Annotated in this window: 103 protein-coding genes and 1 pseudogene (1 of these 104 running past the window's edge); 47 read left to right on the top strand and 57 right to left on the bottom strand. The window is 62.0% G+C overall.

Annotation, left to right across the window (positions count from 1 at the left end):
- Nucleotides 1-181: 181 nt before the first annotated feature.
- Nucleotides 182-886 carry a hypothetical protein gene (locus RA302_RS29445; RefSeq protein ID WP_030537626.1) on the top strand — a complete coding sequence of 235 codons (705 nt, stop codon included), beginning with the start codon at nt 182-184 and terminating at the stop codon, nt 884-886.
- A 126-nt stretch (nt 887-1,012) separates the two neighbouring features.
- On the opposite strand, the gene RA302_RS29440 is transcribed toward RA302_RS29445, so the two are convergent.
- Together RA302_RS29440 and RA302_RS29435 are read right to left on the bottom strand one after the other, a co-directional pair.
- Nucleotides 1,013-2,089: a DNA-binding protein gene (locus RA302_RS29440; protein ID WP_225320209.1), complete on the bottom strand. Its 1,077-nt coding sequence runs from the start codon at nt 2,087-2,089 to the stop codon at nt 1,013-1,015.
- A 186-nt stretch (nt 2,090-2,275) separates the two neighbouring features.
- On the bottom strand, nt 2,276-4,507 hold the full coding sequence (locus tag RA302_RS29435) for a hypothetical protein (RefSeq protein WP_030537624.1): 2,232 nt from the start codon (nt 4,505-4,507) through the stop codon (nt 2,276-2,278).
- Nucleotides 4,508-4,721: 214 nt separating this feature from the next.
- Here RA302_RS29435 and RA302_RS29430 point away from each other — a divergent pair, with 214 nt between their 5' ends.
- The 3 genes from RA302_RS29430 (at nt 4,722) to RA302_RS29420 (ending at nt 7,088) form a co-directional block, all read left to right on the top strand.
- The gene (locus RA302_RS29430) at nt 4,722-5,885 is read left to right on the top strand and encodes an IS30 family transposase (protein ID WP_166502863.1); all 1,164 of its coding nucleotides are present in this window, start codon (nt 4,722-4,724) and stop codon (nt 5,883-5,885) included.
- A gap of 38 nt (nt 5,886-5,923) precedes the next feature.
- Nucleotides 5,924-6,271 (top strand): DUF3024 domain-containing protein, encoded by a 348-nt coding sequence (locus RA302_RS29425; protein ID WP_125053472.1) that lies wholly within the window; start codon nt 5,924-5,926, stop codon nt 6,269-6,271.
- A gap of 307 nt (nt 6,272-6,578) precedes the next feature.
- Entirely contained in the window at nt 6,579-7,088 is a 510-nt protein-coding gene (locus RA302_RS29420; RefSeq protein ID WP_051720942.1) for a hypothetical protein, read from the top strand.
- Nucleotides 7,089-7,324: 236 nt separating this feature from the next.
- Here RA302_RS29420 and RA302_RS29415 read toward each other — a convergent pair whose 3' ends face one another.
- Genes RA302_RS29415 through RA302_RS29405 form a run of 3 tightly spaced genes read right to left on the bottom strand, consistent with a single transcriptional unit; the run spans nt 7,325 to nt 8,458 of the window.
- Nucleotides 7,325-7,987, bottom strand: coding sequence for a hypothetical protein (locus tag RA302_RS29415; RefSeq protein WP_030537398.1), 663 nt, complete (start codon nt 7,985-7,987; stop codon nt 7,325-7,327).
- Nucleotides 7,984-8,271: a recombinase family protein gene (locus RA302_RS29410; protein ID WP_243617297.1), complete on the bottom strand. Its 288-nt coding sequence runs from the start codon at nt 8,269-8,271 to the stop codon at nt 7,984-7,986. Before RA302_RS29410 ends, RA302_RS29415 begins: the two co-directional genes overlap by 4 nt.
- Nucleotides 8,189-8,458, bottom strand: coding sequence for a recombinase family protein (locus RA302_RS29405; RefSeq protein ID WP_051720940.1), 270 nt, complete (start codon nt 8,456-8,458; stop codon nt 8,189-8,191). The genes RA302_RS29410 and RA302_RS29405 overlap by 83 nt, the downstream gene beginning before the upstream one ends.
- 605 nt (nt 8,459-9,063) lie before the next feature.
- On the opposite strand from RA302_RS29405, the gene RA302_RS29400 reads away from it, so the two are divergent.
- A complete protein-coding gene (locus tag RA302_RS29400) occupies nt 9,064-11,466 on the top strand; it encodes a class I SAM-dependent DNA methyltransferase (protein WP_030537397.1) in 2,403 nt (800 codons plus the stop codon).
- Nucleotides 11,459-12,541 carry a restriction endonuclease subunit S gene (locus RA302_RS29395; RefSeq protein WP_080712794.1) on the top strand — a complete coding sequence of 361 codons (1,083 nt, stop codon included), beginning with the start codon at nt 11,459-11,461 and terminating at the stop codon, nt 12,539-12,541. The genes RA302_RS29400 and RA302_RS29395 overlap by 8 nt, the downstream gene beginning before the upstream one ends.
- Before the next feature lie 3 nt (nt 12,542-12,544).
- Here RA302_RS29395 and RA302_RS29390 read toward each other — a convergent pair whose 3' ends face one another.
- Together RA302_RS29390 and RA302_RS29385 are read right to left on the bottom strand one after the other, a co-directional pair.
- Nucleotides 12,545-13,363, bottom strand: a complete 819-nt coding sequence (locus RA302_RS29390) for a DDE-type integrase/transposase/recombinase (RefSeq protein ID WP_080712793.1) — start codon at nt 13,361-13,363, stop codon at nt 12,545-12,547.
- Nucleotides 13,364-13,542: 179 nt separating this feature from the next.
- On the bottom strand, nt 13,543-13,959 hold the full coding sequence (locus RA302_RS29385) for a transposase (RefSeq protein WP_030537394.1): 417 nt from the start codon (nt 13,957-13,959) through the stop codon (nt 13,543-13,545).
- A 277-nt stretch (nt 13,960-14,236) separates the two neighbouring features.
- On the opposite strand from RA302_RS29385, the gene RA302_RS29380 reads away from it, so the two are divergent.
- From RA302_RS29380 to RA302_RS29370, 3 genes are all read left to right on the top strand, one after another.
- Nucleotides 14,237-17,521 (top strand): HsdR family type I site-specific deoxyribonuclease, encoded by a 3,285-nt coding sequence (locus tag RA302_RS29380; protein WP_030537393.1) that lies wholly within the window; start codon nt 14,237-14,239, stop codon nt 17,519-17,521.
- A gap of 14 nt (nt 17,522-17,535) precedes the next feature.
- Complete coding sequence (locus RA302_RS29375) at nt 17,536-18,246, top strand: SprT family zinc-dependent metalloprotease (RefSeq protein ID WP_225320208.1); 711 nt, start codon at nt 17,536-17,538, stop codon at nt 18,244-18,246.
- 184 nt (nt 18,247-18,430) lie between these two features.
- Nucleotides 18,431-18,946, top strand: coding sequence for a DUF3293 domain-containing protein (locus RA302_RS29370; protein WP_155277944.1), 516 nt, complete (start codon nt 18,431-18,433; stop codon nt 18,944-18,946).
- Nucleotides 18,947-19,427: 481 nt separating this feature from the next.
- On the opposite strand, the gene RA302_RS29365 is transcribed toward RA302_RS29370, so the two are convergent.
- The gene (locus tag RA302_RS29365) at nt 19,428-19,943 is read right to left on the bottom strand and encodes a hypothetical protein (protein WP_030537390.1); all 516 of its coding nucleotides are present in this window, start codon (nt 19,941-19,943) and stop codon (nt 19,428-19,430) included.
- 564 nt (nt 19,944-20,507) lie between these two features.
- Here RA302_RS29365 and RA302_RS29360 point away from each other — a divergent pair.
- Complete coding sequence (locus RA302_RS29360) at nt 20,508-20,963, top strand: hypothetical protein (protein WP_155277943.1); 456 nt, start codon at nt 20,508-20,510, stop codon at nt 20,961-20,963.
- Nucleotides 20,964-21,004: 41 nt separating this feature from the next.
- On the opposite strand, the gene RA302_RS29355 is transcribed toward RA302_RS29360, so the two are convergent.
- From RA302_RS29355 to RA302_RS29320, 8 genes are all read right to left on the bottom strand, one after another.
- Nucleotides 21,005-22,165, bottom strand: a complete 1,161-nt coding sequence (locus tag RA302_RS29355) for a hypothetical protein (RefSeq protein ID WP_030537388.1) — start codon at nt 22,163-22,165, stop codon at nt 21,005-21,007.
- Nucleotides 22,165-23,442 carry a methyltransferase domain-containing protein gene (locus tag RA302_RS29350; RefSeq protein WP_030537387.1) on the bottom strand — a complete coding sequence of 426 codons (1,278 nt, stop codon included), beginning with the start codon at nt 23,440-23,442 and terminating at the stop codon, nt 22,165-22,167. The genes RA302_RS29355 and RA302_RS29350 overlap by 1 nt, the downstream gene beginning before the upstream one ends.
- Before the next feature lie 425 nt (nt 23,443-23,867).
- Nucleotides 23,868-24,515 (bottom strand): LysE family translocator, encoded by a 648-nt coding sequence (locus tag RA302_RS29345; protein WP_030537386.1) that lies wholly within the window; start codon nt 24,513-24,515, stop codon nt 23,868-23,870.
- 149 nt (nt 24,516-24,664) lie between these two features.
- Nucleotides 24,665-25,585 carry an AAA family ATPase gene (locus RA302_RS29340; protein WP_155277941.1) on the bottom strand — a complete coding sequence of 307 codons (921 nt, stop codon included), beginning with the start codon at nt 25,583-25,585 and terminating at the stop codon, nt 24,665-24,667.
- Complete coding sequence (locus tag RA302_RS29335; RefSeq protein ID WP_030537384.1) at nt 25,578-27,014, bottom strand: Mu transposase C-terminal domain-containing protein; 1,437 nt, start codon at nt 27,012-27,014, stop codon at nt 25,578-25,580. Before RA302_RS29335 ends, RA302_RS29340 begins: the two co-directional genes overlap by 8 nt.
- 9 nt (nt 27,015-27,023) lie before the next feature.
- Nucleotides 27,024-27,590: a recombinase family protein gene (locus tag RA302_RS29330; protein ID WP_030537383.1), complete on the bottom strand. Its 567-nt coding sequence runs from the start codon at nt 27,588-27,590 to the stop codon at nt 27,024-27,026.
- 255 nt (nt 27,591-27,845) lie between these two features.
- A complete protein-coding gene (locus RA302_RS29325) occupies nt 27,846-28,592 on the bottom strand; it encodes an ABC transporter permease (RefSeq protein WP_030537382.1) in 747 nt (248 codons plus the stop codon).
- A gap of 86 nt (nt 28,593-28,678) precedes the next feature.
- Nucleotides 28,679-30,691, bottom strand: coding sequence for a heavy metal translocating P-type ATPase (locus RA302_RS29320; protein WP_178377368.1), 2,013 nt, complete (start codon nt 30,689-30,691; stop codon nt 28,679-28,681).
- Nucleotides 30,692-30,782: 91 nt separating this feature from the next.
- Between RA302_RS29320 and RA302_RS29315 the strand changes: the two genes are divergently transcribed.
- From RA302_RS29315 to RA302_RS29305, 3 genes are all read left to right on the top strand, one after another.
- The gene (locus RA302_RS29315; protein WP_030537380.1) at nt 30,783-31,151 is read left to right on the top strand and encodes a metalloregulator ArsR/SmtB family transcription factor; all 369 of its coding nucleotides are present in this window, start codon (nt 30,783-30,785) and stop codon (nt 31,149-31,151) included.
- A gap of 124 nt (nt 31,152-31,275) precedes the next feature.
- Entirely contained in the window at nt 31,276-31,698 is a 423-nt protein-coding gene (locus RA302_RS29310; protein WP_030537379.1) for a DUF6153 family protein, read from the top strand.
- An 85-nt stretch (nt 31,699-31,783) separates the two neighbouring features.
- Complete coding sequence (locus RA302_RS29305; RefSeq protein WP_003943446.1) at nt 31,784-32,413, top strand: DUF305 domain-containing protein; 630 nt, start codon at nt 31,784-31,786, stop codon at nt 32,411-32,413.
- 106 nt (nt 32,414-32,519) lie between these two features.
- On the opposite strand, the gene RA302_RS29300 is transcribed toward RA302_RS29305, so the two are convergent.
- Together RA302_RS29300 and RA302_RS29295 are read right to left on the bottom strand one after the other, a co-directional pair.
- Nucleotides 32,520-34,685: a heavy metal translocating P-type ATPase gene (locus RA302_RS29300; protein WP_003943427.1), complete on the bottom strand. Its 2,166-nt coding sequence runs from the start codon at nt 34,683-34,685 to the stop codon at nt 32,520-32,522.
- A 36-nt stretch (nt 34,686-34,721) separates the two neighbouring features.
- Nucleotides 34,722-34,952, bottom strand: a complete 231-nt coding sequence (locus tag RA302_RS29295) for a heavy-metal-associated domain-containing protein (protein ID WP_003943444.1) — start codon at nt 34,950-34,952, stop codon at nt 34,722-34,724.
- 735 nt (nt 34,953-35,687) lie between these two features.
- On the opposite strand from RA302_RS29295, the gene RA302_RS29290 reads away from it, so the two are divergent.
- Entirely contained in the window at nt 35,688-36,071 is a 384-nt protein-coding gene (locus RA302_RS29290) for a BlaI/MecI/CopY family transcriptional regulator (protein WP_037126985.1), read from the top strand.
- Nucleotides 36,068-36,949 carry a M56 family metallopeptidase gene (locus RA302_RS29285; protein WP_030537377.1) on the top strand — a complete coding sequence of 294 codons (882 nt, stop codon included), beginning with the start codon at nt 36,068-36,070 and terminating at the stop codon, nt 36,947-36,949. Before RA302_RS29290 ends, RA302_RS29285 begins: the two co-directional genes overlap by 4 nt.
- Nucleotides 36,950-36,977: 28 nt before the next feature.
- Here RA302_RS29285 and RA302_RS29280 read toward each other — a convergent pair whose 3' ends face one another.
- From RA302_RS29280 to RA302_RS29270, 3 genes are all read right to left on the bottom strand, one after another.
- Entirely contained in the window at nt 36,978-37,697 is a 720-nt protein-coding gene (locus tag RA302_RS29280) for a VIT family protein (RefSeq protein WP_030537376.1), read from the bottom strand.
- 67 nt (nt 37,698-37,764) lie between these two features.
- Entirely contained in the window at nt 37,765-38,256 is a 492-nt protein-coding gene (locus RA302_RS29275) for a DUF2231 domain-containing protein (protein ID WP_003943426.1), read from the bottom strand.
- Nucleotides 38,257-38,306: 50 nt separating this feature from the next.
- On the bottom strand, nt 38,307-42,713 hold the full coding sequence (locus RA302_RS29270) for a non-ribosomal peptide synthetase (protein ID WP_030537375.1): 4,407 nt from the start codon (nt 42,711-42,713) through the stop codon (nt 38,307-38,309).
- Between the two features lie 410 nt (nt 42,714-43,123).
- On the opposite strand from RA302_RS29270, the gene RA302_RS29265 reads away from it, so the two are divergent.
- From RA302_RS29265 to RA302_RS29245, 5 genes are read left to right on the top strand one after another with little or no spacing between them, the layout of a single operon-like run.
- On the top strand, nt 43,124-43,390 hold the full coding sequence (locus RA302_RS29265; RefSeq protein ID WP_030537374.1) for a hypothetical protein: 267 nt from the start codon (nt 43,124-43,126) through the stop codon (nt 43,388-43,390).
- The gene (locus RA302_RS29260) at nt 43,387-44,349 is read left to right on the top strand and encodes an FAD:protein FMN transferase (protein WP_030537373.1); all 963 of its coding nucleotides are present in this window, start codon (nt 43,387-43,389) and stop codon (nt 44,347-44,349) included. The genes RA302_RS29265 and RA302_RS29260 overlap by 4 nt, the downstream gene beginning before the upstream one ends.
- Nucleotides 44,349-44,906, top strand: coding sequence for a ferric reductase-like transmembrane domain-containing protein (locus RA302_RS29255; RefSeq protein ID WP_030537372.1), 558 nt, complete (start codon nt 44,349-44,351; stop codon nt 44,904-44,906). The genes RA302_RS29260 and RA302_RS29255 overlap by 1 nt, the downstream gene beginning before the upstream one ends.
- Nucleotides 44,903-46,111: an NADH-ubiquinone oxidoreductase-F iron-sulfur binding region domain-containing protein gene (locus tag RA302_RS29250; RefSeq protein WP_030537371.1), complete on the top strand. Its 1,209-nt coding sequence runs from the start codon at nt 44,903-44,905 to the stop codon at nt 46,109-46,111. Before RA302_RS29255 ends, RA302_RS29250 begins: the two co-directional genes overlap by 4 nt.
- Nucleotides 46,108-46,347 (top strand): ferredoxin, encoded by a 240-nt coding sequence (locus RA302_RS29245; RefSeq protein ID WP_030537370.1) that lies wholly within the window; start codon nt 46,108-46,110, stop codon nt 46,345-46,347. The genes RA302_RS29250 and RA302_RS29245 overlap by 4 nt, the downstream gene beginning before the upstream one ends.
- A gap of 177 nt (nt 46,348-46,524) precedes the next feature.
- On the opposite strand, the gene RA302_RS29240 is transcribed toward RA302_RS29245, so the two are convergent.
- The 4 genes from RA302_RS29240 to RA302_RS29225 all read right to left on the bottom strand — a co-directional run bounded on the left by RA302_RS29240 (nt 46,525) and on the right by RA302_RS29225 (nt 53,071).
- Entirely contained in the window at nt 46,525-49,080 is a 2,556-nt protein-coding gene (locus RA302_RS29240) for a DUF2156 domain-containing protein (protein ID WP_338478818.1), read from the bottom strand.
- A gap of 213 nt (nt 49,081-49,293) precedes the next feature.
- The gene (locus tag RA302_RS29235; protein WP_225320205.1) at nt 49,294-50,586 is read right to left on the bottom strand and encodes an alpha/beta hydrolase-fold protein; all 1,293 of its coding nucleotides are present in this window, start codon (nt 50,584-50,586) and stop codon (nt 49,294-49,296) included.
- 136 nt (nt 50,587-50,722) lie between these two features.
- The gene (locus RA302_RS29230) at nt 50,723-51,586 is read right to left on the bottom strand and encodes a hypothetical protein (protein ID WP_051649567.1); all 864 of its coding nucleotides are present in this window, start codon (nt 51,584-51,586) and stop codon (nt 50,723-50,725) included.
- Nucleotides 51,587-51,694: 108 nt separating this feature from the next.
- The gene (locus RA302_RS29225; protein WP_030537366.1) at nt 51,695-53,071 is read right to left on the bottom strand and encodes an ATP-binding protein; all 1,377 of its coding nucleotides are present in this window, start codon (nt 53,069-53,071) and stop codon (nt 51,695-51,697) included.
- An 82-nt stretch (nt 53,072-53,153) separates the two neighbouring features.
- Here RA302_RS29225 and RA302_RS29220 point away from each other — a divergent pair, with 82 nt between their 5' ends.
- From RA302_RS29220 to RA302_RS29205, 4 genes are all read left to right on the top strand, one after another.
- Nucleotides 53,154-53,960: a hypothetical protein gene (locus RA302_RS29220; RefSeq protein ID WP_080712791.1), complete on the top strand. Its 807-nt coding sequence runs from the start codon at nt 53,154-53,156 to the stop codon at nt 53,958-53,960.
- Nucleotides 53,961-54,187: 227 nt separating this feature from the next.
- Nucleotides 54,188-54,529 carry a hypothetical protein gene (locus RA302_RS29215; protein ID WP_030537364.1) on the top strand — a complete coding sequence of 114 codons (342 nt, stop codon included), beginning with the start codon at nt 54,188-54,190 and terminating at the stop codon, nt 54,527-54,529.
- Nucleotides 54,530-54,780: 251 nt separating this feature from the next.
- Complete coding sequence (locus RA302_RS29210) at nt 54,781-55,128, top strand: hypothetical protein (RefSeq protein WP_063836248.1); 348 nt, start codon at nt 54,781-54,783, stop codon at nt 55,126-55,128.
- Nucleotides 55,129-55,290: 162 nt separating this feature from the next.
- The gene (locus RA302_RS29205) at nt 55,291-56,511 is read left to right on the top strand and encodes a phosphodiester glycosidase family protein (RefSeq protein WP_030537362.1); all 1,221 of its coding nucleotides are present in this window, start codon (nt 55,291-55,293) and stop codon (nt 56,509-56,511) included.
- A gap of 108 nt (nt 56,512-56,619) precedes the next feature.
- Here the strand turns inward: RA302_RS29205 and RA302_RS29200 are convergent, their stop codons facing one another.
- A complete protein-coding gene (locus RA302_RS29200) occupies nt 56,620-57,300 on the bottom strand; it encodes a response regulator transcription factor (protein ID WP_030537361.1) in 681 nt (226 codons plus the stop codon).
- Nucleotides 57,301-57,404: 104 nt separating this feature from the next.
- Between RA302_RS29200 and RA302_RS29195 the strand changes: the two genes are divergently transcribed.
- The 3 genes from RA302_RS29195 to RA302_RS29185 all read left to right on the top strand — a co-directional run bounded on the left by RA302_RS29195 (nt 57,405) and on the right by RA302_RS29185 (nt 60,148).
- The gene (locus tag RA302_RS29195; protein ID WP_051720934.1) at nt 57,405-58,226 is read left to right on the top strand and encodes a phosphatase PAP2 family protein; all 822 of its coding nucleotides are present in this window, start codon (nt 57,405-57,407) and stop codon (nt 58,224-58,226) included.
- Nucleotides 58,223-58,888 (top strand): DedA family protein, encoded by a 666-nt coding sequence (locus tag RA302_RS29190; protein ID WP_051649571.1) that lies wholly within the window; start codon nt 58,223-58,225, stop codon nt 58,886-58,888. The genes RA302_RS29195 and RA302_RS29190 overlap by 4 nt, the downstream gene beginning before the upstream one ends.
- 228 nt (nt 58,889-59,116) lie before the next feature.
- The gene (locus RA302_RS29185; protein WP_155277940.1) at nt 59,117-60,148 is read left to right on the top strand and encodes a hypothetical protein; all 1,032 of its coding nucleotides are present in this window, start codon (nt 59,117-59,119) and stop codon (nt 60,146-60,148) included.
- Between the two features lie 160 nt (nt 60,149-60,308).
- Here the strand turns inward: RA302_RS29185 and RA302_RS29180 are convergent, their stop codons facing one another.
- The 6 genes from RA302_RS29180 to RA302_RS29155 all read right to left on the bottom strand — a co-directional run bounded on the left by RA302_RS29180 (nt 60,309) and on the right by RA302_RS29155 (nt 68,098).
- Nucleotides 60,309-61,355: a hypothetical protein gene (locus RA302_RS29180; RefSeq protein WP_030537357.1), complete on the bottom strand. Its 1,047-nt coding sequence runs from the start codon at nt 61,353-61,355 to the stop codon at nt 60,309-60,311.
- Nucleotides 61,352-62,518 carry a site-specific integrase gene (locus tag RA302_RS29175; protein ID WP_030537356.1) on the bottom strand — a complete coding sequence of 389 codons (1,167 nt, stop codon included), beginning with the start codon at nt 62,516-62,518 and terminating at the stop codon, nt 61,352-61,354. The genes RA302_RS29180 and RA302_RS29175 overlap by 4 nt, the downstream gene beginning before the upstream one ends.
- 473 nt (nt 62,519-62,991) lie before the next feature.
- Entirely contained in the window at nt 62,992-64,230 is a 1,239-nt protein-coding gene (locus RA302_RS29170; RefSeq protein WP_030537355.1) for a TniQ family protein, read from the bottom strand.
- On the bottom strand, nt 64,227-65,192 hold the full coding sequence (locus tag RA302_RS29165) for a TniB family NTP-binding protein (RefSeq protein WP_225320204.1): 966 nt from the start codon (nt 65,190-65,192) through the stop codon (nt 64,227-64,229). The genes RA302_RS29170 and RA302_RS29165 overlap by 4 nt, the downstream gene beginning before the upstream one ends.
- Before the next feature lie 4 nt (nt 65,193-65,196).
- Nucleotides 65,197-66,879: a Mu transposase C-terminal domain-containing protein gene (locus RA302_RS29160; protein WP_030537353.1), complete on the bottom strand. Its 1,683-nt coding sequence runs from the start codon at nt 66,877-66,879 to the stop codon at nt 65,197-65,199.
- Between the two features lie 172 nt (nt 66,880-67,051).
- Nucleotides 67,052-68,098, bottom strand: coding sequence for an MFS transporter (locus tag RA302_RS29155; protein WP_030537352.1), 1,047 nt, complete (start codon nt 68,096-68,098; stop codon nt 67,052-67,054).
- Between the two features lie 337 nt (nt 68,099-68,435).
- On the opposite strand from RA302_RS29155, the gene RA302_RS29150 reads away from it, so the two are divergent.
- The gene (locus RA302_RS29150) at nt 68,436-69,020 is read left to right on the top strand and encodes a WYL domain-containing protein (RefSeq protein WP_196248302.1); all 585 of its coding nucleotides are present in this window, start codon (nt 68,436-68,438) and stop codon (nt 69,018-69,020) included.
- Between the two features lie 39 nt (nt 69,021-69,059).
- On the opposite strand, the gene RA302_RS29145 is transcribed toward RA302_RS29150, so the two are convergent.
- The gene (locus RA302_RS29145) at nt 69,060-70,214 is read right to left on the bottom strand and encodes an epoxide hydrolase family protein (RefSeq protein WP_030537351.1); all 1,155 of its coding nucleotides are present in this window, start codon (nt 70,212-70,214) and stop codon (nt 69,060-69,062) included.
- 840 nt (nt 70,215-71,054) lie between these two features.
- Between RA302_RS29145 and RA302_RS29140 the strand changes: the two genes are divergently transcribed.
- The 3 genes from RA302_RS29140 to RA302_RS29130 all read left to right on the top strand — a co-directional run bounded on the left by RA302_RS29140 (nt 71,055) and on the right by RA302_RS29130 (nt 72,930).
- Nucleotides 71,055-71,639 (top strand): hypothetical protein, encoded by a 585-nt coding sequence (locus tag RA302_RS29140; protein ID WP_166502858.1) that lies wholly within the window; start codon nt 71,055-71,057, stop codon nt 71,637-71,639.
- 189 nt (nt 71,640-71,828) lie between these two features.
- On the top strand, nt 71,829-72,227 hold the full coding sequence (locus RA302_RS29135; RefSeq protein WP_330890121.1) for a M12 family metallo-peptidase: 399 nt from the start codon (nt 71,829-71,831) through the stop codon (nt 72,225-72,227).
- Nucleotides 72,228-72,354: 127 nt separating this feature from the next.
- Nucleotides 72,355-72,930 carry a hypothetical protein gene (locus tag RA302_RS29130; protein WP_030537348.1) on the top strand — a complete coding sequence of 192 codons (576 nt, stop codon included), beginning with the start codon at nt 72,355-72,357 and terminating at the stop codon, nt 72,928-72,930.
- Between the two features lie 130 nt (nt 72,931-73,060).
- Here RA302_RS29130 and RA302_RS29125 read toward each other — a convergent pair whose 3' ends face one another.
- The 6 genes from RA302_RS29125 to RA302_RS29100 form a co-directional block, all read right to left on the bottom strand.
- Nucleotides 73,061-73,303 carry a hypothetical protein gene (locus RA302_RS29125; RefSeq protein WP_030537347.1) on the bottom strand — a complete coding sequence of 81 codons (243 nt, stop codon included), beginning with the start codon at nt 73,301-73,303 and terminating at the stop codon, nt 73,061-73,063.
- Complete coding sequence (locus tag RA302_RS29120) at nt 73,300-73,647, bottom strand: hypothetical protein (protein WP_030537346.1); 348 nt, start codon at nt 73,645-73,647, stop codon at nt 73,300-73,302. The genes RA302_RS29125 and RA302_RS29120 overlap by 4 nt, the downstream gene beginning before the upstream one ends.
- Before the next feature lie 69 nt (nt 73,648-73,716).
- Entirely contained in the window at nt 73,717-73,935 is a 219-nt protein-coding gene (locus tag RA302_RS29115) for a hypothetical protein (protein WP_030537345.1), read from the bottom strand.
- A gap of 69 nt (nt 73,936-74,004) precedes the next feature.
- Nucleotides 74,005-74,172 carry a hypothetical protein gene (locus RA302_RS29110; protein WP_166502855.1) on the bottom strand — a complete coding sequence of 56 codons (168 nt, stop codon included), beginning with the start codon at nt 74,170-74,172 and terminating at the stop codon, nt 74,005-74,007.
- A 9-nt stretch (nt 74,173-74,181) separates the two neighbouring features.
- Nucleotides 74,182-74,409 (bottom strand): hypothetical protein, encoded by a 228-nt coding sequence (locus RA302_RS29105; RefSeq protein ID WP_030537344.1) that lies wholly within the window; start codon nt 74,407-74,409, stop codon nt 74,182-74,184.
- On the bottom strand, nt 74,406-74,951 hold the full coding sequence (locus tag RA302_RS29100) for a DnaB-like helicase N-terminal domain-containing protein (protein ID WP_030537343.1): 546 nt from the start codon (nt 74,949-74,951) through the stop codon (nt 74,406-74,408). Before RA302_RS29100 ends, RA302_RS29105 begins: the two co-directional genes overlap by 4 nt.
- Nucleotides 74,952-75,172: 221 nt before the next feature.
- On the opposite strand from RA302_RS29100, the gene RA302_RS29095 reads away from it, so the two are divergent.
- Complete coding sequence (locus RA302_RS29095) at nt 75,173-76,471, top strand: IS110 family transposase (RefSeq protein WP_338478805.1); 1,299 nt, start codon at nt 75,173-75,175, stop codon at nt 76,469-76,471.
- Here RA302_RS29095 and RA302_RS29090 read toward each other — a convergent pair.
- The 6 genes from RA302_RS29090 to RA302_RS29065 form a co-directional block, all read right to left on the bottom strand.
- Nucleotides 76,431-77,711 (bottom strand): IS256 family transposase, encoded by a 1,281-nt coding sequence (locus RA302_RS29090; RefSeq protein WP_338478803.1) that lies wholly within the window; start codon nt 77,709-77,711, stop codon nt 76,431-76,433. The genes RA302_RS29095 and RA302_RS29090 overlap by 41 nt on opposite strands.
- A 135-nt stretch (nt 77,712-77,846) precedes the next feature.
- Nucleotides 77,847-78,167 (bottom strand): hypothetical protein, encoded by a 321-nt coding sequence (locus tag RA302_RS29085; RefSeq protein ID WP_030537340.1) that lies wholly within the window; start codon nt 78,165-78,167, stop codon nt 77,847-77,849.
- A 134-nt stretch (nt 78,168-78,301) separates the two neighbouring features.
- Nucleotides 78,302-79,249, bottom strand: a complete 948-nt coding sequence (locus tag RA302_RS29080) for a recombinase family protein (RefSeq protein WP_166503017.1) — start codon at nt 79,247-79,249, stop codon at nt 78,302-78,304.
- A 148-nt stretch (nt 79,250-79,397) separates the two neighbouring features.
- Entirely contained in the window at nt 79,398-79,745 is a 348-nt protein-coding gene (locus tag RA302_RS29075) for a DUF3024 domain-containing protein (protein ID WP_073513844.1), read from the bottom strand.
- 38 nt (nt 79,746-79,783) lie between these two features.
- On the bottom strand, nt 79,784-80,947 hold the full coding sequence (locus tag RA302_RS29070) for an IS30 family transposase (protein ID WP_166502854.1): 1,164 nt from the start codon (nt 80,945-80,947) through the stop codon (nt 79,784-79,786).
- Between the two features lie 214 nt (nt 80,948-81,161).
- Nucleotides 81,162-81,512, bottom strand: a complete 351-nt coding sequence (locus RA302_RS29065) for a hypothetical protein (protein ID WP_030537734.1) — start codon at nt 81,510-81,512, stop codon at nt 81,162-81,164.
- Between the two features lie 885 nt (nt 81,513-82,397).
- Here RA302_RS29065 and RA302_RS29060 point away from each other — a divergent pair.
- Genes RA302_RS29060 through RA302_RS29050 form a run of 3 tightly spaced genes read left to right on the top strand, consistent with a single transcriptional unit; the run spans nt 82,398 to nt 88,494 of the window.
- Nucleotides 82,398-83,948, top strand: coding sequence for a class I SAM-dependent DNA methyltransferase (locus RA302_RS29060; protein WP_030537733.1), 1,551 nt, complete (start codon nt 82,398-82,400; stop codon nt 83,946-83,948).
- Nucleotides 83,945-85,126 (top strand): restriction endonuclease subunit S, encoded by a 1,182-nt coding sequence (locus RA302_RS29055; protein WP_051720971.1) that lies wholly within the window; start codon nt 83,945-83,947, stop codon nt 85,124-85,126. Before RA302_RS29060 ends, RA302_RS29055 begins: the two co-directional genes overlap by 4 nt.
- A 29-nt stretch (nt 85,127-85,155) precedes the next feature.
- The gene (locus RA302_RS29050; RefSeq protein WP_338478793.1) at nt 85,156-88,494 is read left to right on the top strand and encodes a type I restriction endonuclease subunit R; all 3,339 of its coding nucleotides are present in this window, start codon (nt 85,156-85,158) and stop codon (nt 88,492-88,494) included.
- A 178-nt stretch (nt 88,495-88,672) separates the two neighbouring features.
- On the opposite strand, the gene RA302_RS29045 is transcribed toward RA302_RS29050, so the two are convergent.
- Together RA302_RS29045 and RA302_RS29040 are read right to left on the bottom strand one after the other, a co-directional pair.
- Nucleotides 88,673-89,911 (bottom strand): hypothetical protein, encoded by a 1,239-nt coding sequence (locus tag RA302_RS29045; RefSeq protein WP_155277954.1) that lies wholly within the window; start codon nt 89,909-89,911, stop codon nt 88,673-88,675.
- A 208-nt stretch (nt 89,912-90,119) separates the two neighbouring features.
- Entirely contained in the window at nt 90,120-92,345 is a 2,226-nt protein-coding gene (locus tag RA302_RS29040; RefSeq protein ID WP_080712815.1) for a DUF262 domain-containing protein, read from the bottom strand.
- A gap of 78 nt (nt 92,346-92,423) precedes the next feature.
- On the opposite strand from RA302_RS29040, the gene RA302_RS29035 reads away from it, so the two are divergent.
- Both RA302_RS29035 and RA302_RS29030 read left to right on the top strand, forming a co-directional pair.
- On the top strand, nt 92,424-95,054 hold the full coding sequence (locus RA302_RS29035; RefSeq protein ID WP_051720969.1) for a DEAD/DEAH box helicase: 2,631 nt from the start codon (nt 92,424-92,426) through the stop codon (nt 95,052-95,054).
- 114 nt (nt 95,055-95,168) lie between these two features.
- Nucleotides 95,169-95,414: a hypothetical protein gene (locus RA302_RS29030; protein WP_030537727.1), complete on the top strand. Its 246-nt coding sequence runs from the start codon at nt 95,169-95,171 to the stop codon at nt 95,412-95,414.
- A 2-nt stretch (nt 95,415-95,416) separates the two neighbouring features.
- Here the strand turns inward: RA302_RS29030 and RA302_RS29025 are convergent, their stop codons facing one another.
- From RA302_RS29025 to RA302_RS29010, 4 genes and pseudogenes are all read right to left on the bottom strand, one after another.
- A complete protein-coding gene (locus tag RA302_RS29025) occupies nt 95,417-95,710 on the bottom strand; it encodes a histone-like nucleoid-structuring protein Lsr2 (RefSeq protein WP_225320202.1) in 294 nt (97 codons plus the stop codon).
- A complete protein-coding gene (locus RA302_RS29020; RefSeq protein WP_330890081.1) occupies nt 95,664-95,804 on the bottom strand; it encodes a histone-like nucleoid-structuring protein Lsr2 in 141 nt (46 codons plus the stop codon). Before RA302_RS29020 ends, RA302_RS29025 begins: the two co-directional genes overlap by 47 nt.
- Before the next feature lie 686 nt (nt 95,805-96,490).
- Nucleotides 96,491-96,823 (bottom strand): annotated as a pseudogene (locus tag RA302_RS29015) (TIGR04338 family metallohydrolase); the annotation flags it as partial.
- The gene (locus tag RA302_RS29010) at nt 96,820-97,644 is read right to left on the bottom strand and encodes a DUF2786 domain-containing protein (protein WP_030537724.1); all 825 of its coding nucleotides are present in this window, start codon (nt 97,642-97,644) and stop codon (nt 96,820-96,822) included. The pseudogene RA302_RS29015 and the gene RA302_RS29010, both read right to left, overlap by 4 nt.
- 114 nt (nt 97,645-97,758) lie before the next feature.
- On the opposite strand from RA302_RS29010, the gene ugpC reads away from it, so the two are divergent.
- The 6 genes from ugpC to RA302_RS28980 all read left to right on the top strand — a co-directional run bounded on the left by ugpC (nt 97,759) and on the right by RA302_RS28980 (nt 104,855).
- The gene (gene ugpC / locus RA302_RS29005) at nt 97,759-98,832 is read left to right on the top strand and encodes a sn-glycerol-3-phosphate ABC transporter ATP-binding protein UgpC (protein ID WP_003946073.1); all 1,074 of its coding nucleotides are present in this window, start codon (nt 97,759-97,761) and stop codon (nt 98,830-98,832) included.
- Nucleotides 98,833-99,002: 170 nt separating this feature from the next.
- A complete protein-coding gene (locus RA302_RS29000; RefSeq protein ID WP_007735225.1) occupies nt 99,003-100,292 on the top strand; it encodes an ABC transporter substrate-binding protein in 1,290 nt (429 codons plus the stop codon).
- Between the two features lie 20 nt (nt 100,293-100,312).
- Complete coding sequence (locus RA302_RS28995; RefSeq protein ID WP_007735224.1) at nt 100,313-101,488, top strand: sugar ABC transporter permease; 1,176 nt, start codon at nt 100,313-100,315, stop codon at nt 101,486-101,488.
- The gene (locus RA302_RS28990; protein ID WP_003946046.1) at nt 101,485-102,321 is read left to right on the top strand and encodes a carbohydrate ABC transporter permease; all 837 of its coding nucleotides are present in this window, start codon (nt 101,485-101,487) and stop codon (nt 102,319-102,321) included. Before RA302_RS28995 ends, RA302_RS28990 begins: the two co-directional genes overlap by 4 nt.
- Before the next feature lie 22 nt (nt 102,322-102,343).
- Nucleotides 102,344-102,553 (top strand): hypothetical protein, encoded by a 210-nt coding sequence (locus RA302_RS28985; RefSeq protein ID WP_019746112.1) that lies wholly within the window; start codon nt 102,344-102,346, stop codon nt 102,551-102,553.
- Between the two features lie 112 nt (nt 102,554-102,665).
- Nucleotides 102,666-104,855 (top strand): transglycosylase domain-containing protein, encoded by a 2,190-nt coding sequence (locus tag RA302_RS28980; RefSeq protein ID WP_030537723.1) that lies wholly within the window; start codon nt 102,666-102,668, stop codon nt 104,853-104,855.
- Between the two features lie 24 nt (nt 104,856-104,879).
- Here RA302_RS28980 and RA302_RS28975 read toward each other — a convergent pair whose 3' ends face one another.
- Both RA302_RS28975 and RA302_RS28970 read right to left on the bottom strand, forming a co-directional pair.
- Entirely contained in the window at nt 104,880-106,178 is a 1,299-nt protein-coding gene (locus RA302_RS28975; RefSeq protein WP_003946055.1) for a hypothetical protein, read from the bottom strand.
- A 470-nt stretch (nt 106,179-106,648) separates the two neighbouring features.
- Nucleotides 106,649-107,758: a hypothetical protein gene (locus RA302_RS28970; protein ID WP_051720968.1), complete on the bottom strand. Its 1,110-nt coding sequence runs from the start codon at nt 107,756-107,758 to the stop codon at nt 106,649-106,651.
- Between the two features lie 257 nt (nt 107,759-108,015).
- Between RA302_RS28970 and RA302_RS28965 the strand changes: the two genes are divergently transcribed.
- The gene (locus tag RA302_RS28965) at nt 108,016-109,407 is read left to right on the top strand and encodes an amidase (protein ID WP_030537721.1); all 1,392 of its coding nucleotides are present in this window, start codon (nt 108,016-108,018) and stop codon (nt 109,405-109,407) included.
- Here RA302_RS28965 and RA302_RS28960 read toward each other — a convergent pair.
- On the bottom strand, nt 109,399-110,130 hold the full coding sequence (locus RA302_RS28960) for an MBL fold metallo-hydrolase (protein WP_030537720.1): 732 nt from the start codon (nt 110,128-110,130) through the stop codon (nt 109,399-109,401). The two genes, RA302_RS28965 and RA302_RS28960, sit on opposite strands and share 9 nt — an antisense overlap.
- Nucleotides 110,131-110,245: 115 nt before the next feature.
- Here RA302_RS28960 and RA302_RS28955 point away from each other — a divergent pair, with 115 nt between their 5' ends.
- Nucleotides 110,246-110,791, top strand: coding sequence for a hypothetical protein (locus tag RA302_RS28955; RefSeq protein ID WP_225320201.1), 546 nt, complete (start codon nt 110,246-110,248; stop codon nt 110,789-110,791).
- Here RA302_RS28955 and RA302_RS28950 read toward each other — a convergent pair.
- Genes RA302_RS28950 through RA302_RS28940 form a run of 3 tightly spaced genes read right to left on the bottom strand, consistent with a single transcriptional unit; the run spans nt 110,759 to nt 113,305 of the window.
- On the bottom strand, nt 110,759-111,418 hold the full coding sequence (locus RA302_RS28950) for an enoyl-CoA hydratase-related protein (protein ID WP_030537718.1): 660 nt from the start codon (nt 111,416-111,418) through the stop codon (nt 110,759-110,761). The genes RA302_RS28955 and RA302_RS28950 overlap by 33 nt on opposite strands.
- Nucleotides 111,415-112,074 carry a TetR/AcrR family transcriptional regulator gene (locus RA302_RS28945; RefSeq protein ID WP_003946066.1) on the bottom strand — a complete coding sequence of 220 codons (660 nt, stop codon included), beginning with the start codon at nt 112,072-112,074 and terminating at the stop codon, nt 111,415-111,417. Before RA302_RS28945 ends, RA302_RS28950 begins: the two co-directional genes overlap by 4 nt.
- A 43-nt stretch (nt 112,075-112,117) precedes the next feature.
- Nucleotides 112,118-113,305, bottom strand: a complete 1,188-nt coding sequence (locus RA302_RS28940) for a CoA transferase (RefSeq protein WP_003946016.1) — start codon at nt 113,303-113,305, stop codon at nt 112,118-112,120.
- 282 nt (nt 113,306-113,587) lie between these two features.
- On the opposite strand from RA302_RS28940, the gene RA302_RS28935 reads away from it, so the two are divergent.
- On the top strand, nt 113,588-114,703 hold the full coding sequence (locus RA302_RS28935) for an XdhC family protein (protein WP_007735213.1): 1,116 nt from the start codon (nt 113,588-113,590) through the stop codon (nt 114,701-114,703).
- A gap of 102 nt (nt 114,704-114,805) precedes the next feature.
- Nucleotides 114,806-115,343, top strand: the 5' portion of a protein-coding gene (locus RA302_RS28930) for a PucR family transcriptional regulator (RefSeq protein WP_007735212.1). Its footprint extends 1,106 nt past the window's final position; 538 of the gene's 1,644 nt are visible here — the first part of the coding sequence; it begins with the start codon at nt 114,806-114,808; its stop codon lies off the right edge, out of view.

Below are 115,343 nucleotides of genomic sequence, written 5' to 3'. Positions count from 1 at the left end.
CCGCTCAACGTGACAATCGCGGGGTCTGTTTTCCGGATGATTGATTTCTCGGATATTGCATCATGCGGCAAAACGGTCCGCTGCATCGCCCGATTTTCTATTTCGCTGAGCGATGTCGGAGTGCTCGGGCATAGTGCGCGGGGAATCCATCCAATTCGGACCACAGATCAGAGGACACAATATGCCCACAACATCAGATGATCGGCTTGAACTCCTCGCGAAGCGCTGCGACGCCGACCTCGGTGATCCTGACCTGTGGTTCCGCCCCGACGGTTATCCGCAGAGTCTTGCTCTGTGCATTATCGACTCGATCTCATCCACCGGCGCTCACTACAACTCCGTCAAGAACATTCTGCGGCATTACATCGACTACCGAATTGCGCAGGGCGGCGATGCCGATACAGACAATGCCGGCACTCTGTTGGGTACCTTCGACGAACTCGGCGGCCCGCAGGAGTGGGCGGCGATGACGAACAATCGCAAACCGACCTCGACCGCCAAAGGCGCTCCACTCAAGGCTGCGGCCATTCACGAAGCTGCCGGGCGGCTGCGTCAACTGGGCATCGACAGCACCGACGACCTCCGCGCAGCCGACGCGGACGAACTCGAGAGCGCGAAGAAGGCCTGGGCCACAGTGCCTGGCCAGCGTTCCGGGATCACCTGGAACTACTTCTTGATGCTCGCCGGCATTCCCGGGGTGAAAGCCGATCGCATGGTCATCCGCTACGTCGCGAACGCGATCGGCACAACCCCAGAAGATGTGAGTGCAGCCGAAGCCGCGATGCTCGTGAAAACAGTCGCCGAAAAATCCGGCCACAACGTCACCCACCTCGATCATGCGATCTGGCGATTCGAATCCGGCCGACCCGTGAACCAACAGAGCTGAGTTCCTCAGTTCCGACCGGAGATTCTCGGAATCTTCTCAGTACGTCAGACTCAGCGAAAACCGAACTTCCGGAAACCTTCGGATGAATCATTGCTACTCAGGATTAAAGGTTTTCGATAGGCTTGTTCAGTTCACCGGGTTGTCGATTTCACGAGCAAGAACGATGAGTTTCGTGCCCTGGTAGTACCAAACGTCACCGCCGGGGAGGTAATCTCGGCGCTCACCTATGGCCTGTTCGATAATGTGCTTCGCCAAGCTTGTCGGAGCCCAGGTTCGGAGCGGGTCATCTCCGCCGCGCCATTGAAGCGGCTCGGCACGGTTACGCACCCAAGAAGCTTCCCCACGTCCAGGTTTCGCCGCTATCCACATCTCGACTTTTTCCACGACATCGGCAGCGAGGTTCGCACGCAGATTCAACTCCAGTACGGCCTCCTCCGGAATGACGTCATTGTCGTAAAGCAGGTAGGTCGAGCGGTCAGCGCGCTTCTTATTGGCAATCTTCGTAACCACTGCGTCTGCGCTCGCTGCAATTCCAGGGGTGAGAACCCGGGTGGCCGGATCATCCGTTGGGTAGAGCCGACGGAACACTACACACGGTTGCTGGCTCGGACCAGGCAACACGAACACGTTGACGGTGTGCATTTCGATGCTCAGATTCGGAGTCAGCTCGGTCAGCCACGTCACCGTTGTGTATGTCTGCGCGGAAAAGTCCTCGGCGAGCAACACGATTTTTGGGACCGTGAGCACGTCGTCATCCCACTCACCGCCCACGTGTTCTTCCAGTTCCGAGAGAGCCTCGCCTTCGGAGGTTGTCTTGGTTCCGGCAGCGATCCTGTTGAGGTACTCGGCATGTGCGGTGGCGAGTGTTTTCTTGTCGAACCCCGCCACCAGCGCTGCGTAGGTAATTGCCTGCAGGTGGATCCGAGAATCCTTGCCACGCTTGAGTTCGACGACAACGAGCTGACCGGAACGGTCTAAGCCGAGAACGTCGAGGCGTTCCTTCGCTAGATCACCGAACTCTGACGACCACTTGTCGTACTGGGTGGAAACGATTTTCACGTCGTCCCCCAGGACCTGCGGATTGTCGACTACCCACTGCTCGAGGTGCTTCGTTTCGAGGAATCCGAGAGTTTCCAGCCGTCCCTGCGACATCGGAGCGGAGGCCGCACCGTCGACTGTGAACATGTGCATGTCGGTACCCATGATCCGAAGTCTGCCCTGTATCGGGGTCTGGGATGCTTCTGGGTGTACAGATCGCGGCACAAACGAGAAGCTGATAACGAACTTTCGGCCGAGATATGTTGATGCTAATTGTGTCTCGTTCAGGATCGTTCAGGCGTGAAATTACCTAGCACACGAACGTATCTGCAGGCTGACCCACAGTACGTCTCACTCATCAAACTCTGCACCTGGTCGATTCCACAACAGGTGCAACGCCTCGAGATCTTCGTCAGCGATCTCGAGCACCCCATTGATGGCAAAAACAGTGATGTCCCACGGACGTAGCCCGTCATGTCGAGGCGTAAGAAGTATCGCTACCGTCCAAATTCCCTCTCGACCGTCGTGGGGTATCGCTTGAGTCCATTCGTGGTGACGCAGCATCACCCACCGGCGGAACGCTTCCCGATGATTTTCGCTCAGTTGGTTACACACTCCGAAGCCGAGTTGAAGATCTCCCTCTCCGAACACATACCGCCGCAGATCGAATCGCGTCGTTCCTCGTGCAACAGTCGATGCACGGCGCAGCAGGTCGATCATGCGTCTGCCGACTCCCGCTCGCTCGATCACCAATTGCCGATCGAGCAGATGTAGGAGCGTCAATCGATCTTCCTCAGGACGATCCCACGGCGATGCAGCCAGGTCCTCCAGCATCTGCCGGAACATCGCTGCGCCCTGCTCATCAATGCTGGTAGCCGGTTCCATAGGCAGCATCGGATACGAAAAACGCTGTTCTCCACGACCAAGATGAACTGGGGGCGACCCTGAGTCAACTGTGACACGCGCGTCCTCGGTGGCCAGCTGGTAGTAGTGCCCAGGGTGGTCACCAGGAGCAACTGCATCATCCTTGATGCGGTGCAGGTACGCACCCACAGCCGTAACCGATCGTAGGTGGTCGAACAGGAACTCCCATTCGCGGCGCAAGAGTACGACTATCGGTAGAGCTGGGGTGCTCACGACAGGCGCGATGTCGTCAGGAGGGTTGTCGTGGTCGACAATCACCACGCCTACCCAGTCCAGAGAACTTCCATCGACGATAATCGAACGTCCGCGGACATTGTTCATCGCTACAGGGGCCACTGTGAGCGACCGTACCGAGCCCGCGGCTTGGCGTGCACCCTTGCCTGCGTTCTTGGCGATCCACGCACGTTCGCGTTCGGGGTTAGAACCAGCGTTGTCGCGGGCTTTCACTTGGATCGCCAAGGCCCGGGTTCCGAAAACGACAGTGCCATCGCCTAGTTCACGCGTTCCCAACCCTTTCTCAACGGTCAGTGGGGTCAAGACGAAGTCGGGTAGACCCCAGTGCGCGGCTGCTCCCAACGTCGCGTTCTCCGCTGCAATACCGCGTCGTAGATCCGGATCGAGCGCAATGGGTTGGGGCACGGTTCTCCCGAACACGCCCTGTTCGGTGTTGACCAGCATGATCATCTCGTCGCCGTCGCGATACACGGCGAGACCAAGGTCAGATTCGCGTAATGCCGTCGAGAGTTCAGGTACTTCGCTAGCATCGAGCAACGCCCAAGTCGAAGCGTCATCCTCTGTACTCGGCAACACGCGCTCGCCCCGATATTCGGTTGATCTCAGTCCGAAGGAGCGCTCAAACGATCGAACAACCTCCGCCGTTACCGCCAGGAGTTGATGGCATCGCAGATCGAAGGTGTCGTCCGGATCAATCGGCCAGGGCTCTGCATTGAAGGCAATGTCCAGAGCCACCTGCGGGCTGCCACGTAAACGGCGTGTGGGTTCGGCCGGCTCGAGCCGGAACTGTGCGACGGTGTACGTGTCGACAACACGTCCTGCGGGTTCGACGATCAGTTCAGCGACGACCTGTGGCGGGTCGACCAGCACCACGGGAGATGCCGAGTGCGCCCATACCGTGACCACGTCGGAGTGCATGTCCCGCCGAGTGACCTCAGCGAGAAGTCGCATGGTTCGCCGGACCAAGTTCACCGCCCTGGTCGCCTCCGGAGTATCTGCGAAGGGCTGGAAAGCCTTGAGCAGCTGAATGTGATCCCGGCGAAGTCCATCCATCGTTCCGCGTTCGTAGTGCGCCAGGAAGTCATCGAGATTGCTACACAACGGGAATCGTGCCGATTCGTCAGGAGTGGTCAGTGCCCCCGACACAGTCTTCTCCGCGATCGAAACGGCGACATCCAAACAAGAATGCAGCGAGTAAATGAAGTCCCTCGCAGCTTCTTGCAGTTCTTGGGCTTCCGGTGGCCAATCCAGCGTGACAGCGATACTCCCGAAACCATCGGAATCGGCTCCAATCCATGTATCGAATCCCGTCCCACCCAGCTGGTTCCAGGAGGCCTGGATCCGTTTCCGGAAGGCAGCGGCGTTGTCGTGATGTGCCCACGCCGAAGCAAAGTCCTGTGATCGTGAGTCGTCATCAGTGGCCATCCAGATATCTGTACACCCACCCTCCGACAGCCCCGTCGAAAACCCTGAAGCGCATAGCAATTCGACATAGCTTTCCGACACGAGTTCTCGACACATCCGGACAGCTCTGACCTGCCCAAAATTTAATCACCGACAGGTTGTCGGAAACCGATCTTGCTCTCAACACGTCAACGCATCACTGCTGGTGACATGATGCGTGATCGTGGAGGCATGGATGGGCAACAGGGCGCTCGGGTTCACTGTGGAACAGGAGAACACGATCTGGGAGATGTGGCGTCGCGGTGATTCGCTGAGTGCGACCGGGCGGGTCCTCGGGGAGAGTGTCCCTCAGATCGGCCGGTTCCTGCGTAAATCCGGCGGTATCCGGCCGCTCCCACGTCGTCGGCGAGCATCTCATCTCACGGCCGGGGAGCGTGAAGAGATTTCCCGTGGGATCGCCGCCGGTGACAGTGCTCGGACGATCGCCGACAAACTCGGAAGATCCCCATCCACGATCGCTCGGGAGATCGCCCGCAACGGCGGCCGCGAACACTATCGGGCGACCCCGGCGGATGCCGCAGCGTATGTCCGCGCGCGCCGCCCTCAAATCTCGACTCTCTCTACCAGGCATTTTCTGCGGGAGGTTGTCACAGGGAAGCTGAGTGAGCAGTGGTCACCGCAGCAGATCTCCGCCTGGCTCCGGCGCGAGTATCCGTCCGATCCGCAGATGTGGGTTTCGCACGAGACGATTTACCGTTGCCTGTATATACCGTCGCGGCAAGTATTCGACGACACAAAATTTCACGAACTGCGTACCGATCGGCGGATCCGCCGGCCTCGTGGGAAGAAACGCTCCCACGGGCGCGGGCAGATACGGAACAGGGTCCCCATCGATCACCGCAGCCCAGCAGCGGATGCTCGTAGCGAGCCCGGACATCTGGAAGGTGATCTCGTGTTCGGCACCCGCCCGTCGGCGGTCGCGACGCTGGTGGATCGGCAATCACGCGCCGTGCATGTGGTCGCACTGCCGGACGGGTACCGGGCCGAGACGGTTGCGGACGCCTTGATCGCCTATCTGGGCCGGTTGCCTGCGCATCTGCGTCGGTCGTTGACGTGGGATCGGGGACAGGAAATGGCCGCGCACGAGCGCATCACCGCAGCACTCGACCTGCCCGTCTACTTTTGCGCCCCGCATCATCCGTGGCAACGAGGGACGAACGAAAATACGAACGGGCTCCTGCGCCAGTACCTGCGCAAGAACGCTGACCTGCGCACTTTCAGCCAGGAGGACCTGAATTCGATCGCGGCGAGACTCAACGATCGGCCTCGTCGGGTGCTCGACTGGGACAGTCCACGCCAACGAGAAGACCAGGTGCTCGGTTCCTCCGCAGTTGGATAGCAAAGCTGGCCATAACGGCGGTTGGCATGATGATGGTCATGGCTGCCACCGGACTCCCCGAACTCGATGTCGCCCGGATCGTGAAGTACTGCGCCAGTAGAGTTCCCGATCGTCTGCGTCATGAGATTCGGGTCGAATGCGACATCGCGCCGCGCCATGTCACGATCTGCGAATGCCGGCCGCCGTGGCGTGAGGACTTCGGACCGGAGTGGACGCGATTCCCGATCGCCCGCCTGTCTTACACGAAGAAAACCGGGCTGTGGACTCTGTATTGGCGGGACCGGAACCTCAAATTTCACCGTTACCAGTTCTTGGCGCCGAGCCCTCACGTTCAGGATTTGCTCGATCACATCGAAAACGGTGGCGATCCGATCTTCTGGGGCTGATCCGTTATCGTCGGTGATGCGTTGACCTATTGAGACCAAGATCGATAATCGACAGCCATCGCTGATTCGAGTGCCTTCGTAATCGATCATCCCCAACGGGGCAAAGCGCAATCGCTGGGACAGTAGAATGCGGCCGGCACTGGTTGAAGCACTGTTTGCACAGTGAATTTTCATCTCGACCGCCCCGGCCAGGGCGCGAGAACGGACCTCGCGAAGTAGCACATCACAGCCGCGCCGCTCACGTCCCCCGACTGCGGCGTAGGCCCTGCCTCTCAACCACTGCTTTTCTGTCTGGTTGGATCCGAAGATGAAACGAATCTTGTTTGCGCTCGTCATCCCAATCGCGCTGCTCGTGCCCTCTTGCAGCGCCAACGAACCAGCCGTCGCGGCGATATCGACTACGACGACGGTCGTCAACGAACCAGCTCAGACTGTCACGGTAAACGCGACAGATTTGGCAAACGCGATCAAGGCCAAAGTTCCTGAAGTCGTATCTGTCATTACCTACACCGAGTCGAACGACCCAAACAATCTGATCGGCCGACCCAACGGGTACACGAGCGCGGCGCTACTGCAAGATTCCCGGGCGCAGTCGACCGACCTGAGTAACGACTCTGGTGTGGTCATTGAGGTCTTCGCGACGCCGGAAGCGGCGCAGAAACGGTCCGACTACATTCAGGCGATCCTGACTGCATCGCCGATATTGGGCAGCGAGTGGAACCACGTCAGCGGAGCCTCGCTGATGCGGGTGAGCGGAAAGCTGCCGCCGAGCGCGAACGACGAGTACACGGCGGCTTGGAACAACGGCCGACCCTGAACGACGAAAGCACCCCGCTCGATCCGCGACGATCCGAATAGACAATCGAAGCCCTCAACCTGACCGGTTGGGGGCTTCGTCACATCCGATTCGTCCATCGATCCGTCTGTGGCATCGCGCCAAACACACGGCGGTGTCAGCCATGCGACGAACGGTATCGGTTGGATGCGGGAGAGACGAGAGGTTTTCCCAGGTACAACTGGATGTGTCGACCTTTCAACTGTCAGCGAATTCGGTCAGTTCCAGAAGTTGTCTTCGCCGCGGTCCGCGAGATCACCATGCACGATCGGGTATTGGGGGTTCTCGCGAGCAGCGAGGTCGAAGGCATCGGTCGCGGTCATGTCGTCGAGGGCCATGTGTATGAGTCGCCATGCCAGAGCATTCGCTGCGGGGCGGTCTGAGTCGTCAAGCCAGCCGAGTTGCAGGGACTCTTTGTCGTCGGTCCATAGGACACCCAGATTCGGGATGCGCTGCCAACGACCGGAGCCTTCAGGTCTGCCACCGAAACGCCGGCCGACTGTCACGTCCTTCAAGGGATAGTCGGTCAAGAACTTGTTGCTCCCCGGCCGCCGCTTCGCCGAGGTGTCGGGCACGGTCGCTGCTCTGGCTGAACGCTCTACGCCCTGGCGTCCGATCACTTCATGTTCGGTCCGGGCCTCGATGCCCAGCTCCGACGTCAGCAGGTCGCGCAAGATCGTCGCACTAGCCATGAGCAGCTCAACGCCTTCCGTCGGGCAGTCCTTCCAGTAAAGGTCAATAGCAACGGAATACCCGTCGTACTCGGATGCGTGGCGGTCGATGGTGTAAACAATCGTGCGGTCGTCAGCCATCCGATTGACGACGGACTGTACTGCATCCAGGTCGATCCCGTCGGGAAGGTAAACGCGAGTATCAGTCATGTCGTGGAATCCCGTCGAGTGCTTCGCCGTACCCGCGACTGCTTACCTCGTGCCCTTGCTGCCTCACGAGCAACAGCTGCACGTTCGTGGATCAGCTCCCTCTCGAGCTCGGCCAGCGACGCGAACACTCCGGCGACCATTCGGCCAGCGGGAGTCGAGGTGTCGATGCCCTCCCGAAGCGCTCGGACGTAGATGCCGCGCTTACGCAATGCGTCGAGGGTGTTGATCGTGTCGACGAGAGAACGCCCCCAGCCGATCGAGAGCAGGCACGACGAGAGTGTCACCTTCGCGGACGTAATCGAGAGCAGCTGCGAGACCTGGGCGATCCGATCGGGTGCCGGACATGACGTCGTCGAAGATGCGGTCCACACCGACAGCGTTGAGTGCGTCGTGTTGTCCGTCGAGGGCCTGGTGTCCAGTGCTGACGCGGGCGTATCCGACGAGGTGTCCGGTGCGGGATGCTGCACTCATACCCGAAACGTCTCATAAGCCGGCGAATTGAACAACGATGAGACGCTGGTTTTGGTACGTACTTTTGGGAGGCTCCGAGCTGGGGAAACGCCCGATCTCACGCGCTGAGGAGCGAGTGTCTCAATTCCAAGGAAATGAGACGGACCTGTGGCGTGGTTCAGCCGAGCGGTCGAACCAGTTCCCGTCGACTTCGGGCGCGGCGGCCAGGCTGCCTTGTCCTAGTGCTGTCCGCCTTGGCATTCCGTGGTTGGGCTCGCCGCTGCTCCACTTCCGGCGGCCTCGACGAAGAAAGTGGCAGCAGAGACGGATACAGCAAGTCTGTCCACAGCCAGATCAAGTTGAGCAGGCGACTGACTCCGTGCACTGTCCCCAATTTTGAGTTACGTAGTTCCGCTGCTGCGGTGATGATCGTCGAGAGTGAAGCCAGTGAGCCTTTTGCACTGGGATGATCCGGGTTCTGTGTTACGAACCATATCGGCTACACCAGGCCTTCAGGGAACCTGAAACTACGGCCAGATCAGTCGAAGACGTTCCAGGACCTACTCAACCAGCGAGGAACCCCGTACCCAACCGGACAGACAAAGGCCGAGAGCTAAAGTCAACCCATGTCTCGGCTCACTCTTCCCCAGCTCGAACGTCATCTTTTCTCCGCCGCAGACGTACTTCGCGGCTCCATGGAGGCGTCCGCCTACAAGGAGTACATATTCGGGATGTTGTTCCTGAAGTACGCATCGGACCAGTTCGAGGCCGAGCGTGAAAAGGTCATTGCCGACCAGCTCGCCAAAGGACGAGACCAGTCCGAAGCTGAGAAGCGGGCAGAGAACTCCGCCTTTTACGACACCTTCTACGTTCCAGAACGTGCCCGCTGGCCATACCTACGCGACCATGCGCACAAGCAAGTCGGCGACGAGCTGAACAAGGCCTTGCAGGCACTCGAAGAACGCAACTCAGCCCTCGACGGCGTGCTGCAGCACATCGACTTCAACCGCAAAGTTGGCCAGTCGTCGATGTCGGACAAGAAACTGCGTGAGCTGATCATGCACTTCAACAAAGAGCCGCTGCGTCAAGACCGCTTCGAGTTCCCCGATCTTCTTGGGGCGGCATACGAATATCTGATCGGCGACTTCGCCGACTCCGCAGGTAAGAAGGGGGGCGAGTTCTACACGCCCCGTTCCGTCGTAAGGCTCATGGTGCAGATCGCCGACCCGCGCGAGGGTATGAGTGTCTACGACCCCTGCACAGGGTCGGGCGGCATGCTCATCTTGTCCAAGGACTACGTCGAAGAAAACGGCGGCAACAGCCGCAACCTCGCCCTCGCCGGCCAAGAGAAAGACGGCAGCGTCTGGGCAATCTCCAAGATGAATATGCTGCTCCACGGCATCCCGGACGCTGACCTTCGAAATAACGACGACGGCACGCTCGAAGACCCGGCTCATGTCCAAGGCGGCGAGTTGATGCGCTTCGATCGCGTCATCACGAACCCGCCGTTCTCGCTGAACTACAGCAAAGATGCCATCCCGTTCCCCGAACGCTTTCGCTACGGCTACACGCCGGAGACCAGCAAGAAGGCCGACCTCATGTTCGTCCAGCACATGCTGGCCGTCACCCGCACGGACGGCATGGTCGCGACTGTCATGCCGCATGGCGTCCTCTTCCGCGGCGGTGATGAGGGCCGTATCCGCTCCGGTCTGCTCGACGACGACATCATAGAAGCCGTCATTGGACTCGGCCCACAACTGTTCTATGGCACCGGAATTCCTGCTTGCATCCTGATCTTGAGGCACAAGGGCGCAAAGTCCGCTGAGCGCGAGGGCAAGGTGTTGTTTATCAACGCAGACCGCGAGTACCGCGAAGGTCGCGCCCAGAACTTCATTGAGCCCGAACACATAGAAAAGATTGTGTCTGCCTACCGCGAATTCGGCGACATCCCGGCATTCGCCAAGGTCGTCAGCCGCCAGGAACTCGCCGGCAACGACGATAACCTGAACATCCGCCGTTACGTCGACACAACACCGCCACCGGAACCTCAGGATGTGCGTGCGCATCTGCACGGAGGCATCCCGAAGTCTGAGGCGGTGACGAAGTCGAAGCTGTTCACCACTCACGGACTGAATGTTGAAGACCTTCTGGTCGAGCGTGACGTCGACTACCTGCAATTCGCCGAGAGCGTCACCACCAAACGGCAGCTTAAGGAACTGATCGAAACCAACGCCGGTGTCGTTGAGGCTGAAGTCGCCATTACGCAGGTAATCGAAAGCTGGTGGAGGGCAGAGCAAAATCGATTCACACAGCTAGCGACCACAGCTGATCTGATCAACCTACGCAAGCAACTGGTCGCCACGTTCCAGATGGCGCTGGCGCCGATCGGCATGCTCGACCGCTTCGTGGTCAGCGGCATCATCGCCAGCTGGTGGGGCGAGAATCAACCCGACATCAAGACTCTCGCCACCATCAGTTTCAAGGGCTTGATCGATGCGTGGGTCAGCTCTGTGCTCGATGCCTTGGGCGAGGAGAAGTCCAAGGTTGATCCGCTCGGCCACAAAGTCGCTCGGACATTACTGCCCGAGTACCTCGACGGACTGGCAGCCCGCGACGCGGAAACAGCCGAACTCGACGCGGCTATTAAGGCGGCGACCGCACAGCCCGAGGTCGAAGATGCTGACGACGTCGGAGAACAACTGACACCCAGCGAACTAAAGAAGTTGAAGGCACGGCTCACCGCGGCGAGGAAACAACTCAAAGTAGACAAAGCTGCTTTCGCCGTGAAGCTGACCGCTGCGAGTGAATCACTTAACGACGCCACCGCGCAGACGCTCGTGCTAGACCTATTCCGCACCGGCCTCCTCACTGTCGCTGACCAGCGCGTCACCCGGCATCGTCGAGCTGTTGTCGAAGCCTTCGAAGTCTGGTGGGACAAATACCAGGTGACACTCGCCAGTCTCGAACGCGAGCGTGACGCGGCAGCTGAGAAGCTTGCGGGATTCCTGAAGGAGCTCGGGTATGAGTAGTCTGCCAACGGTCGCAATATCGGATATTGCTGATGTGAACCCAACTACATCGATCTCGCATCTGGTCGTCGCATCCTTCGTCGGAATGGAAGATGTATCGGAAAGCTTTGCACTGACCCGTACATCCGATAGAGACGTATCGGCGAGTCGTGGATACACGCGATTCCGTGAGGGTGATCTGCTATTTGCGAAGATAACTCCGTGTATGGAGAACGGCAAAGGCGCTCATGCCAGCGGCCTCACTAATGGAATCGGCTTTGGCAGCACAGAGTTTCATGTATTGCGAGCGCGAAGTGGTGAACCTCGTTTTCTCGCGCAGTGGCTGCAAGCGAAGGATTTACGCCTAGCTGCGGAAGCGCAGATGACGGGATCTGCCGGACAACGGCGCGTTCCTACTGATTTCTTCTCGCGATATCGCATACCTTCGCTACCGATTCCCGAGCAGTGTCGTATCGCGGAGATCCTGGACACCCTGGACGATCAGATCCGAACCACCGAGAAGGTCATTGCCAAGCTAAAGATCATTAAACAGGGTGCTCTAGATGACTTCATGACACGAGGTGTGTCGGATGACGGGGTTATTCGACCTCGAACTGACCAGGCGCCGCTCTTGTATTCCGCTGATAGATCTGGGGTGCGACCGAAGGCATGGACACGCGGGCTTCTCGACAACTTCGCAACCAGGGGGAGCGGGCATACTCCGAACAAGAATGTTCCGTCATTCTGGAATGGAGGAATAAAATGGGTGTCATTAGCGGACTCTTCAAAGCTTGACCAACTTTATATAACTAACACAGATAAAGAGATTAGCGGTGAAGGAATTGCCAACTCGTCGGCGGTTATACACCCAGCTGGTACCGTAATTTTGAGTCGGGATGCAGGAGTTGGAAAGAGTTCAATTCTCGCCGAGGATATGGCTGTCAGTCAGCATTTTATGGCATGGAGAGTGGGCCCTAAACTCTCCAACTTCTACCTGTATTACTGGCTTCAGTATATGAAGCGAGAGTTCGAAGCAATAGCGATGGGTAGCACAATCAAGACGATCCGCTATGTGTCAAGTCAAGTGAGACAGTGACGTTCAGTTGATCTGCGATTCCGAGACCGGTTCGTTGATGAAGAATACGGTCGGCATCTCGGGCGGACTTGGCCGGCGCGAAAACCGGGCAGGGTTCGCGACGTAAGCCTCGTTCAGAGTGATCTGCCGGGCCTCGTCGACCGCGTCAGCGGTCCCGAAGTGCACCGACGCCGGCGTATGCCAGGCAATTCCCGAATGACGGTGAATATGGTTGTACTCGTTGAAGAATCCTTCCAAGAACACTCGTGCATCATCCAGTGATGCAAACGAAGTCGGGAAATCATGCAGGTATTTCAGAGTCTTGAATTGCGACTCGGAGTACGGGTTGTCGTTCGATACTCGCGGTCGTGAATGCGACCGGGTGATGCCGAGGTTGGTGAGCAGTTCCGACACCAATCCTGAGGTCATCGAAGTGCCGCGGTCCGCGTGGACGGTGTGCGGGGTGATGCCGTTGCGCTCGATTGCTTCCGCAATGAATTCAGCTGCCAATTCAGCACTTTCGTGTGCAGCCACGATCCACGACGGGTTGTAGCGAGAGTAGATGTCGATCAGTACGTACAGGTGAAACCACACGCCCTTGGTGGGCCCGCGAAGTTTGGTGATGTCCCAGGTCCAGACCTGTGAAGGTCCGTCGGCGAGGAGTTCGGGGATCGCCTTCGGTGGATGTGTCGCTGTTCGTCGGCGTTCACGGTTTTGTCCGGCCGCGGCGGCGATCCGATACATGCTCGACAGTGAACACCAGTAGTTTCCCTCGTCGAGTTCCCGCGCCCAGATCTGACATATGGCCAGGTCAGCGTTCTTGTCGCTGTTGATGACGGTCAAAACTTTCGCTCGCTCGGATGCGGTGAGCGCTTGGCCGTTGTCCGGGATGGGTCTTGGTTTCCGGGGACCTTGAACGGGTGGTTGCTGGTGACGGTAGTGGGTGGCGCGGGATCGCCCGATCAGGATGCAGGATCGCCTGGTGGGGATTTCGGCGGCTCGCAGGTCGGCGAATGTGCTGTTCAGTGCGTCTTCGGTAAGGGCGGTGTGTCCGTGCTCTCGGAGATGGATTCCAAGAGCACGTGAAGTTTTCCCATGATCTCGAGCGCGGCCTCCGTCTGCGTCAATTGCTTTGCCAGACGAGCGTTCTCGCGTGTCAGTCGGGCCATTTCCTTACGTGTCGCGGCGTCGGTGTCGGGATGGGCGACCGCTTTCGGTCGAGACTTCCCGGCCGCTGCGGTTCTGGCTTGGGCCCATTCTCGGAGTTGAGATTGGTACAAACCTTCGCGGCGCAGGACTGCAGATTTCTCTCCGTGTGGGGCGTTGTTGTATTCGTCGAGGATGCGGTTGCGGTATTCAGTGGTGAAGGTTCTGCGGGTCGGTTTCGGGGCAGGATCCGCCGGCGAATCTGACGGTGTTTCGGGGTTCGGGCTGCTCATCGGTGGTGCTCGTTTCATGCCCTCAGTGAGTGATCTCGGTTGCCTCCGAGTGTCTCACTAAATCCTGACAGAGAGGGATCGGGCTTCCTTACTTCCGCAAGCTTCAGATATCACTCCCATCAATGAGTGAGCAGGATCAAATTGCCAAGTTTCTGCTTCAGACAGACGCGACCATAGATGCTGCATCGAATGAGCTCGGGGGCCTTAGGAGTCTCAAAAAAGGGCTCATGTCCGACCTGCTAACTGGGCGCATTCGTGTGCCGCTGGAGACTGCATCGTGAGCCTCGGGCCCGAATACACCGAGTCTGAGAAGCCACTGCTGGATCAGTTGGTCGGCCTGGGCTGGTCGCACATCGAGGGCTCCAAGTCGGATCCGGCCACGACTGGTCGTGAAACGTTTCGGGGCTTCCTCGTCGAAAGTCGTTTACGCAAGATGCTGCACCAAATCAATCCCGGGCCCGACGGTCATCCTTGGCTCGACGACTCGCGCCTGTCAGAAGCGGTTTCAGCGCTGACCAGGACCGAGACCGGCAAGCTGGTCGAGATCAACGAACGCCTGACGGAGCGCCTCCTCGAAGGCGTTTCCGTCGCAGGGCTCCCGGGGTGGGATCAAGGCCGCAGCCAACGAATCAAGTTCATTGACTTCGACCACCCGGAACGCAACGACTTCCTGGCGGTTAACCAGTTCCGTATGGACGAGCCGGGCGGGCAGACGAAGAAGTTTGTCGTGCCTGATGTGGTGCTGTTCGTCAATGGCATTCCGCTGGTTGTGATCGAGTGCAAAAGCCCTTACGTCACCGATCCGATGGCCGCAGGGATCGATCAGTTGCGACGTTACGCCAATCAGCGCGATCTCGGTGCGCCCGAGGGCAGCGAACAGCTGTTCTGGACGAACCAATTCGTGGTCTCGACCTACGGCGACAAGGCCCGCCTCGGTACCTTCACCTCCGGTCCTGAGCACTTCCTGGAATGGAAGGATGCCGCGCCGCTAAGCCGAGATCAGTTGGCCGACCACTTGGGCAAACCTGCCGCCGAATTGACCGGGCAGGAACTCCTCGTTGCTGGGATGCTCACTCCCTCAAACCTTCTCGATCTAATACGTCACTACACACTTTTCCAAGAAGCTGGTGGCAGGCGCGTCAAGATTGTCGCGCGCTATCAGCAGTACCGCGCCGTCCTCAAAGCTGTCAACCGTCTGCGAACCGGCAAGACCCGCAAAATCGATGGTGAGCATGACCGTCGCGGCGGGTTGGTATGGCACACCCAGGGATCGGGCAAGTCCCTGACGATGGTGTTCCTAGTGCGCGCCATGCGCTCCGACCCTGTGCTGCGCGCGTTCAAGGTCGTGATCATCACTGACCGGACCGACTTGGAAAAGCAACTGGCGGCGACTGCCAAACTGTCGGGCGAGACCGTCCAACGCGCCCGGAAGTCGGCGAAGCTCCGCACGATGTTGGCCGAGCATGGCCCCGCGTTGGTGTTCGCGATGATTCATAAATACCGTGACACCGACACGCAGAGTGCGAAAGACCACGGCCTCGACGGTGATGAGGGAGTCGTTTCGTTCGGTGTGCTCAATACCGATGAGTCGATTCTCATCATGGTCGACGAGGCGCACCGTTCGCAGACTTCGACGCTCCACGCAAACCTAATGGCCGCGCTACCGAACGCCGCCAAGATCGGGTTCACCGGCACGCCGATTATGCGCGAAGGCAAAAAGCGTACTGAGTCAATCTTTGGCGAGTTCATCGACAAGTACACGATCCGGCAGGCTGAGGAAGACGGCGCTGTCGTGCCGATCTTCTACGAAGGTCGGACGGCTAAGGGCGCAGTCGCTGGTGGTAGCGATCTGGATGAGCTGTTCGAAGATATGTTCGCCGACCACACCGACGCTGAGATCGAGAAGCTGAAAACCCGTTATGCCACGGCTGGCTCGGTTCTCGAAGCTCCCAACCCGATTGCGGCCAAAGCGAAATCAATGTTGTGGCACTATGTTTCGACCGTGATGCCGAACGGTTTCAAAGCGCAAGTGACCGCCTCAAGCCGTCTGGCGACGATCCGTTACCAAGAAGCCCTGGCGACCGCCCGCGATGAGTTGGTGGCTCAGATCGAAGCGCTGCCCGCCCATCTGCGTGCCGACTCCAACGGTGATGCGGTCGACATCGACGGCCTGGACCGCAAGATGCAGATGCTAGTGCGTGCGGTTCCTCAGACCGAGTTGCTCAAGGCGTTGGAATTCATCCCCGTGATTTCGGGCAGCCACAACGACGACCCGACCTGGGCGCAGTGGACCGACAAGTCCGGCCAAGATACCGTGATCGAGGACTTCAAGAAGAAGCTTGGTCAACAGGGCGAAAAGACCAGTCCGGTGGCCTTCTTGATCGTACGCACCATGCTGCTGACCGGATTCGACGCTCCGGTTGAACAAGTGCTGTACCTGGACCGCTCCATCCAAGACGCCGAACTGTTGCAGGCGATTGCTCGCGTCAACCGAACCGCCACCGGCAAGAGTGCCGGGCTACTGGTCGACTACTACGGCGTCGGCGCACATCTGCAAAAGGCGCTAAAGGCCTACGCGCCGGAAGATGCCGAAGATGCGATCGGCGCGTTGGCTTCGATCAAGGCAGAGTTGCCCAAGTTACGAGATCGGCACGCACGAGTGGTTTCCGTCTTTGCCCAAGCCGGCATCGATACCTTCGACACTGCCCAGGATGTCGAGGCCTGTGTGCAAGTGCTGGCCGATGAAGCCCTCCGCGCCCGCTTCGGAGTACTCCTGAAGCAATTCCTCTTGACGATGGACACTGTCATGCCGCGCCCCGAGGCCCTTCCGTTCGTGCGGGACGCCAAACGCCTTGGCATTATTTCGCTGGCCGCCAAGCGCCGCTACCGCGACGACGGGCTCGGCGACTTCGATAGTTCCCTATATGGCGAGAAGGTCCGCAAACTTATTGATGAGCATGTGACCGCCCTCGACATCGCCATTAAGATTCCACCGGTGTCGATCACCGACCCCGATTTTCTCGCCAAGGTCCAAGGCCTGACCTCCGATAAGGCCAAGGCTTCCGAGATGGAACACGCGCTTCGCTACCACATTCGGAAGAACTTCGACGAAGACCCGGCTCGCTACACCAAGCTGTCCGAACGGCTCGACGACATCCTGAAGACACTGACGGACAAGTGGGAACAGCTGGCGTTGGCACTGACCGAACTACTCGGTGATGCGCAGAGTGATGACGGCGGAAGCGCAGTGCACGAGGATCCTCTGGTTGCCCGTTTCTACGGACTGTTGGAGGCCGAATTCGCTACCAGCTCAACGCTGTCCGAGGAAGTTCGCATTGACATCGTTCACCTGGCGCAGGAGATTGTGATCGAAGTCGAGAAGCAAGCCAGGATCGTGCGGTTCTGGCACAACCCGCACAAACAAGACTTCCTGCGTAGGCAGCTGATCCACACCCTCGATGATCGCGACCTGTTCCCCTTCGATGAGCAGGCTTCGCTGGCCGACAAATTGATGGAACTTGCCAAGGCGAACCAGTCCCTCATTTCTGCCAGGGCGCGGTGATGAACGTGACCGCGATGACACTGCGACTCGATGGGATGACCATCCCCGTCGAAACCGGCGGCACCAGCCGAAAGGCAAAACTGACCATCGACCGCGACGGCAGCCTGCAACTGAAAGCTGCACCGGACGTCGAACAGGCCGAGCTTGAGCACTTCCTCGCATCCAAGCGGGATTGGATCTACCGCAAACTGGCCGAGAAGGAATCTCTGCATTACGAGCCGGTCACCAAGGAACTCGTTGACGGTGAAGGTTTTCTCTACCTTGGCCGCAGCTACCAGCTTCGAATTGTCGACATCGACGACCGTCGGGTGCGGTTGCAGCGCGGCAAGCTGAACCTCCCTAGAGCTCTCGCTGATCCTGGATACAAGCATGTCATCGCCTGGTATCGAACGGCAGGGCTCACCTGGCTCAAACCCCGAGCCAAGGACTGGGCCAAGCGTCTACGCGTTGATCCTCAAATGATTGAAGTGGCTGACCTCGGTAACAAATGGGGCTCGGCTCTACCCGATGGGCGAGTACGCATTCATTGGGCGACCATGCAGCTACGCCCTGCACTCGTTGAGTACGTGCTCGCGCACGAGCTGGCGCATCTCCGCGAAGCGCACCACGGCCCAACATTCTGGCAACTCCTAACCCGAGCGATGACCGACTGCGATCAACGTAAGGCGGAGCTGGCCAACACAGGAGCGGCCTTGTGGCATGGAGATCAGGCGCAGCTCTCGTAACGACACAAACCGAGGCGAGTCCTTCGGTTGCGATGTCCGTCTACTTGCCTCGACGCTCGTCGGCTACGGAGGGTTAGCCATAAAATCAGGCCGCGAATACCTTCCGCGTTGGCTGTGAGCCGGCGGACTGCCTGACATAAGGGGCGGTTATCGACCGATCCTCGTGTGCTGGTTAGTTGAGGTGGTGCAGGAATACGACGACTTCGTGTGGACATCGCGCCACGATCTGGCCCAACGCGCCCACCGAGGCACACCGTGGGAGTTCTACTTGAACACGATGGTGCAGATCGAGACCGCCGAGGGAGGTGGCGTAGTCCGCCCGTTCGACGAGAGCGCCGGAGAGCTTCATCCGCCGTTCGGGCCGCTGCACGTGGTAACGGCGATCCAACCGGACCCGGAACCGGGCAGCGTTTCTCACGCACGGATGCGGGTGCTCGACCGCTACCTTCACACCGCCGGTATCCGTTCGATGCCCGCGGTCGGGTCCAGCTTCGCCGGTGATCACAGCGAGGCCGGTGATCACAGCGAGGATAGTCGGGCGGTCTTCGGGCTGACCGATGATCAGGCACGCGATCTCGGTGTGCGGTTCGGACAAGTCGCCGTCTTCGCCTGGGCCGGGCCTCACTGGTCACTTCTGGCGTGCGCAGGCGACAGGCAATCTGATCGAGGCTGGCGATGGGAGCCCTCGTGCTTCCAGTAGTCCACCGGCACCTGCACGTGACAGGTGCTGCGAATCCGCCTTCTCGGTGAGCCGTCTGCGGTGCTGGACGCCCCGTAAACCAGTCCCGTCCAACGTTCCCCTTATGTCAGGTATTCCACAGCATTGGTTTGACTGCTCATGTTTATGACAGCTTGAGTCGAGACCACCGTGACGGGTCCGAATCACATTGACATTCTCAGCTCAGGACTCGGCGAACTACCTCGCAGAGAACGGAGTTCAGCACTCCAGAACAGGGTTGGACGCGATGACCGTCCATCCGGACAGGTTCGCTGTCGCTGAGATCGCAATGAGGTCTTTCGCGACGAACTGATGCCGCAAGAGTTCGATCCTTCCCTCATCACGACTGCGAACATGAACTCGCAGTCGTGATCGAAAGCCATGCTCGTCGGTCCTCGCCGTCGTCGGTGAGGCTCGCGATGATGACACTGCCTGCCATGGGGTACCGGCACTGGTGAGCGAATTACTGGAAAGTCTGCCCAGTTTGACCTGGAAGCTTTTTTTCAAAGAGGGTGCCAACGATCAACCGGCCCAATTCGACCCACGTGTGTGGTTCGTATAACGCATCTTCTGCGTCTTCTGCCGGCAGACCGCTTCCGGGAGCCCCCCCGGGGATATGCGCCCAGCCATCGACCTCAAGATCGAACCAAGTGTAGGCCAACAGAAGATCCGTGCCATTACGCCACGAAGCCCAACCGCGTGCGGGGGCACTCGAACCCGGAGAAATATCTTCGTACGGAGAAATGTCCTGCACCCACGTCGCCGTCCACCCCTCATCCCAGTCGAAGGTGATCTCATTCGCGACCGGGCGCCTGTCACCGACGTCAACCATGAACGTAAACGTGAACGCTCCTGGTTTGATCTTGTCCGGGAGGCCGATGGTCGCCGACATTTCGTCGCCGGCCTCCGCAATGGCGCGTTTCAGCGCCGGTGTGCGGTTATCGCTCGCCGCATCGTCGGACCACGTGTGGTCTGGCATACAAGACACCTCCGTACAGGACAATTACTTCAGACGATGGCGGTGAATCCCATCGATTATCTACCGACTTCTTCGTCATCATGCCTTAATCGGTGTTATCATGTCGCCGCAAAGCCAAACCGACATCAACCTTTTTGTAACAGGTCAGAAGGCCCCAACCTCATACCGGAGAACGTGTTCCCAGAGTCCAGAGTGAACTGCTCTACCGGAGGGCCCCGTGAGTTCCTGCGAGACCTTCTGAAATACGAAGCTGGTGACGCCCCTAACCGTTGGGAGAACGTGATCCGAAGCGCAAGCAATACGAACCGAGTCACTGAACCGAGGCTTACCAACACTGGACGCAACATGCGTTAAAGCGTTCCGATGCTCGATGAACCCAATCCAGTGCTTCCGCAAAAGCTCATACTGATACTCGGGTGTCGTATGCCGAATGGCTGCCATGAGCTGATTGATCGCCGCCTGGGGGCCGTTCGCGTCTGGTTGAAGCCCTTCGGCGAGTCCGGCCGCACGCCAGAGAGTCGAACTACACATCACCTCTGGCCAAGGTTCTTGGACCTCAGCCAAATGAATGACATGTTCTACCAGGCCCCGATAGGCCAACTCGACCTCCACGTCGATCGGCATGTGAGCGGGAATAACCGGGAAATTGATATCGAATCGACCAACGACCATTCCGAGGGTCCACGCGATCACCCTAGGGGCAAGACACGACGGGAGGTCTGCGAGGTGCGGCATGTCATTGTTGGCGCGGTCCGCTACGCGGTTACGCAATTGGTTGCTGAGCTCGTCGCATGGATTTTCGGTTCTGAGCGCCGCCAACACCCAGCTTGCCAACAGAGCGTGATCGTTCGAGAGACCAACCGGCTGAGCCGTCGACCCGCTGTCGTGCAGCATCGCGACGTCCGACTCCCATCGGTCCTCGTATGCTCCTGCCGCTTCCCGGAGCCAATCGTGGTCGAGGTCGATTTCTTTGAGGCGTTCGGTGAGCAAGTCGGTGAGCCGAGGATCTGCATCGAGTAGGCGGTACAGCTCAGCAAAGACCAGCGGCGACAGCTCGCATCTCAGCTCCACAGCAATCGCTCCAGCTGTATGGCAAGGGGCCTTGTATCGACTTCGGGCCGGGAGTCGGTCAGCGCTGAGCCTGGAACTGGGAATCTTGAGAGGTCGGTTTTCTTCAAGGCAGGCACCGTCACCCCGGACAGCAAAATCTGTCTGCGGGCATATCCGGCCTGACCGTTCAAGTAGCGCGCGAGCCCCGGGCCTTGGTCCGCATCTATCAGCCTGAGCGCGTACACGTTCTTGTCCACAGCGCATACCCCCGCCGCGGCCCTCGCGTGCGCACGGGTGCCCACCGCTGCCACCAGGACGTCACCCTCGTTTGCCACGATCGGATTCCCCTCCGGCGATACCCAGCGCCTGGCCGTTCCGCCGCCGAGCACACGGATATCGGCAACCGGGATCCCGCCAGGAAGATCCATCGAAGAGAGGTGCCCGGCCGGCCGGCCACGGACAATTTCCGAGCAAATCGCTTCGAGCGGCTCACCGTCTTGCAACACCGCGGGGTTAGGCGTGGCCAGGACGATTCTCCACTCGGTTTCTAACTGCAGATCGACGGTGCGCCACCATGTTTCAACTGCCTCTTCCTCGTCACCTCGCGTTGAACGCTCGATTGTTTCCAACTCGGACCGCAGCGGACTCCCCCACGTGTCGTCATGCACCGGGATCGGGAACTGTTCTGCCTGGCTATGATCCGGCCCCTGCCCCTGGATCGCGATTGAGTGAAGCCCCCGCACGGTACGTCCCGTCTGGCAGTTCAAGATCGCCCAGAGCCAGAGCGGATCGACTGACACGGGACGCACAGCCAAGAAGGATGAGGACACCAATGCACCGAGATGAGCCTCGCTCACCAAGATCACGGGTTGATCAGGATTGGGCGGGATCAAGAGGTCGCCTGGACGCAGCGCATTACCTGACTCGTGAACCTGAAAAACGGGTCCCTGATATTTGCGGGTACGCCTCCGGATCCCACCTCGAACCGGGTGGAGGCCTCCGGGAGTGATGACCGGTGTTCCACGCACCACCGTCGAGTCGGCGGACAGGGGCGCCGTCACGGAGCCAAACTCGACGAGTGGCAGGTCGGTAGGCCACTCGATAAGTGGTGCTGTCAGATGGGCAGGGTTCCATGCCCGATGACTGCGGAGGTCGATGATCACATTGGCCATCACGTGGCCTTGGCCGTCTTGTCATCGAGATGGGCTACCGCAGCAGTTATCGCTGCCCCTCCGCTAGATAGCTGGTCTTCCCAGTCTTCGCCAAGCTGTGAAACGAATGTCTTCGTTGGGGGCAGTTTGTCGATTACGAGTAGCACCGATCCGGTCCCCGTCCCGGGTACGGTCCCACGTGGACACCCGATGAGAGCGGCAACCCGTACGTTCTCCGCAAGGAATTGGCGGTATGCCTCGCCGTTAGCGCGGAAGGTGACGCCCGGACTGATCTGCAGGACTGCGCGTCCTCCGGAACGGAGGCTTCGGATGGCCACATCGATCGAGGCGAGGTCACCGTCTTTGGTCGACGTTCCGTTGAGCAGCTCGTGCTGTGTGGGAAGGCGAAGCCCGAGTGGCGGCGAGGACAATACGAGATCGACATCGGTGGGCAGCTCCGAGTAAGCGTTACCCTGAATTGCTCTTGCCGGCACAGGTGCGGCCGATGCGAGGCTCGATGCAATCTCGATCATCTGCGAACTGAAGTCGACCCCAACCAGTTCCACGGATCGGGAGGCTGCCACGGCCCGGTCTGCGGCAGCCCACAGGAACTCCCCCGTTCCGCAGAACGGGTCGAGGACGGTGCCCGAAATCGCGTCACCCGCAAGTTCCGCGACCGCACGGGCGATCGCGGGGTGGCTGACGAATAGATCGGTGTTCTTGTCCTGTGATGTGAAGGCCGTCAGTGCCCGTCGTCCGGCCCGCCAAAGCACGTCTCTGTCAGCCCGCACGGTGTGGCCGGATCGGGCGACAAGTTCCCCACTCAAGCTTCCCGGTAGGAGATCCGCGAACAGCTCTAGTGAATCGAGTCTCTGACCGTCATGACGTCGGCGGTTGGCAGCATTCCACAGCCGCTCCTGGATCAGAGACGTCGCCAGCGAGACATCCTGTAGCACTCCGTCCGCACCATTAGCAGGAGAGACCGGACCGGAGATCGGCGTGGCGGTACGCAAGCCGCGGTCTGCACGGAACCACTCGCCATCAATCACAACATAGTGGTCGACCGTGCCGAGTTGGTCGCGGATGGTCGCCAGCTGACGGAGCGCCGCCGAGTGGCCGGCCACCTGGCGGTGCTTGACCTCCACAACAGCCCATGGCACGAGAACGCCGTCGTTATCCGCAGCCCATGCAAGAACATCCGGTCGAATGGTCGAGCCCAAACCCTGCAGACGCGGTTCGACCTGGACGAGCGCGTAGCCAGCGTCGTTCAACTGCGTACGAATGGCTGATTCGTCCACGTGGCATCTTTCCCTTCCATCGGCTGCCTCGAGGCAGTCGAACAATGTACCACCTGATTCATTCAGCTCATCGAAATCGGTGTCCGTCCCCCTTTGTAGGGGCGGTCACCCGCGGTCCCCATAGTTAGCCCATTCGCCCCGCACATCGCGATCTCGGTGGACATGCTCGACACCGACATCTATGTCCCGGAAATCGTGAACCTGATGTTCTTCAAGCCGGTACCACCGACGGCCGGGTGTACCGAGGGTCTCGAAACCTTGGAATTGAGACACCCACTCGTTTGTGCGCGCATCGGGTGTAGATAGCAGTTGTAGGTGACGTTCTTTTCGCGGTGCTAAATGTCCCGGGATGAGAGCGCGAACGTGGATGTTCCGGCAGGAACTGGACGCTCTTAGACGCCATCCGACAGGCGAAGTGGCGGCCGCTATGGGGCCACAGCGGGCGCCGGGGCATCAATCGCAAGCTTCACGCCGATTGCGCCCAGGAGTGTGCCCGTGACCCACTTCTGCCACCGCATCCAGGCCGGCTTGCGTTGTAGAAACGTGGCGACTGATCCGGCGGCGATGATGATCGCGCCGTTCACGGCAACGCCGACGAGGATCTGGATCGCGCCGAGCTGGAATCCTTGGGCCACGATGCTGCCTGCGGTGGGGTCGATGAACTGCGGGATGAGCGCCAGGTAGAGGATCGCGACCTTCGGATTGAGGAGGTTCGTCAGGAGGCCCATGCGGAAGAGCTTGCCGAACGAGTCACGCGGAAGATCGTTGGTCTCGAACAGCGACTTCCCGCCCGGGCGAAGTGTCTTGTAGGCGAGCCAGAGAAGGTAGACGGCCCCCGCGACCTTCAGTGCGATGAACAGCCACGGCACGACGAGGAACACTGCCGCCAATCCCAGGTTGGCCATCACCATGTACACCACGAAGCCAACGGCCGTGCCGGACAGCGACATCATTCCGGCACGCCATCCCTGGCTGATGCTGCGAGAGACCAGGTACATCATGTTCGGCCCGGGGGTGAGAGCGAGGCCGAGCTCGATGAGAGCGATGCCGACGGCGGCGGACAACGAGATCATGCACGCTTCTTTCTTGTGGTGGGTTGCGAGGAGGCTTCCCCTCGATGCCGAGCTGCACTCAGTCTTCCACTCCGTGAACTCAGCCAATCGAATCGGACGGGGTGGCCTCTGTCTATGTAAGGGCCCGGACGTCATGGTCTCAGCTGCGCTTAGCGCCCGATGAGGAGAGCCCCCTGGGCGGCGTCAACGGCCTCCGGGGTGAGGTGGGTGCGCTTGTTGATGTCAAGGATGCGATTCACCTGGGTGACGAGCCGGTCGGCGAGGCGAAAGTTCCCGTTGGTCGCGCGGACGATCGCGGCTAGAGCTGCCGTGTGCGCGAGACCTGCGTCGTCAGGGTCGGGGTCCGGGAGGCGCTGCGCGACGACGGCCGTGAGTTCGTCGCTGCGGAGGGGCCGGTATTCGTGGGCGAAGCCGATGCGGCTGTAGAGCTGGGGGTAGCGGGCGAGGCGTTTCTCGATGCCGGGCATGCCGATGAGGATGACGCCCATTCGGTGGCGGTCATAGAAGTCGCGGACTTGTTCGAGGCCTGCGGTCTTGAGCCGGTCGGCTTCGTCGATGATGAGCAGCTCGGTGTTCCCGCTGTGCTGGGATTCGGCGTGAACGTAGGGGTCGACGTGGCCGTGCTGAGCGTAGTCGATGGCCCAGGAGATGTGCTGGCAGGCCCGGGGCAGGCCTTGATCGATCTGCTTGATGGTCGCGGCGACGGTAGGGGTGAAAAACGCGGTTCTGCTTCGTTGAACCGCTTCGGGCACGGGCGGCAGGGCACCGGTGCTGCGCGAGAGCGGGTGCCACTGCTCCCACTCGTCGGTGCCAGCGTAGTGGCGAGCAGAGAGCGTCTTGCCGATCCCGGGTGGCCCGTAGCAAAGCCCGATGTAACGGTGGGAGCGGACGGTGTCTGCGAACTCCTGGAACCGGCGATGCTCCCGCGTGGTCACGAACGCCGCCCGCGTGTCTGCGTGCGGTGGCGCTGCCTCCTTGAATTCGTCGAAGTACCCGCTGAGGAACCGGCGCCCGTCGTCGCCTGGTTCGAAGAGCACGGAGCGAGGTTTGCCGTCGTCTGGCTCAGCCATTGGCATAGGTCCTCAATCCGTGTCGGGCCGGGGGCGGCGTTGCGCGGTCGGGTGCGCTCTCCGGTACCGGCGGTATCTCGGGGCGGTGGCGGGTGTCTTCAGGTAGTGAGCGAGCGTGAGTGGTGAGCTCGCGGAGCTGCTGTTTCAGGGCGCGGCGTTGCGTGTTGCGCGCCGCCTGCAGGTCGGTGAAGGACACGGTCTCGGAGGAGCGTTCGGGGGCGATCGCGCGACACAAGAACGTGTTGTCGTGGAACACTCGCACTTCGCCCAGGTCGCGGGGGTCGTACCGCACCGTGACGTCTTCGCCGACGTATGCGGCGAGGACCGGTGAGATGTATCGGGTCGATGCGAAGCGGATGCCGTCGCGTTGCACACGTCGCGTTGCCGCGGCAGTCAGCAGGAGCGAATCGATGTCTTCCGGGTGGGCGGGCATTCGAGGGATGAAGCTGTCGCTGCGCCAGCGATTATGCGGGGCTGCGCCGGTCGCTGAATGTGGTCGTTCGTTGTACTCGTTGACGATGAATCGCTCGAGCACGTCATCGAGTTGATGCAAGGTCAGCGTGGGGTCGCTGACGGGTGCACCGCCGGTGCCGTGCGGGATGAAGCCGGGCAGGTGCGGCAGCAGCTCGGTCGTGATGGTGCGGTAGAACCGTTCGATCTTGCCGCGCCCCTGCGGAACGCCGACCCGGGAGTGAATCAGGCGCACGTGTAGGTCGAGGCAGACGTGTTCGATCCTGGTCGAGGTGAAATCGGACCCGTGATCGCTGTAGAGGACGTCCGGGAGCCCGGATACCACCCACTTCGGGTTTCGTTTCCGAGCGACCGCTTGATGGATCGCCAGTGCGGAATGCTCGGCCGTGGGTGCTGAGACGCCGAGCGCGTAGCCGGCGATCGCTCGCGAGTAGTCGTCGAGCACGATTGTGAGCCAGGGTCGGACGGGTTGCTGCCGGTCGTTGAGGATCATCACGTCGAGCAGGGTGTGGTCCATCTGCCACTGCTCATTCGGCGCGGAGGTCGTGCGGCGGTAGACCAGCTCGAACTTGTCGCGGTACGCCGCGTCCCCGCCGTCCGCGAGGGCCGTCAGGCCCGGGTCGAGCGCGTGCACGATCTCGCGGACCGTGGTGTATCCCGGGGTCGGCAATCCGCGGTCCCGGGCGATGTCACCGATGCGACGGTGGATATACGCGATCGTCGGCGCGGGCCGGCGCACAGCAAGTGCCTCGATTGCGGTGACAAGTTCGGCGGCAGTGCGAGTCGATCCCTTATCGCTGCGAGTTGCTCTCGCGAGCCGTCCCGTCTCCATCCGAGCTGCCCACCGTTGCAAGGTCCGCACCGCAACGCCGGATTGCTCCGCAAGACGCGTCCACGGCACACCGTCCTGGTGTTGGCGCACAAGCTCGGCCTTCTGCCGGTCGCTGAGGTGCGCCATGATCCCTCGTCAGGCCCGCTCGACGTGCTCGGCCAAGTGCCGATAGATAGTGGGCCGGGACACCCCGAACGTGTCGGCAATCTCCTGCACGGTGTGGCCTCCTTCGTCATACATCGCCCGGGCCTGCCGGATCTTCGTCGGCGTCATCTTGAACTTCGGGCCACCCTTGCGCCCGCGGGCACGGGCGGCCGCAAGGCCGTCGTGAGTGCGTTCCACGATGAGATCGTGCTCGAACTCCGCGATCGCCGCGAGCATGTGGAAGAACAAACGGCCACCCGGAGTGGTGGTGTCGATGCCCTGCGACAGGGCCTTCAACCCGACCCCACGCTGCTGGAGCTCGTCCGCGACTTGTTTGAGGTTTCGGACCGATCGGCCGAGCCGGTCAAGCTTTGTCACCACGAGCGAGTCGCCCTCGCGTAGATACCCAAGGGCCTCCGTCAGCGCCGGCCTTTTCGCCAGGGTGCCGGATGCGTGTTCGACGAAGATCTTGTCGCAGCCTGCCGCTTCGAGTGCATCGGTCTGGCCGTCCGGATTCTGGTCTCGGGTCGAGACGCGGGCGTAACCGATCGTGGCCATGCCTCAGCGTAACGCGAACGCCGCCCGCTTTACATAGATCGCCGACACGAGTCATGAGACAAGACTCGCCGAATCAAGCGATGAGAGTTGTCAGTTTCAGAAGACGACTGCACTTGTTCAGAAGTGGGCTGCGCATTGCCTCTTCAGGCACTTCGAGCGGGGCATGCTTCCGTTCAGTGTTGTCTTCCAACCGCCAGGACTCGTCACCCCGTGAACGCATACCGACCTTCTCGACACTGGCTCGAACCACCCGTCCTACGGCCTCCGATGGACAGATCCGCGCGCGACAAGGTCCACGGTCAGTGCGACGGCGACGGTTTGTGCAAGCAGCAGCCCGCACAGCACCAGAATTTGCACAGCCCCAGCCTGCAGGGCCGAACCGCTGGCCAGCAGTACGCCCACGAATGCACCCGGCAACGTCACCAGTCCCACCGTTCGTGTCTGGTCCAGTCCCGGCAGCAGCGCGTCGTTCGCGGTGGGTCGCACCACCTCCAGCCGTGCCTGACGTTCGGTCATGCCCAGACTGAGCGCCGCCTCCACTTCGCCGTGCCGGTCGGTCAACGCGGCCAGTGCGCGGCGTGCGGACAGCGATGTTGCCGTCATCGTCCCACCCAGGATGATTCCGCCGACCGGCACGATCGAGATTCCCTGCGCCGGAACGACGCCCGTGAGCAAGCACAAGGGCACGACGATCCCGATACCCACAGCGAGGGGAAGAACGAGCCAGATACCGGACCTTCCCGATTCCGAACGCCGACTCGACGTGAACGCCGCAGCCCCGAACATCACCAGCAGTACGAGCAGCGACGACCACAGATGCGCAAGCGCCGCAGCGAGAATCAGCGAGATTGCCGCCAGTTGAACGAACCCGCGAACGGCAGCAGCGGGAGCGGTGATCATGCGCCCGAACGAGGAGACCCGATAGAGGATCGCAGCGAGGGCCACCATCACCAGACAGAGAACCACGAGCGGCGGACCAGGCTCGGCCAGGGAAGTACTCACCGTTCAAGTATGTGGCGTTGCCCCGGTGCATTCGTCTCGCCGCTCCTTAGCGGAGGGCGATCAAGGTGGCCAGGTGACTGCCACCCCTACAGTTCCCTACGTCCTTCGCGCCAGGTTCGCGACGACAGCAGGCGCATCCCGTTGAGAGCGACGAGGACGGTGGAGCTTTCGTGCCCGGCTACTCCGATCGGCAGCGGAAGGGTCCAGAACAGATCCCATCCAACGAGTGCCACGATGAACGTCGCCGCGATCGCGAGGTTGGCGACCACGATCCGGTGCGCACGCCGCGACAGTTCGATCACCGACGACAAGGTTGCGAGGTCGTCGCGCACCAGGACCGCATCGGCGGTGTCGAGTGCGAGGTCTGAACCCTTGCGTCCCATGGCGACACCGATGTCGGCGGCTGCAAGTGCCGGGCCGTCGTTGACGCCGTCACCGACCAGAAGAACGCGGCGCTCGCGAGTGCCGCCGCTCGAAAGTCCGCTGCGCTGCAGTTGCTGCACTGCCGCTGCCTTGTCCTCGGGAAGCAGACCTGCCCGAACGTCGGTGATCCCGATACGCTCGGCCACCGCATGCGCTGCGCGGACGTTGTCTCCGGTGAGTAGCACTGCCGGACTACCGGTTACCCGTTCGAGCTCGCCGATGGTGGCGTCGAGGTTCGAGCGCGCGGTGTCCGCAAGGGCGATCACTCCGATTGGTTCGCCTCCGACGCGCACGATCACTGCGGTCATACCGCCCGATTCACGGTCGACCGCGGTACGTTCGGCCGTCGACTCCCATTCGCGTATCGACAGACGTTCGGACGGTACAGCTTTCGGTACCACGTCAGGTTTGCTCACGGTCACTACCTCGCCGTGGACGTTCGCGCGGACTCCCACACCCGGTGTCGACTCGAATGCCGTCGACGCCGGTATCTGCAGACCTCGGCTGCGGGTGTAGCTGACGATGGCTGCGCCGATCGGGTGTTCGCTGCCCATCTCGGCAGCCGCTGCCGCGGTGAGCACGTCGGTTTCGCTGAAGCCGGTGAATGCATCGACGCGTTCGAACTGCGGTGTTCCTTCGGTGAGGGTTCCGGTCTTGTCGAATGCCACCACCTCGATCGTGCGGAGTTGTTCCATGACGACAGCAGATTTGACCAGAACACCGTGGCGACCGGCGGTGGCCATCGCCGCGAGCAGAGGCGGCATCGTCGCGAGGACCACCGCGCACGGGGAGGCGACGATCATGAATGTCATCGCTCGCAGCAGGGCCGGTTGGAGTTCGTTTCCGAGCAGCATCGGGATCGCGAAAATTGCTGCGGTAGATACGACTACGGTCTTCGAGTAGTACTGCTCGACCTTCTCGATGAACAGCTGCTTCTTCGCTTTCGTGGCCGACGCGTGTTCCACCATGGCCACGATGCGGGTGATGACGGTCTCCGAGGGGTCGACGTCGATGCGGATCCGCAACGCGCCGGTGCCGTTGATGGTGCCGGCGAAGACGCCGTCGCCGACCGACCTGAACACTGGGATCGCCTCACCGGTGATCGAGGACTGATCGACGTCGGAACTGCCGTCGACGATGGTGCCCTCGCCGGAAATGCGCTCTCCGGGTCGGACAATCACGATATCGCCGCATCGAAGATCCGCGGCGTCGATTCGATGCTCGACGCCCGCGGTATCGAGCTTCACGGCGGTCTCGGGCGCGAGATCGAGGAGACTGCGAATCGAGTCGGCCGTACGGCGAGTCAGGACCGCCTCGAGTGCGCCGGAGGTGGCGAAGATGACGATGAGCAGTGCGCCGTCGAAGATCTGCCCGATCGCTGCTGCGCCGAGGGCCGCGACGATCATCAACAGGTCGACGTCGAGGGTCTTCTCTCGCAGTGCGCGTAGTCCCTCGCGTGCCGGTTCCCAGCCGCCGGTGACATAGCAGGCCAGGTAGAGCGCCCAGAACAACCAGAACGGGGCATCGACGAGCTGCGTTAGGAGTCCGAGAAGGAACAGTGCGGTGGCAGCCAGCGCCCACCTCACCTCGGCGACGTCGAGCAGGCGCGTTCGCGAGGAGCCGGGGTTGCGCCGGGCCGTGGGCGCGGCCGCAGTGGTAGTGCCGATCGATGCCATGACTGCCTTCTGCCGACGAATGTGGATGTACGGGTGACTGTACAGGAACATATGAAGATCTTTACATATGTACATGGACTACAGTTGCCGCATGGGACACGAAGTCGACGGGCGGCCACGTCCTCCAGCACAGCTCGACGCCGAATCCGCGGCAACAGTTGCGGCGACATTGCAGGCTCTGGCGACACCGAGCAGGCTGCGGATTCTCACCCAGCTACGGCAAGGCCCCAGTGGGGTGAACGACCTGGCCGACGCCGTCGAGATGGAACAGTCCGCCGTCTCTCATCAACTCCGCTTGCTCCGCGCGATGGGACTGGTCACCGGGGCGCGATCCGGCCGCAGCATCGTCTACCGCTTGTACGACAATCACGTGGCGATGCTTCTCGACGAGGCGGTCTATCACATCGAACACCTCGGAATGGCCGCACCGGATACGGCCGGCACTGTCGATTCCGCCTAGCCAGAGCCCCCCTTCTGGTACCCAGCACACTCGCAGTCACATCGAACCGACGGACGTGGCCGCTGGGCCTGCCTCCTCAACCAGTGGTTACCCCCAGGGGGTATCTCTTGGTATCGTTGGGGGCATGCACTCAGTGAGCCGGCGCGGTCGACGGGGCACAGCTCCGACGGTCTGTTTGCTGATTGCACTGACGGTGTTCGGTGTTCTGTTGATGCATTCGGTAACACCGATGTCGAGGTCCGTGACCGGCTCTATGTCCACGTCGATGAGCGACGGCCATGCTTCGGCGGCAGCACCGTCCCACACCGACGCCGTGGTTTCGGTAATGACCGGGGAGCACGGCTGCCCGTCGGCACACCAGATGATGCATCCCTGTGTCGGCACTACCGCGTCGTGGCCTGCGCTGACGGTCCCGGCTGCGAGCGCAGCCATCGACCTGGTGCCGACATCGGTGAACCGGATCATTGGACGCGCCGATTCCACGCTCGAACGTGCACCGCCGTGGACGTTGTGGGAGTTGGACAGATCGGTGACCTTGCGAGTGTGACGGGGAGCCCGACAGACGCACGTCTGTCGGGGGATCGATACACATTCAATTCTCTGTACTACTCACTCTTGCAAGGAGTTTCCTCATGCGTACCAAAATCATTGCCTCACTCGCTGCTGCTGCCGCGAGCGCGTTCCTCGTCGTCGGCTGCAGCGACAACACGACCGATTCGTCGATGGACGGCCATTCGATGGGCTCGATGTCCTCGGCGTCGCCGGCATCGTCCGCTTCGGCGAGCTCGTCGGCACAGTTCAACGATGCCGATGTGATGTTCGCGCAGATGATGTACCCGCACCACGCCCAAGCAGTCCAGATGGCCGACATGGCGAACGGCCGCACCGACAACCCGGACGTGCTGTCACTGGCATCAGCGATCGCCGCCGCGCAACAACCCGAGATGGACCAGATGACGGCATGGCTCACCGAATGGGGTCAGCCCGCACCCTCGGCCGACATGGGCCAGATGGGCGGGATGGACCACAGCTCGGGCAGCGGCATGATGACCACTCAGGACATGGACGCGTTGAGGGCAGCGTCGGGACCCGAATTCGACCGCCAATGGCTCACGATGATGATCGCCCACCACACCGGCGCCATCGAGATGGCGAACACCGAAATCGCGGACGGGACCGATCCTGACGCCCAGGAGATGGCCCGCACCATCGTCGCCACCCAACAACAAGAAATCGACACCATGCAGCGACTGCTCGGCTGACCTGGCCCGCTACACGACACGATGGCCGCATCCTCTCCGGCGGAGAGGATGCGGCTATCAGCGTTCCACAGTTGTCAGGGCTGCGTTCCCGGTACGAAATCAGCTCTCACAGTGCCGGTTCGCGCTGCGACGGAGGATTGGAACTCCCCTCGTTCACCGCCCCGGCGATGGCGTCGGGTGCGAGGTCGAGGCGACGCAGTAATTGTGCGTTCGCGGCGACGATGATCGTCGACAGCGACATCAGGATCGCGCCGATCGACATGGGGAGTACGAACCCGACCGGTGCCAGAACCCCCGCCGCGAGCGGGACGGAGATCAGGTTGTATCCCGCAGCCCACCAGAGGTTCTGCTTCATCTTCCGGTACGAGGCCCGCGAGAGTTCGATCACCGACAACACCGACCGCGGGTCGTCGCTGGCGAGGATCACTCCGGCCGATGCGATCGCGACGTCGGTACCCGCCCCGATCGCGATGCCGACATCGGCCTGCGCAAGAGCCGGTGCGTCGTTGACTCCGTCGCCGACCATCGCCACGGTGCGTCCTTCGCTCTGGAGTTCGGCGACGGTGTGGGACTTGTCTTCCGGTTTCACCCCGGCGAAGTAGCGGTCCACACCGAGCTCGGTGGCGACGGACTTCGCGACGGCATCGGCGTCGCCGGTGATCATCACGACCGCGATTCCGCGCGCGTGGAGCGCGTCGATCGCGGTGCGGGATTCGGGCCGGATCTCGTCGGCGAGCGCGAGTGCTCCGATCACGGCACCGCCGGCGAGGACGTGCAGGATGATCGCCCCGTCCCCGCGCCACCGATCGGCGACAGCGAGTTCGGATCCGCGCTCTTGCTCGAGCAGCGCTGGCCCGCCGACCTGGATCCGGAGGCCGTCGACGTCGGCTGCGACCCCGACAGCGGGGGACGACTGGAAGTCGGCGGCCACCGGGACCGTCAGGTTCCGTGCTCGTGCGGCCTCGACAATGGCGCGAGCCAGGGGATGTTCGGAGTCCGCTTCCGCGGCAGCAGCGAGTGAGAGAACGTCGGCGGCGGTGCGCCCGTCGGTCACCTCGATCGCGGTGACGGTGGGTTCGCCTTTGGTGAGGGTGCCGGTCTTGTCGAATAACACGGTATCCACCGTGCGCATGGTTTCGAGTGCGAGCCGGTCCTTGACGAGTACACCGCCGCGGGCGGCGCGTTCGGTGGCGATGGAGACCACCAACGGGATAGCGAGTCCGAGTGCGTGCGGGCAGGCGATGACCAGCACGGTGATGGTGCGGATGACGGCGTCGTCGGGCATCCCGACCAGAGTCCACACGGCGGCGGTGATGATCGCGGATCCGGCTGCGAACCAGAACAGCCAGCCGGCGGCGGTGTCGGCGATGCGCTGAGCACGCGAGGTCGAGTTCTGGGCGTCGGCGACCAGGCGGCCGATGCCGGCGAGGGCAGTATCGTCGCCGACCGCGGTGACCTGGATGCGGAGACCTGAGTCGGTGGCGACCGTGCCGGCGACGACCTGGTCGCCGTCGCTGCGGCGGATCGTGCGTGATTCGCCGGTGATCATCGATTCGTCGATGCTCGCCGATCCGGAGACGATGGTGCCGTCCGCGGGTACTCGGCCGCCGGGGCGGACGACAACGACATCACCGAGCTGCAGCTCGGATGGGGACACCGGCACCACGTCGTCGCCGTCGACGCGTTCGGCGGTGTCCGGGAGCAGTGCGGCCAGTGAGTCCAAGGCGGAGGTGGTCTGCGCGAGGGATCGCATTTCGATCCAGTGCCCGAGCAGCATGATCACGATCAGCAGGGCCAGTTCCCACCAGAAGTCGAGCTGGTGATCGAGCAGGCCGAGGCTCGCTCCCATCGACGAGGCGAATGCGACGGTGATCGCGAGGGCGATGAGCAGCATCATTCCCGGTGCACGTGAACGGATTTCGCCGATTGCGCCGGTGAGGAACGGGGAACCGCCCCAGGCGTACATCACGGTGCCGAGTACCGGTGAGATCCAGGCGATCCACGCTGCGTCGGGCAATGAGTATCCGAGGAGCATCGCGAACATCTCGGAGGCGACGATCACCGGGACGGCGAGGACCAGCATGCTCCAGAACAGGCGACGGAACATTCCGACGTGGTCGCCGTGACCGGCATGGCCACCGTGCCCGGTATGGCCCTCGTGTTCCTTCTCGCCGTGTGCGGAGTGGGCTGCGCTGTGTCCGGATGCATCGTGGCCCGGTTGAGTGTCCGCCGTCTCGGCTCCGCCAGCGTCGGACTGTGTGTGGTTGTTCATCGCGGTAGATCCTTCTCTCGAAACAAGGTCGAACGGCTACGCGGTGCGTGAATCCGCGGGTTGCGGTTCGGCTGTGTATCCGGCCTCGTGGACGGCGGCGATGACCCGAACGTGGTCGGGCTCGTCGGTACTGGTCACCGTCAGCGTTCCCGCAGCTGCAGATACTTCGACCGTGTCGACCCCGACGACGGCGCTGACTTCTTCGCGTACCGATGCTTCGCAGTGCCCGCACGTCATGCCGGTGACTCGGTAGTTCGTGGTTATCACGATGCCCCTTCGTTTGCATTCTTGGTAACATACCCCCAGGGGGTATATGACGGGATGGCTTGCACCATACCCCCTCCCCGTATATTTCGACAGGGCGAGCGGCTGCTGTCAGGGGCGAATACAGGTCACCGGAGCGGTGCAGTCGAAGTCGTGTCGACGTTCCCGGCGATTAACGTGTATCCATCGACCTGGCATCGACATCGGTGGCCCGAATCGCTGCACGCCCCGACTTCACACTCGAACGCGCATCGTCGCGGACTTTTGTAGGAATACACAGATTTGGTGACCTGGCGAGCGCGACAAGGAGCCCGGTCGACGCACGCCTGTCGGCGGATCGAAAGACATCCGAATCCCTGTATCGACCACTCATGCAGGGACTTTCTTTGTGCGTACCGAAGTTCGCTGCTGCCACCGTCGGCGCGTTCCCTCGTGCTCGGCTGTAGATCTCGACGGACAGATCCGCGTCCTTCTCGCCGCGCCACCGACCAGGCGGTGAATGACGTGCGGATCCCGTCGAGATGCCGAGAGATGTGTACGACTACGGAGCCGGAGACGCAGCCGTCCGACAAGCACGCAGCTGCGTCATCCCCAGACAGTCGAACCCCAGGACCGGATGCGGGCTCAGCACGACGGCGGTCGGGACGTGCGTCGACTCTGTAGGTGCGTACCAGCTGGCCCCAGGGTCGTTTTCGGTGGCATATCCTTGAACGACAGCCGAAAAGTGAGGTCGAAGCCGTGCGCAGAGAATCCGGACAGTTGGAGGAGTCGATCCTTCGATTGCTCGGTGAGCATCATCAGTTGGCGGTGTCAGAAGCTCGGGAGCTACTCGGATCCGATCTTGCGCATACGACAGTGATGACGGCGCTGGGGCGACTACACGGAAAGAGGCTCGTCGACCGAGAACGACGCGGACGATCGTACGTCTACACCCTCCGCGCTCCCGTCGACGAGCTACCGGCCTTACGAGCAGCGATGCGGATGCGGACCGAACTCGATACGCGAGCTGAACGAGCCGACGTTCTCGCCAACTTCGTTGCCTCCCTCGATCCGGAAGACGAATCCGTCCTCCGAAAGCTGCTCTCGGAAGGTTCCGCACGGAACTCGGACCACCGAACATGATTCTGTTGCTCGTCGTTGCCGCGTTGCCGTGGATCATGTCGGTCGCGTTGAGAACATACTGCGGCCCGGTCGACGACGATGCAGCACCGCTGGCAACGGTGACGGTCATCCCTGTCCTGGTGGCAGTCACGGCCTTCTCTGTCGCAGCGTCCACGACGGCGCTGGCATCGGTACTGATCGCCTCACCACCTGCCATTGCAATTGCCGCCGGCTTCGGGATGATCGGGTGGGTCGTCTACAGGCTCGCACTAGCCGCCGGACACATCGCTCGCGTCGTCGCCAGCTCACGAGATGCTGCGAAGTTCGCAGCCGAGGCCGACGTACGCGGCGGAACCGTCCTCGTCGAATCGACCGAGCCCGACGCCTTCGCCGTCGCCTCCGGTGGCGGCGCAGTGGTGATCACGACAGCGCTCGTCGCGGCCCTGTCGGATGCCGAACTCACTGCGGTGATCGAGCACGAACGCGCGCACCTTCGCTTCCGGCACACCTTCTTCACGCAGACGGTCGAGCTCGCAGCACAGTTCGACCCGCTGCTTCGCCCCGTCGTCGGCCACGTCCGCCACGCGGCCGAACGCCACGCAGACGAGTGGGCTGCGCGATACGACCGACATGCAACCATGTCGGCCCTGGCCAAGACGGTATTGCTCCGCGCCCACCTAGCGCGGCACTCGACTTCGTTGTCAAGCACCGGCGGCGACGTCGTACGCCGTGTCCGCGCTCTGACCGCGCCTCCGCCTCCGCCTCCACGCCGTTCGGTCGTGATCGCCGCACTGGTGTCGATCACGGCTTTTGCGGCGATCTCACTGGGATTGTTCGACGTAGCGCAGGACGTGATCGTTCCGGAAGTCGGCGAGAACCCGACCTCTGTCTTTCGTTGAGGAACTCCCCCCCACCGGAAGGCGTACGTCAGATTCCCGCGACGCCGGCCAGCTGCCCGATGCCGTAGGTGATGATCATGGCGATTGCCCCGCCGGTCACTATTCGCGTCACCGCGGGCCGGCGCGGGGCTCCCCCGAGCCATGCGCTGATCGTTCCGGTCGCGGCCAGAGCTACAACGACCACCGCGAACGTCACAGCGATTCGAATCGGCGCCGGAAGCAGCACGATCGCAAGAAGCGGTAGTAGTGCACCAGTGACGAACGCGATCGCCGATGAGAGAGCGGCCTGCCACGGGCTCGTCAACGCGTCCGGATCTATTCCCAGTTCGATATCGACGTGAGCTGAGAACGGGTCCTGGGCGGTCAGTTCTTCTGCAACGATGCGGGCAGTCTCCGGTGACAAACCTTTGTCCTCGTACATCGCCATGAGCTCTGCGAGCTCCTGTTCGGGTTCTTCGTCCAGTTCTCGGCGTTCTTTGTCGAGTAAGGATCGTTCGGTGTCGCGCTGAGTGCTCACCGAAACGTATTCCCCCAGTGCCATCGACACCGCCCCGGCGACAAGGCCTGCGGTACCGGCCGTGAGCACAGGTCCGCGTTCTGCGGTTGCGGCCGCGACTCCCACCACCAATCCGGCAACGGAGACGATGCCGTCGTTGGCCCCCAGAACTCCCGCACGGAGCCAGTTCAAGCGTCCCCCGACATCGCCGTGGGGTTCGGCCTCGTGTCCACCGGACACTGGATCTGCCATGTTCGACTCCTGTTCAGGTCAGTACCGATCAGTGTTCTCCGAAAGGGTAACTGTCGGCCCTTCGTCGTCACTTAACAGGATCGACTGGTGCGGGCGCGGAGGACACTGCGTCCTCCCACGCCGCGCGTGCCCCGGACTCTCCGATCCGATACACCTGCACCATCGTGGCCACTCCGACCACGACAGCGAGTACAGCGACAGCGATCGATTGCCACCGGACCGGCCGCGTCCCGCGGCGATCCCGAATGTGCTGCGCCACGAGCAGGGCTGCGACAAGAGCCAGTCCCAGTGCGAAGTAGAGCATCGAGTCGCCGAGTTCGGCGTGCGTCTGCACCGAGGCCCCCTCCGGAACTCGCTTCTCGAGCCATTCCCCCGCATCGGTGGTCAACGGCGTCAAGGCAAGTGTGAGGACCGCGAGCACCACGATCAACCAGACGAGCCTGCGGCGCACCGGAGCCCAGATACTCGACACGATGGCGAGCAATGCGGTGAGCGGGGCGAGCACCACGATGAAGTGCACCAGCAGCACATGAGCGGGCAGGCCATTGATCGTCGACACACGGATCTCCTGTTGTCTGGGCGTGCACACCACACGGCCACCACTAAATACTACACGAGTTGTAGTATTGAAGCTGCTGTCGACCACGGCTCTCCCGGGCCGGTGATCATTCGTCGAAGAATTTGCTCGTAGAGTTCCCCCAACGATTGCACCGTGCCTCGATCGAACAATGCTGTGGGGTAGACGATTCCAACGTCCATCCCGATCGTCCGGCCGACGGCGTCGCGTCGCTCGACGAGGTGAAAATGCAGATCACATTTCGCGATGTCCAACGGTCGGGGCGTGATGTCGACGTGCGTGGCGCCGATATCGAAGTGCGAGTCGGTGAACACATCCAACGAGAGCGCAACCTGAAAGAGTGGATGTCGCCCGAGATGCGGTCCTGGGTCGATATGTGCCGCGACCGTCTCGAAAGGGACATCCGAATGATCCAGTGCCCGTACTTTGCTGGCATGCGCAATGGCGATGACGTCCTCGAACGTCGCCGCTGCGGCGATATCGGATCGGATCGCAACAGTATTGACGAACGTACCGACGATCGTTTCCAGCTCCGGATCTCTGCGACCGGCGATCGGCGTCCCGATGACGAGATCGCTCGTGCCGGTAGCACGGGCGAGAAGCACCAGGAGACCGGCCCGCAGAACGGTGAACCGGCCGGTTTCATTGGCGCGGGCGACCCGATCGAGCCCGTCGGTGATGTCGACGGCCAGCTGCAGGTCGATTCTGTCGCCGGTGACGTCCCAGGACGAGGATCTGGGTCGGTCGGTCTCGACAGCAGTATCGAAAGCGAGGCCTTCGAATTCTCGGCTCCAGAAGTCGAGATCCGGCGACCCCGGGCGCTGCGCTGCCCAAATGCTGAAGTCGGTGTACTGCAGCGGCATCTTCGGCCAGCCCGGTGCGCGTCCCGATGCACGAGCTCGGTAGGCGACAGTGAAATCCTGGGCCAGTAGGCGGAGGGACCAACCGTCTGCTGCGATGTGGTGCACCGAGCACACAACAAGGTGGATGCCCGGTGCCTTCTCGAACAGCGTCGCCCGAATCGGAAGCTCACCGCGAACATCGAACGCTGCGGCGAGGACCTCGTCGACCGCGCGCGGATCGAACGCAGTGATACCGAGAACGGACTGCAACCGCGCTGGATCGTCGACAACGACTTGCCGCGGACCCCACGGTGAATCCGGGTAGATGGTGCGCAAGCTCCGATGTCTGACGAGCACATCGACGAAGGCTGCTTCGGCCGCGGAGGTGTCGAACGGTCCGGTGATCTCCGCGGCGAACGGAAGGTTGTACAGCGGCAGCTGTGCTGCGCGGTCGATGTGCATTTGCTGCGGTGCCAGTGGGATCACCGCAATGCTCTCCGCTGCGCCCGGCACCGGACGCCCTGGGCGGGGCCGATCGGCTGGATGCGCCTCGATAAATGTCGAGAGTGCCCGTACCGATCCTGCATCCACCAGGTCTCGTATCCCGATGTCGACACCGAGTTCGGTGTTCAGGCGTGCGATCACTCCGGTTGCAGTGAGGGAGTCGCCGCCCAGGGCGAAGAACGATGCATGCATGTCGATGACCGTAAGGCCGAGAACATCCTTGAATGCCCGCGCAACAGCATCTTCTGTACAGCTCCCGGGTTCTGTGTCCACACCGATTGCGACGTCGCGCTTCGGCTCCGGTAGCGCAGTTCGGTCGAGTTTGCGGTTGACGGTCAGCGGTATCGACTCGAGCACCGTGATGGTCGCGGGAACTGCAGATCCCGGAAGTATGTTCGCGAGAAAACCTCGAACCTCCTGCGGATCGAGCGGCTGCGCTCCGTCGCAGACGATGTATCCGTCGATGCGTAGGTCACCACTGTGGGTACGGCGGGTGGTGGATGCAGCCGCCGTGACTCGGGGGTGCGTCCGGAGTGCGGCATCGATTTCACCGAGTTCGATGCGATTGCCACGGATCTTGACTTGGTCGTCGGTCCTTCCGACGAACGCCAGGGAGCCGTCGGATCTCGCTCGTGCCATGTCGCCGCTGCGAAACAGTCGTCGACCGGCTCCGCCGAGCGGGTCTGCCACGAATCTCGATGCGGTGGCGGCGGCCCGGTTGCCGTATCCCCGTGCGATTCCGGTGGTCGCTATGTAGACCTCACCGACCGCCCCGGTCGGAACCGGTCGCAGGGTCCGGTCGAGGAGGTGGATTTCAGTTCCCACCATGGCGGTTCCGATACCGATTGCCTCTCCGGCGACCAGGGCATCGGTCATGGTGACGCTGCATGTGGTTTCGGTGGGGCCATACGCGTTGAGTAACCGACGCCCTGGGGACCATGCGGCGACGACGTCTCGCGGTGCCGATTCGCCTCCGATGATGATCGTCTCGATGTCGGTGAGGTCGGAGTAACCCAGTGTCACCAACGCAGATGGCGTGATCAGCAGATGCGTGAGGTGGCGGCGCGCGAGCAGTTGCGTCAGCTCGGGGCCCGCGTATGCCTGCGGCGGGGCGATGACCAGGGTCGCCCCTGCTGCCGCTGATGCAAGGTGTTCGACGATGGCGGTGTCGAATCCTGGCGAGGTGAGATGGCAGACTCTCGACGAGGCATCGAGACCATAGCTCACCTCGATCTGCTGCACCAATGCTCCGATGCCCTCGTGGGTGACGACGACGCCTTTCGGCTCACCGGTCGAACCCGAGGTGTAGATCACGTACGCCGCATTCGATAGCGAAGCCTTGCGCGTCGCCGGTCGACGCCGGGTTTCGTCGCTGCCGGCGACGCCGATGTCGAGCCAGTCGATTCCGCCGCCCGTCCAGGCGGGTTCTGCACTCGACCTGAGCCCGAGGACAGCGCGGCTGTCCCGCAGGATGTAGTCGGCCCGGCTATCGGGCAGTTTCGGGTCGATCGGCACGTAGACCGCACCCACGCGAGCGACCGCCCAGAACGCGATGACTGACGCGATGGATCGTGATATACACACTGCGATTGCAGCTTCCGGTCCGGCCCCCCGCTCTGTCAACCTCCCCGCCAGGTCGTCGACACGCTCGTTCAGTTCGAGATATGTCAATACTGTGTCTCCGTCGTCGACCGCAGTCCGCTCTCCCGCGTTCCGCACCGCAGCGTCGAATGCGTCGATCAGAGTCATGCTCGAAGTCGCTGCGGCCCCGGTCGATGCGGTGGGTGGTTCGTCCGGCAGGAACAACTCGAGGTCGCAGACGGCGGTATCGGTGACGTTCGGGTCTGCGAATCCGTCGAGGAGATGAAGAAACCGTTTGTGGTGGAGGGCGAGATCGCCGGCGGGATAGACGGCTGGGTTGGCCTCGAAGTCGATGCGGGGGCCCTGGCCGGTGCGGCCGGGGTAGATGTCGACGGCAAGGTCGGCCACCGGTCCAGTGGTCAAGATGTGGATCTGCCCGTCGACACCGCCCAGGCGGACACTGTTTGCGAACATCATCACGTTGACCGTGGGTCCGAAAGATGCTGCCGAGAGGGGTGATTCACCGGGTGAGGTGGACGATGTGCCGGGCCTGGATCGTTGGTGGCGCAGTACCGTGCCGAGGGCTGTCTCGGTCAGTTTGATGGCACCGCCGACGGTCGTGCGTCCAATGCCTGGCAGGTCCAGGGGCACAACGTTCGAGGTAGTCGATCCGCCGCGCCGTAGCAGCGCAGTGGAGCGAGCGGACACCGGGAGGGACAGTCGCACGTCGGTCGAGTCGGTCATGCGGGCAACAAACACTGCGAATGCTGCGATGACAACGCTCGACGTCGTGCGGCCAGCGAGCGGCGTGAGGACAGCGTGCTGGCTCGATGCGGCGACACCGCCTGCGGTCATCGACATCGGTTGCGGTGCAGCACTGCCCGCGAGCGACAACACCCCGGTACGGGAGTGTTCGAGTGCCGATGCGCGCCAGAAGTCACGGTCTCGTCGTGCCCGCGCCGACCCTTGATACTGTCGGTCTTCCTCCACGAACGCCGCCGGTGACGTCGCATCGTGGGGCGCTGGTTCTTCGCCGGCCATCACGGCGGTGTAGATCGCTGCGCCGCGCTCGAGTACTCGGACCGAGGCGTATCCATCCAGCGAGATGTGGTGGGCGCAGGTGTACCACAGGACATGATCGTCGGACAGGCGGAAGAGCCGGAGCCGGACCAAGCAGCCGTCGAGTGGGAACGGGCTTCGGCAGTCCCGCTCCATCCACTGCAGGGCAGCCTCCCGTGGATGCTCGACGCCGCGAAGGTCGACCGTCTGAGCCGCATCACGGACGCTGCCAGCGAAGGTCTGACTGGGACGACCGGCGGCATCGACAATGCGCATCGGAGCCGACGAATACTCGGTGTGGGCCCGCAGGCCACTGCTCAGCAGCGCATCGACATCGACGCTGCCGGTCAATTCGACATAGTAGGCGATCACGAAGGGGATGTCCGGCGACAGCTGCTGGGCATGCCAGATATCGAGCTGTGGTGTCGTCAACGCCAACACGTCGTCGCCCATGTGAACCCTCTCAGAACAGTTCATCAACTACTACATGATCGGTAGTATCCAGATTAGCGTCGTCACCGAGGCCGCGCATCGACGCAGCGAAGAGCGGCCGACCGAGATACCACCAAACCCCCTATAAGAAGCCTTACTCGCGTGTTGCTGAAGGTCCCTTGAGGATGAACGGGATGGGCTAGAACGGCGCTGGGTCGGACCACTCTCAGCGCTCTTTCAGCACCCTGTGGGCACTATGAAGCCAAGTCCATCGACTGGTCGACCTCCGCAGAACACACAAGGTTCGCGATCGATCGTCCAGGAAAGTTCGTACCCGAGTTGCAGCGCACGCACAGCGTCTTCCCAGCAAACTCGCACACTCTGGATCTCGAGGCCCTCGACCACGCGGGCCGATATCGGAAAGGCCTCGCATGACTACACCGGAATCCGGCTTTCGTAGAACGCGTATCGCCACTGCGGCAGTGGCAGGAATCGGGGTCGCCGTCGTGATCGGAACCTCGACCCTGGCATTCTTCGATACCCAGAACACCGGTACAGCCAACGCAGCGACTGTCTCGGATACGACCTCGACTAAGCAATCAGCCAACGGAACCAGCACCACCACGAACCCATTCGGCACCTCGCCACGTGTCTCGTCGGGATCCGGAACACCACACAGCACCACCCACGGCTCATGAGTACTGTCGCCGACAATGACTCGGTAGCCGAGTCCCGTTGGCAGATATGGAGCACCGACGCTCATCTCGTCGTGACCGACCCGATGTCGCTCGAGGCTGCGGAATCGATGGTGCGCAGCGAACTCGACGCGGTCGATCGCGCATGCAGCAGGTTCCGGCCCGATTCCGATGTCATGAACCTGGCCGGCTCACATATCCGGCCCGCCCCCGTCGGTGCCGTACTCGCCGACTTCGTGCACGCGTCGCTACAGGCAGCCGAATTCACCGACGGTGCAGTGGACCCGACGCTCGGCTCGGCGATGATCGAGCTGGGCTACGACCGGGACTTCTCACTGCTCGAACCACCATCCGAGGGTTCCTCCACACCCGTGTCGTTCGTACGCCGCGCCGACTGGACGATGGTGACCCTGCACGACGGCGTGCTCACGGTTCCGGAGGGCGTTGTACTGGACCTGGGAGCGACCGCGAAAGCGCTGGCAGCCGACCGCTGCGCGGCACTCGTCGCGTCCGAACTCGGCTGCGGAGTTCTCGTCTCTCTCGGAGGTGACATCTCGACGAGCGGTCCGCAACCGAGCACGGGATGGCATATTCGAGTGTCCGACGGCGACAACCAACCATCGACGACGATCACCATCGGATCGGGCGTCGGAGTTGCCACGTCGAGCACCCTGCGGAGGCGATGGTCGAAAGGCGGAAAGACTGCTCACCACATCCTCGACCCGCAACTCTTAGTTCCTGCCGACCCATACTGGTGCACAGTCACCGTCGTCGCACAGAGCTGCTTTCTGGCAAACACGGCCAGTACCGCCGCCATCGTGAAAGGCCCGTCGGCCGTTCGATGGCTGACAGACAACGGCCTTCCCGCCCGAATGATCGACGCCGACGGCGACACGACACTGACACCCGGATGGCCCCATAACAGTGCCCACATCGGACATCCGATCACCGAGGAGCACTGATGGATCAGGCATTGTGGGCACTCGGACGGGGAACAGGCATCGCGGCGTTGGTGCTACTCACCCTCTCCATGGCATCGGGAATGGTGACGCGATCGGGGAGACCGATCCTGACGCTCCCACGATTCGGCGTCGTGGAACTCCACAAGAACACGTCCCTGTTGGGGTCGCTGCTCATCGCGATCCACGTCGGTTCACTGTTCTTCGATCCCTACGCACAGCTGAACGTCATCGACTCGGTGGTCCCGTTTCTCGGGCAGTACCGGCCGTTCTGGCTCGGCCTCGGCACCCTCGCCGTGGATCTGATCATCGTCGTCGTCGCCACCGCTCTACTGAAGCACCGACTGGGGCACAAAACATTTCGAGTCGTCCACTGGTCGACGTACGCCCTGTGGCCGATTGCCCTCGCCCATGCCCTGGGCAACGGAACCGACGTCGGACACGCATGGTTCCTCTCCATTGCTGCAGTGTGCGCGGCACTGGTGACAGCCGCGACGACGTTCCGACTCCGCCACGACTTCCTCGAATTTCACCACACCCGAGCAGGAGCACAGCGATGACGACCTCGAGCCTCACTCACATTTTGTCCGGTGCCGCGTTCGACCTCGACCGACATGCGCACATGTTCGGGCCGGTGCCTGCGGGCGATGATTCGGTCATCGCGGCTGTCTCACGTTCCGGCCTGGCCGGGCGCGGTGGCGCAGGTTTTTCGGCCGGGGCGAAGATGGCCGCCATCACCGGTCGCCGCCCGGTAATGATCGCGAACGGATCCGAGGGCGAACCGCTGAGCAGCAAAGACGCTGTCCTACTGTCCGATTCACCGCATCTCGTTCTCGACGGCCTCTCGATTGCCGCGGCCGCAGTGCGCGCCACGGATGCATTCCTGGTCGTACCCGCCTCGCATGCCGAACGGTTGCGCAACGCCATCGCCGAACGGCGACACAGTCGTTGGGATCGCACCGATGTCCATGTCGTCGCGTCCGCCGGACGCTTCGTATCCGGGGAGAAAACGGCTCTGATCGCGGCGGTCGAGGGGAAGCCGCCGATTCCGCGATCCTCGCTGACATCGTCATCGAAATCGGGAGTGAAGGGGCGCCCGACTCTCGTGCACAATGTCGAGACTCTCGCGCACGTCGCCACCATTGCGCGATTCGGCGTCGACTGGTTCCGAGCGTCCGGAACTGCCAGCGAACCTGGAACGATGCTCGTGACGTTGTCCGGTGCGGTGCACAACCCCGGCGTTGTCGAGGTACCGATCGGAAGCCGACTCGAGTGGGTTGTCGGCGATATCGGACGAGCAGACATAGACCACACTCGCGCTGTCCTGGTCGGCGGTTATCACGGAACCTGGATCAACCGAGCGGACCTCGCAGGGCGACGCCTCTCGAAAGAATCACTCGCCGCGATAGGCGCAAGTCCGGGAGCGGGAGTGGTACACGCGCTTGCAGTCGACACCTGCGGTCTTCGTGCCACGGCCGACATCGTCGACTACCTTGCACGGGAAAGCGCCGGTCAATGCGGGCCTTGCCTGAACGGGCTCCCCCGGCTGGCATCGGTGTTCGGCGACCTCGCCTACCACCGTCCCGGTGAACAGACGCTGAACGAGATCCGCCGCTATGCCGGGCTCGTCGACGGGCGCGGTGCATGCCACCATCCCGACGGAACCGTACGGCTCGTCCGGTCGGCCTTGACCGCATTCGCCGACGACGTGCGCCTGCACAGCACCGGCCACTGCGAAGCGAGAGCTCTCTGGGGAAACCGATGAGAACCGACCGAACATCCGACATGCAGCTTCACATCGACTGGACGCGCTGCGACGGCCGGGGCCTGTGCACCGAATTGCTCCCCGAGATCCTCTCCCGCGACGAGTGGGGATATCCGCTTTCAGCGAGCCCTGCGCCTGTTGTGCGATCGAGATCACTGGGTGATGCACGCAAGGCCGTCGAATTGTGCCCACGGATAGCGTTGTCGTTGCACTCACCGGACCGAACGACACCGTAGAGCCGTCTCGACACGAGACTGTCAGAGGAACCGGGGCCACAGGATGACTCGGTCGATTCCGTGAACCGACGCGATCTCTGCGTTCGGTGTGCCTAGCCGAGCATCCTGCGGATGCGGTGTGCCGGATGTCGCGGCCGTTGCCGTGGTGGATGCAGGTGGTGGCGACGGCGACACACCTCAGGATCGCCGAAGCAATGCGGTCACCAGGCGAACACTTTGCCTTGTGGACAGCTCCGGCAGATACGCCTTGGTGATTGCACTGCCGATGCTCGCCAACGCTGCTGGATCGGGGAACGCCATGTACATCGGGCTGTATTCGGGTTGGAATTTGGATTTGAACGCGAGCAGTGATCGAAAGCCGTACACCGGTTCGAGAGTTCGCCCGAGCAGGTCCAGGGATCGATCCATCACCCCTGTGGCCGGTGAATCCGATGATGCAGCAGTCACCGCATGTGCCAGCGGAGCACCGGAAAGGCTGAGGAACTGTGCGCCTTCGTCTTTGACCATCATCGCAGCCGAAGCGATCAAGAACTCGATGGCCGGCCGGAAACCGTCGGCGCGTCGGCGCATGAAGTCCATCGTCCACCCCACCACGATGCCGTCGCGATAGACGGGCATCCAGGAGGTGACAGCGTGCACCGTGCGGTGCTCGTCCACGGCAATGAGGCAGCGGACATCGCGGTCGTCGAGTTCGTTGAGTCCACCGAGGGTGAACCCCATCTCGGGCATGCCTTTGTCGGTCATCCATTCTTCGGAGATGGCCGCGATCTGGTCGGTGATCGCGAAGGGTGCGTCCGGGTAGGAGAGCCATTCGGCGTGCACAGCAGCTTTCCCGGCGCGGTTGAGTGCTGTACGCACGTCCTGAAACTTCTTCCCGGTGAACGCCAGGGTCGACAAGTTCAGGACCGCCTCCTGGGCGACCTGCACACTCGACCACCCGAGCGTGTCGGTGACCGAACGAACCTCGCCCGACACCGAATACAGGCACGGTGTCCAGCCGTTCCCGACGCAGAAGTCCGCGAATCCGAGCAGCGTTGCGCGCAGATCGCCCGGGGGACACACCGGGCTGCCGGTGGTGACAGCGACACGGCCGATCACCCGATATGCGATGAAGCCCGTGCCCGAGTCGTCGAACCAGTACTGGTTCCCCGGCCACGTGGTCATCCACGACAGTGATCCCCCGCCGAAGGACCGCAGGATTTCGCGGGCGCGGACGACATCACCGGAGTCGACTGTGTAGGCGGGTTTGGTGAAGGTTCGGAACATGGCGACGGTCTGCACGAGCCAGAACACCACTCCTGTCCACTCGAAGAGCAGCGTCGCTGGCGTGTTCGTGGGTAGTAGGCGTGGGTCGAGCCACTGCAGGTCCACCGGTGGGATGAGACGGTTGGGAAATTCGGCGATGAGCGCGGTCGGTGTGGCCACCGGGTCGAACCCTGCCCGTGCAAGCCAGCCGGCACCGACGAAGACCACGAACAGGGTTGCCACTGTCACCGCCGCCGCGTACCCGAACCGGCGGTACGTTCCCGACGGCGCGGCAGCATCGAACAATCCACGCGACCACAGCAACAACGCCACAATGACGATCGGAGTCAGTACCGGTATCGCCGATCTCGCGATCTGCGATGTCTCGTCCAGGCCGTAGAACACCGAACCCGGTGTGACACTGTCGATGTAGCGCAGCACCACGTTGAGCACGGCCAACCCGATCAGCACCGCCTGAGCGATTACGGCGGTCCACCAGGCACCGCGCCGACCACGCCGGAGCCCGTCCGCTACCGCCAGGACGAACACCGTCGGCATGATCGCCAACAGTGTGGGGCCGATCCCGGAAAGCCTCAGTGCAGCAAGCCCTTCCCTGCATTCTTGGGGATCCCCTCCTGCCGCGCACAGTGCGCGGATATCGCCCACTGTGGCCTCGGATCCGCCGAAGACATCTTTCAACCCGGCGAACGGGCCGATCGCATTCGGGGAGAGTGCGGCCAGGATCGGACCGATTGCGCTGGCCGCGACCACGAGTGCAATGAGCAGACGACCCTCTCGTTGCGTTCCCACCATCGGTTGACGCCGCGTCGGCCGACCGAGCAGCAGCGGGCCGACGCTCAACCCGATCGCTGCCGCCACGAGCCGGATGACGTCTTGCAGGTGACCACCGAAGAGCACCAGGGTGATCAACAACGTCACCGTCACCACCCGCACCCGCCACCGCCACAACGTGCTCATCGACACCGTCGACGCCATGAGCACCCCGACGATCCACGTGGTCGGACTTACCGCGACACCACTGTGCAACGTCGAGGCCCATCGCAGGCCGATACGCTCGGTGATCGAGGTGAACAGCACCCCGCCGGCCGTTCCACCCAGTTGTGTCAGCACCGCGGCCGCCACCCATCGCGGCGTTCGGAGTCGCTTCTCGAGCGGTGCAGCGACGAGCAGCACCAGAAGCGTCGCAAGCAGATACCCGGTCAGGCTCGGCGACCACAGACCGGCCGAGAGCAGTGTCCACACTCGGCCCTGCCGCAGTGACTCGGTCCCGACACCGACCTGAGCCAACACCGATGGGCTCGGGCCGTGCCCGACACTCGACGTCGCGATCGCCGCCGCCCACATCACGAGGACGAACAGTGCGCTCGCCGGCGCACGAACTATGTTCTCGCGCAGGAACGCTCCTGCCGAGGCTGTGTACCGGGGTAACGCTCGTACGGCGGATCTGGCGGCGGCGGTGAAGTTCACCGCGCGCTCCTTTACCCGGGTGCTGTGTGGTATCGAGTGCTTCACGATCTCAGGTCCTCCTCGTTGCGGACCGCGCACGAGTGGTCCTCGCGCGGTTCCGATCGCATCGCGAGCCGACAGCTCGCCCGGGTCCTACAAGATCTCCGAATCTTTTCGCCGCCCTGTGGTACTCGCCGCCCGTCGAGTCCATCCGGTCCAGGGGCCAGCGCCGGGTCATGGCGTCAATCCCAACCGGGTTCCCAGCCACGGCAACGACTGCGAGAGCCCCGGTCCCCACACGCTCCAGCTGTGTCCTCCCGGGAGTTCGAGGTAGCGCACGTCCACCCCGGCAGCGGTGGTCGCGGCCAGTACTCGTTGTGCCTGCGGGCCGTACGTCCGGTCCGTGCTACCGGCGACGATGGTTCCGGCGGTGTCGGGCAATCGTGTGCGCGCGAGGACGTCGAGGGGGTTCACCGCGGCGAAGGCGACGGGGTCACCGCCGAAGAACTGGTCCACCGTCTGTCGACGGGTTCCCACTGTCGGTTCGTCCTGCCCGGAAATATCGAGGAACGTGGGATACACGGCCGGGGCGTTGACGGCGAGCTGCAGTGCGCACGTTCCTCCGGCCGACATACCGCCCACAGCCCAGTGGCGAGGGTCGGGATCGATCTGGAGTGTGGAGCGGATCCAGGCGGGGACGTCCACGGACAGGTAGGTGAAGGCGTGACCGGCAGGAGAGTCCACGCAGAGGGTCTGAGCGAGCCTGCTGCCGAGTGGATCGGCCACCACGACGACGGGGGCGAGACCGGCGTTCGCGGCGGCGTAGGAGTCCAGTACGGCATCCAATCTGCCGCCGTCGAACCAGTCTCGCGGTGTTCCCGGTTGCCCGGGGACCAGGACCAGCACCGGTAGCTGCGCGCGCGGAACACTGAGATACGCCGGTGGCAGGTAGATCCACGCTTCCCGAGCTCGGAATCCCGACATCAGCCCCGGGATGCTCGCCGTGGACACGATCCCTGTGCTGGGCATCGACGTCGGCGGTGACCAATTGCGGCTCAGTGGCACTCCGGGTTGCGCGTTCGTCAGCGTCGGTGTCGTTCCTGGTACCCGGGAGAAATCCACTTGCGAGGCCAGGTTCAGCCCGAGGGCGGTCCGCACGGTCGGGTATGCACCGAAGTGGTTGTTCACCTGTGCAGCGCCGCTGATCACCACACAGGCCACAGCAACCAGTGACAGCACCTTCATCCGCACCCGCGCTGGACGCAGCAACGCCATCGCCAACGCCGCTGCACCGAGCCCGGTCCAGAGCACCGCAACCACCGGAAGAGGATCGGGGAACGGTCGCCAGAGAACGTCGACCGACACCATCAGGATCGCTGACACTCCCGCCCCGATGAGCAACGCTGCCGGTAATCGGCGACACCACCAGCGGCGCCCCCGGCCGAGCGCGAGCACCAGCAATGCCACCACTCCGAGCCCGAGCAGGGCGGCGCGCACCGGGCCGTAGAGGACAGGTATGTCGATCATCGACATGACGTCCTTTCACAGGTGACTCCGAGGCCGCCTTGTCCGGTCCCATGCTGTCCCAGCACCGGCCTGCCCGCACGGAGAACGCCCGTATAGGGGGTTGGGTAAGAGGATCGGCGCAAGGAACGTGCGGCCCTCACGCAGGGTCGGGCAGGAGCTCGCCGTTGGCTTTCTGCGGTTCCCCGGTCCGTCGGTGGGTCGGGGCGGGGAGAGTATCGACAGGGCCGTTGCGGACACGGATCGCCTCGGCGACGACGAAGCCGACGAGCACGGTCAGCACTACAGCGGAGGTCCATTGAGTTCCCCATCCCAATCCGCCGTGGTCGGTGGGCTTGCTCAGGAAGTCGCCGCCGGTAGCGCCGAGGGGGCGGGTGAGAACGAACGCGATCCAGAACAGGGCGATGCCATTGACGGAGGTCAGGTAATGGGCTGCGAGTAGCGCGATCATGACCGCGAGCAGGATCAGTGCGCTGGTGCGGAACCCCAATCCGAGACTGTCGGCGAGGAAGTCGCCACTCGAGGTACCGAGGCTGTTGGAGAACAAGATCGCGATCCAGTACAGAGTTTCGCCGCGTGCGGTGGCGATGTTCTCCACGTCGAGGGTCTGTCCGCTGCGCCACCACAGTAGGAACACCACCACCAGACCTGTGGTGAGCAGGACCGCTCCGCCGGTGTAGCCCAGTCCGCCTGTGCGGTTGAGAAGATCCGACAACGTCGTGCCCGCGGTGCTGGTCAACGCGATGACCGTCCAGAACAGGGCCGGGTGGTAGCGCCGGGCTCGTAGCTGGAAGATCACCGCGATCAGGAACAGTGCCGCGAAGACGACGGTAGCGACGAGGTACCCCACGTGCAGGGTCTGAGCGAGCAGATCCCCGCCGGTCTCGCCGAGGGTGGTGGCGAGTATTTTCACCACCCAGAACGATGCCGTGATGTGGGGAAGTTTGCGCGCGACCCGCAGCGCGGATCGGCCTGTCGTGGGCGGGTCGTCCGAAGCGGTCATCGAGAGTCCTTGTCCAGTCGCAGAAAATGCCCACCCGTGCGGGCCACCGCCGGCGCGGCAGATCAGAGACTGACATCTGCTTGTTGAAGAACCGCTGAGAACGCGCGCTCAGCGGTTCAGCGGAAGGCGGATCTCGAACCGGGCACCGCCGGCCGGCGACTGCGACACCGCCACCGTCCCTCCGTGCGCGGCGACAGTGCCTGCGACGATGGACAGTCCCAGCCCTGTGCCGCCTTCATCACGTGTTCGTGAGGAGTCCAGGCGCACGAAACGGTCGAACACTTTCGCGCGCTCGGACTGCGGTATCCCCGGCCCGTCGTCGTCGATCCGGATGATGGCGTGTCCTGCCGATTCGGCGCAGGACACAATGATGCGGGTCCGGGCGTGGCGGACGGCGTTGTCGGCGAGGTTGCGCACCACCCTGCCCAGCGCGCTGGGGTCACCGGTCACCCGAACGGGCACGATCGACGACTCCACCAGTACCTCGGACACGGCCTCGATACGTTTGCCCTCCTCGTACAGCAGGTCGTCGAGATCGACATCGACCGCCGCGACGGGCAGACCGGTCTCGTCCGACCGTGCCAGAAGCAGCAGATCCTCGATCAGTCGACGCATTCGGCGCGCTTCCGGAAGCAAGGACTCGTCGATCATCGCCTCATCGAGAAGGTCGGGCCGCGACGATGCGAGTTCGAGAGCTGCGGTGATCGTGGACAACGGACTTCGTAGTTCGTGGGATGCGTCGCTGACGAAGCGTTGCTGCGCTCGTTGTCCGACCTGCAAGCGTTCGAGCATCGCGTTCATCGTCTGTGCCAGGCGGGCGATCTCGTCGCGGGTTTCGGGTACGGGAATACGTTCGTCGAGTTGGCGACTGGAAATCGACGCCACCCTGGACCTGATCCGTTCGACCGGGCTCAATGCCGCACCGACGAGGCGGTACGTCGCGAACGCGACCAGGGCGATCACGATGGGACCGACGACGGTGAGCAGGATCGCCACTGTGGACACGACGTTTTCCACCGGTTCACGGTCGGCCCCGACCACCACCGTCACCGGCCCGGAGGGCGATGTGGCTCCCTGTGCGGTAACCCAGAAGTCGCCGTCCTCACCGTAGGACACTCGGCCCAGATCACGGGTCGCGGCCGGGGCAACCTGCTCGGTCGTGACAGGCGCAGCGCCATCCCCTCGGGACTGCGCTCGTACCGTCCCCGATCCGTCGATGACCTGAATGATGCCGATCTGCCCGTCCGTGGCCAGTAACGAGTCGTCGATCTGCGCTGCGGTGTCGGATTCGAGCTGTTCGGCGACCTGCAGGCCGCGGGCAGCGGCAGCAGATCGAGCGGAGTTCTCGAGCGAGTTGTACAGGACCCCGAGGAGCGCACCGCCGGCGATGACGAGGCAGACGGCGACAACCACTGTCGATGCCACCGCCGAGCGCACGCGGACGGTCCACGAACGTGGTCGCAACAGATCGAGGGTCGAGTGCATCAGGTCAGTGTCCCGTGTCCCCTCGTGAGAAGCATCTGCTCTTCAGCGTCTCTTCAGGAACGATCTGCCAGAGTCCACGACCATGACCACGACCACCGCGCGCATGTTGGCGAGCAAAGTCCCCGAAGTGACGCTCTTGTTCTGGGTCATCAAGATCCTCGGTACCACCGTCGGAGAGACGGCCGCCGATGCACTCAACGTCGATCTCGGGTTCGGCTTGACCGGAACCACCGTCGTCGTCGGTGTAGTGCTGGCCGCGGCCCTGATCTACCAGTTCACGCTGCGCCGGTACGTGCCGTGGGTCTACTGGCTGGTGGTCATCCTGATCAGCATCGCCGGCACGTTGATCACCGACAATCTCACCGACAACTTCGGTGTGCCCCTGGCCATCAGCACCGGGTTCTTCGCTGCCGGCCTGATCCTGACGTTTGCAGCGTGGTACATCAGCGAGGGAACACTGTCGATCCACAGCATCAGAACCCGGCGCCGTGAAGGGTTCTACTGGCTGGCGATCCTGTTCACCTTCGCGTTGGGCACCGCCGCGGGCGATCTGGTCGCCGAGCAGCTCGCACTGGGATACCTGACATCGGCATCTGTGTTCGCGGCGATCATCGCGGTGGTCACCGCCGCGCACTACGGGCTACGACTCAATGCCGTCCTCGCGTTCTGGATCGCCTACATTGTCACTCGCCCCCTCGGCGCGTCGATCGGCGACTATCTCACGCAAGACAAGAACCTGGGCGGCCTCGGACTGGGACCGACCGTCGTCACCGCGGTGTTCGGCGTCGCCATCGTCGGATCGGTGGCGTATCTGAGCATCTCCCGCGCCGATGTCCTCGACACCACCACCGTCAGCTCCGGGACCTCCGACGCAGCGCACAGCGCATGACACCGCCCGTCGAACATCACCCGAACACCGGCCGGGCGCGGCGCACCACGCCGTGCTCACGTACCCCGCGAGTACCGCGCGGTGCGTGCCTGTCCATTCACCGATAGTCCTGGCGCGCCCCACCGCACCGACGGCCCGCTGTGTACGACCGTGGGCCTAATCGACCGATACCAGACACAGGCAGCGGTCGCTCCCGACCCACCGGGCCGATCTCGAGACGAGGATCGATGACCGACACGGCAGACACCGAACAAGCACGCGTGTTCATCACCATGTTGCACGCCGAGATCGCCGTGATCTCGGCGCGAATCGAAGGAGCCGAGAAGATCGCCCGGACGGCCTGGGAGGTCGGCCGAACATCCTCTCGCCGTTGGTATGCCGACGATGCACGTATCCAACGCACGATTCTCTACGAGCTACATCGTCAACTCGATTCCCTGCACACTCGCTTCCCGGGTGTACGAGTGCCGGAGGCACCGAGGTCACCGTCGACGCCGGAGAGTGCCGGAGGCACCTCACCCCTGACCTCGTCGAGGCCTGCGCCCACTCACCGTGAACGAACACCGTGATCAGGGCCGCAACCGAGAAGTGCAGGACCGTCGACCGATTCGACGAACTACCCCAACTCATCGGAGCCCCTGTAGCTCGCTGGTCGACAGCAGCTCCAGCTGTGTCCGACGATGTGCAGCGGCACTGCGCTGCGCCGCGCGATGTCGACCTCACTCTCAGGTGTCCACAGGGATCCTTCAGGAGCAGTCGAGCATATTCGGGGTTGTACCGCACGCAATCAGATGTGCATCCGACAACCGAAGGAACCCTCGTGAACATCAAGAACAGGATCGTTGCGGTCGCCGCCGTCGTGCTGGCCGGAGCATCCATCGGCGGTGGCATCGCAGCCGCACAGACCCTCGAACAGCCCACAGCCTCGAACAGCAGCGTCGTCGACACTCCCGAAGCGGGCGACACACCGGACGCACCGGGCGCAGCAGATGTGCCCGAGGCCGGCGACACACCCGACGCACCGGGCGCCGCAGACGTACCCGAGGCCGGCGACACACCCGATGCACCCGGTTCCGTCGACAAGCAGGAAACGGGCGACACACCCGATGCACCGGGCTCGGTGGACCTACCCGAGGCCGGTGATATCGTCGACGCCCCCGGACAGTAAGTTCCTCGCTTCACCCCGCAGCGCCCGCAGGCCCGTTGGCCTCCGGGCGCTGCCCCTATTTCATCCCAACCCTGTTGCTTCCGAACGCTTTTCAGTGTTCCTTCAGTCTCGTCCGCGCATGATCGAGATGTACCGGATCACTTCTGGCAGGAGATACCACTCATGCTCGCACCGACTCGCCCGACACCGCCGGACCACAGCGACGACCGACAGATTTCGCGCCGCGAGGTGAAGATCTGGAAGCTTCTCGCGGCGGCAGCACTCGTCGTGCTCACCCTTGCCTCGGTGTCCTACGCGCGAGCGCTGCTGACCCCGGGATATGCGACCTGGAACGACAAGACATCATCATGGATCCGCGACCATGGGGGTGGCCCCGTCCTCAACGCCTACGAGAACTGGCGCTACGCGAGCCCACCGTCGGACACCCCACCCGATCTGTCCGGATTCACCTCGGCCACAGCCATTGCCGGCGGCACCCCGACATCGTTCGCCACTCTCCCCGTTCTCCCCACTGTCACCGGATCGCCGGCTCCGACATGGACACCCGGCCGCACGGGAGCCGATGGAACTCCGGTCGCCTACATTTCGCACTACCAGCCGGACCCGGCCCATCGCAGCGCAGTGGCCGGAGTAGCGATCGTCTCCGGTTCCGCGACGGTCGCCCACCTCGTCGACGGCACGAGCCAACCCCGCACCGACGGCAATGCCGCTGCATCGGTACCTGGTTCCGAGGTACCGAATCTGGTGGCTGCGTTCAATTCCGGGTGGAAGATGAAAGATCTTGCCGGCGGATATTTCTCGAACGGTGTGGCGCGGCAGGACCTGCAGAACGGCCAGGCCTCGGCGGTGGTCGACGACTCCGGGCACCTGAGTGTCATCGACTGGAGCAGCGGCGCGGCAGTGGACCCGCACATCGTGGCGGTGCGGCAGAATTTACCGCTGATCGTCGACCACGGCTCGATCGCCGCGGGCGTGCACTCGAACGCCGACAGCCGCTGGGGCAGCGCGAAGAATCAACTGCAGTACACCGAACGATCGGCATTGGGGACCACCGCGAACGGCGACCTCGTCTATGTAGCGGCGTCGAGAGTCGACCTCTCCACCCTGGCGCAGGCACTCGTCGATGCCGGGGCGGTGACCGGGATGGAGCTCGACATTCACACAGGGCTGACCGAGTTCAACTCCTGGACAGTCGATCACACCGGGACGTTGACACCGACGACGATCTTGCCGGGAGTCCAGAACAGACCCGACCGCTACCTGGCCCCGGATCAACGCGACTTCTTCTATCTCACTCTCACGACGCCGACGCCGAATCAGCAGTGGGCCGCAGCGGACACCGCGTCGACGCCGCCGAGCGTGGTCGACGCCGCGGGCATCTAGGGCGCACCCCAGCGGCCGACACGGCTCCTGTCGACCGAAAGAAGCCACCGGCCAACAGGTGCGGAGTACACGAACGGCGAGGGTGTCGGTGCCGCAGAACGAGGATGCTCAGTCGGCCGCCGCGACGGTGAGGCGGTATCCGACCCCGCGGATGGTCTCGATGCTCTTGAGCCCGAACGGTTGATCGACCTTCTTGCGGAGATAGCCGATATAGACCTCGACGATGTTCTCGTCCCCGTCGTAGTTGACATCCCACACCGACCGCACGATCTCGGACTTGGTCACCACGGTGCCGCTACGCCGCATCAAGAACTCGAGCACACTGTATTCGCGCGGGGTCAGCGCAAGTTCTGCACCGCCTCGACTGACGCGGTGGCGCGCGGGATCGAGTTCCAGATCGCCGGCAGTGAGCACCGCGGGGCGCTCGGGAGCTCCCCTTCGCATCAGGGCGCGCAGGCGAGCAACCAGCACCACGAAAGAGAACGGCTTGACCAGATAGTCGTCTGCGCCGAGATCGAACGCATCGGCCAGATCGTATTCGCCGTCCTTCGCCGAGAGCATCAGGATCGGTGTCCACACCCCCTGCGCCCGAAGATCTCGCACGATGTCGTAACCGTGTTTGCCCGGCAGCATGATGTCGAGAACGAGCGCATCGAACTCCCCCGTCGCTGCACTGTGGAATCCGTTGTCACCATCGTGTTCGACCTCGACAGTGAACCCATCGGCCACCAGACCGCGACGCAGCATCTCCGCCAGGCGCACTTCGTCCTCGACCACCAGTACCCGCATCGACAACTCCGTCCGTATAAGTCTGGCAAGTACAACAGACCCATGCCGAGATACCAGACTCGCTCTCAGCGGTTCTTCAGCAGCTCCCCAGCACACTGATCCCCGTGCTCCTTTCCTCATCGATCTCCGCCGTACACGCCACGGCCACCGAAGTGTTCACCGAAGCCGCAACCGCCGACGTCGAGATCGCGGGGCTGGTGATCGCAGTCGGCCTCATCGCAGCCGGGCTCATGCTCCGCATGCGCCGCGACAGGGCCGGCGCGACGGTCTTCGGCGCACTCGGTTACGCCTTCGCCGTTCTGGTGCTCGCCGTCGCAGTACACAGCAACGGCTGGCTGACCGGTGCCGATACCGCAGTCGCTCGATGGTTCGTCGATCATCGCAGTGCGACACTCGACCAACTCGCCGTCGCCGTCACCACGGTCGGTGGCCCCGCGGAGACCGCCGCACTGGGCCTGATCGTCGCAGTGGTTCTGGTGTGGAGGACGAAACGGTACGGCCCGGCACTGGTGCTGCTGGTGACCGTCGCCTCGGCTTCGATCGCGTGCACGCTGTTGAAGCTGATCGTCGGCCGTGAGCGGCCACCCCAGTCGATCCAGATGATGCTCGAAACCGATCCGTCGTTCCCGTCGGGGCACGTCACCGGCACCGCTTCCCTACTGTTGATGCTCGCGCTCATCGCCGGTGCGCGGCGATCGAGACCAGTACGAGCATTGCTGCTCGTCATTGCCGTCACGCTGACCGTTGCCGTGGCGTGCACGCGGATGTACCTGGGCGTCCACTGGCTCACCGATGTCGGTGCCGGCGCGCTCCTCGCGGCGGGTGCGGTCACCCTCGGCTCCTATGCGCTGCATCGTCTCGACTCCGCCGGCGATGGCACAGAGTCGACGCCACCTCGACTACTCATGAACAGGATCTCGCTATGACATCGGGACTGACCGGCGGTGTTCTCGACCCGAGCACCCTCGTCGCGACATTCGGATTGATCGGTCTGCTCGTGGCGTTGTTCGTCGAGACCGGTCTGCTGATCGGGTTCTTCCTCCCCGGCGACTCACTGCTGTTCACCGCAGGAGTGCTTGTCGCGCAGGTCGATCCGTTCGTTCCCCTGTGGGTGATCCTGGTGTCCGCACCGATCGCAGCCGCGCTCGGTGACCAATGCGGATACATGATCGGCCGTGCCGCCGGGCCCGCCGTCTTCGACCGACCCGGCGCCAAACGGCTCGGCCCTGCGCAACTCGCGCGCGCGCAATCGTTCTTCGACACCTATGGTGCCCGTACGATCGTTCTCGCCAGATTCGTTCCCGTCGTCCGGACACTCGCACCCGTCATGGCCGGTGCGTCGGGGATGAAATATCGAACCTTCCTCGTCTACAACATCATCGGAGCCCTCGCCTGGGGTGCCGGTGTACCGATGCTCGGCTACCTACTCGGCGGAATCCCGTTCGTGCGCAACCACATCGAGATCATCCTCATCGCGGTAGTCGTACTCTCGATACTCCCCCTCGCCATCAACTACCTGCGCTCTCGTTTCCGAGGACACGCACCGGTCAACCGGCCCGACCCGGACACGAGCATGTCCCCGCGCTGAACAACAGAGATCTGACAACACCGGCGTCGAGACCACCGGGCGCATCGACGAACCGAGCCGATCCCGCGGCATCGCCGCACCGACGAACCCGAAAACCCCAACGGTGCTCTTTGTCATCGGAGATGCTTGACTCGCTTGCTGGCGATTTGTATCTGTGGTCCCGATACACCGGGAGTTCAGCCGGGTAACGACGCCGTGTCGGGTAGACGAGAGGAGGAACAGATTTCGGTGTCGATGTCCGCGAGCACTCATCGGTGGCGTATCGCTCGGCACCCCCACGCCGGGAGTGGTGTGGACGCCGTCGTCATCATCGCAGCCGGCACCATCCTCCTCACCCGATCAGCTCTTCAGCTGCTGGGGTATCCGCGGGTCGGTAGCGGTCCACTGCACATCGCCCATCTGCTCTGGGGCGGTGTGGCCCTGACTGTCGCCGCACTGACCGCACTGTCGGTACTCGGCGACCGAACGCGACCGATCACGATCGTGCTCGCCGGGATTGGACTCGGACTGGGCCTCGACGAGATCGGCAAATTCGTCACCACCACCAACGACTACTTCTACAAGCCGGCGGTGGCCATCATGTACGTCCTGCTCATCGCTGTCGTGGCCACCTCCCGCCTGGTCCGTGATCTGGTGCCGCGTCGACCCCACGAAGACCTTGCCGCGGCAGCCTTCATCGCTGCGGACGGGGTCGTCCGCGGACTCGACCATCACCGCCGCGCCCAAGCCCTCGACTATCTCGCGCGCGCGAACGCACACGAACGACGACAGGTCACGCAAATCACCGCACTGCTCGCCAGCTGCACCGAGCGACCGCCGACGCGGTGGCGACGACGATGGTCGACGATCGGGAACTGGCGTGTACTGCGCTACCTCGACCACAGCATCTGGATTCGACTGTCCGCACTGGCCCTGGTGACGTACTCCGCGTTCGGTCTGTCGTCGGTCAGCATCCTCGGCACCGAAACCGTCGACGACATAACGCAATTCGCGCGACTGCTCGATGCGGCAGGGTCAGGGCTTGCGCTCGTTCTCGCACTTCCCGCTCTCGTCTGGCGTACCGACCGCAGGTGGACTCTCGAGGCCGTGCGACTGTCGAGTATCACCACGCTGATCTTGATTCAGATCGTCGAATTCGCGCAGTCCCAATTCTCCGCACTCGCGGATCTGCTGGTCGGACTGGTCACGTTGTCCTTGATCTCCAGGGCGATCGCGGTGCGCGCGCGTCGCCGGAACGACGTCGTCCGTCCTACGACCTGACGGAGTCGACGCTTCAAACCCATGCGCTGCGAACATGCCCGGGCCATTGGACATCCAGCCCGCCGAAACATCAAGACGTAGAAATGACAGAAGGCGCGCACGATCATCGCCGCAGTCAGCGCAGACGATGATCGTGCGGCCAGCTCCCTGATCGATGACATCAGCCGTCGTCGCGCTCCGGTTCGCCGTGTTTGTCGAGAATGTCGACGAGCGAGTGCAAGAGTTCGTCGACGCGGTCGTTGATGTCGTCGAATCGATCGTCGAGATCGGCAAGGCGGATGTGAGCGTTGCGGCGGGCACGAATTCCATGCTCGTAGTAGGCATTGTCCAGAACGACGCTCGAGTAACGTATTTCGTCGTAGAGAACGTCACCGTCTGTGCCGTTCTCCGTCCACAGGACTCGCGGACGATGCTCGGACGGACGGCCGGTCAGGTGCGCGCGGGTCACTGCGGACAACGACTGCGCCGTGAGCGGTTCCGGAATCCAGGGCGTGTAGCCCCAACGGTCGATGCGGACCACAAGTGGCTCACCCGCTTGCTGCGCTGTCACCACCGGAAACGCAGACGTCGGCGGTGAGCGATCGGGGTCGAGAAATTCGCGGAGCACCGAGATACTCGCGAAGCGATCGAGCATCGACTGAATCTGCGCCCAGCGCCGGTACACCGTCACCGGACCGGACTCACCGTGACTGCCGAGCATGTTCGGGGTGACCCGGTACAGGCCTGAAACAACCAGGTCCAGCCCCGCGACCTCGATGTCGCCTCGGCGCAGCACACTGATCTCACGGTAGGTCAGACCGGCGGACACCAAGGTCAGTATCAGTGCATCACGCCGACCGAACAGCCCGTATGGCCATCCGGACGTCGGAATGCTGTCGATGATCGATGCAGCGCCGCCACGGATTTCGGCGAGACGTTCCCGGCGATGCTCCGCGAGAGCGAGTCGAATGGGGACCGAGCGGCCGGGTTCGGTCATTCCGCGAGTGCGGTGAGCGGCGTTGACAGCGGCGACTCGGCGTCGCTGCGTGGCGACGCTGGCGGGATGGTCGGCGAGAAACTCTGCCAGTGTGGATGGTGCAGCCGGCAGCGACGGACGGTCGGTGGCAGCGCACCAGTCAAAGAACAGTGCCCATGTGTGTTCTGCGGAGCGGTCGAGACCCGCGACGCCATGGGGCACCGAGCTGAACGCAATTCCGTTCGGTTTCATAGTCCGAGCTCGGTGACGGCGTTGCCGAGCAGCGGCGCGTTCTCGCGGGCATAGATTTCGACCATCCCAGGGGTCGTGTGGCCTGTCTGGCGCATGATGGCGTGGGCGTCGGCGCCGTTCCGGAATGCTTGGGTGACGAATCCTGCCCGCAACGAATGCCCACCCAACTGTGTGACCGTCTCGGGATCGAATCCGGCGCGAGCGGCGCGGCGACGGATTGCAGCGTGCACCGCAGCCCCGGAGAGGGCGGTGTCGGAGAGGTTGCCGTTCTTGCGGATGGACCGGAACAGCGGCGAGGATTTGTCGGCGGTGGGCAGGGAGCCGCGGCAGACATGGGCATCGAATGGTGTTGCACGGAAGAGCAGTCGAATGACGGCGATTCTGCCGCCGGTGTCGAACGCTGCGACGATCTTCAACCATCGCACCCACGCGCAGACCGGGCAGGATTCATAGCGGTCGGTGAACGGAAGGGCTTTCACGGTTCCGGTACCGTCCTGGTCGGTCTTGGACTTGCGGATCTGTACGTGCGCGCCGTCGAGGCGGTCGCGGCGGACATCGCGGCATTCGAGCGCCACGAGTTCACTGCGCCGAAACGCGCCGGTGTATCCCATCAGCAGTAGCGCGGTGTCGCGGCGTTCGAGCACCTCCGACGCCCAGTCCGCTGCAGTGCGTCGGGCGTGGTCAACGATCGTGGTGATGTCAGCGGTGAGGAGCGGGGCACGGGGATTTCGGGGCCGCTCCCCCGCAGACGCATAATCCCGACGAATACCGGCGAGAGTGGCGCGAACCATTTCGTGGCCGCACGGGTTGTTGTGGCCAACAGCGCGGTGACGGTCGGCGATCGCCGCGATCCACTTGCCGAACGTCGACGGTGCATACGCCCGCGTCCCGTCGACAGTGAGCGTGTCGGCGGCGGCGACGAGGTAGGCCGCCACCGTCGCGGGATGCGCAGGCAACGCGTGGTGCCCGGCGACGGTGCACCAGGTCTCGAAGCGTCGCCACGCCGAATCGTAGGCGCGGCGAGTAGCAGCAGACCGTGCCGATGCCATCGACCGTTCGATTCGCGCGGCGACCTCGCTCGACAGGTCCGGAAACACCGCCGCACCACTCACCGGGACGATTGAACCCACGTCCGGGACCTCGCTGAGCTGCCGTTCTGCCATGGTAGGGACTGTAGCGAGCACCCCCGACAGGCTTCTCAGGTCGAATGCACGCTGAGCAGGCGTTTCAGCGGGGACGGTGCGGGAAGGAAAATTCTCGTCGGTCACCGCACAAATAACGTGGGTGACTACAGGCAGCGATTGTCCTGGCTCATTGCATCTGATGCCGACACAGTAAGTCTGATGCGGCGGAGCGCCTATCTGATGCCTGGCGCAGGAAATCTGATGCGGGCCCCAGGTCACGCCCGACGTTGCGAGGGCTGCGTAGGGCAACCGAAGTGCAATCGGCCTGGGCGACAGTCAACAGATTTCCATGCGCATCAGATTCAGTGAGCCGATGTCGAACGTGGCAACTCAGGCCATCTGATGCACCGCTGGTCGAAGGTTCGTTGCGGCATCAGATTCGCTGAGTCAGGACAGCGATCGATTTCCGCGTAGAAACCAAGGTAGAGATGCGTGTGGTGATCACGCGCGCTTCAGTCCCAGTCCAGTCGAATACCGAGCTCGACGAAGGCATAGGCCAGCTCATCGACGTCACCTTCGGTCCGGCACCCCGTTCGAGCGAATCCGAACAAAGATCGGGCGGCATCGCTGTCGACGCGGGCGGCGACGACCGCCGCATCGATCGCCGCCACCACACCGTCCCAGGCGCTGCGGACCGGTACCGCACTACGAGACCTCGTCGGAGCGGTCCCCGGATCGACCGGCTCGTACCGTCGCGGCCGCAGCAGGCAGGCATCAGCTCCGCTCGCGGCTATCTCATCGTTCTCGACCGCGATGATCGCGGTCGCCGCTGCGAGAAGGACTTTTGCTTGCTCGTCCCACCTCAGGTCCTCGAACGGAACCCACGATGTCCGCAGCGGGCGAGGATGCCCTGTCGATTTCCAGATCGCGCTCAGTGGCTTCGCCCACCATCCGGTGCGGACCAGCGGTGTAGACACTTCGTCGACGACGGTGCGCAGCAGCCTGAACCACACCGCTGCATGAACACGGCCTCCGCCGAGCTCGACCGACCCGCTCGTCAACGCGGCAATGGAGCGTCTGTCGATTTCCGCGACGGCCGCCGCGACCGGTATCGGTGCTGCGTGTTCGTCCGAACCTGCTGGTGTCCTGTCCCAGAAGACCAGGCTGCCGGGTACGACAGCGCAGAATTCGAGCCCACAGTGATGCTTCGTGCAGCTGGACAGCATCGGGTATTGCTGAGCCATCATGACCGCGATATCGGCGTCTGTGTCGAGGTCGTCGATACAGAGAGGGCATGCCCGCGTCGTCAACGTGCTCACCCAGGGAAGCCATGTGCCGGCGGGCGGTGCGCGTCGACGTCGATCGGCCATTGCCAGACCCGGTGGCAATAGAACCGAGAACTGGTGGACGTAGGTGTCGAAGTCGCATTCGGCGGGGTCGGTGCTGTCGAGCAGCCAGGGCGTGCAGCCCGCCAACGTCATCTCCCGCAGCCGTTCCGCCGTACAGGAGCTTCTCTGGGCAAGCGCGGATAGCACCGGCTCAGGTGTGTGCCGGTCCAGGTCCACGCCCGAGGTGTCGACGCTGAGCCCGTCGAGAAGGTCCGCTGTATTGAACAACGAATACAGTTCGCTGGTCCGGGCCAGCCACGACATCAGAGTCTCACCAGGTAGTGGTTTCGGGTGCAGTGGCCACCGCGGATGCGCACTGTGGCCGAGCGCTGTGCGTGCTGCGGGGGCATCGGCTGGTGTCATGCCAGGTGCCGTTCGAATTGGCGGCGGCGTTCGGTGGGCCCGGAGTAGGCGGTCTGCGTCAACACCTGTGAGGTGATCGATTCCTCTCCGGCTTCGAGTGCGGTCACTGCGGCCGCGGTCAACAGCATGGCCAGTTCGCCGATAGTTCCTTCGCAACGGGTGAGGAGGTAATCGGTCATCTCCGCCGATGTCAGGTGCGAGGGCACACGCAACGGAAAGCTGGCGGTGAAGCTCGCCAGCAGGGAGCGGGTGTCGGTGTCGTTGGTCCAGATCGGCAGCGTCATGGGGTGAAAACGGTTCTCCAACTGTGCATCACTGCGGATCGCGAGGTACGCCTCTCGGGTACCGACTCCGACGAGAGGGATCCGCAGTTCGTTGCCCATAAACCGCAACAGGTTCAGGAATTCTCGGCGCACGTTGTCGCGGCCGGCGAGGACGTTGTGGAGCTCGTCGATGATCAGCATCCGAACCCCGGTCGCTCGCAGCAGCGTGATCGCTTGCTGTTCGAGTTCGTGGACTCGGCTCCGTGGCCGGATCGGCGTTCCAAGGGCAGCAAGCATCGCCAGGTAGAACCGTGCGGGTGCCGGGTCCGGAGGCATCTGCATACACAACACCGGTATCTGCTCGCGATCGGACAAGCTGACAGTGGGGTGTGCACGGCGGAACTTCTCAACGATCATCGACTTGCCGTTGTTCGTCGGTCCGATCAGAAGCATGTTCGGCATTCGTTGTCGATCCGGCCACCCCAGCAGCGTCTCGAGGTGCTCGATGACCGACTGTGCACGCGGATACCCGATCCACCGTTCGGCCCGAATGTGTTTGATGCGTTGTGCAGCAGGCAGAATCGCGATCGATCTGACCGAAATTCGCAGGTGGGTGAGGTCCGCGCGATCGACGTCGATGTCGTCGTCGCTACGGTCGTCATCGTCGCCTTCGGGAGCGCTGCGGGCGTCGCTGTTCATCGATTCACCATTCTTCGATGTCGTCGAAGATCGGAACCGACACGTCGTCGGTGCCTGGATCATGCTCGGGCGGGCTCTGCGTGTTCGGTGGTGTGGCGATGCTGCTCAGGTGGGCACGGCGAGTGCGATTACGTCGGGCTCGTTTGGTGTCCCTCTGCGCGGACGTGGCTATCTGACGCATCTGCTCGATCATCGCGAACAGAGCGTGTTCGTCGATGCTCGCTCGGCCGTGTTCTCGAAGGCGCGTGACCGCTGCGCGGTGTTCCCACGATGTCACCGCCGGATGCGACATAGTCCGGTACGGCACCTCGACATACCCGCCGCCGCTGTCGGGGTCCAGGACCCACACCCTGCTCAGATCTCGTGGATCACGCCGGATCACGAACTGCCCCAACTTCTCTCGCCTGGCGATCCACGGTTTCAAAGCATTGGAGAAGTACTGGATGTGGTCGATGACGAACCCTGTCCGGGTCAGGCGGCGCCGCATGACCGGAAGGAAGTCCACCAGGAATGCGGTCTCGTCCACCACTGTCGACGTCGGCAGAGCAGGGTCGGCGTCGATGCTGCTGGCCCACTGCGCAGCCGGGCTCCGGCTCAGGCCGGCGTGCACGTCCGCGTGATACGCCGCGATCGCCAGGATCAGCCAGCGTTCCAATTCTTGTAAGGCCAGTGCTGCTGTGCCCTCCGAGTCGTAGCTGCCCCGCTGCGTTGGGTTCGAGAACGTGGTGCCGGGGAGTTCGTGGACCTGGGTCATGACGGTGCCGATGATGCGTTCGACGATCCCGCCGTAATGCGGCCGGCCGGGTGGTCGGTAGCCGAGGTCGATGCCGTGCTGCTCGCAACCACGCTGGAGCGCTTCGCTTTTGAACTCGGCGGCGTTGTCGACGTACAAGCGGTGCGGCTTTCCGCCCATCGGCCACCGCACATCCGCGCCAAGGCCCAAAGCGTCGATCCGTACGCTCTTGTCCGAGCACACCCTGCCCAGACACAACCCGACCGACACTGCGGACGGCGGATCGAGTGTGACGACGAACCCTGGCACACAGCGGCTGAAGACATCGATGGCAATCGTGAGATACGGACGTCCGATCGGTGCCCGGTCGTATTCGTCGACGATCATCAGATCGACCACGGTGTGATCGATCTGGACTTGTTGCAGAACGGCCGTCACCGGCGGCGGGACGTCGCCAGCGGATTGCCGCGATCGGGCCGCGTCCGGTCCGCCACGTGAGCGTGCGACGCGGCCCGGGTGCATTGCTGCGATCCGCGCGTTGACTGTGTTGCGGGCTGGGATCGGGAGTCCGGCGCGGCGGCAGGCGAGCGCGATACGACGATGCAGCGCAGCGACACTGAGCTTCTGGCGAGCCAGAAAGTCACGGTTGATGTGCTCGGCGATTACCACTTCCACCTCGGTCGGCACGCGGGAGCGTCCGCGCCCGCCTGACGGTGCGGAGACCAACAGATCGGTGACCGCCCCTCCCCCATTCCGGAGCCTGGACAGCAGCACGTACACACGCCGCGGCGAGACCCCCAACTGCTGCGCTGCATCCTCGACCACTGCGGTACCAATCGAGGATCGATCCGCTAGTTCGCTGAGCACTGCAAACCGCGTCCGTGCCTGCTCCCACTGCTCGGCCGACGCGGTCAGCACACCGGTCTCGGCGACGTCGAACTTGTCCGCGTCCATCGCAGCCTCCGAACGCCCAGCCTGGGTGACCGATTGTGCAGTGCACTTCTGCACTCAGAATGTCAGAAGACGACTGCAATCGGAGGTGAAACCCCAGGAAAGCATGACGCGCACTCCTGAAACTGACAAGAGTGTCGGCTGACTTATGAACGGTCGTTTACGGGATCTGGCGTCACGCTGATTCACGTCTGAGTTTCTGCGTCGACCAGGCGTGCGTTGCGAGGAGGGCGAGCGCGATAGCGCTGAGGATTAGCGTGGATACGAACCCTCCGGCGTAGTGGTTGGTCGGTATCTGCCCGTCGGCGGCAGCGACGATGGCGAGGCCGAAGCTGTTTCCAAACTGCTGCGCGGTTGTGAGCACTCCGGAAGCAGCTCCGGCTAGTGCTGCGGGGAGCAGGTGAGTCGTGCCGTCAGCGATTGACGCCAGTGCGATACCCATGCCGATGCCGAAGATCCCGCTCGCCGCAATCAGGGCCGCGGGGAAGGGGGCAGCAGAGAAGGCCCAGATCGCGGCCAGACCGGTTGTCATGATGAGCGCGCCGAGCGCGGTCGTTCTGTCTGTCCCGAGCCGCCGCTGGAGCCGGTGACTGGTGGCTGCGGCGAGGAAAGCCCCGAGTGATAGGGGAAGGAATGAGAGACCGGTGGCGAGGGGGCTGAGCAGGTGGAACAACTGCAGGTTGAGGGTCATGAAGTAAAAAGTGGCTGTCATGGCTCCGCCGATGAACATCATCGCGGTAGCGGGCCGCCAGGCGCCGGTTCGACCGAGCGCTACAAAAGGGATCAGAGGTGATGCCGCGCGCTTCTCGATGAGCACGAATGTGACGACACTGACCAGTCCAAGGAAGGCCCACCCGGCAGCGGTGAAAGAGTTCGAAACCGACATGACTGCCAGTACAAGTGATGCCGTAGCTACTAGGAACGCGGTGCTGCCGGCCAGGTCGAGATGGGGCCGTGCGGTGGGGTGCGGCGTCCGGTTACCGAAGATGAGCAACGCCAGAAGTGCGAGCCCGATCGGGACGTTCACCAGCAGAGTCCACCGCCATCCTAGGGTTTCGACGATGACTCCACCGCCAAGTACTCCGAGAGCGCCACCGCTGCCGGATGCCGCGCCCCATAAGCCGAACGCTTGCGCGCGAGCTGGGCCCTGAGGAAAGGTCTGCGAAAGGAGTGCGAGCCATGCCGTCGACCCTTCCCCGCGGGCTGTGAGTGACGCTGGCATTCACCGATATGCAATCGCGGCAGGAACCCCAGATCCGAAGTGACGTCAGGATCTATCAACAAGCGACGTCAACATTGGCCGACAAAGCCATCTGGGGTACCCCGTTGACACACGTCTCGGTGTCGACGGCGGATACTCTCTCGAACCTGGGGCGGTCCTGCCGCCGATCTTTCTTTCCACAGATGAGGCGCTGGCATGTGCTCTCGCGCTTCGAAGGTGGAAGGAAAGCTCTGATCCAACCCTGACCGCCAGTTCTCTCGGCAAGCTCCTCGCATCACTGCCCACTCATGTGCGGTGGGTCATCGATGCGGTAGCGAAAGTCACGATCGATGCGCCAGTGGACGGTCTCGAACCAATAGACTCCCCGGTCGTCAACATCGGGGTTCTCGGTGAGCTGGCAAGAGCATGTCTGCTCGGCCGTCGAGTGGAGTTCAAGCACTCGCAGCGAAACGGAGCGACGAAGGACCGACGGGTTGATCCCCTTGCGATGGTCAACACAGTGCGGCGGTGGTACCTCGTCGCCTTCGACGTCGACACCGACGATTGGCAGACGTACCGTGTCGATCGCATCTCCGACGTCGCCGTCAGCCAGATGCCGATCCGATCGCATACGTTTCCCGGCCCGAGCGTCGATGAATGGGTGACTCGGCAGCTCAGCGCGGGGTGGCAGCAGGTGACCGCCACCGTCCGCGTGCACGCAACAGTGGATACGGTGCAGCGCTGGGTTGCGCCGGCATGGGGAGCTATCGAACAGGAGACAACTCGGACCACGATCGTGCACGCGGGAGCCGAGAGCTACGAGTCCATCGCCAGATGGCTCCTGCTCCTACAAGCCGACATCGAGGTGCTAGAACCCAACGAGCTACGGACCGCGTTCGTCCACGTAGCGCAGCAAGCTGCTCGCGCAGCGCAGCCAGGTTAACCAGAGTGGGCCGGCCATCGCACGACCGGCCCACTCTGGTCAGCAGAGAGGCCGGAAGAACTCCGTCAGGTCTGCGATAAGGAGCTGCGGTTCTTCGAGGGCGGCGAAGTGCCCGCCACGGTCGGTCACATCAGTCCACCGAGTGATGGTGTTCTCCAGTTCGGCGTAGCGGCGAATACCGACGTCGTGAGCGAACATGATGACCCCGGTGGGAACACCGGAGGGCTCCTTAGTTGCTCCCCACGCTGAGTGCTGCGCGTACCCGATGTAGGCAGCTGTGCCCGCGGTCTCGGTAAACCAGTACAGGGAGACGTCGGTCAGGATTCGATCGAGGGGGATGATCGTTTCGGGAAGCTCCTCGTGCGGAACGGTCCACTTCTGGAACTTATCGATGATCCACGCAAGCTGGCCAGCGGGAGAATCCACGAGCCCCGCGGCGAGAGTCTGAGGTCGAGTGGACTGGATCGCGATGTAGCCATACTCCTCCTGCATGAACGCCTGAACCCGCCCCAGACGGTCAAGCTCCAACGGAGTGAACGACGCAAGATCTGCTTCGCTGGGAGCCTGCAACGGCATTCCCATCGAACCATTAACGTGGACGCCGACCACATGAGACGGTGCCACTCGCGCGACCTCGGGAGAGACGGCAGCACCGATGTCACCACCCTGTACCCCGTATCGGTCGTAGCCGAGACGTTCCATCAGTGTTGCCCACGTCCGCCCGATTCGAGCCGCGTCCCAACCGCCCTCAACCACCGGGCTCGAAAATCCGAATCCCGGCAGCGACGGAATGACCACATCGAACGCATCCGCCGCCGCCCTTCCGTGCGCTTCCGGATCAGTGAGGGGGCCGATGAGGTCCACGAACTCAACGAACGACCCCGGCCATCCGTGAGTGAGCACCAGCGGCAGCGCGCCCGAAACCTTCGATCGGACGTGGACAAAGTGGATCGTCTGCCCCTCGATCACAGTCGTGAACTGCGGAAGCATGTTCAGCGACGCTTGCTGCTCCGCCCAATCGAACTCGTCAACCCAGTACGCGACCAACCGTCGCAGATAGCTGACCGGCACTCCTGTCGACCAGTCATCACCAGGCAGCGGCGGCGGAAACCGGGTCTCGCTCAACCGGCGTTTTAGCTCCTCGACAGAGCTCTCGGGGATGTCAATTCGAAACGGCTGTACTTCTGCACTCATACAAAGTTCCTTCCATCGCGTGCTGGCTCAGATGGACCACGCCACGACGACGACGCTAGGAACGAACGAGGACATACCCTGTCCCCCTGCCGAAAATGATCGTTTGGGAGCCGCGGGTCGGCACAGCGCCCGCGACAGCTATCACCGTAAAAGGCGTGCCACCTAAATCCGCGATTCACACGATCGCGCCGATTCGGGCCGATTCGTGGGCCGAATACGTTCGTTTCCGGTCATGCCTCGGATCGAAGTTGGTGATCGGCGTTGCGCTGGAAAGCACCCGGAAACCACTAAGAGCTACGTCGCCAGCGGTGCCGCTCCTGACAGATGGGGTGAACCCCTTACTGAGGTCGTTTCGATTCAGGCCCGCGGCTCAGCTTGACCTTCATGGCCGCAACAATGACTGCAAGCGATACCGCTGCTGCGATCGAGTTACCCCATCCGAGTGCGAAGAAATTCGCGGATGTATCGAAATCCACTGTCTTGCAAGAGGCTACGGGAAATGGGATCCATGCCCACCCCGCTTCTTCAAGTGTGCCGCTTGCATACAAACTTGCTCGGCAGAGCTCTGACGCAGAGGCTGGGAACCCCCACCGTGAGGTCGCACCGAAACTGACGATCAATCCAAGTATGCCAATAGCCAGCACGAAGGAGGAGGCATTGAAGAAACCTCGTCCTACACCCCCGGATGGATTCATGTGCACAGCGTACGTTCTCCCTCCCGGTAGATACGGACCAGTCTGATTTGTCGTCAAAATGTGACCATCCGTTTGGTTTGAAGTCGCCTTCGGTCGGTTAGCGTCGACTCGTTCTGATCGATTCATGATTTCGACAGGAGGGCACGTGCGCGAAATTTCAAGGTTCTCACGGCGTCGAAGAAAAACTGGACGAGATTTCCGAAAGGTGAGAAATCTGGCCCGTACGGTAGTCATCGCGGCTGGGCTGGCCGGCCTCATCGCTTCAACTCCCGGCGTTGCAAACGCCGATCAGTTCCGAAATGGCCACTGGGTGTTTGGTTCCATCGAACGGGAATTTCTTGATTTCCTCAACGCACAGAATCAGTCCAGCATCGGTGAACCGACGAGCGATGAACTTCTTGCGGGAGTCAACGGTGAGGGGCGCTGGCAGGAATTCGGTTACGGAAACCGGATTCTGTGGAGCCCGAATGTTGATATGAACAAGGGGCGTCAGGTCGGCGGTCTCATTCTGAACAAGTACCTGACACTTCCCCCGAGAAACTATAAAGAATATGAGAACGGCCCGACGCTCTCAGAGAAGCGAAACGACGAACGTGGTCGCTTGGGTTATCCGGTCACGCGCGAGCTCCCTGCGGTCGGGGGCCGATACAACAACTTCCAAGGCGGCGGAATCACCTACAAGTTTGGTGCCACATCGGCCTACGCGACATGGGGAGACATCCGGAATTAGTGGGGAGCACAAGGGTGGGAGACCGGGAACTACGGGTTCCCGACCAGCGACGAGTATCTGTGCCAGAACCAGTCGGACTCGGACAATGCGTGGGAACTCTATGGCGCTTCTGGACAAAACTTTTCGAACGGAAAGTACTTGACCTCAGGTCGACGGACTCCGACTATGCCCGCAGGAAAGGATTCCGTCGTGGCCGGCTCGATCAATTTCGTATCGACAAGTAGCTATACCACCCAGATTGATCAGGCCATAGCAGCGTGGGCAAACCAAGGTCCGATCAAAATTAAGCCGAACGATCCGCTGAATCCGTCCTATATCTCTTTGGAAATATCCGATACCAATCGCCCGGATCTGAAATGGGCTGGGCTGCACCACTGGGATCCCCTCGGCGTCGATACACTACAGATGAACACAGGGACAATTGTTTCTGCGGCGAATGCGCGAAATGTGATGGCCCATGAGATGGGGCACGCGTTGGGTTTCGAACATAATTGCCAGTCTCAATTGATGGACCCGCGCAGCAATAGTTCAGTATTTTTACCGCAAAACATGGACAGCGAAGCGTACCATTCACGGTGGGGGTATTGAGATGAAGCCAATTAGAAACAGAAAGCGTCTCCTATTCTCGGCCATGGCTCTCGCGGCCTTGACCATATCCGCGTGTTCGTCAGACCCTGGAGCCACTCCAACTTCCTTTCCTTCAGCTGCTCCAGAGATGTCGTCTTCAGATGCCAGCTGGTCATTCGACATCACCGATCCGGCGCTGTTGGCAGGGGCGTCCGACGCCATATTCGTCTGTACGGTGATCGAGCAAACGGGAACCAAAGCGTTGAGCAAGTTTCCCGAAACCCAGTTCCTTGTTCGCATCGCTGACGGCGGAGTGTTGAAGGGCGATGTCAGTGGAGACATCACGGTGAACCAGCAGGGCGGTTTGCAACCGGACGGAACGATGGTCCTTTTGGACGACGACGAGATGGTGACAGTCGGTCAGTCTTACCTGTTCGCGACCGGCTATCTACCGTCGGAGGGGTGGTACACCGTCGTGCCGCATTCGGGGCACCAACTGATCACCGATGACGAGGTGTCAGTTCTCGAAAACAACAGCAGATCGCGCGGTGCTCCGCAGGAAGAACCTGCGGGAGTCGCTCACATGCGTGACGCCATTGCAGAGGGGAAGGTTCCGGACGCCGGCGAGGATCTCCCCCCAGTGAACTCTGAACCCGACGGTGGCCACGATGTTCCATCCTCGATTCCACCTACGACCACAGTGACACCAACCCCTACCCGCTGAGGACAACCTCCGCGCCGTTGCACTGGCAGATCGGCCTAGATCTCGCTCCGGAATGAAATTACATTTCGGAGCGAGATCTCTTTTGTACGTGAGGAAATCGAGAGTTCGTTCATCTCGAATTCGAGAATGTTCACGGCCGGGGGCTTTTGCTGTGGGTCGATTCGATCCCGGTAAGGAGGATCCGATTTTCCTCGCCGGTGAGTGCGCCGCCCATCACATCTTCGACGAGGTGGGCGGTGAAGGATGTCTGCGCGTCCGCGACGTTCGTCGGCGTGTTCAACGTGCGTTGGCGGCCGAGTAGTTCGCCGAGGTCGATGACAGGAGCGATCTGATTGATGGCGCCTTTGAGTGTTGTTTGGGTCTGCTCGCTCATCGGTTCATCTCCGTGTGATTGTTCGGCCATACAGCGGTGCGCTGCGCCTGTTTGGTGGTGCGGTTGGTGGGGATCGGCGCGAGGTGGTGGATTCCGGGGAGGCTGTAGGCGGTCAGCGCCAGTCGGGTGCGCCAGGCTTTGTGTTTGAACGCCCAGATCCAGTGTCCGGTCATCCAGATTGCGAGGCCGGCGGTGAGGATGGCGTAGGCGGTGGGTGTGCTTCCGGTGAAGCCGATGCGGAGCAGACCTTCGAAGACTGCGATCGCTCCTGCAAGTCGGGCGATGATTGATCCGAATCCCCAGATCAAGAGTGCTGCTACGGCGATGATCGCGGCGATAGCCATGCGGTTGTCCTCCTTCTCGTGGGTGATTCGGGTGTGGTTCGTAGTGGTCGAGCGCCGAAGAGTGCGCTGCTAGCTTTGCCCGCGGTACCGGCGCCATACGTAAGGGGCGGCGCACAGGAGAACCAGCAACAAAGAAACCAACGCGAAGATCATGCCGAATTGCCACGGTCTCATTGCGTCGGGAACCAACAGCCAGCCGATCAGTGTTCCGAGAACGAATCCGGCACCTGCTGCCACGGCACCTACTCCTGCGACTGGGGCAAGGATGTTGGTGATCTCCTTGTTCATGAGCGTTCCCTCCTGCGTTTTCCGGTGAGTGTGCCGTGTAGGTCCGACAGGGATTGCAGTCTCGACCGGTCAGAACAGGGCGTTTTGGGTGAGGGCTGCAGCGCTGTCGGTGCGTTTCTCGTAGGCGGCGGCGAGGGTTTGCGCGGCGGTGGGGCTGCATCCCATTTCGATGCCGATGTCTTCCCAGCTGGCTCCGTGGTCGTGCAGTTGCCAGGCGTCGTGTTCGTCGTCGTTCATCACTGGTGTTCACCTTTCACTGAGGCGGAGTGTGCGAACCGCGATGAAGTAGTGAAATGCCAACGCGGCCAACCCTGTTCCGGCGAGTACCGCGAGGACGGGGCCGTCGGTGGTGCCGGTGACGGCGACGATCAGGACGAATACTGCGAGCGCCAGGTAGAGGATCCCGAGGGCGATGTTGGCGATGAAATGTGTTGACCTGGCACAGTGTTTCGACTGCGACTGGGTGTCGGTCATGGCCTGCCTTCGCGGATGACGGCGAGGCGTTGGGAGGCGGCTCGGCGTTCGCGGCCGATGCTGAGCAGGTGCTCGAACAGTTGGTCTTCGGGGAGTTCTTCGGCGGCTTGGGCGAGGGATCGTGCTGCTTCGCGGAATCCGCGCCGGTAGGCCTGGGTGAGAACGGCGGCGATGTTGTGCTCGAGTTCGGCGGAGGGGACGCCGATGGTGGTGATGTCGGTGAGTGCTTTGGTGAGTTGTTTCCCGAGGTGTCCGCTGGTGCGTCCTTCTTGCTGCAAGGTGGTGAAGACGTGGGCACTGTTGTGAGGTTTGCCGGCAATGACTAGCTCCTCGATGGCGGTGAACAGTGCCGCGTTCACGGGCCGGTAGAAGTCTGCGCTGTTCAGAGCTGTGACGGCACGTTTCGCGCTTTCGGCCGGCGCCCAGAGCAGCGAGCACAGGAGTTGAGCTTCGACGTCGAGGGCGGTGCTGTATTCGTCGATCTCGGCTTCGTTGTCGGTGAGGTCGTCGAAGTCGGGGACGGTGGCCAGTGAGAGTGTCACGTCGGGGTCCTACTTTCTTAGGTGCGGGTTTGATCCGGTCATTCGTAAGATCGGAGAGCCCCTGGGAGCTGCGGGTATGGCTGTCATGTTGGTGCGGCACGGACTGCTTCAAGGACATGGCCACCCGCAGCTTCTGCAACGACTCGACTGCTGATTGAGAATCGCGAGCCATCGCTGCTGTAGGACTGAGCCGGGGAGGTCGTTGCCAGGGAACCGCACGGATGGAGCAGATCGATCGAAGGGTGAAGCTGGTGCCGAACAAGTTGTGGGCTGGAATCGATATCGGTAAAGAGCATCACCACTGTGTGGTGATCGACGAGGCCGGTCAGCGGTTGTTCTCGAGCCGGATCGCTAACGACGAGACCGCGTTGACGACTCTGATCGACGAGGCACTCACGCTGGCAGCTGGTGGCGAACTGTTGTGGGCGATCGACCTCAATCGAGGAGGTGCTGCCTTGGTGATCGGACTGCTCGCCGCCCGCAGTCAGCCAGTCGCGTACCTGACCGGCCTGATGATGCACCGGGCCGCGGCCGGGTACCGAGGTGAGGGAAAGACCGATGCCCGCGATGCGTTCGTCATCGCCGACCAGGCTCGGGTCCGCCGCGACCTCGGCCTGCTGCGGCCTGGCGATGACATCGCTGTAGACCTGCGCATCTTGACTGGTCACCGCCTCGATGTGGTCTTCGACCGCACCCGGCAGATCAACCGCCTGCGGGCACAGTTGCTCGAGGTCTGTCCAACGCTCGAACGTGCCCTGACCCTGACCAACCAAGGGCCTTTGATGCTGCTGACCAGGTACCAGACGCCGAGCGCGATCCGCCGCGCCGGAGTCGCCAGAATCGAAGCATGGCTGCGTAAGCAGCACGTCCGCGGCGCAGCGGCATTGGCACAGAAAGCCTCGGTAGCGGCCGCGCAGCAGAGCATCTCGCTGCCCGGGGAAACGGTGGCCGCGCAGATGATCGCCCGACTTGCGCAGGCGGTGATCACCCTCGACGCGGAAATCGCCGAACTCGACACCGCGATCGAGGAACGATTTCGCCGACATCGCTCCGCCGACATCATCGTGAGCCTGCCCGGTTTCGGTCCACTGCTGGCCGCGGAATTCCTCGCCGCCACCGGCGGCGACATGGCCGCGTTCACCAGCGTCGACCAACTCGCAGGATTCGCCGGCCTGGCACCGCAACCCCGCGATTCCGGACGGATCAACGGGAATCTGCGCCGTCCCCGGCGATACCACCGAGGTCTGCTGCGGACGATGTACCTCTCCGCCCAGATCTCGACCCGCCGAAGCGCACAATCGCACGCCTTCTATCACCGCAAACGCTCCGAAGGTAAAACACACAAGCAAGCCGTCCTCGCCCTCGCCCGCCGCCGCGTCAACGTCCTGTGGGCCATGCTCCGAGACAACACCATTTACCATGATTCACCTCCCGCCACGGGAGGGTCTATCTCTTTAACGGTGTTTCGGCGGTTTTCCATCAGTAAGTTTCCGATCCCGGCCAACGATCGGCGAACGTGATCGCAAACGCGTTCAGAGCGGGCTTCCACCTCGTTATCCATCGTGCCTGGCCCTTGCCTGTCGGGTCGAGCGAACGTGTCACCAAATACAGACACTTCAGCGCAGCCGCCTCGGTAGGGAAATGGCCACGAGCTTTCACCGCCCTCCGATAGCGGGCATTGAGGGACTCAATCGCGTTGGTAGAGCAGAGCACTCGCCGTATCTCTGTGTCGTAATCGAGGAACGGAATGAACTCCTGCCAAGCGTTGGTCCACAATCGGATGATCGCCGGATACCTCTCACCCCAGTGCTCGGCGAGATCGTCCAGCCCCGCGTGAGCGGCAGCCTCGGTCGGTGCCGTGTAGATCGGTCTGAGATCGTGTTTGAGTGCGTCCCAGTGTTGACGTCCCGAGAGCCGAAAGGTGTTGCGGATCAAATGCACGACGCACGTTTGTACCGTCGTGGCCGGCCATACGTTCTCGACGACTTCCGGCAGGCCTTTCAATCCGTCGCAGACCAGGAAGAACACATCCCGAGTGCCGCGATTGCGAATGTCCGTCAGCACGGACATCCAGAATTTGGCGCCCTCACCGCCGGTGCCGGCCCACAATCCGAGCACGTCGCGCCGTCCGTCGAGACTGACGCCGATCGCCGCGTAGATCGGCCGGTTTGCGACCTGCCCGTCTCGAACTTTGACGACGATCGCATCGACGAAAACTGCCGCGTACACCTCGTCGAGCGGACGGGCAGACCAGTCCTGCATCTCCTCGAGGACCTTGTCGGTGATCCGCGAGATGGTCTCCTTCGAGACCGAGGCCCCGTAGATTTCAGCGAAATGCGAACTGATTTCACCAGTCGTTAATCCTTTGGCGTACAACGACAACACGATCTCATCGACCCCGTTCAATCGACGTTGGCGCTTCTTGACGATCTGCGGCTCGAACGTCCCTTCCCGATCACGAGGGACCTCGATCGGGACATGCCCACTGGCCTCGGTCAGCACCGTTTTCGATCTGGTTCCGTTTCGAATGTTCGTAGACTCCCGATCGGGCGGAGCTTGGTTTTTGTCGTGCCCGAGGTGCTCGGTCATCTCCTCGTTCAGTGCGGTTTCCAGGACGGTTTTAGTGAACTGCTTGAGCAAACCGTCCGGCCCGGTCAGCGACAGGCCCTGCTCCTTGGCCAGGCGCACCAACTCCGCGGCCGCCGCAGCTTCCGCGGAGGGCTCGGCCCTCTTCTTCGTCACATTCTCCAGTGTCGTCATCTCGGCACCTCCTCGCCGAGCATTCACTCAGCGTCTCGGGCCAAAACACCGATTACGAAACAGTCCCCCACGGGAGTCGTTGCTGCTTGACAACAAGATTGAGATGTCCTTGCTGTCGCCAGTGGGCATGGGAGGTCAGGGTCGCGGTGAGGTGAGTTGCCGGTGACTGCGCAGGATCTCGGCGGCCGCACGGAGGTTGCGGGCTGCATCGGCGAGGTGAGTGGCGATGTCTTGGTCATGGGCGGCAACGCCTTCGGCGATTTCCGTGTCGGGGGCGGTGTAGAGGGTGTGCAGTTCTTCGCGTGCGTCACTGATTCCGGCGAGGGAGTCGTCTAGGGCGGCGAGCATGGTGCGGAGTTTGCGGTCGACGGATTCGCTGTCGCGGCGGAGCTCGGCGTCGAGTGCGCGGTCGACGAAGTCTGCGTCGGGGGTGAAGGTGAATGCTGCTGCGGTCATCGTGGTCCTCGTTTCGCTGGCGAAAGTGCGTGGTTAGGCGGCCGGGACTGGTGGAGTGTCGGTATTCCAACCGTGCACTATTCGTTTACGCAGGTCCGCTTGGGTTTTCACTGATGAATCCATATCGCCGCTTCTCATCGGTGGTCCGGGCACAGGAGGGTGGGCGTCAAATTCCACCCACTGGCAGTCAGCCATTGTTGAACAGGAACCGGGAGGCCTTCGACTGTCGCGGCGTGTGCGAAGGTGTCGGCAAGAATTGGACCGTCACCGCATACGGCGCACGCGACGTCGAAAGCGGGTGGCTCGGGTTCGCAATGGCGACAGTGCGAACGGATGACGACCGCATTCGGATCGTCGACATCCGGGTGGAGCCATGCAACGGCCAGGTCGCCGCGTTGATGAGTGGCTTCCGCTCGTGTACTCGGCTCGTAACCACACGTCGGGCAGGTGCGCGGTACTCGCATGGGTACAACAGAATTCACAGGAACGTCCCCGGGAGGTTGCGCTGTGGAGGTCGAAGCTGACTTGTTCTTGTTGAGATGGCCGTACACGGTTGTGCGGGGTACGTTCAACATCGCCGCAATCTGCGCGACCGTATTCTCTCCGGCGTCGTACAGCCGTTGAGCAAGTGCGATTTGATCGTCGGTGAGCTTCGAGGGACGCCCGCCCTTTCTGCCGCGCGCCCGCGCAGCAGCCAAGCCGTCCCGAGTGTTCGCCACAATCAGCTCACGCTGAAGTTCCGCGAGTACCGACAGCATCCCGAACATCGCCCGACCTTCGGCGGTGGCGGTATCGATTCCCTGCTCGAGGACTTTCAACCCGATCCCCCGCCCACGCAGATCGGCACCGAGCGTGATCAGATGCAGAACCGACCGGCCCAGCCTGTCGAGGCGGGTGATCACCAGCGTGTCACCGTCGCGCATTCGCTGCAGAACAGCATCCAACTGTGGCCGTGACGCCTTCGCGCCGCCGGTGTGATCGACATGAATGTTCTCGACCTCGACGCCCGCCCGCGCCAACGCGTCGACTTGGTGAGCGGGATTCTGATCTGCACTGGAGACTCGTGCGTAACCGAACAACATCTGTCGAAAATACCCGACGTCAGGGTTATTCGACATAGTTTTACGACACGAGTTTCAGACAGGGATGAGCTGGGCGTACGTCGACTCAGGACGGTGTCGAAAAACGATCTTGGTCTCAATAGGTCAACGCATCACCGACGATAACGGATCAGCCCCAGAAGATCGGATCGCCACCGTTTTCGATGTGATCGAGCAAATCCTGAACGTGAGGGCTCGGCGCCAAGAACTGGTAACGGTGAAATTTGAGGTTCCGGTCCCGCCAATACAGAGTCCACAGCCCGGTTTTCTTCGTGTAAGACAGGCGGGCGATCGGGAATCGCGTCCACTCCGGTCCGAAGTCCTCACGCCACGGCGACCGGCATTCGCAGATCGTGACATGGCGCGGCGCGATGTCGCATTCGACCCGAATCTCATGACGCAGACGATCGGGAACTCTACTGGCGCAGTACTTCACGATCCGGGCGACATCGAGTTCGGGGAGTCCGGTGGCAGCCATGACCATCATCATGCCAACCGCCGTTATGGCCAGCTTTGCTATCCAACTGCGGAGGAACCGAGCACCTGGTCTTCTCGTTGGCGTGGACTGTCCCAGTCGAGCACCCGACGAGGCCGATCGTTGAGTCTCGCCGCGATCGAATTCAGGCCCTCCTGGCTGAAAGTGCGCAGGTCAGCGTTCTTGCGCAGGTACTGCCGCAGCAACCCGTTCGTATTTTCGTTCGTCCCTCGTTGCCACGGATGATGCGGGGCGCAAAAGTAGACGGGCAGGTCGAGTGCTGCGGTGATGCGCTCGTGCGCGGCCATTTCCTGTCCCCGATCCCACGTCAACGACCGACGCAGATGCGCAGGCAACCGGCCCAGATAGGCAATCAAGGCGTCCGCAACCGTCTCGGCCCGGTACCCGTCCGGCAGTGCGACCACATGCACGGCGCGTGATTGCCGATCCACCAGCGTCGCGACCGCCGACGGGCGGGTGCCGAACACGAGATCACCTTCCAGATGTCCGGGCTCGCTACGAGCATCCGCTGCTGGGCTGCGGTGATCGATGGGGACCCTGTTCCGTATCTGCCCGCGCCCGTGGGAGCGTTTCTTCCCACGAGGCCGGCGGATCCGCCGATCGGTACGCAGTTCGTGAAATTTTGTGTCGTCGAATACTTGCCGCGACGGTATATACAGGCAACGGTAAATCGTCTCGTGCGAAACCCACATCTGCGGATCGGACGGATACTCGCGCCGGAGCCAGGCGGAGATCTGCTGCGGTGACCACTGCTCACTCAGCTTCCCTGTGACAACCTCCCGCAGAAAATGCCTGGTAGAGAGAGTCGAGATTTGAGGGCGGCGCGCGCGGACATACGCTGCGGCATCCGCCGGGGTCGCCCGATAGTGTTCGCGGCCGCCGTTGCGGGCGATCTCCCGAGCGATCGTGGACGGGGATCTTCCGAGTTTGTCGGCGATCGTCCGAGCACTGTCACCGGCGGCGATCCCACGGGAAATCTCTTCACGCTCCCCGGCCGTGAGATGAGATGCTCGCCGACGACGTGGGAGCGGCCGGATACCGCCGGATTTACGCAGGAACCGGCCGATCTGAGGGACACTCTCCCCGAGGACCCGCCCGGTCGCACTCAGCGAATCACCGCGACGCCACATCTCCCAGATCGTGTTCTCTTGATCCATAGTGAACCCGAGCGCCTTGTTGCCCATCCATGCCTCCACGATCACGCATCATCTCACCAGTAGTGATGCGTTGACGTGTTGAGACCAAGATCGATTATCGACTGGCGATAGCGGATTCTGGTTCCTTCGCAATCAACAATCCACAACGAGGTAAAGCGCAATCGCTGAACAATCGGGTGCAGCCGGCACTGTTGAGAGCACCGTTTCCACAAGTTGATCTTCATCTCGACAGAGCTGTCGACTAGTTCCAGAAGTTGTCTTCGCCGCGGTCCGCGAGATCACCATGCACGACCAAGTACTTCTGGTTCTCGCTGGCGATCATGTCGAACGCTGCGGTCGCGGTCATGCCGTCGACAGCCATCAGAACCATCCGGCGAGCAAGAGCGTTTGCGGCGTCCTGATCTGCATTATCGAGCCAACCGAGCTGCAGAGCTTGTTTGTCGTCCGTCCACAGAACACCCAAGTGCGGAATCCGCTGCCAACGACCCTCGCCCTCGGGCACTCCATCGAAACGTCGACCGACAGTCACGTTATTCAGGGGGTAGTCGATCAGAAACTTGTTGCTCCGTCGTCGGTGCGGTTGCTTGTCCATCGTTGTGTCCTGTCGGTGGTCAAGGTTTCGATCGCGTCAACGAGGGATCGGCCCAGGGCGGGTACGACAAATATGCCACCTTCTCGGGCACAGTCGAGGGCAGCAGAGAGGCCAGGACGATCCGAGCGGGCGTCGGCACAGGATGTCGTCGAGCGGCCCGCGCCGAAATGTTGTGCCATCCTGTTGTCCGTCGTGGGGTCTCATAAGTCGTCCCATTGAACAACGGCGAGACGCCAGTTTTGGTACGCACTTCTGAGACGCGGCGAGCTGGGGGCACCCGATTCCACACTCCGAACGGGCTGGTGTCTCAATTCCAAGAAATTGAGACACCGGTCGGGCGACCGAACCATCCAACAGGAACGGGCCGCTGCTTGTTCGAACAAGCAGCAGATCGCCGGATCCTGGCATCAACCCGCGGCATCGCAGAGACCGGACTGCATCCCCCGGAACGGCTGTCTTGCGTCAACCTAGCGACTGGATAGCTGACACCGCAAGGTCCGTCGACTGCTGACTGGCCATTACCCACGGCAAGAGTGAACGCACCGATCGCGGCCGAAGTATGCCTGCAACCTCGCGCGGTTCCCCACAGGGTCCGTCGCAGCCTCGCGCAGATCAGCAGCGATCTGCTGCGCATCATCAGCATTCGCAGCACGGCCGGAGATCATTGGTGTCCGACAGATAGGTCTGGGTATAGGCCTGCCCACTCGGCTGCCAGGGTTCGGTTCAATCGTGCCGTCTTCCTGTTGGCCTGAGGCCCGGTACGGGAGGATCCGTTGTCGCTGTTCGAGAGTCTCTCGGAGGATCGCTCACAGTGGCAGGGATTACGCCACTCTGGCGGCAGCACAGGGTCGCGGAAAAATGGCGGTAACCAGCTAGTATCCCATTGTGAAAAGTACCGACCTTGCCAAAGTGCGCGCGACTCTGTGGGCCGCCGCCGACGAACTGCGAGCCAACTCGAAGCTGACGCCGGTTCAGTACCGCGATCCAGTGCTGGGGTTGGTGTTCCTTGCATACGCCGAGAACCGCTTCGAGGCGGTTCGTGGCCAAGTCGAGGCGAAGGCCACCAAGCGCAACCCTGCGACGGTCGCGGACTTCAAGGCGAAGTCTGTGCTCTACGTGCCCGATGAGTCGCGCTTGTCTCACCTCGTCGACCTGCCTGAGGGTGACGACGTTGGCAAGGCGGTCGATCAAGCTATCAGGGCTGTCGAGGAGGCGAACCCGGAGCTCAAGGACATCCTGCCGCGTGGCTACCAGAAACTGGAACGCTCGACCCTGATCGAGTTGCTGCGGCTCTTCGCGCCGTTACCTACACAGCTAGAAGGAGATGCTTTCGGCTTCATCTACGAAGACTTCCTCTCCAACTTCGCAGCGCAGGAAGGCAAGGGAGGGGGCGAGTATTTCACTCCGTACTCGATTGTTCGCCTTATCGTGGAGATACTTGAGCCGTACCGGGGCCGTGTCTTCGACCCGGCGTGCGGGTCGGGCGGCATGTTCGTGCAGTGCGCAAAGTTCGTCGCACGCCACCATGATTCGGCCACCCGCAAGCTCTCGGTTTTCGGTGCGGAGAAGACCGAGGACACAGTCCCGTTGGCGAAGATGAACCTGGCGCTTCACGGATTGTCGGGCGATATTCGCCAGGCCAACAGCTACTACGAGGACCCACATAGCGCGGTCGGCGCCTTCGACTATGTGATGGCCAATCCGCCGTTCAACGTGGACAAGATCAAGAAGGATCAGCTGACCGGTGACAAGCGGTTCCCATTTGGCCTGCCGAAGGCCGACAACGGCAACTTCCTGTGGATCCAACAGTTTTACGCGGCGCTCTCCCCACAGGGTCGCGCAGGCTTCGTCATGGCGAACTCGGCCGCAGACGCGGGCCACTCCGAGAAGGAGATCCGCAAGCAGTTGATCCAGTCCGGCACCGTCGACGTGATGGTCGCGATCAGCACCAACTTTTTCTACACCGTCACTCTGCCAGTGACGCTTTGGTTCCTCGACAAGGCCAAGGTTGGTACACCGCGCGAAGACACCGTGCTGTTTCTCGACGTTCGGCACATCTACCATCAGATTGACCGGACCCACCGCGACTTCACGCCAGACCAGATCGAGTTCCTGGCCAACATTGTGCGTCTATACCGCGGCGAGGAGATTGAAACCACGGATGGCAGTGGAAGTCTGCTCCAACAGAACTTCCCCGATGGCAAGTACGTCGACCTCCCTGGTCTCTGCAAGGTCGCTACCCGTGCCGATATCGCAGCCCAAGGATGGAGCCTCAATCCCGGCCGCTACACCGGCACAGCAGCGGTTGACGAGAGCGATGTCGACTTCCTGGGCGATCTCGAGGCATTGTACGAAGAGTTCACGCAGCTGAGTGACGAGGCCGAGGGGCTGAGGTCGAGGGTCGATGCCTCCGTCACGGGGATTCTAGGCTTATGAGCGATTGGCGCGTTCTACCTTTGGGGGAAGTGTGCGAGTTGAAGCGTGGCTACGACCTGCCCAATAGCTCGCGAAAGGTTGGTCGAATCCCCGTTGTCTCATCTTCTGGGTCCACTGGGTGGCATGACAAGGCGAAAGTTGCCGCACCCGGCGTTGTGACCGGCCGATACGGGACGCTTGGCCAGGTCTTTTACGTGACTGAAGACTTCTGGCCTCTGAACACCGCGCTATATGTGCGCGATTTCAAGGGCAATGATCCTAGATACGTGGCGGCCCTGCTCCGATCGATGGACTTGGCGCAGTATGACGGTGCCGCAGCCGTACCAGGTCTCAACCGAAACCAACTGCACACTGTGCGCGTCCGGGTGCCGGCGGTGCCGGTGCAACGGGCACTCGCTGATGTGGTTCAGGCATTCGACGACCTGATTGAGAACAATCGTCGGCGTGTGGAGGTGCTGGAGGAGATGGCGCGGGCTATCTACCGTGAGTGGTTCGTGAAGTTCCGCTATCCCGGCCACAGCGATGTGTCCATGGTCGATTCAGCCCTTGGCCAGTTTCCTAAGGGCTGGGTACTTGCTCACGCCTCAAAGATAATTACAGTCAACCCTCGCATCAAACTCGACAGAACGGTTGAGCATCCCTTTATCGCGATGGGTGATCTCGACGTAAAAAGTATGGGGTGTCGTCCGAGCCAGGTTCGTTCTGGGGGGTCGGGCACCAAATTTGAACAAGGTGACACGCTGTTTGCTCGCATCACGCCGTGTTTGGAGAACGGAAAAACTGGTCTTGTTCAGACTCTAGAGGAAGGTGAAGTCGGTCTCGGCTCGACTGAGTTCATCGTGCTGCGAGGTCAGGACGTTGGGCCCGCATTCACTTACTGTCTCGCACGAGAGGACAGCTTCCGGAAGCATGCCATTGCAAGTATGAGCGGAGCTAGCGGTCGCCAGCGTGTCCGCACCGAGTGCTTCGATAGTTACTTGCTCGCTGTGCCGCCCCGAAATCTTGCGGATAAGTTCGAAACGATGATGGAGCCGCTCTTCTCCCAGGCTGCCGTTTTGATGGATGGGGTGGGGAGCCTACAGGCTCTCCGCGACGTGCTGTTGCCCAAGTTGGTGACTGGGCAGATCGACGTGTCGTCGCTCGACCTGGATGCGTTGCTCGGAAAAAAGGTGGCGTGATGACTCCCACTGGTCCGGAGTTTTCCTACGTGGAGAAGCCGAGCATGGAACTATTGGAGCGGCTTGGCTGGACCTGTATCGATGCCTTCCGCGAGACGCTCGGCCCCCAGGGAACCTTAGGGCGGGATTCGCAACGCGACGTCGTCCTGACTCACCGGTTGCGGTCGGCGATGCGCATGCTCAACCCTGAGCACGTGCCTGACACGTCGATCGACGAGGCCATCGAGATACTCACCAAGGACCGTTCGGTCATGAACCGAGTGCGTGCCAACCGTGAGGTCCACGACCTGCTGCGTGATGGCTATCAAGCCGAGTGGACCGACCTCAATGGCGACCAGCAGATCGAAAGGCTCCAGTACTTCGACCTGATCAACCCTTCGAACAACGACTTGTTGGCTGTTCAGCAGATGTGGATCAAGGGCAATCTCCATAGCCGGCGCCTTGATGTTGCGCTGTTCGTCAACGGCGTTCCGTTGGTGTTGATGGAGTTTAAGGAACCCAATGAGCCGGTCAAGTCGGCCTACGACAATAACCTGACCGACAACCGCGACACCATCCCCCAGCTCTTCATTCCGAACTGCTTTGTTCTGCTGTCCAACGGCGGACAAGCCAAGATCGGGTCGACGTTCTCGCCGTGGGAGTTCTTCAATGACTGGAAGGTCATCGACGCTCACGGCACGCGTGGCGCTATCGCTTTGGAGACGGCTCTGCGCGGCACCTGTGATCCGGCGGTGCTGCTCGACTTGTTCGAGAACTTCGTCGCGTACATGGAGCGCGTAGGCGGACTGATCAAGGTATTGGCACGCTCGCATCAGTACCTGGGAGTCAACGCGGCGATCGAGAACCTCCGCCGTGCGCGAGCAGAACAAGATAAGCGTCTCGGTGTCTTCTGGCACACCCAGGGCTCGGGTAAATCGCTGTCGATGTTGTGGTTCACGCAGAAGGTGCTGCGCCAGGTGGCGGGCAAGTGGACGTTCGTGATGGTCACCGACCGAAAGGAACTCGACACGCAATTGCATGGAGAGTTCGCCGCGGCGGGGGCGATTTCGCCGGAGGCTCGGGTGCATGCGGACTCCATCACGCACTTGCGTGAATTGCTGGCTGCCGATCACCGGTACGTATTCACTCTGATTCAGAAATTCCAGCTGTCCAAGGGCCGAGGTGAGCGGCAGATGCCGATGCTCTCGGACCGGTCCGACGTCATTGTCATCACCGATGAGGCGCACCGCAGCCAGTACGACACGCTCGCCCTCAACATGCGCACCGCGCTCCCTAACGCCTCGATGATGGGCTTCACCGGTACTCCTTTGATCGCAGGGGAGGAACAGGCCACTCGCGAGCAGTTCGGCGATTACGTCAGCGTCTACAACTTCCGCGACGCCATTGAGGATGGAGCGACGGTCCCGCTGTACTACGAGAACCGCATCCCCGAGCTTCAGTTGATAAACGAGAACTTCTCCGAAGAACTCGACGCACTCCTTGAAGAGGCCGAGCTCGACGAGGACGCCGAGGGCCAGCTGGCGCGAGCTTTCGGCACCCAGTACACGCTCCTCACTCGGCCAGAGCGGTTGAAGACCCTCGCCAGAGACCTCGTCACACACTTCGTGGGCCGCGGATTTAGTGGCAAGGCAATGTATGTCGGACTCGACAAAGCCGCCGCCGTGCGCATGCATGACCTGGTCAAGAAGGCCTGGGCAGAGCATCTGGACGAGTTGCAGGCCCAGCATGATGCGTTGCCAGAGTTGGAGCGGCCCTGGCTGGCGTCGCGGATCGAACTGATGCGCACCACCGACATGGCGGTTGTGGTCTCACAGAGCCAGAACGAACTCAAAATGCTCGACGAACTGGGACTCGATATCCGGCCGCACCGTGAGCGGATGAACCGGGAAGACCTCGCTGAGAAGTTCAAGGATCCCGCCGATCCGCTTCGCTTGGTGTTCGTCTGTGCGATGTGGATGACCGGTTTCGACGCGCCGAGCGTTTCAACGATCTACCTGGATCGGCCGATGAAGAACCACACGCTGATGCAGACCATCGCCCGCGCCAACCGCGTATTCCCTGAGAAGGACAACGGTCTGATTGTCGACTACGTCGGCGTCTTCCGAAATCTGGAAAATGCTCTAGCGATCTACGGTGCCGCAGAGGCCGGCGAATCGCCTATCGAGATCATCGATGCGCTATCTGCCGAGTTGGAAGCTGCCGTCACTGAGGTGTTCACCTTCTGCAGTTCCGTCGGTGCGGATCTTAAGGCGATGCGGGATGCGGAAGGCTTCGACCATATCGCCAAGCGGGACGCAGTGGTGGAAGCGCTGCTTGTGGACGAAGATGTCCGGGTTGATTTTCAGCAGAAGGCCCGACGGGTACGCAAGCTCTTCAAGGCACTGCTGCCGAACCCGGACGCTGCCACCCACCAACGCAATGTCGCTGCCATCCGGGTACTCGCCGAACGCATCGCGGACGTCACCCGGCCGGCCGAAGCCGACCTCGGCACAGTCACCGATGCGGTCGACGCGCTGCTCGACCGATCCGTGGGTGCCGAGGAATACGTCATCCGAGCGGCCGCCGAGGGGACAAAATCCGATCCGCTGATCGACTTGTCACAGATCGACTTTGAGGGCTTGGCGGCGAAGCTGGCAGGTCGTAAGCGAGCCGAGACAGACCGGATGGCCCAACTACTGCGCCAGAAGGCCATCGGAGCCGCTACCCGCAACCCGACCCGGTACGAGCTTGTTGAGCGTATAGAACAGCTCATCTCGGACTACAACGCCGGAAGTGTGAACATCGACGAGTACCTGAAACGCCTGATTCTCTTGTCTGAAACGCTGACCGAAGAAGAAGAGCGCTCGGCGCGAGAAGGCATGACCGAAGCGGAGCTGGCGATCTTCGATCTGCTGACCCAGCCCGAACCCGAGCTGACTGATGTGGAGCGCGAGACGGTCAAGGTAAGCGCTAAAAAACTCCTAGAGCATCTGCAGGACAAGCTGGTGCAGGACTGGCGTCGCAAGGTCGACGTCAAGAATGACGTCGACAGCACCATTCGACGGATCCTCGATGAAGGGCTGCCGGTAGAGCCTTACACGCCCGAGGTTTTCAGCTCAAAGGTTCAGCGCGTCTTTGAACACGTCCTTACCGCATACGGCGACAACGGTGAGAGTGCCTACAGTCAACGCCCCGATATCAGTTTCCCTCAGAAAGTGGACGTCGACCTCACGGGTCCGCTCGACTTGAACAAGATCGCTGACGACGTGGTGGTGCGCCTCCGCGCCGACCCAGCGTTCGCAGTCGAGGTCGCAGCGCAGATTCAGGCACGAAACTTAACTTCACCGTGGTCACCCAACATATCGAGGTCCCACGGTTTTCTGCATTGATTCATCGGATGCAATATGTAGTCTTGGACCTGACATAAGGGGTGGTTATCGGCCGCGGCGGCTACGCATAGAACGAGGTGCCGGAAATAGATCTTGCTCTCCACATGTCAACGTTCCATCTCTGGCCTTCGCGTCTGCAGCCGCCATGGTCACATCTGCATCGGGCCTGACAAGTCACTTACTCGTCGGCAGGCTCGACGAGCTCGCTGACCTGTTCCAATGAGTCGAGGAACGAGATCAGCTCGACCGGAATGGTTTGTTCGGGACCTTCGTACATCTTTCCGTACCCCTGAGCGGTCACCGTCCAGCGCGCGATCACATCGGCGCTGCCTGCGTCTCCGTTAAGGACCAGAACGATATCGTCGGTCTCGCTTTCCCACACCGGATGTGGGCGAAGATGCCGTAGATCAAGGATGATCTCCACAGCCCCGTCCAAGTTCTTCCAGGTGACCGGGTAATCGGCGATCCGTAGTTCGTCGTAGAAGCTCAAGTCGACTGCATACGGTTCTTTCTGTGCGGGTACGACGGGCGGCAAGAGTTTGGCTTGATCGAATCGGTCACGGTGCAAGTACTGCAGGCCGCGGACGCCACTGATCGTGATGATCACCTGAACATCGTTGAGGAACACTTCTCCAGTGTTACGAAGGCGAAACTGCAGACCGGGCCACGCGGTACTCGCGAGGTGATCTTCCGCTTCCGGCCAGGTCAGCCGAACACGACGTTCCCAACGTTCGATTCGTTCTTCGAGCTCATCCTCAGTCAGCGGTTCCGGTGTCGGCTGCATCCAGGACAATTGCAACGCAGCTGCGGGGTTCCGCAGGCTCTCCTGACTGCTTCGGATGCGCCGCTGACGTGCCTTCTCTGCAGCGTCCTCGAGCCACCAGTCGAGAACCTCTTCGCCGCCGACAAGTCGGCGCACGCTCCCGATGATGTCGAGATCAACCGAGATCGGGAGTGGTCCGAGTTCGATGTCGAGGTACCGCTTGCGGATCACCGCCATCGAGGGTTCGTCGAGAATGTGCGCTACGCGCTCCAGGTGGAAAAGGTCGAGTATCACGTCGGCGTCCGCCCCGAGCGACATCAGGTCGGCACGTTCGCTCAATCTGAGCTCCTGGTTGGTGATGAAGGCAAGCCCGTAGGGAGCGTGCTTCAGAGCGCCGGCGAGGTCGGATTCGACTTTGGCCTTGATGTCACTAAATGTCTTCTGATCACGGGGGAAGTAGACGGCCATAATCCACGGGCGACCGGCCTTGGAACAGGAGGCATCTCGTCCTCCGTCCTTGCCTCCGAGTGGATGTGACGGATCGATGTCCTCGAAACCGGCATACGAGAGTACGTGTGCCGCAAGACGCTCGGACGGGGCCTGGCCCTGAGTCCATTGCAAAAGCCGAAACCATGTCTCATCCGTGCGTGTCATCCCTGATTCATACCGTGGCCGGCTGACAGACGGCACCGCCGCCCCACATCGGTAGGTTCTCATCGCATCTCAGACGTACGTACCAAAACTTGGGCCCCACCATTGCGAAGCGCATCGACTACGAGCTGGGCTCACGTTTTGAGCCCAGTGATCTGCCCCGACATATCAGCGGCTACGCCCGCGCTCTCAAAGAATAAAGTGTTGAAAATTATACGGGTATGCCATGGACATCATGGATTGCGCTTGAAACTTTCTGCGCACAAAGGGGTGAAACGCCTTCCACTCTTGATATTCCCTCCACGTCATCCGCCTTGACCCTGTTCGTTATTTCCCCAGAGCTTGCTTCTCCCGCCGCATATTGAGATGTCGCGTGCGCGCGCAACTGAGCGACCGTGAGCACAGTCCCGATCGGATACTGTTCGAAAACTTCGTTGATATGAGTGGCTATCTTTCGTCCCGAATTGGTTCCATTTTCGGAGCGCTCAGTGCTCCGAGCATCGGAATCATCGGCCTGGACAGTGGAATCCACTTCATTAACGCGCAGTTCACTGACCGGAGGTACCGCGCCCATAACTGGCGGAGTTTTTACTCCGTTCTGTGGTCGTGCCCATTCTCGGCAGATTGCATCTGCCAATTGTGACGATCGGTCGAGAATTTCGTCTGGTCCCCATTCGGCGCTTAGAGACCGATTGAGCGCGAGAGCGCTGTGCGCCAATATCGCTGCGCGTTTGGTCTGCCAACTGCTGTTGGAGAGTTTAGAATTGAGTTTCGTCGTGACCAAGGCGAGATTTCCGATCGTATGAACGAGACGCTCACGTCGGGCAGTTTCAGCTTCTCTCAACTCTGTGGAATCGGTGAGGATGGGCCAATGTGTTTCCCACTTTTGCGGCATGAGATGTTCGATCGGTAGAGGACCGGAGATACGCATAGCTTCTCCATAACCGTTTTCGGATTGGCTGTCGCACCCCTCCAACACGATCCGTAGCCGCTTCTGAGTCAGTTGCTGGTACAGCGGTTGAGTGAGGCAAATACCTCGGATGTCGTCATCGGTCGGCCAGAATGAAGTGACGGCGTCCTGCCCCAGTATCAGATCTGTGACGGCCGTTCCTGGATCGGTGGTTTCTGTCAGTTTGGTAAGCATGCTCAGCAGGAATCGGTTGTAGTTCTTCGTTGTCAGTCGGCACAGCATGCGCCGTACGAACCAGGACTCGATGGCATCGAGTGCGGGTGCGCGTGTGGTGACGTCGTGGGCACCGAACAGATACAGGATGAATGGTGTGACGGTACTCGAATCCATCGCTGCGAGCCGCTCCAAGAATCGGGTCTCGCGGTCACTTTCACCGTCGCATTCTGTGATGCGATCGTAGATCGCTGCGTATCGGTCGATCTCGCGCATCGTCTCCTCAAGTTTTTCTGGACCCGAATTGACGAGATAGCTGCGAAATTCTGTGAAAAGAACTGGACTGAGCACTTCATGTTGCAGCTGCATCGTCAGAAAATGTGTGAAGAAGAGGTCCAGTGCCGATCTCTTGGTACGTCCGATAGTGATCTCCCGTTGCCATCTTGGCGCTTCGAGCTGCTTCCAATATTTCTCGTAGAGCGCCTCCGAATCGAGGCCGAGTTCTTCTGAGGTCTGAAAGATCAAATTCTTGATGAGATCACTCGGAAGTAGTGGCGTGCCACGGTCGTTGAGACTTTCGAAGATGACTTGCGCATTGTCGTTGGGCCCGAGGTCGATGACAACGATTTCGAGTTTGCTCTGCAAGATCCGCACGAGAGCCTCGGCAGTAGCCTTCTGTTCTTCCGGATCGGTAAGGCCGGTCAGCCATGTCGTGACCTGCGTATAGAAATAGCGGTAGGCATTGGTGATGGGAGATGTATCTGCGCTTGCCAGAACCGTCTCGGCGTCATCGTCACTCGCGATGTCGATTATCGAGGAGAATACGTCTCGGTCAGCGAGCGTCGGCCACACCTTGTAGAGAGTCCGTGGGTCTTCGGACATCTCGTCCTGGTTGATCGTCAGCTTGTGAAGTGTGTTCACGTACCGCGCCGGCAGGCCTGCGGCACGGTAACTGTCTCGCACTGCGGCGAGAAGAATTTGCAAAGTGGTCAAGCGCTGTTGCCCGTCGATGACTTGACGGGCAGGAAGCGATCCGGTGGGAGTACGCAGGTGGTCCAGAACGACCGCGCCGAGGAAATGGGAGGAGATGTTGTCGTCATCGATGTATCTGTCGACCAGCGACATCAGGTCCTGCCACAACGGCGCCCAGTTACGGTCTTCGCTCCATACGTACCGGCGTTGGAAGATCGGCACCACCAGTCGCTCGTCGTAACCGAAGATCTCACGAACACTGAGCGGTCGAGCTTCCACAGGTTTCTCCTTGGCGCTTTCTAGTTCACGAAAAACAACCGGTGCAGGTGCCGCGCACGTCACGCGTATCGGGTCGCTATTGTGAGGCGATCATAAAAGCACTTCGTATTCGCGTGTGCATCGACATGGAAGAGAAGGCTTGTGGATGCGGAGGATCGGCTCGTCGAGCTCCTGAGTCAGGAGCCGGGCCAGAGCAAATATCAGCTGTCTCGGCAAATGCCGGCTCCGTACGATCTGACCTCCGAAGTAAACAAAGTCCTCTATCGTCAACCGCACCTTTTCGACCACGACGGCCAGACACCACCACGATGGAGATACATCGGGGTCTCTCAGAAGTCCGGTGTAAATATCGCGCCGCCCCAGACCGTTCGCGAACCGGAGGGATCCAACTCCGCCGCGAGCGAACCCCTTTTCGTGCTCCCCACACTTGCCCAAGCCTTCTACGGTGGACCTCCGCTTCGTCGGTGGCAGGCCGCGGCACTTCATCGCTGGGATACCGCTGGCAGGCGCGGAATCATCGAGGCCGTCACAGGTTCCGGAAAGACCGCCATCGGCGTTGCGGCGATCAGTGTGGCAGTAGCGTCTGGGATGAAAACGCTCGTCATCGTCCCGACGCTCGACCTGCAGCAACAGTGGTCACGGGTATTGCGTAAGCAGTTGCAGGGCGTCCGGATAGGAGAGCACGGGGGTGGAAAACGACAGAGTCTGAGTTCCTGCGATGTCCTCGTCTCCACCGTACATTCGGCCGTAAAAACCGAACTACCGGATAACGGACATCTTCCAGACTGCCTCCTGGTCGCTGACGAAGTACACCGCTACGGCGCCACCGCATTCGCAAGCGCCCTGTCGTCGACGTTCATTCATCGACTCGGGCTGACCGCAACATTGGAGCGATCAGATGACGGCGTCGAATCGCTGCTCCGACCGTACTTCGGAGCCTTCATTTCCGGTTGCGACTACAAGCGAGCTTACGACGATAGGATCCTTGCGCCGGTCCGAGTAGCGCTTGTAGGAGTGGCGTTTACCCCAGAAGAGCAGCAAAAATACTCGGATGCCGACGAGATCGTAAAACAGACACGTTGGACGTTGGTATCGAAGTACGGGCTCCGCGATGAAGAATTCGGCCAGTTCATCGTTGACGTCCAGAAATTTGCGGGAGGCCATGAATCTCAGCAGGAGACGCGGGTTGCTCGCCGATACTTGAAATCCTTCAACGTCCGGCGTGAAGTGCTTGCTCAGTCCGAAGCAAAAGCTCAGTTGCTCAGCCGATGGGAAAAACCGTTCCGGTCGTCAGGACGATCTTTGATCTTTACAGACACTGTGGCTGTAGCCAACCGGTCCGCTCTCCTCGTCGAGGCTCTTGGTGTCGCGGCCGTTGCCGTCAGCTCAGAGATGTCCGCCCGCGAGAGGCAAGCCACTTTGGCGAACTTCGCTGCAGGAGATGTGAGGGTCCTGTGCGCACCACGCATACTCGACGAAGGCGTCGACGTCCCCGAGGCCGACCTCGCCGTCATCCTTTCGGCGAGCAGAAGCAAACGGCAGATGGTTCAGCGCATGGGTCGGGTGATTCGCCCGAAGTCGGACGGCCGAAACGCGATCTTTGTCGTCGCCTACGTCCGAGGAACTTCGGAAGACCCCGCCAGTGGTGCACACCAGGACTTTCTCAGGGAACTGCTCGAGATCGCGGAGACCGTAGAGGTAGTTGACGCCGAGAGCAGTTCGACACTTCTCTCCCAGTGGCAAACCGTAAAGGGCACTCCGAGTTCAGACTCCGTCCAACATCATTCGGAGACACTCGATGCCCACTTTCCACTTCAGCAACTAGATACCCTTGCGAAAGAGAACTTTCAGATCGAGCGGGTTCTCGAGGACAGATTCCTCGCACAAGTGCTGGCGGTCTTCGACGACCGTGACCATATCGCCTCGCTTTCCGAGATCATCGAATATCTGTCACTACAACGCGGCGAATCGTTTGGTACGACCGAACGCAAGTTGGCGCGACTGGATCCTGCTGGGAAACTGACCTGGATACCGATCCGAGGCCATGTTGTCGGTGCCGGCGGCACCGCCGCTACAACGACCGCCACACGCCTGAATCTTTTGCGAGCGTTCGAAGGTTGCATCGAGATAGTGGCGCAAACCTCGTCGGAATCGATGCGGATATCGGAACTGGCGAAACTAGTATCAGATTCTGGTCTCGCCACAGTTCCTCTCGAACGCGCATCGGAGCTGATAGAAGTCGTACTGGAGACAGCAGTTGGTGACTCAGCTATCGAACCAAACGTCGAGGTGCTTGATCATGAATCAGCGCCCGCCAAAGCTCCTCGATACATGGCAGGAAAGCCCGAATCCGACGAGGAGAATACTTCATCTCACAGGAGAACCAAAAAGAAGAAAGACAAATCATCAAAGAATACCATATCAGAGATAATCGATAATCTCTCCCATCGCAATGAATCAGAATCGGATTACTTCGGAACTTACATCCGTTACGACGGAGAGAGATACCCACTTTTAGGGCTATGGAAGTCAAGTCACGACTACATCGACTGCAATTCTCCCCCTGCGTTTAGATCAGAAACTGAATCCATCACAGAGAGCGAGAATCACCTCGAAAGCATAGCTTCAAATATGGGGTGGTCGACGTCAGCCCTGATCGCAGTTCATATCGATAAAAAGTGGGTTCCATTGAGTTTCATCTCAGAGGGTGAGGAATGGTCTGCGAATGAGGATGAATTAGATAGATACTTCCGATCCAGGTACTGCAAATAATAAAGTCATCCATTTCAGCATCGCCGAATGACGTTTCATAATCGGCTGTTTTGAAACATCAGTGATCGCTGGGCGAGGAGGCGGCCTGGCGGTGTCTCTGCCAGAATCAGGTCTATGGCCGACTCTGACGCTCAACCTACCGATCCCATCGCCGTCGGTTCCAGGGTCGCCGTCCGGACCTCCGGATCCCGGTCTCGCGATACCAAGCCGCAAGTCGGTATCGTGGTCGAGGACTTCGCCGATACCGTCATCGACGACACTGACCTGGGTCGGGATTGGGCACCGGTGAAACGGTGGGCGATCGCCCTCGACGACAGTCGATTGGTCTTCGCCGCCGAGGGCGGTCTCGAACTAGCCTGATATCAGCAAACGACGAAGCTGTTCACAAGCCTCAGTGCGCGGCGTCGAAAGCATCGATGACGTCGGCTCTGACCCTTCCACGGGGGGGAGACGTCGAAGCCGTTCTTGCCAGCCCACTCCCGCACTGCTTTGAGTTTCTCGGCTGATCGACTGGATCCTGACGGCTTGGTCGCAGAGGAGGTCTTCGCACGGGCTTTGCCTGCGGAAGAGACCTTCTCCGCCGCCTTTACATATGGGGCAAACGCAACTTCAATCTTGTCGGCATGTAGGTCGAAGATCAATCCGATAGTCGGCACCCTGATAGGAGAAGGTGACTTCGTGCCCCAATCCGGGGTCGATGGGTTTTCCGTCGAGATCGTCGATAAGTTGACGAATAAATATTTCGGCCACAGGAAATCCTTACGTGTTGGATGAATGTCCAGTTCATATTATCCGCAGTATCTGATAACTCAGGACACTCCTACCGGCGCCGCGCCGACCACCCCCTGCCGATGGCCTCGAACACTCATTTCGGTCTTGGCAGTCGATCGGACCCGTTTTCGGCGTCCCTGAACGGTGTTTCATAAACGTTGCCTTTCGGGAATCAGGGAACAATTTTCGGTCACCTGGACGACGCATGTTCGGAAACTCATGTCCAATATTGATGGTTCGTTATATGGATAATCGACGAGTTGTGGAACACCATTACTTGTGAGATGCGCCCAGTTCTCGGGCTGCAACTCCCGGAATTATTTGGCAATGCGGGGCCCGTCAGGCGAGATGCCGGTGGAGTTAGCCTGAATCCACCGACGAGCCCGTGAAAGTCAATCTGAATCGAAGGCCCGAGCATGAGCTGCTTGCAGGCATGGTGTGCCCGCTGGTCTACCGAGATTTTCCACGATTGAACGGTGTCGGTCCGATGCCGGCGATTCGGTCAAGTTTCAGGCTATGGATGGCGGTCTGTGCCCGATAGTCTTGGCCCACAATCGAAGTCACGCAGCAGACTACGGCCAGTGAGTCGGTAGTCGCAGGACAGGTCACCTACTCAGCAACGAGCACGACATCCAGGCGTAAACAGCTATGAAGTGTCCAAAGAAGACAACGAATTCGCGTAGCGCCCACCGGCCGTCACGGTCGTCCGGGACGGCGATGACGTCGTTCGAGTAGTGAGCGGCGGCATTGCCGCCGCGGGACCGTACGGACACCGGAATGGTTGCGCGAGTCCAGGTCTCCCGTACCCAATTCAGCCCGAGTAGCTGATCGCAGTACGCCTGGACCGACTCCACGGAACCGAATTTGCGCTCGACCGGCAAGGTGATGGTGGAACCCATGACCTCGACGCTCCGAAGTCCACGCTGGTCGGCGCGATCGAACATGGTGCGCACCAAGGTCTCTGCCTCGTAGACGGCGCTCCGCTGCGTATCCCTCACGAGTCCAGCTGCCCGCGCACCCCGCCGATCTCCGGAAGGTTCCCCAGACGTGCGGAGCGCGCAGCCCGATCACCCGCTCGTCGAGCATGCGAGGAATGCCCGGCGCTTGCGCGGCCGCCGCCCCGCCACGTCCCACGCGCTTTGGAGTTGGACGAGTAGTAGTCCTTCAGCTCGATTTCCTTGTTACGCAGCACGAGTGCGGTTTCGGAAGACGACGTGGCAGATTCTGCGATCGCGGTCTTCTCCGTCTCCTGCTTCGTCTCGGCCAGCCGAGCGCCGATGCGGGACGCGTACGCCATCTGGAAGTTCAGGCGTGCCGTCACTCCGGCCACCGGCTTGCGGACCTGCGTGCTGACGCGTCGTCGTCCACGAGTTTCGACGACGGTCCGCACGGACGTTTCGCCTCGGTACGCCCCGGAACGCACGTACGCGTCGGAGTCGCGCACCATCTGGAAGAGCAGGCTCGAATACAGGGCCTCGCACACGTCGATGTCGCCGGCGAAGCCGTAGGCGTAGATGACGGCCGACGTCTGCGCGATGTCGCATTGCACGTCGTTGGCAGCGGCGATGGCGATGAACAACTGGGCGTACGTTCGCAGTCCGCGCTTGCCCGGTTCGCCGATGGTGATGAGCCGTTGAGTGGGCGTCGCACGCTTTTCCGAAGACGCGGTGTGCGCACGCGCGACCGCCAGGTCGATCGCGGAACTGGTGGCCAACCGCTGAGCGGCAGCCATGAAGGCTTCACCTTCGTGTGGATTGTCGGTGGACTCCGCTTGGCGAAGCAGCGCACCGATGCGGGTCAGCATCTTCTCCGAACTCACCGTGAAAGACTACGCTCGCGCGCCGACACGGACGTTTATGCTGCTAGCGCACACGCTCACCCTCGACTTGGATCGTCCGGCACGTTCCTGCCGGTAGAAGGGATCAACCCCGTCATGGCTTCAGTGACTTTCGAGAGCACCACCTGCCTGTTCCCCGGATCGAACACTCCGGCAGTGGACAAGCTCGACCTCGAGATCGAGGACGGCGAGTTCCTCGTCCTCGTCGGACCCTCCGGCTGCGGAAAGTCGACCACCCTGCGCATGCTCGCCGGGCTCGAAGACGTCCACAGTGGACGCATCCTCATCGGCGACCGCGACGTCACCGGTCAGGAGCCGAAAGAGCGCGACATCGCGATGGTCTTCCAGAACTACGCGCTGTACCCGCACATGTCGGTGGCCGAGAACATGGGTTTTGCGCTCAAGCTCGCCGGAACCAACAAGACGGAGATCCGCGCCCGCGTCGAAGAGGTCGCGAAGATGCTCGATCTCGAGCCGTACCTCGATCGCAAGCCCAAAGCGCTGTCCGGTGGCCAGCGTCAGCGAGTGGCGATGGGCCGCGCCATCGTCCGCCAGCCGCAGGTCTTCCTGATGGACGAGCCGCTCTCGAACCTCGACGCGAAACTCCGTGTGCAGACACGTACGCAGATCGCTCAGCTGCAACGACGCCTCGCGACGACGATGGTTTACGTGACCCACGACCAGGTCGAGGCCATGACGATGGGTGACCGCGTCGCCGTCCTCGAAAAGGGAATCCTGCAGCAGTGCGCCTCGCCGCGCGAGCTGTACAACAAGCCGAAGAACGTCTTCGTCGCCGGCTTCATGGGTTCACCCGCGATGAACCTCTTCACCCTCCCCGTCGTCGACGGCGGCGTCGCATTCGGTGACGGGATCGTTCCGGTTCCGCGCGAGACGATGAACGGCGTCGTCGAAACCGAGGTTGTTCTGGGTATTCGCCCCGAGCACCTCGAGATCGCCGCCGAAGGCCTGCCGATGGAGGTCGACGTCGTCGAGGAACTGGGCTCGGACGCCTACGTCTACGGCCGGACCACGATCGGCGGACGGTTGCAGCAGATCGTCTCGCGTGGTGACTGGCGCAATCCGCCGCAGAAGGGCGAGCGAGTCAACCTGCGCGTCGACCCCGAGAAGGTGCACATTTTTGCCACCACCGACGGGCGTCGCCTGGGTTAGGTCGACCTGTCAAACGACACATGACCGATTCAGGTTCGGCGTAATACCCACAAGTACGGGTGTCTCGTGCCACAGTAGGGGCCGATGCCGGGAGCCGGCACTCATGGCGCATGCCGTGAGCAGGCTCTCGGTGACCGTCTATTTGTCATACACATACGGGGAGCGAATCCATGGTTCTGAACTCGAAGGCGATGCGCCGCGCTGCAATTGCAGCCACGGCAGCGTCCATGCTGGTACTGGCAGGCTGTTCGTCCGATTCGGACAAGGACAGCGGAACCAGCACCACGGCCGCATCCGGGGGATCGTCCTCGAGCGAAGGCCGCGGACCCATCACGATCGTCGAGGGGCAGGATGCCCTGAACGAGGCGCTCGAAAACATCATCTCCGACTGGAATGCCGAGCATCCGGACGAGAAGGTCACGCTCAAGCCGCTGGCGAAGGAAGCCAACGCGCAGGTCGACGACATCACCCAGCGCATGCAGGCCAAGAGCGACGAGTACGACCTCATCGGCGTCGACGTCGTCAACACCGCCCAGTTCGCCGCAAACGGTTGGCTGCTGCCGCTCGAGGGTGACCTCGCGATCGACGAGTCCGGCCTCCTGCCGTCGACCGTCGCTTCGGGCACCTACAACGGCAAGCTCTACGCAGCGCCGAAGAACACCAACGCCGCCTTCCTGTACTACCGCAAGGACCTCGTCGAGAAGGCCCCCACCACGTGGGCCGAGCTCAAGGAAAACTGCCCGAAGGCTGTCGAAGCCGGCATCTCCTGCTACATCGGTCAGTTCAAGAACTACGAGGGCCTGACGGTCAACACCACCGAGATCACCAACGCCTTCGACGGACCGTGGGTCGGCCCGGACGGACTCACCCCGGCCATCGACGACAAGACGAAGGCAGGCGTTCAGTCGATCGTCGACAACTTCGCCGACAACACGATCCCGCAGGAAGCGCTGACCTACTCCGAGGGCGAGTCGCAGACCGCGTTCGGCGACGGCAAGGCACTCTTCATGCGCACGTGGTCCGGCTTCTCGGTCGACGGTGAGAAGACCTCGGTTGCCGGCAAGTACGGCTACACCGTTCTTCCGGGTGTCGACGGACCGGGCGCTTCGACCGTCGGCGGCTACAACGTCGGCATCAGCGCGTACTCGGACGCACCCGCCACGGCTCGTGACTTCCTCGAGTTCATGCAGACCAAGAAGTCGCAGACGTACTTCACCGAGGTCGGCGGCGCACCCGTCCTCTCGGCTGTCTACGACGATCCGGCAGTGCTCGCTCAGTTCCCGTACTTCGCGACCCTGAAGGAAGCACTCGCCACCGCTCAGCCGCGCCCCGTCACGCCGTACTACACGCAGGTGTCGAAGTCGATCTCCGACAACACCTACGCTGCTATTCGCGGCGAGAAGACCGTCGAGCAGGCTTTGGCGGACACCAAGGCCGGCATCGAAACCGCCGGTAACTGATCTACCAGGAGCAATAAGCAATGGCAGAACCGCAGGATCCTTCCGCGGCTGTGCCTACCAACCCCACGGTCGGGGCCGGTTCAACCGGTCCCGACCGTTCGGGCGTTGGTGGGAGACACCGTGCACCGGAACCGCTAGAAGAGCCGTCGGCATCCGAGGCAGCAGGGACATCCCTGACCAAGGTTCTGCCTGACCTTGCAGCTACTCCACCCCCGCCGACCTCGCCCCCGCCTGCGTCGGCGGACAAGCCGAAGAAGCGTCGACGAGTTCCGGTGTGGGCGTTCGTCGCACCGTCGCTGATCGTTCTCGCCGTCATCATTCTGTATCCGCTCGGACGAGCGATCTGGATGTCGATGCACAGCGACGGCAAGAAGCTCGATCCCGAGACCGGCATGTTCGTCACCGGTCAGTTCACGTGGTTCGACAACTACAAGAACTGGATCACCCAGTCCTGCAACACCGCCAACGGCTCGATTCCCTGCCCGCCCGGCACACTCGGATCGCAGTTCTGGCAGTCGATCGGAAATACGTTCGGCTTCACCGTCGTCACCGTCCTGCTCGAGACGGTGATCGGTCTGTCGATGGCGTTGATCATGGCCAAGACGTTCCGCGGACGCGGTTTGCTCCGCGCTTCCGTGCTGATTCCCTGGGCCATCCCCACCGCCGTCACCGCGAAGCTCTGGTTCTTCATCTTCGCCAACGACGGCATTGCCAACAAGATCCTCGGCACCAACATCCTGTGGACGGCGGACCCCTGGCCGGCGCGATTCGCGATCGTCGTCGCCGACGTCTGGAAGACCGCGCCGTTCATGGCGTTGCTGATCCTCGCGGGTCTTCAGATGATTCCCGCCGACGTCTACGAGGCCGCCAAGGTCGACGGTGCGACGGCGTGGCAGCGGTTCCGCATGATCACGCTTCCGCTGGTCAAGCCCGCACTCATGGTGGCGGTGCTCTTCCGCACGATGGACGCGCTGCGCATGTACGACCTGCCCGCGATCATGATGGGATCCAATCCCGCCACCTCCACCATCTCGGTTCTGGTGGTCGATCAGATGCGCGTCGGCGCCAATTCGGCGTCGGCACTGTCCACCATCACGTTCCTCATCATCTTCGCTGTGGCCTTCATCCTGGTCCGATTCCTCGGAGCAAATGCGGTCAGCACGCAGGAAAAGCAGCGGAAGGGGGAGCCGGTATGAACAAGGCACTACGCGGCAAGATCGGCACCTACATCGGCGTCGTACTGATCATCGTGTGGGGACTCGCTCCCTGCTATTGGATGATCGTGACGGCGCTGCGCGACCCGGCGGACACGTTCTCGACGTCGCTGTGGCCCACCAATCTCACGCTGTCCAACTTCACCGCGGCGCTCGATCCCGACGCGAAGGTGAACTTCACCCGTGCACTGATGAACAGCCTCATCATCGCGGGCGCGACCACGCTGATCGCCTTGGTCATCGGCGTGTTCACGGCGTACGCGCTCTCGCGTTTCGATTTCCGTGGCAAATACTTCGTCACCGGAATCATCCTCGGCGCGTCCATGTTTCCGGTCGTCGCCCTCGTGACCCCGCTGTTCCAGTTGTTCACCGACATCGGCTGGATCGGCAGCTACAAAGCGCTGATCATCCCGAATATCTCGTTCGTGCTGCCGCTGACGGTCTATACGCTGACGTCGTTCTTCTCCGAGCTTCCGTGGGAGCTCGAGGAGGCGGCGCGTATTGACGGCGCCACCCGTGGCCAGGCCTTCCGTCTGATCATGCTTCCGCTCGCCGCGCCGGCACTGTTCACCACCGCGATCCTCGCCTTCATCGCAACGGTCAACGAGTACCTGCTCTCGCTCCAACTCTCGAGTGACAAGACCGCACCCGTCACCGTGGCGATGGCCAAGTTCTCCGGAACGGACCCATTCGTCACGCCGTACACCTCGATCATGGCCGGCGGAACCCTCGTGATGGTCCCGCTGGTCATCATGGTTCTCATCTTCCAGCGACGCATCATCGCCGGTCTGACCGCAGGCGGCGTCAAGTCGTGATGCGCGCTTGCGCACGGTTTCGATGAGGCGGGCTTCGCGCGCCCAGCGTATGGAGCTGATTGCCGGCTTCATCTCGGTCTTCGCCCTCATGGCGTTGATCGGCGCTGTGGTCGCGATCGTCAAGGGAGACCCCGGCGTGATGCCGTCTTTGGTGCTGCTCGGTTGCGTCGTCGCTCTCGGGCTCGCGTTCCGCGGATATCGGAACGCGGTCCGAGCAGAACGTCGCGAGTAGCCAGCCCGGTAGGGTGACATTTCGGTATCGCAGTTGCCGGGAGTTATCTGATCGAGATATCACCCTGGTGGAATGGTGCCGGTAAGTCCGGATCCACGACCGGGAGTGTTGAGTGAGTCCATCTAACAGATCGAGTGCGACGGGTGGCGATCAGTCGTCGGCTCGATCGGGCAAGTCGGCTAATTCGCCCCGGTCGAACAAGTCGGCCAAGCCCGCGAAAAAGCAGCGCTCGAAGTGGCGGTACGTCCGGCGGACCATCTACGTGCTCGTGCTCCTGATGGTCATCGTGCCCGCGTCGGTTTTTGCTGTCGCGTACAGCCGGACCGACGTCCCGCGCCCCTCTGACATGCAGACCAATCAGGTGTCCACCATCTACATGGCCGACGGCACGACCGTGCTCGGCAAGGTAGTGCCGCCGGAGGGAAACCGGACCGAGGTCGCTTTGTCGGCCATCCCGATTCACGTCCGCGATTCGGTGCTCTCGGCGGAGGATCGTAACTTCTACACCAACCCCGGGTTCTCGATCTCCGGATTTGCTCGCGCTGCCCGCGACAACGTGATGGGCAAGGAAAGTGCCGGCGGTGGCTCGACGATCACTCAGCAATACGTGAAGAACGTCTTGGTCGGTGACAAGCGCAGTATCGACAGGAAGCTGCGTGAGCTCGTCATCTCCGCCAAGATGGCGCGCGAATGGTCCAAGGACGACATTCTTGCCGCGTATCTCAACACCATCTACTTCGGTCGCGGTGCGTACGGCATCGCCGCCGCGTCGAACGCGTACTTCGACAAGCCGGTCAGTGAGCTGAGCGTCGAGGAAGGCGCAGTTCTCGCGTCCGTCATCCAGAGCCCGTCGTTCCTGGACCCCGAGACCAATCTGTCCGCGCTGCAAGCGCGCTGGGACTACGTTCTCAACGGCATGGTGGAACTGGGCAGCCTGACCAAGACGGATCGCGACGCGATGCAGTTCCCGGTCGTCGCCCCCGCCAATCGGCCGACCGATCTGAACCAGGCGCCAGGACCCGAAGGCCACATCAAGACCCAGGTACTCAAGGAACTGGCCGAGGCCGGTATCAGCGACCAGACGCTGAACACCGCTGGTCTGCAAATCACGACAACCATCGACCCGGTTGCGCAGGAAGCTGCGCTGAACGCCGTCAGGCGGAATCTCGAGGGCGAGCCGGAAGACCTGCGGACCGCAGTAGTGTCCATCGACCCCAAGACCGGTGGCGTCGACGCCTATTACGGCGGTGACGACGGAGCAGGCTTCGACTACGCCCAGGCGCCGCTGCAGACCGGTTCAGCGTTCAAGGTCTTCGGCCTGGTCGCAGCATTGATGGAAGACATTCCGCTGTCCGCACGGTTCGACAGTTCACCGCTCACGATCAACGGTGTGACCATCGGAAACGTCGGCGGCGAATCCTGTGGTCGATGCACCATCGCCGAGGCACTCAAGCGTTCGCTGAACACCAGCTTCTACCGGTTGATGCTCTCGATGGAGAACGGTCCCCAGAAGATCGCCGACGCCGCCCACCTGGCCGGCATCCCCGAGCACATTCCCGGACTCGACTACCCGACGCTCACACAGGAGGGTGGTCCGCCGGAGAACGGAATCGTGCTCGGCCAGTATCAGTCTCGCGTTATCGACATGGCGTCCGCTTACGCGACGCTCGCCAATTCCGGTGTGTACCAGCAGCCGCACTTCATCCAGAAGGTCGTGACGGCCGAAGGTGAAGTCCTGCTCGATCGCCCGGTCTCTCCCGGTGAGCGTCGTCTCGATGCTGCCGTTGCCGACAACGTCACGCAGGCGATGCTGCCGATCGCGTCGTACTCGAACGGTCACGCGCTTGCCGGTGGACGCCCGTCTGCAGCCAAGACCGGTACCGCGCAGTTGGGTGACACGGGCCAGAACAAGGATGCGTGGATGGTCGGTTACACGCCGTCGCTGTCCACCGCGGTGTGGATCGGAACTTCCGACGCTCAGGCCATCACCAACTCCTACGGTGGTTTGATCTACGGCTCCGGAGTGCCTGCGGACATCTGGAAGAGCACGATGGACGGCGCGCTGAAGGGATCCGACTGGGAGAGCTTTCCGTGGCCGGACCCCATCGGCGGGCAGGCCGGCGTTCCCGCGAACTCCGGCGTGACCTCGGGGGACGGGACGGGCACGCCCACGACGGGCGCGGTCGCTCCCCCGGCGCCCATCGAGGTGCCCGGCCTACCGCCGATCGAAGTACCGCCGCTCCCCCAGTTGCCGCGTCAGATCGAGATCCTGCCGGGCATCGTCATCCCACTACCGGGCTGACAAGCAGCGCCCGATTTCCGGTTCTCAGGCCTGATCGTCGAAGAGACCGAGTTGGGTGGGCGCTGCATCCTTGGCGGGCAGTACGACGACGCGCAGTCCGCGCCTGAGGTTGCGGATCGCGTGCGTCCACGCGCGCTTCTCGCCCGCACACAGGTCGGTGTCGTCGTCCTTGCGGCGGATGGACTCGGTCAACGCCTCGTGCCAGGCAGTCTCCTGCTCCTGGCTGATCCGCAGGTAGTCGAGAATGGTGTCGCGGTCGTGCTCACAGATCACGGCAACCTCTTCGGCGCTGAGCTCGCCCGTTCCGTCTGCGTCGAGTTCGAGGAGCGCCATGAGAGCCGGCGGAAATTCGTGGCACTCGTGTGACTCGTATTCGGCACCGGGATCTTCGTGCTCGGAGGCCATGCCGTCGTTGAAGGCGGTGTCTCCGGTTGCGCGGATGGGTTGCCCGCCCAGTTCTTCGGCGAGTTCGTCGGATGCTTCGGCCAGTTCGGCGAACGAGCGCAGAGCCCGCAGCAGGTGCTCGGCGACGAAGGGTGCGCCGTCCACGCGGACCACGCCCAGCACACTCTGCTCGACGAGAATGAGCTTGATGGTCGGCCATTGCCGATTGAGCTGAGCAAGAATTACAGCAGCGTTCTCGAGGTTCTCCACCGAATGCACGACCCGCGAGAACACCTCTACGTACTCGTCGTCCTCGAGGACACGAACATAGGTGACCTGCTCACCGCGGACCAGCGGGATATCGCCGTCGTCGTCACGCTTGGGCGGATGACCGAGAAGGCGCTCGACGGCCCCGTCGACCAGGATCCGCAGCATGTCGCCCGAACCCGAGGGAGCGTGAGACGGCGTCGTGGCGAACGCCGGCGTCGACTCGCGCCCACTGGTGCTGGCACGCAGGAACGACGGGTGCGCAATGCTCCACATTTCACGGAAGACGCGCAACACCTTTGTCACCAGTTCCTCGGGACGAGCGCGGTCGACGTCGATGTAGAAGGACATGGACCCATTGCCCTCGGGTTCGTGCTCGCACAGATCGGGAGCGTTGAACCCCATGTCGAGCAGCGCTGAATGGTCTTCCGGTTCGAGCATCCGCAGTGGATGTAGAAACCTGTTGGAAGGAACTTCACAGCGCACGGAGGTCTGGTTCCATGCGAAGAACTGGATGCACGCGGGCGCGTCGGCCAGTTCGTCCATGCTGTCGTAATGCGACTCCACCACGAGGGTGTCGTCGTCCTCCATCACGGAGATGTAGCGAGCGAGATGAGTCTCGAAAGTAGTCCAGGCACTCAGGATTTCCAGATCGAAAGTATTGTCCGACATCGTCGCTCCTCTGGTCCGGGGGCGCATGGGGCCCTACCGACGACTCGCCGAAACCCCTGCTTTTCAAACCCCGCCTACGACGGTAGTCCTGGGGTCCGACAGTGAAGATGTAGTCCCAGACTGCCGTGGCGCTGGGACTGACAGTCGGCCCGATGCTTGCCGATTTTGCATCCTTGTGTAAGCCGCAGGACTAGCTCCGTCTCGCGTACCCCCGCTGCGCTGCCGATACTTCAGGGATTTGGGGGATTCCAACTCGCTTGAATGGCGAATGAAGGGGCGATCCGCCACGGACCGCTTCCCATCCCAGCGAGGCACTCTGGTGGGCCGCCGCACACACCACGGAATTGAATTGAATCAGCCAGGGCTCGTTCGACCTGTCGGGTTAGTCACCAGCGATGGGCCGCTCAACGACTGTCTGGCCATGCTGTTCCAGACCAAGGAAGACCTGCCGTGACCGCCGTAGCTAGTGCTTAGACCGGCTCGGGATTGGCGTCGAGCCAGAGCTTCAACGCTTCATCCCCGATTTGGCGGCGGCTTTTCCGTGTGCGCTTGAGGACATCTGCCCTGACGCGGATGTCCTCAACCAACTCTGGCGCTACTGGCCAGGGAAAGTTGATTGGGTTCGCTGCAGAGGCTCGGGTGGGTGTAGCCATCAGCTCCGCCCGGGGAAACAGCTCGATGAGTGTGATCATCTGTTGGACTGTGATTTTCAGAGGCTCGTCCTGGACACCCCACGTCAGCAGGGTGTTACGTATTGATTCGTCTGCGGTGCCCTGGTTGTGCACAAAGTCATTTCTGAGGGTGCGAATATCTCCGAAAAGCGGAATCAGGATATCTGTTCGGCGCCAGCGTTTACCGTCAGCGGCGAGTTCGTGGGCGAGCGCGAGTCGGCCTCGATAACGTTCTTCCCACACCGCGAAGATGTGGGTGAACCACTGGCCATACAGCATCGCTTGTACCTGTGGGTAAGGGCCGATATCAAGCAGCCCTTCACCGAGGACGTGCGTCGTCACGCCGGCAGAGGTAGCGGACGCGACGTGATGCATATCGATCCGGCCCTGCCCAGGGGAGTCGACGATCCGGAATGTCGCCACGTCCAGGAAGCCAGGTAGCCGTCCGTTCGAGTGCCACGAGTTCACCTTGGCCGCAATCGCACCTTGGCTGGTCAACGTAACAGCAAGAGAAAGGAGGTAGTCGCGCTCGAACTGGTCGACGAGTTGCTCCACTGTGACCTCGTTCGGGATCACAGCGTCGAGCGCGCTTAAGGCGTCCTCAGCTGCAGCTGTGATGGAGTGCATGTGCACTACCAGATCGCGGCCGGTCATGACTTTGGGGCGTAGTAGATCACGGATTCTCGCGATTGCGGGGTCAACGGCCCGGACTACCGCTTCGGTAGTAGTTGCGGACAGCCGGTCAAAATCGGACACCGTGTCGCCAAACGGCGTTGCGTCGAGTGCCTCGATGTATGGCCCAGCCATGGGCTTGTCCGCCCCCCCATTCATCGGTTGGCGTCCCCACGCCGACGACAGCTCGCGAACCGTGACAAGGCGGAGCTTCCATTCCGTGACGTCGTTATTCATGCCGTCAGGCTAGGTGTAGTTCCCGACAGGTCTCTAGCTTCGAAATCATCGTCGGTTGTTCTTCACGACCGGTTAACGATTTTCGCGGCTCGTGAGGGTCGGCGAAGTTGCCATCCGGCAGGAGTTCCTTCCGGGGCTGCAGACGTTGTGGCAAAACCTCACATCGTCGGCGCCGTCGGTATGTGCATTGTGGTCGTTTCTCGGTTCACTCGCTGTCCTTAGGCTCGGCAGAGGGTACTGGCAAGGAGAGGCGTGCGATGAGTCGTGAGAGCTGGGTGGGCCGTGATGCCCGATCCATCGCCGAAGCCGTGCGGTCGGGTCAGGCGTCGGCGCGGACCGTCGTCGAAGACCACCTCTCACGGGTCGACGAATGCAATGACGAACTCAACGCACTGGTCACCGTGCGCGCCGAGGAGGCTCGCACGGCCGCGGATGCCCTGGACGAACGACGCCTTCTCGGTGAGACACTCGGCCCCCTTGCCGGGGTTCCGTTCACGGTCAAGGACCTGATCGCCACTGCCGGCGTGCGCACCACTGCCGGTTCTCGCACTCTGGCGGACAACGTCCCGACCGTCGACGCCCCGGCCGTCGCGGCATTCAAGGCTGCCGGTGCAATTCTGATCGGCAAGACCAACACCCCGGAATTCGGCGCGTGCGGCCTGACTCGAAACGAACTGTTCGGAACCACGGCCAGTCCGGTGCGACCGGACGGCGTCGTCCGGTCCCCCGGCGGATCGAGTGGCGGCGAGTCCGCGTCGGTTGCTGCCGGAATGAGCGTGCTCGGACTCGGTACGGATTTTGGTGGCTCGGTGCGTTGGCCCGCCCACTGCACCGGCCTCACTTCGGTTCGCCCGACGCTCGGACGTGTCGATCCGGAAGGTCAGTATCCAGGCGTGCTTTCGGATGGACGGGTACTCGCCAACCCTGCGACGATGCACGGCACGATCCAGACCATCGGCCCACTGGCCCGCAACCTCGGTGATGCGGCGCTTGCGTTGCGCGTCCTGTCGAAGCCGCATTTCTCGTGGACCGAGCCTGATTCGGTCGACGTCGACGACCTCGACATCCGCTGGGCCACCGGCGAGGGAACGATTCCCGTCGACGAAGAAATCCGGTCAGCGGTTCGGACGGTGGCGATCAGCCTGGACGCGAGCGAGTACGACGGTCTGGCCCTGTCGCGGGCCAACGCGCTTTTCGGTGCGTTGCGATCGGTCGAGACCCACGCGGACATCTACTCTCTCGCAGCAGGTTCAGCGCACGCTTTCGACGCGGACATCACCGCCATGCTTGCGGCAGGCCGTGATCGCAGTTCCGCCGAGGTGGAAGCGCTGTGGGCGGATCGCGCGGTGTTGATCAGCGAATTCCTCGGCGAGATGGGAGACGCACTGATCCTGCCGGTTGCGTCGGTGCTCGCTCCGCCGCTCGGTGTGGAGAGCTTCGAGGTGGACGGTCGCGAACTCACATGGATGGATGCGCTCGCGAGTTGCCGGGCGATCAGTGTGCTCGGTCTTCCGTCGGTCGTGGTTCCGGTAGGACTCTCCCGCAACGGTTTACCGATCGGGGTGCAGGTGGTGGCGAGACCGTTCCGCGAGCACGTTGCGCTGTCCGTGGCGGCGCGAATCACGTCGAAGGCGCAAGCTCTAGTCTGACTTCCATTTTTCGGTTTCGGCTGCGAAACGTGTTGCGTACGAGTCGGCAAGGTCGTGAAGAGTGGTGACGCAATCGCCGTAGTACGTCGGTGCATGCATGGTCGCCAGAATCCGCGGCTCGAGGTCGGCCAGGGCACGGATCGTGGGTTCGAGATCCGGGGTGAGGCAGGTGGCGTGGCCCAAGTCTTCGGCTTCCAAAGCGGGACCGACGATTTCGTGCTCGGTGGTCGCGGGGTGGTGCCCGAACGCGGTGAAGAGGTCTCCGCAGAACAGCGTCGACGTCGTCTCCTCGAACATCAGGCCCGCGTCCCAACCGTGTGGGACGTGTGGGGTGTCGATGTGCCGGACTCGGCGGCTGCCGGTTTCGAGTACGTCGCCGTCCTGCAAGGGAAGTGGCGCCCGATCGGCCAGATCGTTGACCTGGACGAAGCACCCCATCGCACCGTGTGCAACTTGCGCTTCGGGGGCCGCTGCAAGCCAGGAGTTCATGGACCCGCATTCGTCGGCCTCGACGTGACCGAACGTGATCCATTTCAGACGGTCGATGTCGATCAGCGTGGAGAGTGCGTCGGAAGCCGAGGTGAACAACGCTCGCTGCCCGGTGTGGAAGAGCAAGGGTTCCTCGCCGTCGACGAGAAACTGGTTCATCGTGAGGTTCGCTTCGTCCACGAAGGTCGACAGTCGGTAGATGTCCGGCGCGATTTCGGTGATCGTGGTGGTCATCGCTGTGCTCCGATCAGGGCTGTTGTACACGTCAATCTGTCTTCTTCAGCCTTCTCGCCGCCCCGCGCCTGCACAAGGTTCTGGACGTGCTTACGGCTCTGCAATAGTGGAGGACGTGTTCGTACTGCTGCTGACAGGCCCGCCGGGCGCGGGGAAGAGTTCCGTGCTGACCGCGCTTCACGATCGACTCGGTGAGGCCGGGGTGAGCAACGCGATGATCGAGGTGGACGAACTCGAGCGGTGCTACCCGCCGCTGGGAACCGAGCGGGCAATCGCACACGTCGGGATGTTGTGCGCGTCGTACAGGGAAGCGGGGTACGAACTCCTGTTCCTCACGGCGACCGTCGAAGACGACGACTACGGGCGCGCCCTGCTGGCCGCGACCGGCGCCGAGGGGCACCTGCTGGCGCGCCTCGAGGCCGATCCGGATACGTTGCGTACCAGAATCATCGAACGTGAACCGGCCGGCTGGGCCGGGTTGGACGAGTTGGTGGAGGCGTCACAACTGCTGGCCGGTTCGATGCCGACGCTCAGTGGAGTCGACGTGGTTCTGAGCACCGAAGGCCGCGATCCCGAAAGTGTTGCCGACGATCTGGAAGCGGCTCTGCGAGAACACAGTCCGTCGCTTCTAGCCGTCGGTGTTCAGAGCGGTGACCACTGAAGCGAACATCGTCGACTTGATTGCCCCCAGTGTGCCCGCATTCTTCGGGCCGATCGGTGCAACCATTTCGATGGCCTTGGCGGTCAAAGCGTCGACGGATGCGGTGAAGTCCACCAAACCGGCTGCGAATGCGTCACTTCCGCCGTATCGCCGCCCCGTGGTCATGGCGACGATTGCCGACGCGGGGCTGAGTTTGGCCTGGATGAGAGCTGCCATTCCTTCAGTGAAGGGGATGTTGATGTCCACCTCCGGGAAGCAGTAGTAGCCGCGATCATCGCGCATGACGCGGTAATCGTGCGCGATGCCGAGCATGGCGCCGGCTCCGAAGGCGTGGCCGTTGATCGCCGCGACGGTGGGCATCGGGAACGTCAGCATCCGAGCGAACAGCGACTGCACCTGCTGCACATACCACTTCGCCTTGTCGCCGTTCGCGCCCAGCCAGTCGAGGTCGAGTCCGTTGGAGTAGAACTTGCCCGTCGCCGTGGTGACCAGGGCGTGTGCGCCTTCACTCAGAGCCTGGTCGAGTAGCTTGTCGACGGAATCGAGCCACTCCGGCGAGAATCGATTCTCGTCCTCGCCGAGATCGAGAACGGCGATCTTGTCTTCGAAGCGCAGAGTTGCGGTCATGATTGGCCTTTCCTGTTGCGTGGCTTGGGCAGTGGTGGGTCGAGATGCAGAACCGCTCGAACGGCGGCATCCAACCGCGCGCGTGCTGCGGCGTCGGGGACTCGCCAACCGTCGGCGCGTTTGGCGGGATGGATGAGCAGTCCGGTAGGCAGGCCGACAACACAGGCCTCGATTGCCTCGACGGCTCGGCCGTCCTTGCGGCCCCAGAGCGCGGTCGACAACCGGATGAACAACTCGACCAGAGACCGGTCGAGTTGTGTGAGTTGCTCGGCGATGTCGGCAGGGACGTCGGTGCCGAGCAGTTCGTCGCGCTGGATCGTCAACAGCAGCAACGCGGATTGTGGGTAGTCGAGCGCGAAGACGGCCGGAACTTCGGCGGCTGCGACGACGGCGGAAACCGCCGAAGTCGGCGACGGGTCCGCGAGAGCGTCGTCCACTCTCGATTGTTGAAGCGCGAGAAATCGTCGCGCAGCACGCAGCCACGCGCTACCGACCAGTCCACTGCGAGAGCCGAATGCGTGATAGATCGCCCCGTTGGATACACCGGTGGCGTCGGAGACTGCCCGGACCGTGACAGCGCTCGGTCCGGCAGTGGCGGCAAGTTTTTCGGCAGCGTCGAGCAGGGTGTCGAGGTCGTGGACGCGTGGCCGAGGCATGAACGCACAGTAACAGAGCGTCTGCTCTGTTACTAGTGTGCGGTCAGATCACCGAATTTGCGCGAAGATCCTCGATCTCCTCCGGGCGCAGGCCGAAGTCGGTGAGTACGTCGTCGGCGTCACCGCCGAGAGTCATGGGTGGCGCATTCCTGACGGGAAGGGTCTTGCCGTCCACCCAGAACGGTCCGCGGACAACGGGAATCGACGTTCCGTCGGCGCTCTGGGTCTGCTCGACCATCTGCAATGCCTCGACCTGCGGGTCGGAGAACACCTGATCGATCGAATGGATGGGGCCGCAGGGGATTCCGGCACCGCGGATCTCGGAGATCCATTGCGCCGCGCCCTTCGTGGTCAGTAGGTCCTCGAGTTCTTTGGTCAGTTGGTCTCGGTGCGCCAAACGTTCTTTACCCGTGGCATATTCGGTACGGAAGGCGAGCTCGGGGTCACCGAGTACCGAGCACAGTGCGATCCAGTGCTTGTCCGAGCCGGTGGCAATGTTGATCGGGAAGTCGGCAGTGTCGAAAGCGCCGTACGGTGTGATCGTCGGGTGCGTATTGCCGTTCGGCGTCGAAACCCGCCCGGTGCTCAGGTAGTCCTGCGCCTGGAAGGTCATGATCGAGATCGCGGATTCCAGCAACGAGGTCTGCACGCGGTGCCCACGACCGTCGCGTCCGCGCGAAGCCAGTGCCGCCGTGATTCCCAGTGCCGCGTAGATGCCCGAGACCGTGTCGATGATGGGGATACCGACCCGCATCGGGGTCTGTTCCCCGGCACCGGTGACCGACATCAGCCCGGACATGCCCTGGGCCACCTGATCGAGTCCGGGCGCGAACTGGTCCGGGCCCACCGGGCCGAAACCACTGATGCTCATCACGACGAGCCCTGGATTCTCCTGCTCGAGCGAGTCGGGATCGAGCCCCATGTCGGCCAGTACTCCCGGACGGAAGTTCTCGACCAGCACATCTGCGTCGAGGGCCAGGCTGCGAAGCAGTTTCCGCCCGCGGTCACTGCGCATGTCGATGGCGATCGACCGTTTGCCGCGGTTCACGGAAGCGAAGTAGAGGCTTCGATCGCCGTCGAACGGCGGCCACTGACGTGAACTGTCGCCGGAGCCACGGGTTTCGACCTTGACCACGTCGGCGCCGAAGTCCGAGAGCAGCGACGTGCACAGAGGGCCCGCGAGAGCGCGGGTGAGGTCGAGAACTTTGATACCGCTGAGCAATTGGTCCATGGGGGAAACCTCGGTTCTGTGGTGTGCAACGTCGCCCACTCGATCCGTCGCACCATCTGCGTGAATTGCCGCTGCAGTGATCGTCGGAGAGGGGAAGAATGAAGGTCAGGCCTGCTTTCGGCTGGGCTCGGTGACAACACTGGTCGAGAGCGCAAGGTGATGCGACGGCGACATTGCACAACTGCAGGGCCCGGATTTAGGCGCATTGTGTGACAGGCAGGATTGCGGTGGGCCGATACCGTGAACTCTCTACGGACGGCGATGCAAGCGGGAGGCGAGGCGATGCGCGACATTTCCACTCAGCTGGCGCAGTGGCACGCCCGCGGCGAGGATTTTGCACTGGCGACGGTTGTCCGTACCTGGCGATCCTCACCGCGCATGCCCGGTGCTTCGATGGCCGTCTCACGCTCCGGCGAGGTGGTCGGCAGCGTTTCGGGCGGGTGTATCGAGAGTGCACTGTACGAGATCGCCCAGGAGGTTCTCGCCGACGGCACCAGTCGTGTCGAGGTCTTCAGCGTCTCCGACGACGACGCCATCGGAGTAGGGCTGACCTGCGGCGGAACCATCGAAGTGTTCGTCCAGGCCGTCGGAGCCGATTTCGTCGAGTTCGGTCAGGTCTGTGAACGGATCGAGGCCGATACGCCCGTCGTCGTGGTCACCGAAGTGCGTCCGGGAGCACCGGCACGGCACCTCGTCGTCGAGCACGGCCGACGCAGCGGAGATCTGGATGCCACGGAGGACGAGGTGTCCATCCTGCTGCGCACGATGGACACCGGTGAGTCCGTCGCTTTTGTCGCGCCGGCGGGAACTCTCATCGATTCGCAGCACGACCTGCTGGTCGAGATCTTCGCGCCACTACCGCGGATGTACGTGTTCGGGGCCATCGACTTCGCGGCCTCGATGTGTACGTTGGGCGCCTTTGCGGGTTATCGCGTGACCGTCGTGGACGCACGGCCGGTCTTCGCGACACGGGCGCGCTTCCCCGACGCCCACGATCTGGTCGTCATGTGGCCACACAAGTTCCTCGAAACCGCACCGATCGACAACAAAACCGTCCTGGCCGTGCTCACGCACGACGAGAAGTTCGACATCCCCCTGCTCGAGATCGCGCTGCGTTCGCCGGCTGCGTACGTCGGCGCGATGGGAAGTCGTGCGACGCATGAGCGTCGGGTGGCGCTGTTGAAGGAGCGAGGCGTCACCGACGCCGAGTTGGGGCGTCTGCACTCACCGATCGGGTTGGATCTCGGCGCGAGGACACCGGAGGAGACTGCAGTGTCGATCCTCGCCGAGATGACCAAGACCCTTCGCAATGCCTCCGGTTTGGAACTGCGGGATCTGCAGGGGCCGATCCACCCGCCACCTCAGGAGAATCCGACCGCCCTGCATCGAACGGCCTGAGTCGACTGCGCTGAATTCGGACATCTTGTGTTCGGTGGGGATAGGATCGTTTCTTTCGTGAACCATCTTCCGTGATCCGAATGAAATCGAGGTGCCTGCCAAGTGGCAAACCCGGCCGTACCGGCATCCGAGGTGAATGCTGTTCTCTCCGAACTTCTTCGAACCCAGCTCCTTCCTGGTGTTCGAAAGGTCGCCGGCGGCTGCGAAGACCCGACGGTAGCCCGGGTGGGATTCATGGCGGTTCCGGACATCGGACCGTGGCTGCGGCACGGACAGTTGCTGATCACCACGCCGGAAACCCTCGCCAGGGTCACCGAAACCTTCAAAGCATTTGTCGGACGGTTGTCGACGCGAGGTGTTGCGGCACTTGCCGTCCAATTCGGCGCAGACGGGGACACTCTCGCGCCGGAGCTGGTCGACGCGGCCGAAAGCGCCGGCTTCCCGCTCCTGGTTTTTCACGGTGCGTGTGATCACCCCGCGGCGAGAGACCGTGAGCAGACGGAGTCGGCCCAGATCGACGCCATGTTCGGGGCCGAGCGCTTGCGACGGCTGCTGGTCGACGTCGTGATGGGCGGCGGCGGCCTCCCGCAATTGACCGAGGTCATCGCACGGGAGATGAAGGGCGCCGCCCTGATCACCA

This window comes from Rhodococcus sp. DN22, assembly GCF_036669995.1.
Lineage (GTDB): Bacteria > Actinomycetota > Actinomycetes > Mycobacteriales > Mycobacteriaceae > Rhodococcus_F > Rhodococcus_F erythropolis.
Note: the sequence above shows the minus strand (reverse complement) of the source record. Positions and strands in the feature narration are given on the sequence as shown.

What these genes read in the sequence shown, in the direction of transcription:
- RA302_RS29055 (WP_051720971.1), top strand. Translation starts at nt 83,945, where the DNA reads ATGAGCGATTGGCGCGTTCTACCTTTGGGGGAAGTGTGCGAGTTGAAG.
- RA302_RS29365 (WP_030537390.1), bottom strand. Translation starts at nt 19,943, where the DNA reads ATGCCAGACCACACGTGGTCCGACGATGCGGCGAGCGATAACCGCACA.
- RA302_RS28945 (WP_003946066.1), bottom strand. Translation starts at nt 112,074, where the DNA reads ATGCCTCGGCCACGCGTCCACGACCTCGACACCCTGCTCGACGCTGCC.
- RA302_RS29300 (WP_003943427.1), bottom strand. Translation starts at nt 34,685, where the DNA reads ATGAACAACCACACACAGTCCGACGCTGGCGGAGCCGAGACGGCGGAC.
- RA302_RS29305 (WP_003943446.1), top strand. Translation starts at nt 31,784, where the DNA reads ATGCGTACCAAAATCATTGCCTCACTCGCTGCTGCTGCCGCGAGCGCG.
- RA302_RS29280 (WP_030537376.1), bottom strand. Translation starts at nt 37,697, where the DNA reads ATGGCAGATCCAGTGTCCGGTGGACACGAGGCCGAACCCCACGGCGAT.
- RA302_RS29385 (WP_030537394.1), bottom strand. Translation starts at nt 13,959, where the DNA reads ATGAGCAGCCCGAACCCCGAAACACCGTCAGATTCGCCGGCGGATCCT.
- RA302_RS29340 (WP_155277941.1), bottom strand. Translation starts at nt 25,585, where the DNA reads ATGGCTGAGCCAGACGACGGCAAACCTCGCTCCGTGCTCTTCGAACCA.
- RA302_RS29145 (WP_030537351.1), bottom strand. Translation starts at nt 70,214, where the DNA reads ATGAGTGCAGAAGTACAGCCGTTTCGAATTGACATCCCCGAGAGCTCT.
- RA302_RS29250 (WP_030537371.1), top strand. Translation starts at nt 44,903, where the DNA reads ATGACGACCTCGAGCCTCACTCACATTTTGTCCGGTGCCGCGTTCGAC.
- RA302_RS29205 (WP_030537362.1), top strand. Translation starts at nt 55,291, where the DNA reads ATGCTCGCACCGACTCGCCCGACACCGCCGGACCACAGCGACGACCGA.
- RA302_RS29235 (WP_225320205.1), bottom strand. Translation starts at nt 50,586, where the DNA reads ATGATCGACATACCTGTCCTCTACGGCCCGGTGCGCGCCGCCCTGCTC.
- RA302_RS29070 (WP_166502854.1), bottom strand. Translation starts at nt 80,947, where the DNA reads ATGGGCAACAAGGCGCTCGGGTTCACTATGGATCAAGAGAACACGATC.
- RA302_RS29415 (WP_030537398.1), bottom strand. Translation starts at nt 7,987, where the DNA reads ATGACTGATACTCGCGTTTACCTTCCCGACGGGATCGACCTGGATGCA.
- RA302_RS29175 (WP_030537356.1), bottom strand. Translation starts at nt 62,518, where the DNA reads ATGGCAGAACGGCAGCTCAGCGAGGTCCCGGACGTGGGTTCAATCGTC.
- RA302_RS29335 (WP_030537384.1), bottom strand. Translation starts at nt 27,014, where the DNA reads ATGGCGCACCTCAGCGACCGGCAGAAGGCCGAGCTTGTGCGCCAACAC.
- RA302_RS29190 (WP_051649571.1), top strand. Translation starts at nt 58,223, where the DNA reads ATGACATCGGGACTGACCGGCGGTGTTCTCGACCCGAGCACCCTCGTC.
- RA302_RS29130 (WP_030537348.1), top strand. Translation starts at nt 72,355, where the DNA reads ATGTCGTCTTCAGATGCCAGCTGGTCATTCGACATCACCGATCCGGCG.
- RA302_RS29170 (WP_030537355.1), bottom strand. Translation starts at nt 64,230, where the DNA reads ATGACACCAGCCGATGCCCCCGCAGCACGCACAGCGCTCGGCCACAGT.
- RA302_RS29310 (WP_030537379.1), top strand. Translation starts at nt 31,276, where the DNA reads ATGCACTCAGTGAGCCGGCGCGGTCGACGGGGCACAGCTCCGACGGTC.
- RA302_RS29345 (WP_030537386.1), bottom strand. Translation starts at nt 24,515, where the DNA reads ATGATCTCGTTGTCCGCCGCCGTCGGCATCGCTCTCATCGAGCTCGGC.
- RA302_RS29230 (WP_051649567.1), bottom strand. Translation starts at nt 51,586, where the DNA reads ATGACCGCTTCGGACGACCCGCCCACGACAGGCCGATCCGCGCTGCGG.
- RA302_RS29285 (WP_030537377.1), top strand. Translation starts at nt 36,068, where the DNA reads ATGATTCTGTTGCTCGTCGTTGCCGCGTTGCCGTGGATCATGTCGGTC.
- RA302_RS29245 (WP_030537370.1), top strand. Translation starts at nt 46,108, where the DNA reads ATGAGAACCGACCGAACATCCGACATGCAGCTTCACATCGACTGGACG.
- RA302_RS28965 (WP_030537721.1), top strand. Translation starts at nt 108,016, where the DNA reads ATGAGTCGTGAGAGCTGGGTGGGCCGTGATGCCCGATCCATCGCCGAA.
- RA302_RS28935 (WP_007735213.1), top strand. Translation starts at nt 113,588, where the DNA reads ATGCGCGACATTTCCACTCAGCTGGCGCAGTGGCACGCCCGCGGCGAG.
- RA302_RS29155 (WP_030537352.1), bottom strand. Translation starts at nt 68,098, where the DNA reads ATGCCAGCGTCACTCACAGCCCGCGGGGAAGGGTCGACGGCATGGCTC.
- RA302_RS29110 (WP_166502855.1), bottom strand. Translation starts at nt 74,172, where the DNA reads ATGAACGACGACGAACACGACGCCTGGCAACTGCACGACCACGGAGCC.
- RA302_RS29220 (WP_080712791.1), top strand. Translation starts at nt 53,154, where the DNA reads ATGACCACGACCACCGCGCGCATGTTGGCGAGCAAAGTCCCCGAAGTG.
- RA302_RS29080 (WP_166503017.1), bottom strand. Translation starts at nt 79,249, where the DNA reads ATGTTGTTCGGTTACGCACGAGTCTCCAGTGCAGATCAGAATCCCGCT.
- RA302_RS29095 (WP_338478805.1), top strand. Translation starts at nt 75,173, where the DNA reads ATGGAGCAGATCGATCGAAGGGTGAAGCTGGTGCCGAACAAGTTGTGG.
- RA302_RS29360 (WP_155277943.1), top strand. Translation starts at nt 20,508, where the DNA reads ATGAATGACATGTTCTACCAGGCCCCGATAGGCCAACTCGACCTCCAC.
- RA302_RS29125 (WP_030537347.1), bottom strand. Translation starts at nt 73,303, where the DNA reads ATGAGCGAGCAGACCCAAACAACACTCAAAGGCGCCATCAATCAGATC.
- RA302_RS29265 (WP_030537374.1), top strand. Translation starts at nt 43,124, where the DNA reads ATGACTACACCGGAATCCGGCTTTCGTAGAACGCGTATCGCCACTGCG.
- RA302_RS29165 (WP_225320204.1), bottom strand. Translation starts at nt 65,192, where the DNA reads ATGAACAGCGACGCCCGCAGCGCTCCCGAAGGCGACGATGACGACCGT.
- ugpC (WP_003946073.1), top strand. Translation starts at nt 97,759, where the DNA reads ATGGCTTCAGTGACTTTCGAGAGCACCACCTGCCTGTTCCCCGGATCG.
- RA302_RS28950 (WP_030537718.1), bottom strand. Translation starts at nt 111,418, where the DNA reads ATGACCGCAACTCTGCGCTTCGAAGACAAGATCGCCGTTCTCGATCTC.
- RA302_RS29270 (WP_030537375.1), bottom strand. Translation starts at nt 42,713, where the DNA reads ATGGGCGACGACGTGTTGGCGTTGACGACACCACAGCTCGATATCTGG.
- RA302_RS29395 (WP_080712794.1), top strand. Translation starts at nt 11,459, where the DNA reads ATGAGTAGTCTGCCAACGGTCGCAATATCGGATATTGCTGATGTGAAC.
- RA302_RS29075 (WP_073513844.1), bottom strand. Translation starts at nt 79,745, where the DNA reads ATGGCTGCCACCGGACTCCCCGAACTCGATGTCGCCCGGATCGTGAAG.
- RA302_RS29215 (WP_030537364.1), top strand. Translation starts at nt 54,188, where the DNA reads ATGACCGACACGGCAGACACCGAACAAGCACGCGTGTTCATCACCATG.
- RA302_RS29320 (WP_178377368.1), bottom strand. Translation starts at nt 30,691, where the DNA reads ATGGCATCGATCGGCACTACCACTGCGGCCGCGCCCACGGCCCGGCGC.
- RA302_RS29200 (WP_030537361.1), bottom strand. Translation starts at nt 57,300, where the DNA reads ATGCGGGTACTGGTGGTCGAGGACGAAGTGCGCCTGGCGGAGATGCTG.
- RA302_RS28940 (WP_003946016.1), bottom strand. Translation starts at nt 113,305, where the DNA reads ATGGACCAATTGCTCAGCGGTATCAAAGTTCTCGACCTCACCCGCGCT.
- RA302_RS28960 (WP_030537720.1), bottom strand. Translation starts at nt 110,130, where the DNA reads ATGACCACCACGATCACCGAAATCGCGCCGGACATCTACCGACTGTCG.
- RA302_RS29430 (WP_166502863.1), top strand. Translation starts at nt 4,722, where the DNA reads ATGGGCAACAGGGCGCTCGGGTTCACTGTGGAACAGGAGAACACGATC.
- RA302_RS29180 (WP_030537357.1), bottom strand. Translation starts at nt 61,355, where the DNA reads ATGAAACCGAACGGAATTGCGTTCAGCTCGGTGCCCCATGGCGTCGCG.
- RA302_RS29090 (WP_338478803.1), bottom strand. Translation starts at nt 77,711, where the DNA reads ATGACGACACTGGAGAATGTGACGAAGAAGAGGGCCGAGCCCTCCGCG.
- RA302_RS29420 (WP_051720942.1), top strand. Translation starts at nt 6,579, where the DNA reads ATGAAACGAATCTTGTTTGCGCTCGTCATCCCAATCGCGCTGCTCGTG.
- RA302_RS29065 (WP_030537734.1), bottom strand. Translation starts at nt 81,512, where the DNA reads ATGGACAAGCAACCGCACCGACGACGGAGCAACAAGTTTCTGATCGAC.
- RA302_RS28985 (WP_019746112.1), top strand. Translation starts at nt 102,344, where the DNA reads ATGAGGCGGGCTTCGCGCGCCCAGCGTATGGAGCTGATTGCCGGCTTC.
- RA302_RS29405 (WP_051720940.1), bottom strand. Translation starts at nt 8,458, where the DNA reads ATGAGTGCAGCATCCCGCACCGGACACCTCGTCGGATACGCCCGCGTC.
- RA302_RS29255 (WP_030537372.1), top strand. Translation starts at nt 44,349, where the DNA reads ATGGATCAGGCATTGTGGGCACTCGGACGGGGAACAGGCATCGCGGCG.
- RA302_RS28970 (WP_051720968.1), bottom strand. Translation starts at nt 107,758, where the DNA reads ATGAATAACGACGTCACGGAATGGAAGCTCCGCCTTGTCACGGTTCGC.
- RA302_RS29425 (WP_125053472.1), top strand. Translation starts at nt 5,924, where the DNA reads ATGGCTGCCACCGGACTCCCCGAACTCGATGTCGCCCGGATCGTGAAG.
- RA302_RS29030 (WP_030537727.1), top strand. Translation starts at nt 95,169, where the DNA reads ATGGCCGACTCTGACGCTCAACCTACCGATCCCATCGCCGTCGGTTCC.
- RA302_RS29260 (WP_030537373.1), top strand. Translation starts at nt 43,387, where the DNA reads ATGAGTACTGTCGCCGACAATGACTCGGTAGCCGAGTCCCGTTGGCAG.
- RA302_RS29400 (WP_030537397.1), top strand. Translation starts at nt 9,064, where the DNA reads ATGTCTCGGCTCACTCTTCCCCAGCTCGAACGTCATCTTTTCTCCGCC.
- RA302_RS28995 (WP_007735224.1), top strand. Translation starts at nt 100,313, where the DNA reads ATGGCAGAACCGCAGGATCCTTCCGCGGCTGTGCCTACCAACCCCACG.
- RA302_RS29445 (WP_030537626.1), top strand. Translation starts at nt 182, where the DNA reads ATGCCCACAACATCAGATGATCGGCTTGAACTCCTCGCGAAGCGCTGC.
- RA302_RS29085 (WP_030537340.1), bottom strand. Translation starts at nt 78,167, where the DNA reads ATGACCGCAGCAGCATTCACCTTCACCCCCGACGCAGACTTCGTCGAC.
- RA302_RS29160 (WP_030537353.1), bottom strand. Translation starts at nt 66,879, where the DNA reads ATGGACGCGGACAAGTTCGACGTCGCCGAGACCGGTGTGCTGACCGCG.
- RA302_RS29315 (WP_030537380.1), top strand. Translation starts at nt 30,783, where the DNA reads ATGGGACACGAAGTCGACGGGCGGCCACGTCCTCCAGCACAGCTCGAC.
- RA302_RS29225 (WP_030537366.1), bottom strand. Translation starts at nt 53,071, where the DNA reads ATGCACTCGACCCTCGATCTGTTGCGACCACGTTCGTGGACCGTCCGC.
- RA302_RS29105 (WP_030537344.1), bottom strand. Translation starts at nt 74,409, where the DNA reads ATGACCGACACCCAGTCGCAGTCGAAACACTGTGCCAGGTCAACACAT.
- RA302_RS29045 (WP_155277954.1), bottom strand. Translation starts at nt 89,911, where the DNA reads ATGACACGCACGGATGAGACATGGTTTCGGCTTTTGCAATGGACTCAG.
- RA302_RS29375 (WP_225320208.1), top strand. Translation starts at nt 17,536, where the DNA reads ATGACACTGCGACTCGATGGGATGACCATCCCCGTCGAAACCGGCGGC.
- RA302_RS29115 (WP_030537345.1), bottom strand. Translation starts at nt 73,935, where the DNA reads ATGAACAAGGAGATCACCAACATCCTTGCCCCAGTCGCAGGAGTAGGT.
- RA302_RS29330 (WP_030537383.1), bottom strand. Translation starts at nt 27,590, where the DNA reads ATGGCCACGATCGGTTACGCCCGCGTCTCGACCCGAGACCAGAATCCG.
- RA302_RS28975 (WP_003946055.1), bottom strand. Translation starts at nt 106,178, where the DNA reads ATGTCGGACAATACTTTCGATCTGGAAATCCTGAGTGCCTGGACTACT.
- RA302_RS29000 (WP_007735225.1), top strand. Translation starts at nt 99,003, where the DNA reads ATGGTTCTGAACTCGAAGGCGATGCGCCGCGCTGCAATTGCAGCCACG.
- RA302_RS28990 (WP_003946046.1), top strand. Translation starts at nt 101,485, where the DNA reads ATGAACAAGGCACTACGCGGCAAGATCGGCACCTACATCGGCGTCGTA.
- RA302_RS29355 (WP_030537388.1), bottom strand. Translation starts at nt 22,165, where the DNA reads ATGGCCAATGTGATCATCGACCTCCGCAGTCATCGGGCATGGAACCCT.
- RA302_RS29120 (WP_030537346.1), bottom strand. Translation starts at nt 73,647, where the DNA reads ATGGCTATCGCCGCGATCATCGCCGTAGCAGCACTCTTGATCTGGGGA.
- RA302_RS29440 (WP_225320209.1), bottom strand. Translation starts at nt 2,089, where the DNA reads ATGGGTACCGACATGCACATGTTCACAGTCGACGGTGCGGCCTCCGCT.
- RA302_RS29435 (WP_030537624.1), bottom strand. Translation starts at nt 4,507, where the DNA reads ATGGCCACTGATGACGACTCACGATCACAGGACTTTGCTTCGGCGTGG.